The sequence below is a fragment of the Arenibacterium halophilum genome, assembly GCF_005938225.1.
Classification (GTDB): Bacteria; Pseudomonadota; Alphaproteobacteria; order Rhodobacterales; family Rhodobacteraceae; genus Arenibacterium; species Arenibacterium halophilum.
The window spans coordinates 54,802-167,293 of sequence record NZ_VCPC01000004.1 but is presented as its reverse complement, the minus strand read 5'-3'; the positions used below and the strand labels follow the sequence as shown (position 1 = coordinate 167,293).

Genomic DNA, 112,492 nt, shown 5'->3' with positions numbered 1-112,492 from the left:
CCAGTCCAGTTCCGCGCGGCTGGCGATCACGTTATGGGCCACCCCACCGTGCAGGCGGCCGATGTTGATCGTGGTCCAGGGCGGATCGAACCGGCCGCTGAGGGGCGCGCGCGACTTCAGCACTTCGCCCAGTTGCATCAGGCGCGTGACATATCGCACGGCGTATTCGACCGCGTTAACGCCTTTGCCGGGTGCCGATCCGTGGCCCTCGAGGCCGGAAAACCGCACGGTGTATTCGCAGCATCCCTTGTGGCCTTCGATCACCCGCATCTGGGTGGGTTCGCCCAGAATCGCCATTGCGGGCACCAACCCGCGTTTGCGCAGTTCCGGCACCAGCGCGCGGGCGCCGAGGCATCCGACTTCTTCGTCGTATGTAAAGGCAAAGTGGATCGGACGCTTCAGCTCGCGTTTGCCATATTCGGCTGCCATCACCGTGGCCGCTGCGATGAAGCCTTTCATGTCGCAGGTGCCGCGCCCAAAGACCCGCCCGTCGCGTTCGTGGAGCGAGAAAGGGTCCGACGTCCAATCCTGATCGGCGACAGGCACCACATCGGTATGGCCCGACAGCAGCAGCCCGCCGCTGTCTTCGGGGCCGAGCGTGGCGAACAGATTGGCCTTGTTGCCCGTATCATCCTGATACAGATCGACCCTTGCTCCGGCATCCGAGAGGCGCGTGGCCAGATCGGCGATCAGCGCAAGGTTGCTGTCGGCCGAGACGGTGGGATAGGCGACCAGCCGTTGCAGCAGGTCGAGCGTGGGTTCGAGATGTGCGTTCATGGTTTGACGAACAGTTTCCGGGGGCGGTCACAGAAGGCTTCGGCTGGGCCGTCGGGTTTGATCAGGATGCTTTCGGTGATTTCCAGCCCCCAGTTCTCCATCCAGAGTCCCGGCATGAAATGGAAGGTCATCCCCGGTTCCAACACGGTTTCATCGACGCGACGCAGCGAGATTGTACGTTCGCCCCAGTCGGGCGGGTAGGACAGGCCGATGGAATAGCCCGAGCGGCTGTCTTTCTCGATCCCGGCCTTCTTCAGCGATTTTTGCAGTGCCATCGAGATATCGCAGGCGCGGTTTCCGGCGCGGGCGGCGTCAAGCCCGGCTTCCAGCCCCTCGATCACCGCGGCCTCGGCGCGCAGGATGTCGTCGGGCGGGGTGCCAAGGAACAGGGTTCGGCAGAAGGGGGCGTGATAGCGGCGATAGCAGCCCGAGATTTCAAAGAACGTCGCCTCGCCCGTGGCAAAGGGGCGGCCATCCCACGTGAGGTGCGGCGCGGCGGCATCGGCACCGGAAGGCAACATCGGCACGATGGCGGGGTAGTCGCCCCATGTGCCTTCGACCCCGCGAATCGCGTCGCGGTACAGTTCGGCCACCACCTCGTTCTTGGGCACGCCGGGTTCGACTCGCTCCAGCAGCCCGTCGATCATCTTTTCCGAAATCGCGGCCGCCTTGCGCATATAGCTGATCTCGGTCTCGGACTTGACCGCGCGGAGGCGGTTCACCACGCCGGTGGCATCCGACCACGAGGCCAGCGGCATCGAGGCGTTCAGCACATGCATCGCCCGGGCCGAGAAATAGTAATTGTCCAACTCCACCCCGATGCGCCCGTGTCCGGCGCCGAGCCGCACCAGCAGCTTGGCCAGATCCTGCATCGGGTGCATGTCGGTGGCTTGCACGTATTTCTCGTCATAGCCGTGCACCTGCTCGGGGTTCATCCAGACTGTGCGCAGCGCGCCCTGCGCATCCATCATCCGGCCCCACCACAGCGGCTCGCCTTCCGGAAGGACGATCACGCCCTGATGGACGTAGAACGACCAGCCGTCATAACCGGTGATCCAATGCTGGTTCGACGGGTCGGTGATGAACAGCGCGCCCAGATCGCCGCGCGCCATTTCGGCGCGGACGCGGGCCAGTCGGTCGGCGTATTCCTGTGCGGTGAACGGCAGGTTGGCGGTCATCCGGGCATCTCCTTACGGCAGGGCTGGCGTTTGGGCCATTCCGTCACGCAGGCGCGAAAATCCGGCATGAAATCGGTTAAGGCTCCTCGGGATACGACAATTTTTGCAACTCGGTTGCAACCTCCCCCATGTCTGTGGTTAGCTTTGGGTATGAAAATGCGGGATCAACCTGCAACACTGTCCAAGGGGAGCCGTTTTGGCTGAAACGCAAAGCGAAGACGCGTTCGTCGAATTCGAACGCGTACAAAAGAGCTATGATGGCGAGAATCTTGTCGTCAAGGATCTGAACCTCTCGATGCCCAGGGGCGAGTTTCTGACCATGCTCGGGCCGTCGGGGTCGGGCAAGACGACCTGCCTGATGATGCTGGCCGGGTTTGAAACGGCCACGCATGGTGACATTCGCCTTGGCGGCACCAGTATCAACAACATCCCTCCCCACAAACGCGGCATTGGGATGGTGTTCCAGAACTACGCGCTGTTCCCGCATATGACAGTAGCGGAAAACCTGTCCTTCCCTCTGGAAGTCCGCAAGATGGGCAAGTCCGAGCGCGAGCAGAAGGTGAAGCGCGCGTTGGACATGGTGCAGATGGGCGCCTTTGGCGGCCGCCGTCCGGCGCAACTTTCGGGCGGGCAACAGCAGCGGATCGCATTGGCCCGCGCGCTGGTGTTCGAGGCCGAGCTTGTCCTGATGGACGAACCGCTGGGCGCGCTCGACAAGCAGCTGCGCGAGCATATGCAGTTCGAGATCAAGCGCATTGCTGATAATTTGGGCATCACGGTTGTGTACGTGACCCACGACCAGACCGAGGCGCTGACCATGTCGGACCGGGTGGCCGTGTTCGACGATGGCCGCATTCAGCAGCTGGCCCCGCCGGATCAGCTGTATGAGGCGCCGGAAAACAGTTTCGTCGCCCAGTTCATCGGCGAGAACAACACGCTCGAAGGTACCGTGAAGGAAATCCGCAACGGGCGCGCGCTGGTGCAACTGGACGGTGGAGAGATGATCGACGCCAAGCCGGTGAACGTCAGCAAGGCAGGCGAACGCACGCGCGTGTCGATCCGCCCCGAGCGCGTCGAATACAACAAGGACCGTCTGCAAGAGGGCGCCCATACGCTCAAGGCCGAAGTGCTTGAGTTCATCTATATGGGCGATATCTTCCGTACCCGCCTGCGGGTTGCCGGAAATGAGGATTTTATCATCAAGACCCGCAACGCCCCCGATGTGGAGCGGTTGCAGCCGGGCAATCAGATCGAAATTGGCTGGCTGCCCGAGGATTGCCGCGCGCTGGATGCGTGAGGCTGCAAACACCACCCGGCCACCGATGGCCGGGTGAGCAGATGCAGGGCGCGCGCGCTCAAGCCCGTGCCGCCGCCCCGCACAAGTAACGGGCATAACAATGGGAGTTACGTTACCATGAAGATGACAACAGCAATTCTGGCCTCGACGGCGCTGGTTGCCCTTGGCGGGGCCGCTTCGGCGCAGGACATGGCCAATGACATGACGCTTGTGTCCTGGGGCGGAGCCTATCAGGCCAGCCAGCAGAAAGCCTATGTCGAGCCCTACCTGGAGATGCATTCAGAGGTTTCGTCGACCTGGGATGAGAGCTCGAACGAAGCCGTGGCCAAGCTGCGCGCGATGAACGAAGCAGGCAACATCACCTGGGATCTGGTCGACGTGGTGGCATCCGATGCCATCCGCCTGTGCGACGAAGGCCTGGCAATGGAAATCGACGCCGACGAGATGCTGGCGGCAGGCGACGACGGTTCGTCGGCTGAAGACGATTTCGGCGACCTGCTGGTGAGCGACTGCTTCATCCCGCAGATCGTGTACTCGACCACCTTCGGCTATCGCACCGACATGGTCCCCGACGGCCAGGACGCGCCGGATGAAATCTGCGACGTGTTCGACCTGGAAACCTATCCGGGCAAGCGCGCGCTGGAAAAGCGCCCCATCAACAACATGGAATGGGCGCTTCTGTGTGACGGCGTGGCCAAAGACGAAGTTTATGACGTTCTGGCAACCGCCGAAGGTCAGGAACAGGCTCTGGCCAAGCTCGACACCATCAAGGACAGCGTTGTCTGGTGGTCGGCCGGTGCCGATACGCCCCAGCTGCTGGCCGATGGCGAAGTCTTCATGGGCTCGACCTATAACGGCCGTCTGTTCAGCGTGATCGAAGAGCAGGACCAGCCGGTTGCAATGATGTGGGACGCGCAGGTGTTCGACCTTGACGGCTGGATCATCCCCGCCGGCCTGCCCGAAGACCGTCTGGCCCGCGTCATGGACTTCGTGAAGTTCGCGACCGACACCCAGCGCCTTGCCGATCAGGCCAAGTACATCTCGTACGGTCCGGCCCGCGCATCCTCGGCTCCGCTGGTGGGTCAGCACGCTGACCTCGGCATCGAAATGGCACCGCATATGCCGACCGATCCGAACAACGCCAAGAACACGTTCCTCTACAACTACGAGTTCTGGGCCGACTATCGCGACGACATCGACGCCAAATTCCAGGCGTGGCTGGCCAAGTAAGGCCTAGGCTTACAGGTGGCCCTGAGCAGGGCCGCCCCTTTCGGTGCCGGAGATATCCGGCACCGCACCAAAAAGGCGAAAACGCCGGATCCGACAGGGGACGCCATAATGGCAAAAGGGTATATCATCGGGCACATCACCGTGCGTGATCCCGAAGCCTACAAGGAATACGTGGAACGCGACACGCCGATCCTGCAAGGATATGGCGGCCGGTTCATTGTCCGGGGCGGTGCCTCGGAGGCGCCAGAAGCCCCGATGAAGGATCGCCACGTGGTGATCGAGTTCGACAGCTTCGAACAGGCCCGTACGGCCTATCACTCGCCCGAGTATCAGGAAGTGGTTAAAATTCGCCACGCAACCGCCGACAGCGACATCGTGCTTGTCGAAGGCGTCTGACGCGAACCCGAGAAGGCCAGAGAATGACCCAAAGCGCATCCCCCCAAGCGACGAACGGCAAACCCGGCCCGATGCTGGCCGCCGACGGCACCCCGCTGAAACGCAGCCTTGCCCGCGCCCTGCGCCGCCAGAAGATGCGCGCGCTGCTGCTGATCGCGCCGCTGCTGTTGTTTGTGCTGATTACCTTCATCGCGCCGATCGCCGACATGCTGTTCCGGTCCGTCGAGAACCAGATCGTCGAGGAAACGCTGCCCGAAACCGTGCCGCTGTTGCAGCAGTGGGATCATGACGCCTCCGAGCTGCCGCCCGAGCCGGTCTGGACGGCGTTCTATATCGATCTTGTGCTGGCAGAAGAACGCAAACTGCACACACGGCTCGGCTCGCGCCTGAACTACGAAATGACGGGCCTGTCGTCGCTGTTCCGCCGCACCGGCCGCGCGGTCGGGCGCTTTGACACCGATACCTATACCGACCAATTCACCGCGCTGGACCCGACGTGGGAAGACGCCGCGACCTGGGTCGCCATGTTCGAGGATGACACCATCCGCGAGGCGCTGCCCCTGACCGCGCGCACCTGGGATCGCTGGGCCGATTACCTTGTGACCGACAAGAACGACAACCCGGCGGAAGAGGATGTCGAGGATTTCCTGTTCACTGCGCTTTACACCGACCTGACCCGCGACGGCGTGTCGGTCACCGGCACCACGCCGCGCCTGCAACAGGCAGCTGGTGCCGTGGGCGATTTCGAAACCGTGTCGATCATGGCGCAGTTCGAAGATGCCGACGACGACTGGGTGAACCCCGAGGTCATGCGCACGATCCAGACCTATTCGCCGCCCTACACCTCGGGCTATTTCCTGAACGCGGTCGACATGCAGCTGACCCCTGACGGGGTCGAGGCGCGCGAGGAAAACCAGCGCATTTACGGGTTGCTGTTCAAGCGTACGATCTTCATGTCGCTGACGATCACCCTGTCCTGCATCCTGCTGGGCTATCCGGTGGCGTGGATTCTGGCCAACCTGCCGATGCGCACATCGAACCTGCTGATGATCCTCGTGCTTCTGCCGTTCTGGACCTCGCTTCTGGTGCGCACCAGCGCGTGGAAGGTGATGCTGCAACAGCAGGGCGTGATAAACGACGTGCTGGTCTGGCTGGGGCTGGTCAATGATGCCGACCGGCTGGTGATGATCAACAACCAGTTCGGTACCATCGTCGCGATGACGCATATCCTGCTGCCGTTCATGATCCTGCCGATGTATTCGGTGATGCAGACCATTCCGCCCAGCTACCTGCGCGCCGCCAAAAGCCTTGGCGCCACCAACTGGACAGCCTTCTGGCGGGTCTATTTCCCGCAGTCGGTGCCGGGCATCGGTGCGGGGTCGATCCTCGTCTTCATCCTGTCGATCGGCTATTACATCACGCCCGAAATCGTCGGCGGCACCACGGGGACGTTCATTTCCAACCGGATCGCCTATCACATCTCGTCCTCGCTCAACTGGGGGCTTGGCGCGGCGCTGGGCGCGATCCTGCTGGCAGTCGTTCTGCTGCTCTACTGGGCCTACGACAAGATCGTCGGCATCGACAACGTGAAGCTGGGGTAACCGGATATGAGTGACGTGATCCTGACCGACACCGGAAAGAAACCGCTGTCCTTCTCGCTTCCGGTCCTTGCCGCCGCTGGCGCCTTCGCGGGCATCTTCGTGGGCGCGGCGCAGGGCTCTTCCCTGCTGGGCATCGTCGGCGGCGCGATCCTGCTGGCGATCCTCGGCTTCGTCTGTATCGAGGTGCTGGGCCGCAAGGCGGAAAAACCCGCCCGCTGGGGCATTCTGGCGCTGTTTGCCGTGGCCGGGTTCCTGTTCGGAGGCATCCCCGGGCTGGTCGTCGGCGCGCTGTTCGGCTGGTTCTTCGGCTGGTTCATCTACTGGATCGGTTTCAACCGCTACCGCGCGCACCTTGTGCCCTACCTGACCTCGGGACAGGTGCTGTGGCACTATGCCTTCCGGGTGATCTGCGGTGCAATCTTCGTGTTTCTGATCACGCCGATCCTTGTTGTGATGCCGCTCAGCTTCAACGCGGAAAATTTCTTTACCTTCACGCCGGAAATGCTGCGCTTCGACCCCGAAGGCTATTCGCTGAAACACTACCGCGACTTTTTCACCAACTCCGACTGGCAGGCAGCGCTGCGCAATTCTGTGATGATCGCTCCGGTCGCGACGATCCTGTCAGTAGGCTTTGGCACGCTTGCGGCCATCGGCCTCAGCCAGCCGCATGTGCCATTCCGCCGCGCGATCATGGCGATCCTGATCTCGCCGATGATCGTGCCGCTGATCATCTCGGCGGCGGGGATGTATTTCTTCTACTCGCGGATCGGGTTGCAGGGCACGTTCTTTGGCGTGGTTCTGGCCCACGCGGCGCTGGGCATTCCCTTTGTCATCATCACGGTGACGGCGACGCTGGTCGGGTTCGACCGTTCGCTGACCCGCGCGGCGGCCAACATGGGCGCCGATCCGGTCACGACCTTCTTCCGGGTGCAGATGCCGCTGATCCTGCCGGGCGTGATCTCGGGCGGGCTGTTCGCCTTCATCACCTCCTTCGACGAGGTGGTCGTGGTGCTCTTCGTCGGCTCGGCGGGCCAGAAAACCCTGCCCTGGCAGATGTTCACCGGCCTGCGCGAACAGATCTCGCCCACGATCCTTGCGGTTGCGACGATCCTCGTGGTGATCTCCATCGCGCTGCTGACCGTGGTCGAACTGCTGCGCCGCCGCTCGGAACGCTTGCGCGGGATGAGCCCGGGTTAACCCTGCCGCAGCCGCTCCAGCAACCGCAGAGAGGCATAGCCATCGGGCATCAGCCCGGTGGCGACCTGATAGGCCCGCACCGCGTTGATCGTCAGCGGGCCGATCCGTCCGTCCACCTTCTGTGTGTCGAACCCCTGCGCGGTCAGCCGCGATTGCAGTTCCTTGCGTTCATCAAAGGTCAACGCGCGGTCGCCCACGGGCCAGTCGCCCTGGATCGGGCCACCGCCCATGATCCGGTCGCCCAGGTGCCCGACGCCGATCACATAGGCATCGGCAGTGTTGTAATGCTCCAGCACCTCGAAGTTGTCGAAGATCAGGAAAGCCGCGCCGCGCCCGCCCGCCGGCAACAGGACCGAGGCCAACCCGTGATCCGGCACCGACTGCCCGTCCACGCCAAGCACACCTGCCTGCGCCCAGTCGGACGGCAGCCGCGTGATCTTGCGATTGGCCTGCGTGTAATCGAACCCCTCGGGCAGCCGCACCTCGACCCCCCAAGGCTGCCCCTTGGTCCAGCCGAAATGTTTAAGGTAGGCTGCGGTCGAGGCCAGCGCATCCGTGGGGTCGTCGCTCCAGATGTCGCGCTTGCCATCGCCCGTGAAATCGACCGCGTGTTCCATGAACGATGTGGGCATGAACTGTGTGTGCCCCATCGCCCCGGCCCAGCTGCCCCGCATGTCCCGCGCAGTCACATGCCCGTCCTGCAGGATGCGCAGCGCCGCCATCAGCTGACTTTCGAAAAAATCGCGCCGCCGCGGGTCATGCGCGAGCGTCGCTAGGCTCGCGATGGTGCTGTCCGATCCGCGAAACGCGCCATAGGCGCTCTCGAGCCCCCAGATCGCCACCACCACCTGCCGATCCACGCCATAGGCTGCCTCGATCCGCGCCAGCACATCGCCATGCTGCGCCAGCGCCGCGCGCCCGTTGGCAATGCGTGCCTCCGAAACGGCAGTCGAAAGATACTCCCAGATCGTCTTGGTGAATTCCGACTGGTTGCGGTCGCGCCGGATCACCTCGGCCACCGGAGTCACCCCACTCAACGCCGCATTCAGAACACCCTCGGAAATCCCCTCAGCCCGCGCGCGGGTCCGGAAATCGGCCAGCCATTCCGAAAAATCCACATCCACCTCCGCGCTTGCCGGACGGACCACCGGCCGCACCGAAGCATCGGGCGAGGTCGCCCAGCCCTCATGGGAAAAGACGGCAAGGGAAAGAACGGCAAGGGTCGTTGCCCCGGAAAACCTGCGCATGATCGTTGTCCTGCGGAATCTGCTCTGCGCCGATCATACCGCGTGCCGCGCAAATTCCAAAGCCCGCCCGCGCCTCTTGGCAATCCCTTGCTTCTTCTTTGTCCAAATACTCACCTGCGCAACAGTCGCGCCGCAGCTCAACGCCGCTTGCGGGATACCTTGCGCTTTACCTTGTCGGATTTACGCTTCGCCGGTCCCACTTTGCGGCGCGGGCTGGTGCCCGGACGGCGCTTGCTGCCATCACCGCGCGGCAGCGCCTGATCCTCGATCGATAACAGCTCGAGTTCCAGCCCGCCCGTGACGGGCACCGCATCGGTGATCCGCACAGTCACCCGCTGGCCGATACCGATGGTTAGCCCGGTATCCGACCCCATCAGGGTTCCGGCGTCTCGGTCGAAATAGAAATACTCGCGCCCCAGCGACCGGATCGGGATCAACCCGTCTGCGCCGGTCTCGTCCAACTTGGCAAAGGCGCCGAACCGCGCGATGCCGCTGATCCGGCCGGTGAATTCATTGCCGACCCGCTCGCTTAGATAGGCCGCAAGGTAGCGGTCCGTGGTGTCGCGCTCGGCCACCATCGAGCGGCGCTCGGTGTCCGAGATATGCTGCGCTACCTGATCCAGCCGCTCAATTTCGTCGGGCGACAGCCCGTCTTTGCCCCAGCCATGCGCCGTGATCAGCGCGCGATGCACGATCAGGTCGGAATAGCGCCGGATGGGCGAGGTGAAATGTGCGTAGTTCCGCAGCGCCAGCCCGAAGTGGCCGAAATTCTCGGGGTTGTAATAGGCCTGCGTCATCGACCGCAGGGTCGAAATGTTGATCAGCTCGGCATCGTCCGATCCAGCCGCCTGGTCCAGCAGGCTGTTCAGATGCCGCGTCTGCAAAACCTGTCCCTTGGCGAGCGTGAACCCCGCCGCCTTGGCAGTTTCGCGCAGCGCGTCCAGCTTCTCTGGCGAGGGTTCTTCATGCACCCGGAACAGCAGCGGTGTCTTCCTGGCTATCAGCGTCTCGGCGGCGCAGACATTGGCCAGCACCATGAATTCCTCGATCAGCCGGTGCGCATCCAGCCGGTCGCGGAAGGCGACACTGGTGACCTTGCCGCGCTCGTCCAGAATGATCCGCCGCTCGGGCAGATCCAGGTCCAGCGGCTGCCGTGCCTCGCGCGCGGTGACCAAGGCGCGATAGGCGGCATACAGCGGGCGCAAAACAGGCTCCAGCAGCGGCCCGGTCGCATCGTTCGGGGTGCCGTCTATGGCGTCCTGTACCTCTTCATAGGCCAGCGACGCGCCCGAGCGCATCAGACCCCGGTGAAAGCTGTGGTCCAGCTTGGTCCCTTCGGCGTCGATCCGCATTCGAACGGCGATCACAGGGCGCGGCACGCCTTCGTGCAGCGAACACAAATCACCCGACAGCCGGTCGGGCAGCATTGGCACCACGCGGTCGGGGAAGTACGTCGAATTGCCCCGCTTGCGCGCCTCGCCGTCCAGTGCGGTGCCGGGGCGCACATAGGCGGCCACATCGGCAATCGCGACCCAGATCACATGACCGCCTTCGTTGTCCGCCGCCTCGTCGGCATGGGCATAGCAGGCGTCGTCATGGTCGCGCGCATCGGCCGGGTCGATGGTGATCAGCGGCAGATCGCGCAGATCCTCGCGGCCCGACAGGCCGGCGGGCTTCGCCGCATCCGCCTCGGCGATTGCCGCGTCTGAAAAATGATCGGGGATGCCGTGCTGGTGAATCGCAATCAGCGACACCGCCTTGGGCGCACCGGGGTCGCCCAGCCGTTCCAGCACCCGCGCCCGGGCCAGCCCCAGCCGACCCTTCGGCCCGGCCAGTTCGGCCTCGACCAGCTCGCCGTCCTTGGCGCCGTGCATCGCGTCTTCGGCCACCTGCCATTCGGACATGCCGGATTTGTCGATCGGCACGATGCGCCCGCCCTCGGCCGTCTTGCGGAACACGCCAAGGATGCGTTTCGGGTTCTGGCCGATGCGCCGGATCAGCCGCGCCTCGTAATTATGGTCGCCCTCGTGCACCACCGTCAGCCGAGCCAGGATCCGGTCGCCTTCGCCCAGCGCCGGGTCCGATGCGCGCGGGATCACCAGCACCACGGGTTCGACGCCCTCGCCCTGCCATTCCAGCGGCTGCGCGAACAGGTCGCCATTGGCGTCGGGCGCCTTGACCAGCAACACGCTGACCGGCGGCAGGCGATCCGGGTCGCTGTAGGACCGTTTGCGCTTTTCCAGATGGCCCTCGGCTTCCAGCTCTTTCAGCATCCGCTTCAGGTCGATCCGCGCAGCCCCCTTGATGCCAAAGGCTTTGGCGATGTCGCGTTTGGAATTGAGGGTTGGATGGGCGGCGATCCAGTCGAGGATCTCGGCCTTCGTGGGGATTTGGCTCATGCCTTCCGCGTAACACGGCCCGGGCTGCGCGTCATTGGCAAAAACGCGGGCGGGGGCGGTGGTGCAGATCGGCGGCGGTATCGACATCCGCCAGCGTATCGACCTGCGCAATGTCCCAGCCGTTCAGCGCGGCGCGGCTGTCGGCCAGCGCATGGGGCGAGGACCAGCGCACACCGTCGAGCATATCCACGCGCGCCAGCCCGCCCCGGCGCAGCCCGACCAGCCAATAGCCCCCATCGGGCGCGGGGCCGAACACGGCCTGCGCGCGCCCCAGTGCAGCAAAGGCGCGGGCCACATGGCCGCGGGTGGTGCCGGGAATGTCGGCGCCGATCACGCAGACCGGCGCGCGCGGGCAACGGCTCATCGCGCGGGCCATGCGGCGGCCCAGATTGCCACCCCCCTGCGGGACGCGGGGCAGATGCCCGGGCCAGATGCGGGCGTTGGTGGCGCTGGTGTCGGGGCTGACCGCCAGAACCAGCCGCCAGCGCGGATCGTTCAGCCGCCGCAGCAGGTCGCGCAGCTGGTGGCGAAACCACCATGCAGCAGGCACCATCCCGATGTCCGCCCCCAGCCGCGTTTTGACCCGTCCCGCGCGCGGTACCTTGACCATCACGATCAGGCAGGGGCGGTCACGCAAAGTAATCGGCCAGGATTCGGGAATAGATGCGTTTCAACTGGTGGATCTGGTCAACCGGCACCTGTTCGTCGACCTGATGCATCGTCTTGCCCACCAGCCCGAATTCGACCACGGGGCAGTGGTTTTTCACGAACCGCGCGTCCGACGTGCCGCCGGTGGTGGACAGAACCGGCGTAACCCCTGTTTCCGCAGCCACCGCCGCCGACACCAGATCGGACAGCGCGCCCGGAGGCGTCAGAAAGCTTTCGCCCGAAATCTTCACCTTCATGTCGATCTGCACGTCGAAGTCGCCCGCAACAGCATCGGCCTCGGCGCGCAGCCAGTCGGTCAGCGCGGCGCCGCTGTGTGTGTCGTTGAAACGGATGTTCACCGTGGCGCGGCATTCGGCCGGGATCACGTTGGTGGCGGGGTTGCCGGTGTCGATGGTGACAACCGCCAGCGTCGATGCATCGAAATGATCGGTGCCCTTGTCCAGCTCGTGGCTGGCCAGCCGGTCCATCAGCCGCGCGATGGCGGGAAGGGGGTTTTTCGCGCGGTGCGGATAGGCCGAATGCCCCTGTACCCCGCGCACGGTGAACCATGCGCTCATCGAGCCGCGACGCCCGATCTTCATCATCTCGCCCATGCGCTCGGGGCAGGTGGGTTCGCCGACCAGACAGACCGACATCGCCTCGCCTGCCTGATCCATGTGATCGAGAAGGGCGGTGGTGCCGTCCAGCGCGTCGCCTTCCTCGTCGCCCGTGATCGCAAGAATCAGGGCGCCGTCGGGTGGCGTGTCGGTGACGTAATCCACCGCCGCCGCGACGAAAGCGGCCACGCCGGATTTCATGTCGGTCGCGCCCCGCCCGTACAGGATGCCATCCTTCACCACGGCGCCAAAGGGCGGCACGCTCCACGCGGCTTCGTCGCCCACGGGCACCACGTCGGTATGACCGTTGAAGCCGAAGGTACGGGCGTGGCCCTTTTCGCCCCAACGCGCGAACAGGTTGGCGATGCCGCCCCGGTCCACGCGGGTGCAGGTGAACCCGGCCTGCGACAGCACCCGCTCCAGCAACTCCAGCGCGCCGCCTTCCTCTGGCGTGACCGAGGGGCAGCGGATCAGGTCGGCGGTCAGGGCGGCGGGGTCGATGGGGGGCATCACGGCTCCTTCAGTTGGGCGCGTCGTCTTCGTCGATATCGGGGCGGTCGCCGAAAAACGGGGTCATCTGCGCGACGATCACGGCGTTTTCATCCAGTGCGCGCTGCATCAGCTCGCGCTCTTCCTCGTCGATCTCGTGCCCGGCCTCTTCCCGCTCGGCCAGCGTGCCATAGCCGGTCACGTCCAGCGGCGCGGTATCGGCCTGTTTCAGGATGGCAACGGTTTCGCGCACGGCCTCGGCCTCGTCCACGCCCGAGGCATAGCACATCAGCGCGGCCCCGGTGGACCCCTTGGGCAGCCCGTCGCCGGATTTGCGCCCGATCTGGACCAGCAGGGTGAAGACCTGTTGCTTTTTCTTGGGTTTGTCCTGCGCCATGAACGTCTCCGGTGACACGTTCCGCGCTGATATGGCAAACGGGGCCGCGCCGCAATGGGCGGACCCCGTCTGATCGTCCAGTCGTTCGGCTTATGCCCGCCGCACGGCCCGGTAACCTGCGATCAGCAGGCAGGCGCCGATCACGCCGACCACAAGCTGACCGATCCAGCCGCCCAGCGTCGCGCCCATGAGCGCGACCAGAATGAAGTTCAGAACCAGCGCGCCGACGATCCCCAGAATGATGTTCGTCAGCAGACCGTGATCCGCCTTCATGATCTTTTCCGCGATCCAACCGGCCAGGGCGCCGACGATGATGGCTGCGAGCCAACCAATACCTTGCATGATGCTATCCTCTCGAACTGTTGAATGGTTAACGGCTCAAGGGCGAAACGGTTCCAACGGCACGAAAAAGGGCGGCGCGCTGGTGCGGCCGCCCTTCGTCAAGTCCTGCAGCTTGGGTCAGTCGCGCAGCAGCTCGTTCACGCCGGTTTTCGAGCGGGTCTTTTCGTCGACGCGCTTCACGATCACGGCGCAGTACAGGTGCACGCCGTTCTTGCTCGGCATCGAGCCTGCGACGACCACCGAATAGGGCGGCACTTCGCCATAGAACACTTCGCCGCTTTCGCGGTCGAGGATCTTGGTCGACTGGCCGATGAATACACCCATCCCCAGAACCGAGCCTTCGCGCACGATCACGCCTTCAACCACTTCCGAGCGGGCACCGATGAAACAGTTGTCTTCGATGATGGTGGGGCCGGCCTGCATCGGTTCCAGCACGCCGCCGATGCCGACGCCGCCCGAAAGGTGCACGTTCTTGCCGATCTGGGCGCAGCTGCCCACGGTGGCCCAAGTATCAACCATCGTACCGCTGTCGACATAGGCGCCAAGGTTCACGAAGGACGGCATCAGCACCACGCCCGGCGCAACATAGGCCGATTTGCGCACCACGCAGTTGGGCACGGCGCGGAACCCGGCCTGTTTCCACTGGTCATCGCCCCAGCCCTTGAACTTGCTGTCGACCTTGTCCCACCAGCCGCCGCCCTGCGGACCGCCGCTTTGCGCTTCCATGTCCTTCAGGCGAAAGCCCAGCAACACGGCCTTTTTCGCCCATTGGTTTACGTGCCAGTCGCCGTTGTCCTGGCGTTCCGCCACGCGCAGCGTGCCGCTGTCGAGCGCGTTCAGCGTTGACTCGATCGCCTCGCGGGTTTCGCCGGTGGTGCCGGGGGTGATCGTGTCGCGCGCGTCCCACGCGGCTTCGATGGCTGTTTCAAGCTGGGCGTTCGACATGGTGTATCCTCTTTTCGCAGGCTTCAGGCGCTATAATCCGCACGGGGGGCGGGCGCAATCTGTTCAGGTTTCGGTCAAAAACGGATCGGGCGCGACATTCGCGCCGCAGATCAGCACGGCCACGCGTTCGCCGGGTTCGGGACGATAGGCGCCGCTGGTCAGCGCCGCCAGCGCGGTGGCCCCGGCCGGTTCGACCAGTTGGCGCGCGCGTTGCCACAGCTGGTGCTGCGTCTTGGTGATCGCGTCGTCTTCGACCAGAACCGATGTAACGCCGACCCGGCTGGCCAGATCGTAGCAGATCGACCCGATCCGGCGGGCACCCAGCGCATTGGCCGCTACGCCCGAAACCGAAACATCGACAGGTTCACCAGCCTTCAACGCCGCGTTCAGCGCGCAGGATGTGGCCGGTTCCACCGCCACCACCTTGCGCCGCCCGTTCAGCCAGGCCAGCGCCCCGCCGATCAGCCCGCCGCCGCCCACGGCGATCAGCACGGTATCGGCCTGCAATCCCTGTTCTTCCCATTCGCGCATGCAGGTGCCTTGCCCGGCGATCGTCAGCGGCGCGTCATAGGCGTGTATCTGCATCGCTCCGGTCTTGGCCTCGTAGTCCTGCGCCGCTTCCAACGCGTTGGCGTATTCGCCGGGCACCACGCTCAGATCGGCCCCGGTGGCGCGGATCAGCGCGATTTTCGACGCACCTGCCATTTCCGGGACGAAGATCCGCGCGGGATGGCCCAGCGCGCGCGCCGCAAAGGCCGCCGCCGCGCCGTGGTTGCCGCCGCTGGCCGCCACGATCCCGGCCTTGGGCACACCGCCCGCCAGCAGCGTGTTGAACGCGCCGCGCGCCTTGAAGCTGCCGGTGTGCTGCATCTGCTCCAGCTTCATCTCGACCGGAAAGCCCAGATCGAAGGCGGTCGTGTTCAGCACCGGCGTCACCGCGGCATGGCCCGCGATCCGCTGCGCCGCGCTTTCGATGTCGGCTGTCCAATCCGTCATATTGTCCCCAATGCTGGCCTATCCCGCGCGAAACCTATAGATCGGGCGCAAAGGTGCAACCATGGATCAGACCGCATGACCGACGACCACCGCAGCCCGTTTCGCGATGCGCATGCAGACAGGGCGACGGCCACCCACGTGCCCGACACGCCGCAAACCCGCGCGCCCGCCTATCGCCTCGCCTTCGCCGATGACGATTTCCTGTGCCGGGAAGAACTGCGCCCGGTGCGGCTGCAACTCGAATTGCTGAAACCTGCGCTGATGCTGGACGAAAACAACATCGAAAGTACGGTTGTCCTGTTCGGTGGCGCGCGCATCCCCGAGCCGTCGAAGCGCGATACCGCACGCACGCAAACGCTGGCCGATCTGTCGGAATTCTACGCCGAGGCGCAGGAATTCGCCCGATTGATGACCGAGAAATCCAACGCCAGCGGTGGCCGAAAGCATGTGATCGTGACAGGCGGCGGCCCCGGCGTGATGGAGGCGGGCAACCGTGGCGCGGCTGACGCAGGCGGCAAATCCATCGGGCTGAACATCGTGCTGCCGCATGAACAGGCGCCGAACCGTTATGTCACCCCGGATTTGTGCTTTAACTTCCACTACTTCGCCATCCGCAAGATGCATTTTCTGATGCGGGCGAAAGCGATCTGCGTGTTTCCGGGTGGCTTCGGCACGCTGGATGAAATGTTCGAGGCGCTGACCCTGATCCAGACCGGCCGGATGGAGCGGGTGCCTTTCCTGCTGTTCGGACGCGATTTCTGGGAAAAGATCATCAACTGGGACGCGCTGGCCGAGGCGGGCACCATTTCCGCCGACGATCTGGACCTGTTCCGCTTTGTCGAAACCGCACAGGACGCGGTACGCCTGATCGACAACTGGGAACCTGCGCCACCGCGCGACCGCATTCCGGGGCGGTAAGGCCACAGGCCCGACTGTCGAGCCTTGCAAATTGCAAAATCTGTTGCCGGGTTTCGGCTTTGGCCTTAGCAGATATTTCGCGCGCGTTTGGTCGCGCGGGATTATTGCAGGGTTTTGTTGAAACATGCCGAAGTCACTGATTAACGGGCTGACGCCCGAACCGCTGTTCTATGCCGATGTATTTTCGCTGGTCACGCAGGGGCGGTTCGCCTTTGACGATCAGGATTGGGCCGCTGCGCTGCCGTCGGGCAAGCGCGCCGCGTCGATCACGATCTCGACCGAATACACCTATCAAATCCATAACCAGCCCGATTTCACTATGGAAGCCGGGCTGACCTTCTATGGCAAGTTCCGCAAGGTCGATGGCGACTGGACAGGCCGGATCACCCAAGTCGAATTCGAACGCGACGGCGTGGAGGTGGGCGATATCCAGATCCGCTCGGGCGTCGATTTCTCACGCGTGCAAGATGTCAAACCCGTCGGCTTGATATGGAATGAACTGACGGTGACGGGGCTGAAAGGCAGCCTGACCTCGGCGCAGGATTACATCAACGGCTCTCTGGGCGATGACATCATCTTTGCCGGGGGCGGACACGATTATATCAATGCCTCGCGCGGAAATGACCGGATATTCGGGCAGGCCGGAAATGACATGATCGACGGCTTTGATGGCGACGATTACATCAATGGCGGCGGTGGCGCGGATCAACTTTATGGCAAAGGCGGCAGCGACACCATCCTTGGTGGTGGCGGGCGTGACAAGTTTTACGCCGACTTCACGGGCACCAACGTCTGGACCGGCGGCAAGGGCGGCGATTTCTTTCAGGCGGGTGGTTATCACTGGAGCGGCGTTGCCGTCACCCGCGTGACCGATTTCAACCGCAGCGAACGTGACAAGCTGGACCTGCGCGAACAGTCAGAGCTGTTGTTCAATTCGGTCGATGAAGTCCGCTATATCGGCAAGCGCGCATTCTCGTATGACGCAGACGTGCTGGAAATTCAGATGCGTGACGGATTGGTCAAATTGAACACCGGCGATGGCCAGTTCATCGAATATGCGCTGCAACTGGACGGGCTGACCACCTTTAAGGCATCGCAGACCAATTGGATCGCGCTGCCCGACGGTTGGGATTTCAGCTAACCTTTGAAGGCTCTGCCGGTCAGTGAAAGTTGACCGGCAACAGCCCAAGTGTAGCACCGTCGCGCAGCTGGGTGACGATGCAGCGGCCATTATCTTCGCGGATGCCGTACCCATACCCCGCCAGCCGGAATTTCCATTCGCGCGCCGAAAGCGCCTTTTTGCGTTCGTCGCGCAGAAAGTCCAGCAGCGGCGCGTCCAGCAGCGTGTCCGAGATCAGTACATGTTCCATGGCAGAATTTCCGTGCCCATTGTTTCAATAGGTTCAGACTAGCGTGGCGTTCGGGGCCTAATTCGCACGGGCTCGGGGTAATTTCGGGGCAGGGTGCCGGGAAACTGTGTCGCTCAGGAAAACGATGACACGGTTTTGCCGCAATTCGCAGGCCATGCGGCATCCGCCTGTTCGATCTCGATCAGCTTTTCCAGCCGCTCTTGCGTGACATTCCCCACCAGCAACGTGCGCCCCACCACCATCGCCGGGGTGCCGGGAATGGCGAACAGCCGGGCCAGTGCGCGCGTGATGTCCAACTTGGCAGAGACATCGGCGCTGCCCAGATCGGCGCGCAACTGGTCGGGGTTGAGCGACAAGGCCCGCGCCACCCGGTTCAGCCCCGGAACGCCGGGCGGCACCGGAGTTTCCATCAGCATCCGATGCACGGCCCCATGCGCGCCCTGTTGCGCCGCCGCCAGCGCCAGCCTTGCCTTTTCAACCGAGCGTTGGCCCAGCAAGGGCAACTCGTGCAGCGTCACCGCGATGGGCGCGCCGGAGTCCTCCAGCCGCTGCACCACGCGGCTGACCGCGGGGCAGTAGGTACAATAGTAATCGTTGAACAGCGCCAGTGGCACCCGGCCCGACGGCACCTCGCCGAACAGCAGGTCGCAGGCGGCGCTACCGGTCAGATCGTCGGCAGGCGTTTCTGGCTGCGCGTCACCGATGCCGATCAGCGCGATCGGGGTGTTGCCACCGCTGATCGCGCCAAAGGGCACCTGCCGGAACCCGGCGGGGCGGTCCATCGGTTCAAAGGTGAATTCGGGCTGAAGCGCGGCGTAAATCTTCGGCACCGACAGCGCTCCCGCCGCCAGCCCGCCGATGATCAGCAGATCGCGGCGCCGCATAGGGTTACAGCCCGGCCTCTGCCTCGATCTGGCGTCGCGATTTGCGGGCGCGTTCGGTGGCCGATTTAAGCTGCCCGCAGGCGGCCATGATATCCTCGCCGCGCGGCGTGCGGATCGGGCTGGCATACCCGGCCTTGTAGATGATGTCGGCAAACGCACGGATACGGTTGTTCGACGACCGTTTATAGGGCGCGCCGGGCCATTCGTTGAACGGGATCAGGTTGATCTTGGCCGGGATGTTGTGATCGCGGATCAGCTTGATCAGGCGGTGCGCGTCGGCGTCGGTGTCGTTCACCCCGTTCAGCATCACATATTCAAAGGTGATGCGTTCCGAATTCGACACTTTTGGGTAGCTCGCCAGCGCCTGAAGCAGCGTGTCGATGTTCCAGCGCTTGTTGATCGGGACCAGAATGTCGCGGGTTTCATCGGTGGTCGCGTGAAAGGAAATCGCCAGCTGGCAGCCGATTTCCTCGGCCGTGCGCGCGATTTCTGGCACAACGCCCGAGGTCGACAGCGTGATCCGGCGGCGCGACAACTGGATGCCTTCGGCGTCCATCGCGATTTTCATCGCGTCGCGCACGTTGTCGAAATTATACAGCGGCTCGCCCATGCCCATCAGCACGATGTTCGACAGCAGGCGCGTTTCATCCTTGGGCGCGCCGGGCACCGGCCATTCGCCCAGATCGTCGCGCGCCATCATCACCTGCCCGACGATTTCACCCGCCGTCAGGTTGCGCACCAGCTTTTGCGTGCCGGTATGGCAAAACGAACAGGTCAACGTGCAGCCGACCTGAGACGAGACGCAGAGCGTGCCGCGATCTTCCTCGGGGATGTACACCACCTCGACCTCGTGACCGCCGGCGATGCGGACAAGGTACTTGCGGGTGCCGTCATTGCTGACCTGCTTTGACACCACCTCGGGGATTTCAATCACGAATTTCTCGGCCAGATCCGCGCGATAGGCCTTGGCCAGGTTCGTCATCTGCGCGAAATCGCGCACGCCCCACTGGTAGATCCACTGCCAGATCTGACCAACACGCATCTTGGCCTGTTTCTCGGGCGTGCCCGCCTCGATCAGCGCCGTACGCATCCCCTCGCGCGTCAGCCCAACAAGGTTGACGGGCCCCTCGGGGGCTTTCCGGGGGATCGTGTGCACATCCTGCGTGATCGGAGCCGTTGCGGACATAGGCGCGGTTTCCATCGTTGTGACAGCTTTGAAACAAGCCGCCCCTATACAGGATTCGCCACCCGTTTCAAAACAAAGCTGCGCGAGCGTGCCCGATCAGACCGTATTAGCTGGAACAGCGCTGTTCGGCGTCTTCCACGGCGGCGGTGAACCCAAGCAGCGAAAACGTGTCTTTTGTCTGGGTGCCCCGGGCCGAACGTGCTGTCAGAACCGCATCGGTGCCGCGCTTCATCGCGGTGATGATCTTGGCGTCATCGGCGGCCGAGGCCGGCCAGGCCCATTCGCCATCGACGAACAGTTCAAACTCGCTGCCCGAGATGTTCAGGTTTACGGTCGACCCGTCTGCAAAGGGGTAGCCGCCGGTAAAGGTGACCTGCCCGTTCACGCCCGCGTTCGGGCGGTAGAACACCATCAACAGAATGTCGCTGCGCCGCACGGCAACCACGCGGCCGTCGCGTGTGTTCACGGTTTCCTTGGGCGCTGACACGCTCCAGCATTCGTTCGGGTCATCCTCGACGAACACGCTCCAGTCGGTCTTGGCCGCCACGCGGTTCGTGCTTTGCTCCTGCGCGAAAGTTGCCGTCGCGAACACTGCCGCGCTCAGGCCAATTAGCCCCCGGACAAGTTTCGATCCCATCTGCCAGCCTCCAGACTGTCCGTTACCTCAATACTAAACATGGTGCGCGCGCGGGGTTCAACGCCCGTCTTGACGGCGCATCCCGTCGCTTGCCGACAAAGCCACACTAACTTAACAATCACCACAGGCGAAAGGGCGATTGGCAGATTTTCGCGCAGATTTGAGGTGTTCCATGAGCGCATCCGAAGTGCTTGTCGAAATCACACGCGGCGCGATGGTGGAAAGCCTGCATCGCGGGCACGCTGTCATCTGTGACGATAGCGGTAACATCGTGGCGTCCTGGGGCGATCCGCAAGCGGTGATTTACCCGCGCTCGGCCTGCAAGATGGTGCAGGCACTGCCGCTTCTGACATCGGGCGCGGCGGATCGCTATGGGTTGGGGACCGAACAACTGGCGCTGTCCTGTGCCTCGCACAATGGTGCGGCCATTCATACCACGCGGGTCACGGCTTGGCTGGATCAGCTTGGGCTGGCGGATGGCGATTTCCGCTGTGGCCCGCAGGATCCGGCCGACCGGCCCGCGCACGAGGCGTTGATCCGCGACGGCGCGTCGCCCTGCCAGGTGCACAACAACTGTTCCGGAAAACATGCCGGGTTCCTGACGCTGGCGCAGTACATGGGCGCGGGGCCGGAATACACCGAGGTCGATCACCCGGTGCAGCAATCCTGCCTTGCCGCGTTCGAGGAAGCGACGGATCGCGCCAGCGAAGGCTATGGCATCGACGGTTGTTCCGCGCCGAATTTTGCCACGTCGTTGCAGGGGCTGGCGCGGGCAATGGCGTGGTTTGCCAGCGCGGGCGAGAGATCGGACCGTGCCAGCGACGCGGCGCAGCGGCTGACACAGGCGATGATGGCGCACCCCGAGCTGGTCGCAGGCGAGGGCCGCGCCTGCACCGCGCTGATGCGCGCGATGGGTGGGCAGGTGGCGGTGAAAACCGGCGCCGAAGGCGTGTTCGTCGCGATCCTGCCGGGCCGCAAGCTGGGCGTCGCGGTCAAGATCGAAGACGGCGCAACGCGCGCCAGCGAATGCGCGATCACCGCGATCCTGGTGCAGCTGGGCGTGCTAAGTGCCGACCACCCGGCGACAGCGGCCTATCTGAACGCGCCGCTGGTCAATCGGCGCGGCATCACGGCGGGGCGCATCCGCGCGGCGGATACCCTGTTGCGCCCGATCTAGCCGGTCACGAAATCGGCGCGGGCATAGCCCTGGATGAACAGCAGCGCCGACAGATCGCCAAAGTTGATGCGCACGTCACATTCGGCAGCCACCACCGGCTTGGCGTGCAGCGCCACGCCGGTGCCCGCCCGGCCCAGCATCCCCAGATCGTTCGCGCCATCGCCCACGGCAATCACCTCGGATTCGGAAATGCCAAGGCGCTGGGTGATCTGTTCCAGCGCCTCGATTTTGGCTTGCCGGCCCAGAATCGGGCGCCCGACCTCTCCGGTCAGGGCGCCATTCTCGGCGATCAGCGTGTTGGCGCGGTTCTCGTCGAACCCCAGCTTGGCCGCCACGACGCGCGTAAAGGCTGTGAACCCGCCCGAGACCAGCGCCGCATAAGCCCCGTTGGCACGCATGGTGCCCACCAGTTCCGGCCCGCCGGGCATCAAAGTGATGCGCGTGTCCAGCACGCGGGCAATCACCGCTTCGGGCAGATTGGCCAGCAGACCGACGCGTTCGATCAGCGCGCCTTCGAAATCCAGCTCACCGTTCATGGCGCGGGCGGTGATGTCTTTCACCCGCGCGCCCACACCGGCCTCGTCCGCCAGTTCGTCGATGCATTCCTGCTGGATCATTGTGCTGTCCATATCAGCCAGCAGCATCCGCTTGCGCCGCCCCTCGACCGGCTGCACCACCAGATCGACACCCAGCTTTTGCAGATCTTCCCAGACTTCCCAGCGGTTCGACGGCACCTCGGCCAGGGTGAATTCCGCCGCCTCGTTCAGCGCAAGCCAGCGCACCTGGTGCCCGCCCCAGGCCGCGCGCAGCGAGTCTACCAGTGTATGGTCCAGCCCCGGGTTCTTGGGCGAGGTCAGGCAGGTGACGACATACATGGGGCGGTCCTTTCACGCGGTTGTCCGCGTCAAAGCATGTTTCCCCCGCTTGCGCCAGACCCTAGGGAATCGAGGTATCCAGCACCGGCCCATGGCCCGTTTTACTGTCGAGCGCCTTGTTCACCTTTTCCAGCCGCGCCTCGATCGTCGAGGTGTCGATCTTTGCGAGCACGTCGGTTTCCCATTCTTTCAGCGCTTTTTCCTGCGCGACTTTCTTGTCGGCGTCCTCGACCTGCTTGGTGATGTTCACCACCTCTTTGCCCAGGGCCTTCATCTCGTCGATCATTGCGGTGACGTGTTCGTTTTCATGCACCATCAACTCCTTCATGAACCGCTTCCATTCCTTCTTGGCCTTGGCGCTCAGGTTCTTGTCGGACTTCAGCTTGGGGTGGTCGATGGTGCAATCCACCAGCGAGACGTTCACCACGCTGGTGGCCAGATCGCAGATAAACACGCCCTTTTTCTTGTCTTCTTTCACCTTGAACCCGCAGTTCGGGTTGGCATCGCCCTTTGCCACCGTCTTGCCCGCGCGGTTTTTGCCGTTCACTTTGGGGCCCTTCTTTTCAATATCCGCCCAGATGTCGGCCAGCGTGTCACCGGCCACGGTATAGGGCACGTTCTTGGGCGAGGGCGTTTTGGCTTTCACTGATCCGGCCATGGTCAAATCCTTTGTCTGAAAATACCGCCATCCTACCATGCGCAACCGAGTCGCCAAAGCGCGGCAGTTTCCGATCGGAACGGGGCGCGTCGTTTTTTGTGGGTGATGCGGCGCATTCGGTGAATTTCCCCGCTTGTCAGCCGCGCGGCGCAGGCGTAAGTGCGGCGGTGGGACACCCCTCCCCAACGAGGGGCGCTTATCTGGAAGGGTAGCTACATGGCTATTGATAAACCGGCGACGCGGCCGGCCAATCCGCGTTTCTCTTCTGGCCCCTGTGCCAAACCCCCCGCATTCGCCTTGGAAAAACTTGCCCATGCTCCGCTGGGCCGGTCGCACCGTGCCGCCGTTGGCAAGGACAAGCTGAAAGCGGCGATCGAAACCACCCGCGACATTCTGGGCGTGCCGGCCGATTACCGCATCGGCATCGTACCCGCGTCGGACACCGGCGCCTTTGAAATGGCCATGTGGAACCTGCTGGGCGAGCGCCCGGCCGAGATGCTGGCCTGGGAAAGCTTTGGCGCGGGCTGGGTCACCGATGTGGTCAAGCAGCTGAAGATCGAGGCCGAGGTCAAGACCGCCGAGTACGGCGAGATCGTCGACCTGGCGGGCGTCGATTTCGACAAGGACGTGTGTTTCACCTGGAACGGCACCACCTCGGGCGTGCGTGTCGCCAATGGCGATGCGATCCCCGCGGACCGAGCCGGCCTCACGCTGTGTGACGCCACCAGCGCCGCCTTCGCGATGGACCTGCCGTGGGACAAGCTGGATGTGACGACCTTCTCCTGGCAGAAGGTTCTGGGCGGCGAAGCGGCGCATGGGATGCTGATCCTGTCGCCCCGCGCTGTCGAGCGGCTGGAAAGCTACACCCCCGCCTGGCCGCTGCCGAAAATCTTCCGCCTGACCAAGGGTGGCAAGCTGATCGAAGGCGTCTTCAACGGCGAAACCATTAACACGCCCTCGATGCTGGCGGTCGAGGATTACCTGCTGGCGCTCGACTGGGCGCGCGATGTGGGCGGGCTGAAAGGCCTGATCGCCCGCGCCGATGCCAACACTGCCGCCGTGTCGGATTTCGTCGCGGCACATGACTGGATCGATTTCCTTGCCACCGATCCGGCGACCCGGTCGAACACAAGCGTCTGCCTGAAGTTCACCGATGCCCGCATCGCCGATGGCGCCGCCTTTGCCAAGGCCGTCGCCAAACGGATGGAAGTTGAAAACGCGGCGTTGGACGTGGGCGCCTATCGCGACGCGCCTCCGGGCTTGCGCATCTGGTGCGGCTCGACGGTGGAAACCGCCGACATCCAGGCGATGCTGCCCTGGCTCGAATGGGCGTTCAACGCCGAGATCGAGGCGCAGAAGGCCGCGGCCTGACCCTGCCCCGCCACCCGTCCCCGGCGGATGGGTGGCTCCCCAGACATTCCGAATGCTTTCCAAAGGACCACACACCATGGCCCCCCGTGTACTTATCTCTGACAAACTGTCCGACGCCGCCGTTCAGATCTTCAAGGATCGCGGCATCGACGTGGATTTCCAGCCCGATCTGGGCAAGGACAAGGACAAGCTGGCCGAAGTGATCGGCCAGTACGATGGCCTTGCGATCCGCTCGGCCACCAAGGTGACCGAGAAGATCCTTGAAAACGCGACCAACCTGAAGGTCGTCGGCCGCGCCGGCATCGGCACCGACAACGTCGACAAGGACGCCGCATCAAAGAAAGGCGTGATCGTGATGAACACGCCCTTCGGCAACATGATCACCACCGCCGAACACGCGATTGCGATGATGTTCGCCGTGGCGCGCCAAATCCCCGAGGCCAGCGCATCGACCCATGCGGGCAAATGGGAAAAGTCCAAGTTCATGGGCGTCGAGCTGACCGGCAAGACGCTGGGCGTGATCGGCGCGGGCAACATCGGTGGCATCGTCTGCGACCGCGCGCGTGGGCTGAAGATGAAGGTCATCGCATACGATCCCTTCCTGGGCGAGGAAAAAGCCGCCAAGATGGGCGTTGAAAAGGTTGAACTGGACGCGCTGCTGGCGCGGGCCGATTTCATCACCCTGCACGTGCCGCTGACCGACCAGACCAAGAACATCCTGAGCCGCGAAAACCTGGCCAAGACCAAGAAGGGCGTGCGCATCATCAACTGCGCCCGTGGCGGTCTGGTCGACGAAGAGGCGCTGGCCGAGATGCTGCAATCGGGCCACGTCGCCGGTGCCGCGTTCGACGTGTTCAGCGAGGAACCCGCCAAGGAAAACGCGCTGTTCAACCTGCCCAACGTGGTCTGCACCCCGCACCTTGGCGCCGCGACGACCGAGGCACAGGAAAACGTCGCCCTTCAGGTCGCCGAGCAGATGGCGAACTACCTGCTGACGGGGGCCGTGGAAAACGCGCTGAACATGCCGTCGGTCACCGCGGAAGAGGCCAAGGTGATGGGCCCCTGGCTGAAACTCTCGGGCCACCTGGGCGCCTTCATTGGCCAGATGACGGACGAGCCGATCAAGGCGATCAACATCCTATATGATGGTGTCGTGTCGTCTATGAACCTGGCTGCGCTGAACTGCGGCGTGATCGCGGGGATCATGAAAAAGTCGAACCCCGACGTGAACATGGTCTCGGCCCCGGTGGTTGCCAAGGAACGCGGCATCCAGATCAGCACCACCAATCAGGACAAATCCGGCGCCTTCGACGGCTATATCAAGGTGACCGTGGTGACCGAAAAGCGCGAGCGGTCCATCGCGGGCACCGTGTTCAGCGATGGCAAGCCCCGGTTCATCCAGATCAAGGGCATCAACATCGACGCCGAGGTCGGTGCGCATATGCTGTACACCACGAACGAAGATGTGCCGGGCATCATCGGCACTCTGGGCAATACGCTGGGCACCAATGGCGTGAACATCGCGAACTTCACCCTTGGCCGGTCGGATCGCGGGGGCGAGGCGATTGCCCTGCTCTATGTCGATGACGAAGTGCCCGCCGACGTGCGTCAGAAACTGGCCGACACCGGCCTGTTCCGCCAGATCAAGCCGCTTCAGTTCGACGTGGCATAAGCCTTGGGTGCGGCGGGCCTTCGCTTCGGGTCCGCCGCGCGCTTTACCCCCTGCCGTGGCGCAGGATGATCACCCCGAACACCAGCATCGACAGCAGGCTGAGGATCGACCCGGCCGCCGCGACCCCCTCGTTCACACCCATGTGCGCCATGGCGATCCCCGGCACGAGCACCACCAGCCCCACCAGCGCCAGCGCGAAATGCACCTTGGGCAGCAGCCCCTGCGCCGCATTGGGCACGAGGTGGTAAAAGAACGCGTAAATCGAAAAACTGACCCAGCCCAGCAGGTTTAGGTGTGCATGCGCCGGTGACAGCAGGTGGTCATGTGTCGCGGCCATCTGGATACCCCAGACCATGCCAATCAGCACCGACAGCACGCCAAGTGCGAAAAACCAATACGGTAGTCCCTTCATCTTTGTCTTTCCTTCTTCAAATTGCCTTGGCGCAGCGGGTTGGACCTGCCGCGCTGGGTGGGCGAAATCTTAACGACCCTGCGCAATCTGCGAAGGGAGCGGCTTCAATTTCACGACACCTGCGGATTTCCGGGCACATATCGCGGTTTCGTCATGATCGCTGGGCAGGGTGGACCGCGTGGCGCGGCTGTGCGAAATCCGGCTTCAAGTCAGACAGGAGACCGGCATGACCCCCGCGCCCCAATATGTGATCGGCGACATTCACGGCCAGATCGACATGCTCGACCAAGCCTTGGCGTGGATCGAAGCCGACGGCGGGCGCGACGCACGGGTGATCTTTCTGGGCGATCTGGTGGATCGCGGGCCGAACAGCCGGGGCGTGATCGACCGTGTCATGCGGGGCATCGCCCAAGGTTGCGATTGGCGCGTGGTGCTGGGCAACCACGACCGCATGTTCGCCCGGTTCCTGCAAGACGGAGAGATGCATGATCCCCGCATCAAATCGGGCATCGGCTGGCTGCATCCCCGGCTGGGCGGGGTGCAGACGCTGGCCTCATACGGCGTGGTCGAGGCGGCGAACCGTCCGCTGGCCGAGGTGCTGGAGCAGGCGCGCGCCGCTGTGCCGCAGGCGCATCGCGATTTCATCAGCGCCCTGCCGCGCCACATCGAACAGGACGGGCTGCTGTTCGTGCACGCGGGCATCCGCCCCGGCGTTCCGCTGGCCCATCAAGATCCCGAAGATCTGATCTGGATCCGCGACGGGTTCCTTGAGGAGTCTCGCCCGCACCCCTGGTTGGTGGTGCATGGCCATACCGCCATCGACTTGCCGTTTCACTATGGCAACCGCGTAAACCTGGATGGCGGCGCGGGTTACGGCCGCACTCTGTACCCGGTGGTGTTCGAAGGCACCAGCGCATGGATGCTGGACGAAGCCGGGCGGTTGCCGCTGGTGCCGTAGGGTTACCGCCAGTCCAGCACCACCTTGCCGCTTTGGCCGGATTTCATCGCGGCAAAGCCTGCCTGAAACTCGTCCGCCGCAAAGCGGTGGGTGATGATGCCCGACACGTCCAACCCGTTCTGCAACATCGCGATCATCTTGTACCAGGTTTCAAAGATCTCGCGGCCATAGACGCCCTTGATCGTGATTGCCTTGAACACGATGCGCGACCAGTCGACCGGCGATTTGCCCGGAGGGATCCCCAGCATGGCGATGCGGCCTCCCATGGTCATCGCCTCGACCATCTGGTCCAGCGCCTGCTGATTGCCCGACATTTCCAGACCCACGTCAAAGCCCTGTTTCATCTTGAGCCGGGCAATTACCTCGGGAAGGTCGGTTTCCGACACGTTCACCGGGATCACATCGGCCACCTGCGCGGCAAGATCCAGCCGGTGCTGGTTCACGTCGGTAATCACGACATAGCGTGCGCCGACATGGCGGGCGACGGCAGCGGCCATAATTCCGATCGGCCCGGCCCCGGTGATCAGCACGTCTTCCCCGATCAGGTCAAAGCTGAGCGCGGTGTGCACCGCGTTGCCCAGCGGGTCCAGAATGGCGCCGATGTCGTCGGAAATTTCATCGGGCAGGGGCACCACGTTGAACGCGGGGAGTTTCAGATATTGCGCAAAGGCGCCCTGTTCGTTCACCCCTATGCCGCGCGTTGCGGGATCAAGGTGGAACTTGCCGGCCCGGCTTTGGCGCGAGGTCTTGCCGATCAGGTGGCCTTCGCCACTGCATCGCTGACCGATGGTCAGCCCATCGACATTGGCTCCGATCTCGACAATCTCTCCAGCGAATTCGTGGCCCGTAATCAGCGGCACGGGCACGGTGCGCTGGGCCCAGTCGTCCCAGTTCCAGATATGGATATCGGTGCCGCAGATGCCTGTCTTGTTGATGCGGATCAGCACGTCGTCGGGGCCGATCTCGGGCACCGGGGCGGTCTGCATCCACAGCCCTTCACGCGGTTCGGCCTTGCACAGGGCCCTCATTTCGTTGGTCATGACAGCACTCCTGTCTTGCGGCCCGCCACTTCGAAGGCGGCCAGCGCGGTGTCCAGATCGTCGCGGGTCAGCGCCGCGTTCATCTGCGTGCGGATGCGGGCCTGACCATGCGGCACCACGGGAAAGAAGAACCCCGAAACATATACACCTTCGTCAAACAGGCGCGCGGCCATGTCCTGCGCCAGCTGCGCCTGCCCCAGCATCACCGGCACGATGGGGTGTTCGCCGGGCAGCAGGGTGAACCCCAACCGCTCCAATCCCGCACGCCAATAGCGCGTGTTTTCAAACAGTTGCGCGCGCAGAGCATCGCCTTCGCGGACAAGGCGCAGCGCCTCGATCCCGGCGGCGACGATGGCCGGGGGCAGCGCGTTGGAAAAGAGGTAGGGCCGCGCGCGTTGACGCAGCAGGTCGATCACCGGTTGCGGCCCGGCGACATAGCCGCCGATGGCCCCGCCCAGTGCCTTGCCCAAAGTGCCGGTCAGAATGTCGGCGCGGGTGCCGAAATGCGCGGGCGTGCCCTGACCCTGCGGCCCCATGAAGCCGGTCGCGTGGCAATCGTCGACCATTACCACCGCGTCATAGGCATCGGCCAGCGCGCGGATCTCGGGCAGTTTCGCCAGATAGCCGTCCATGCTGAACACGCCATCGGTCGCGATCATGATGTGGCGCGCGCCATCGGCCCGGGCGGCTTTCAGCTGCGCCTCAAGATCACCCATGTCCGAATTGGCATAGCGATAGCGTTTCGCCTTGCACAGCCGGATGCCGTCGATGATCGAGGCATGGTTCAGCGCATCGGAAATCACCGCATCCTCGGGGCCCAGCAGCGGTTCGAACAGCCCGCCGTTGGCGTCGAAACAGGCAGCGAACAGGATCGAATCGTCCATCCCCAGAAACCCGGCCAGCGCCTGTTCCAGCGTGCGGTGAATGTCCTGCGTGCCGCAGATGAACCGCACGCTGGCCATGCCGAACCCCTTCGGCTCCATCGCGGCCTTGGCGGCGGCGATCAGGTCGGGGTGGTCGGCCAACCCGAGGTAGTTGTTGGCGCAGAGGTTGATCAACTCGCGCTCGCCGACTGTGATCCGCCCCCCTTGGGGCGAGGTGATCGGGCGTTCGCGTTTGGTCAGCCCGTCGGCCTCGATCTGGGCAAGGGTTTCGGACAGGTGCGACAGGAACGATTCGGACATCACGGGCCTCCATTTGCCGTGATGTCTATCATAGCGGAAAAAATTCCGAAATGGGGGAAATTCTGTTTAGCGGAAATTTGTCCGGTAAGGTGGAATTACTCCGACTTCACGATCAGGAAGGCGCGGGCCGCCTCGCCGGGGGCGGTGATTGCGTGGGCCACATCTGCGGCATAGCGCGCGGTGTCCCCGGGGCCGAGCGTTTCCAGCGCCGCGCCCGATTGCACCTGAAGCTGGCCGGAGATCACCGTCAGGCTTTCTACGGTGCCCCGCGCGTGGGGCTGGCTGGGCAGGCGGCCGCCGGGCTTCAATTCAAGCTCGTACAGCTCGTGCCGGTTGGCCTCCTCGGGCAGGGACAGGATGCGGATGCGGCAGCCTTGGCCCATATTGTCGATGGTCGGCGTTTCGCGGGCGCGCAGAACGTCGATCGTGCCATCGCGGGTCTCGGCCTCGAGCAGGCCGGCGAAATCCACCTGCAAGGCGCGGGTCAGGTTCCACAGGGTCGAGATGGTCGGGCTGCTTTCGCCACGCTCGATCTGGCTGACCATCGACCGTGACACGCCCGAGAGGTTCGAAACCGCTTCGAGCGACAGACCCTGCGCGCGCCGCGCCTGTTTCAGCCGCGCGGGCAGCAGGTTCAGTATGTCGTCGGTACTGTCCGTCATGACGGATAATTGCCTTGTGACGTAGGGTCCTGTCAATTGGCTGCAGCGCAGCATCACACTGGAAATGCCTGTCGGCCCGTGCGTATAGTCGCGCCGACGAGGAAGAGAGAGTGAGGACCCCCATGAAAGACATCGTGATTCTGGACGGCGCGCGCACGGCTATCGGCACCTTCGGCGGCAGCCTGTCGAGTGTTGCGCCGATTGATCTGGCGACCGTGGCAACCGAAGCGGCGCTGGAGCGGTCCGGTGTCGACGCGGGACAGATCGGCCATGTGGTGTTCGGCCATGTCATTAACACCGAGCCGCGCGACATGTATCTGAGCCGGGTTGCGGCGATGAACGCTGGCGTGCCGGAAAGCACCCCGGCGATGAACGTGAACCGGCTGTGCGGGTCGGGCGCGCAGGCGATCGTCTCGGCGATCCAGTCGCTGGCGCTGGGCGATGCCGAATTTGCGCTGGCCGGCGGGGCCGAGGCCATGTCGCGCAGCCCCTACATCGTGCCCTCGGCGCGCTGGGGGCAGAAGATGGGCGATGTCAAGTCGCTCGATATGATGCTGGGCGCGCTGAACTGCCCGTTTGGCACCGGCCACATGGGCGTGACGGCGGAAAACGTCGCGAAAGAGCACCAGATCACCCGCGAGCAGCAGGACGAATTCGCGCTGCAATCCCAGACGCGCGCGGCGGCGGCCATCGAGGCCGGGTATTTCGACAGCCAGATCGTGCCGGTCGACGTGATGGTGCGCCGCGAGAAGGTGCCCTTTGCCAAGGACGAACACCCGAAAGCAACAAGCGCCGAGGCGCTGGCCGGGCTGCGCCCCGCGTTCCAGAAAGACGGCACAGTAACGGCGGGCAACGCCAGCGGCATCAACGACGGTGCGGCCGCGCTGGTGCTGGCCAGCGCCGAGGCGGCGCAGGCGGCCGGGTTGAAACCGCGCGCGCGGGTGCTGGGCTATGCCCATGCCGGCGTGCGCCCCGAGGTGATGGGCATTGGCCCGATCCCTGCGGTGCAGGCGCTGTGCGAACGTACGGGCCTGTCGGTCGATGATTTCGACGTCATCGAAAGCAACGAGGCGTTTGCCTCGCAGGCGCTGGCGGTGAGCCGCGAGCTGGGGCTCGACAACGCGCGGGTCAACCCGAACGGCGGCGCCATCGCGCTGGGGCATCCGGTGGGCGCAACCGGTGCGATCATCACCGTGAAGGCGCTGTACGAGCTGGAGCGCATTGGCGGCAAACGCGCGCTGATCACCATGTGCATTGGCGGCGGCCAGGGCATCGCGCTGGCGGTGGAACGCCTGTAATCAGGGCGAGGGTGTCTGCCCTCCAGGATGAGGAACAAGCGGGGGGCCTCGGCCCCCCGCGCCCCCCGAGGATATTTGCCGCCCAAAGAAGCAGGGGCGGTGTCTGAGGGGATTTGACAATTCAGGCCGGGCGGGATGTTTTCGCGCCGTGCCGCAAGAGGAGTTGCCGCGATGATCGACCTTGAAAAGGTACGGGCCATTGATTTTCATACCCATGCCGAGGAGCCCTGTGGCTGCCATGCGGACGATGGGTATGACGATCTGCAAACGGCGATGGCTGAATATTTCGGTGCGCCGTGGAAGCATCCGCCGACTGTCGAACAGACTGCGGCGCATTACCGCGAGCAGAACATCGCGGCGGTAATCTTTCCCGTCGATGCCGAGCGCGAAACCGGGTATCGCCGCTATAAGAATGAAGAAGTGGCCGAGCTGGCCGCCAAGCATTCCGATATCCTTATCCCCTTTGCCTCGATCGATCCGCACAAGGGCAAATTGGGCGCGCGCGAGGCGCGTAACCTGGTCGAGAATTACGGCGTTCAGGGGTTCAAGTTTCACCCCACGATGCAGGGCTTCTATCCGAACGACCGGATGGCCTATACGCTGTACGAGGCGATTGCGGAGACCGGCAAGCCGGCGCTGTTTCACACCGGGCAGACGGGTGTCGGCTCGGGGATGCCCGGCGGGAACGGGATGCGGCTGAAGTATTCCAACCCGATGTATATTGACGATGTGGCGGTGGATTTCCCCGACATGCCGATCATCCTGGCGCACCCGAGCTTTCCCTGGCAGGAAGAGGCGCTGGCCGTGGCGCAGCACAAGCCCAACGTCTATATCGACCTGTCGGGATGGTCGCCGAAGTATTTCCCGCCGATTCTTGTGCGCTATGCCAACACGCTGCTGCGCAAGAAGATGCTGTTCGGGTCGGACTGGCCGATGATTTCACCCGAGAAATGGCTGGCGGCCTTCGACAAGGCCGATTTCCGGGACGACGTGCGCCCCGGCATCCTGAAAAACAACGCGGCCAAGCTGCTGGGCCTGACCTAGCTGCCTTGAAACCGGGCGCTTTGCCAGTTGCGCGGCGCCCGGGGCTGTCATGACAGTTGAATGACAAGGCGGCGTCGGGGTAGGGATTTGCACCCAAGCCAAGGAGTGCTGCCATGTTCCCCCTGAATTCTTCTCTTTCCTTTCGCCGTCTGGCGGCCTCGGTCGTGGTGCTGGCCGGGCTAAGTGTGCCTTTGGCCGCGCAAGACTATGTCGCCCGCATCGGGCATCTGGAATCGATGCAGCAAAGCCGGCACATTCATCTGGAACAGGTGGCAGAGCTGGTCAGCGAACGCACCGGCGGCGCCGTGGCTTTCGAGATTTTTCCGCAGGGTCAGCTGGGCAACCAGCGCGAGATGACCGAAGCGGTCCAGCTGGGCACGCTCGAGGCGACGGTGTCGCCCGCGGCCTTCCTGGGCGGGTTCAACCCCGTGGTGTCGATCCTTGATATTCCCTATCTGCTGCCGGCAGACGACGCGAAGGCGCAGGCGTTGCGCGACGGGCCGTTCGGGCAGGCGCTGCTGGATTCCTTTGCCAGCCGTGGAGTGGTGGGCGTTGCGTTGTGGCCCAACGGGCGCAAGAATTTCACCTCGAACAAGCCGTTGGATTCGATGGCGGATTTCGCGGATCAGAAGTTTCGCGTGATGGATAGCCGCATCCTGATCGAGCAGTTCGGCGCGCTGGGCGCCTCGGCCGTGGCGCTGCCGTTTGGCGAGCTGTACACCTCGCTTCAGACGGGTGTCGTGGACGGGCAGGAAAACCCGTTGGATACCATCCTGCGGATGAAGTTTCACGAAGTGCAGAAGCATCTGGTGGTGTCTGACCATGGCGCGATGGAGGACGTGGTTCTGTTCAACCCGACCTGGTGGAACGACCTGCCGCAAGAGCATCGCGATGTGATCGTCGCGGCCTTTGCCGAAGTCATCCCCGCGCTGACGGCGCACAAGGCAGAGGCGGTCAAGGCCGCGCTGACCGAGATCGAGACGAGCGGAATCGACGTGCGTAAAGTTTCCGAGGAAGAGGCCGCCGAGCTGCGGGCGGCGATGTATGCGCCGTCGGCTGCGGCCTATGTCGAACGGGCCGGGGCCGAGGGTCAGGCGCTGCTTGATCTGTATGAAGAGCAGCTTTCGGCGCAGTAAACGCCGCTGTCTGACCGGGAATTTTTCCGGGTTCGCCGCCACGGTGCCGCCGTGGCGGCTAATTTTCGTCACAGGTTTTGGATTACGTCGGGGTACGGGGGATTTTCCCGTCAAGATTGTATGGTAACGTCATAGCCGGGTTGCCGGGAGCCTGTTTCAAGGAACCGGCGGACTGAGTTGCGATAGCAACAGTCCAACGTGAAATCGAAATACACCTTTTAATGGGGTGCATGGCGATCTGGGCAATGCAAAAAACAAGTCTGGCCTGCAAGAATGCGGGTGGCAGTGGCGGGCGGAGGAAAAACCGACCTTGAAGTTAGGGACAAGAACCGCGCAGTTCGGGTTGCTGACCCTTTGCGTTGTGATCACTATCCTGGCCTACCGAGCGGTGGATCGCGTTGCATGGCGCGATACAGAGCGGACCTTTGTTACCCTCACCTCTGACACCGTGGATTCGATCAACACGCGCTTTACCGCCTTTCGCCGTCACCTTGACGGGTTGGCGGGCCTGTTCAACGCATCGGAAACGGTGACGCGCGACGATATGGTGCATTACGTCGATGCAACCATCGCGGCCGACACTTCGCTGCACGGGCTGAACGGGCTTGGGTTCATTCAGCAAATAGGGCGTCCGGATCTGCCCGCCTTTCTGGCCGAGGTCGAATCGCTTGGTGTAACCGGGTTTCGTGTGCATCCAGATGCAGGCACGGATACGCTGTATCTTGTGAAATATATCGAGCCGGTGCAGTTGAACCCGGATGTCCCCGGGCTGGATATGGCAGCCGAGGACGCCTACCGTACGACTCTCGAAGAGGCACGCGACAGCGGCCTTGCACGTCTGTCGCCGCCGGTTCCGCTGGAAATCGATGGAAACACGCGAACTGCGTTCATTTTCGTGCGTCCCGTTTTCCGCACCGACGCTCCGGTTGGCACTGTGGAGGAACGGCGGGCAGCTTTGCGGGGCTGGGCCTATGCGCCGATCTTTGTCGATGCCGCGCTGGCCAATCTGACGGCCTCTCAGGGCAAATTGTTCACCATGTCTGCGCGCGCTCAGGCCGACGCGGCGCCGTATTTTCCCAGCGTCGATGCCGCACAGGCCGATGCCGCCGACGCGCTGTTCGGGCGGCGCAGCGCGCTGAACCTGCACGGTTTGCCCATAGTGATGGAATGGGCCAGCACAGAGCAGCTTAACGACAGGTATTCACAGATCAGCGCGATTGTCGTGCTTGTGGGCGGTACTCTTCTGACGGGGGTTTTCGGTTACCTGCTGCGCACGATTTCCCGCCGCGAAGAGGAAGTGTCGCGCCAGGTGGCGCGCAAGACATCCGACCTGATTTCCAGCGAAGAGGAAAACCGGTCGATTGTCGAAAACGCGGTAGCTGGCATCCTGACGCTGGATCCGCACGGATATATCCTGAGTTGCAACAAGGCGACCCTGACGATGCTGGGCCGGAAAGAGGCCGAAATCGTCGGCCGTCCGGCCGGGCAGGCGTTTCCGGGGATCGAATTGGACGAACCGATGCAGCGATTGTCGTGGCGGCGATCGGGTTCGGGACGGCGGCGGCATTTCGATGTCAGGGCCAGCGCCTGGACCTCGGCCAACGGCTCGCGGCGTACGACGCTGATCATCCGGGATGTCACCGAAGAAATGCGGATGATCGAAGAGGTCGAGAATACCGAGCGCCGGTGGGACCTGGCCTTGCGGGGCGCGCAGATCGGCGTGTTCAACATCGACCTCAGCACCGGCCGGTCCGAAGTGACCGACAGTTGGAAGCGGCTGATGAACCTGCCGGTCGATGAGGATGGTCTGGATTACCAGAAGATCTTCCAGTCGCGCATTCATCCCGACGATGCCGATGCCTTGGCCCAAGCCGATGCGGCCTGTATCCGGGGCGAGACCGAGCGCGCGATTTCACAGTACCGGATGCACTTCGAGGGCGAGGGCTGGCGTTGGATGATGTCGAACGCCGCGGTGGTAGAAATGGACGGGCCGGATCGGGGCAAGTATCTGATCGGAGCCCAGACAGACGTGACCGACCAGGTCCTGGTACAAGAGAAGATCCGCGAAAACGAAGAGCGCCTGAGGCTGGTGTTTTCCTATGCACCCGTCGGCAATGCCGTGCTGCTGCCAGACGGCCGCTTTTCAGCGGTAAATGACGCCTTCTGCGAGATGCTTGGCTTTGGCGAGGTCGATCTGACTGAAAACCGCAAACTGCGCGATATTCTGGCCCGCGACGATCTGATCGACATCCTGAAGCAGATCGAACGCGTCAAACAGGCTGGCGGTCATTCGGTGGAGGCAGAGCGCGAATTCACGCGTCGCGACGGCAGCCGGTTCTGGGGTCTGACCAGCGTGTCGTGGACGCCGGATAAGCAGACCCAGGACGATATCTATATCGTGCAGGTCAACGATATCACCGAGATCAAGAACCTGGAGCGGATGAAGAGCGAGTTCATCGCGACAGTCAGCCATGAATTGCGTACGCCGCTGACATCAATCCGTGGGGCGCTGGCGCTGCTGGAAAACGCGCTGGGCGATTCTCTGAAGGGGTCGGGGCATCGCCTGCTGGATATCGCACAATCGAATTCCGACCGTCTGATCGCTTTGGTCAACGACATCCTTGATATGGAGCGGATCGGATCAGGTCAGCTTGAGTTCCACTTCGAATCCGAAGACGTCGCGGAGTTTCTGGAAGAGGTCAGTCACCAGATGCTGCCCTATGCCGATGGTCTGGGCATCCGGCTGGAATTCGACATTCCTGAAGACACCGGCGCGATCTGGATCGACCGGACCCGGGCAGCGCAGGTGTTTTCCAACCTGATCTCGAACGCTTGCAAGTTTTCACAGCGTGACAGCGTTGTGCGGATCGAGGCCCGGGCTGGCGACACGATGACCACCTTCCGCGTGATCGATTCCGGCCGTGGCATTCCCGACACCTTCCGGGCGAACATTTTCAAACCGTTTTCGCAGGCCGACAGTACGGATACCCGCGAGAAGGGCGGCACAGGGCTTGGATTGTCGATCGTGAAACAGATCGTAGAACGTATGGGTGGTACCGTGGATTATGAAAGCGTGCTGGGCAAGGGCACGACGTTCCTATTCACCGTGCCGCAGGAAGAGCCCAAGGCCGAGCGCCGAAACGATGGTATGTCGATGGCTGTAGGGCAGTCGTAAAGCGACACCGGAGGCTTGCCTTAACCATATGTCCTTAAAGAACAATCTTGCGCCACAAGCCGGTCGGATTGTGTGATAAACCTCACTTTTGACATTATCTTGGCATCAATTGTTCGAATAGCGCTGCAATCTTGGTCAAGAACGTTGACAGGCCACGAGGCTTTATTAGATGTTCGCGGCAACTATTATCAATGCGCTGGAATAGCCGGCGATTTACCTTGGGCATTTCGGGCAGGGACTCATGAACTCAAAAAAGTTCATTATGAAATCCATACTTCTTGCGTTGGCGGTTTTTCTTCTTAGCCCTGTCGTCGCCGCCGCCTTTGGCTACTCTCTGTCCCGCACACTTGTTCCCTATATTACGCTGGCCGCCGGGGTCTTCATGGCGCTGGTCTTCTGGTACATTTTCGATGGGCACTCGGGAGAGGCAACCGGGCAAAGCGGCCGCAACCAGCTTCTGCAAGAGGTGTCGGCCCTCAATCACCACGCGATGGTCAGCCTGACCGACCGCGACGCGCGCCTGTTTCACGTCAATGACAAGCTGCTTGAAGTCAGCGGGTTCACCGCCGAGGATCTGCTGGGCCAAAGTACAAGTGTTCTGTACGCCGAGGAAGACAAGCACCAGTTTGCCGGAATTCGCGCTGGGCTTGATCGCGGGATTCCCTGGACGGGAGAAACCCGGATGCGGTGCAAAAGCGGCAAGACGATCTGGACGCAGGCCACGATCCTGCCCCGCCTTGACAGTGAAGGCCACCTGATCGGCACCGTGTCGATCCGCACAGATGTCACGACCGCCAAGATCAACGCCCAGCAGAACGATCTGTTCACCACGCTGCACAAGCTGTGGGACGAAGTTTATATGCTGGACCCGGAAACGCTCGCCTTCTCCTACATGAACGAAGCGGCGCTGGCGCGGGTCGGCTGGGAGGCGGGCGAGGTCAAGACCAAGACGCTGTGGGACGATTGCAAAGACCTGGACGAAGCCAAGTTCCGCGCCCGGATTGAACCGCTTTTGACGGGCGAGGTGGATCAGATCACCTATGCCGATGACATCGACGGGGTGCCCTACAACAACCGGATTCAGCTTATCACTACTTACTCGGGTGAAAAGCAGTTGGTCGCGGTGCTGCGCGATGCCTCGGAGCAGGCCGAAGTCGAACGGGTAAAAGCCGAGCTTCTTGCCACCATCAGCCACGAGCTGCGCACGCCGATGACATCGATCAAGGGCGCGATGGGGCTGTTGCTGTCGAATGCGGCAGGCGAGTTGCCGGAAAAAGCGCGCTCTATGCTTAGCATCGCGTATCGCAATTCCGACCGGCTCGTAATGATTATCAACGACATCCTGGATATCGAGAAAATCGCCGCCGGTCAGATGGTTTTTGAGATGAACACCATGCCGCTGTCGCTGGTGATCGACGAATCCATTGCCGCCAACGAACAGTTTGCCAACCGCTTTGACGTGACCGTCGAAAAGCAGGGTGTCGACGAGGCGGCCCATGCCTCTTACGATTTTGGCCGCACCCTTCAGGTTCTGACCAACCTCTTGTCGAACGCCGCCAAGTTTTCGCCCGTCGGCAGCAAGGTGATCGTGCGGGTGGAACAGGTTGGCCAAAGCTATCGGATCAGCGTGCAGGACTTTGGCGCCGGTATACCGGAAGAGGCGCAGGGCCGAATCTTTGAACGCTTCACCCAAGTCAAGCAGGACAAATCGCACCGCGGGGTGCAGGGCACCGGCCTGGGCCTGAACATATCCAAGGTCATCATGGAGCAACAGTCCGGCGGGATTGGCATGGTCAGCCAGGAAGGCGTAGGTTCGACTTTCTTTGTTGAGTTTCCTGTGGCAGAGGTTAACGACAGCTTGCAGGACCAGCCGGCCGAAATCGCGAGCTGATCCGAACGGAACAGGAAGACTGAATTGCTGAAATTGCTGCATGTCGAGGATGACGAAGATATTCGCGAAGTCGCGAATATGGCGCTTGAACTGTCTGGGGAGTTCGAAGTCTTGCAATGCGCCTCGGGCGAAGAGGCGATCGAGCGCGCCGTCGGGTTTGGCCCGGATGTTCTTTTGCTCGACGTGATGATGCCGGGGATGAGCGGCCCGTCAACGCTGAAAGAGCTGCGTACCATGGAAGGCATGGCTGACACGCCCGCGATTTTCATGACCGCCCGCGCCCAGCCCGCCGAGGTGGAAGAACTGAAATCGTTGTCGGCGATCGCTGTCGTTGTGAAGCCGTTCGATCCGATTTCCCTGGGCGATCAGATCATGGATGCGCTGAAACAGGCCGGTAAGGCCTAGTCGATCACCGCGATCATCAACACGCAAAAACCGCCCGATGGGCGGTTTTTTTTGTCAGCGTTTGTGCCGGCCGGTTAGTGGGACGGCGCGACCAGTCCTTCCGCCAATTCGGCAAACTCACCCAGCGAATCGAAAATTTGCTCCAGCCCCGGCTGACTCGACTCGAGAAAGCTGATGATCTGATTCTCGCAGGTGCGGGCGGCGTCGCCCAGCGTGGTCATGCCCAGCGTTCCGGCAGAACCAGCAATCTTGTGCAGGATATTCTTCGACATCTCCAACGCCGCCAAATCGGGCGCGTCTTCGTACATATTGTCGCAAAGCTGCTCCAGCTCGTCGAGCCGATCCACCAGCATCGTGATGAAACGCGCACGAATACGCTCCAGCCCGGGTAGCATTTCGGCGGCTTGAACCGTTTCCATCATCATCCGGCACGCTCCGACAACCAATATTCATCCTGCATTTTCTCGCGGCGGATCGCCTCTTCTTCGGCGCTAGCGTGCGCTTCGAGAACCGCGTCGATCACGTTGCGTCCGGCCCGCCAGATCAGGCGGAAAGCCTGGCCTGCGCAAAGACGGAAATCAAGTTTGCGCCCGTCGCAGAAATGCAGGTCCATGTCGTGGATCGCCAGGTTGATCTGATCGGTCAAACGATCCAGATCGGGGCGATGGCCCCCTTCAACCACGCAGACGAACGTGCCGTTACCGGCATAGGAAATCAGGAATTGGTGCGGTTTAAGGCAATCCGAAATCGCCTCGGACGTGTCGGTAATCAGGCATTCGAACCCGAAGGCCGTGCTTTGATTATACAGCTCTTGAATTCGGCGGATCGAAAACGCGAAGACGGTCGAGCCAAAGAGAGATCCACGCGACAGCTGCGTTACATAGTTCTCGAAGGCAAAATAGTCGATAACACCATCGACATCCATGATCGGGACGGGTTCGTTCAGCGACACCTTTTCGTTGGGATCGCCCGTCTTGGCTTCGCTGCGCTGCACCGCAAAGATCTTCTTCGTCAGGGCCGAGTCGCCACTCACCCGCGATTCGGCATTTTTGATGCGGAACCGCAGTTCGGTGATGTCGAAGGGCTTGGTCACATAGTCGGTCGCGCCGGCTGTGAAGGCATTGTCGATATAGTTCTTGTCCGACATTGCGGTGATCATCAGCACCGGAACGCGCGCATATTGCGTGGTTTCGCGCAGTTTGCGGCACAGCTCGATGCCGTCCATGCCAGGCATCTGGATATCAAGAAGAAAACAGTCGAACGGTTCTGTTTCTGGACGCGCAAGAAGTTCAAGCGCATCGATCGCCGAATCGGCGGTCATAACATCATGTTCGGTATCCATCGTCGCAAGAAGCTCTGACAAGAGCTCAAGGATGATCGGATCATCATCGACGGCCAGGATTCTCATGGTCTTCCTCGTCTTCTCCGGTAGGCCCTAGTGGGGTCCGGATGCATTTGCCTCATTTATTAACCTTACTTTCACAATCCAATGAGGCAGTAATGTGGCGGCCTTGGCGCCGGATTGGAAAAAATGGCAGAATAAATGGGGTTTCGTTCGGGAAAATCGGTGGAAATTGGGGTATTCCGGGCGCGAAACCTGAAATCTCATGCAGTTTTACAAGGCGTTATCGACGCAAGGCTGGCTCAACCTGTGGCTGTGTCAGTTGATTCGCGCAACCCGAACGCCATGCGGATCATCTTGCCGGCGCACAGGCCGCCCAGTACACCGGCGGAATCGGCCAGAAAATCAAGAAACTCACGGGATCGGCCGACATACGGCTGGATCAATTCGATCGCGCCCCCCAGGGTCAACGCAAACAAGGCAATGGCGAAGGCATGTCGCGGGAGCACGGTGGCCGAGGGCAGCACCAGAACGAAAAAAACCGCGAAATGCACGATCAGGTCGCTACGCGGAGGTCCCGGAAGGGCCGGCATCGGGGTGAGTGTTCCATAAAGAACAAAGGCCGCCCAAAGGCATGTGAATGCATAGACAAGAAGAGTAATGACGCGACTGCCGCGTTGCGAAGTGTCGGTCTGCATCTGCCCTGCCCACATGGTTCGGGCGCTATATAATCCGTCGCGCTACGGCTGTCATGATCGCAGGTGCAGTTTTGCAGGGGTGACGGAAATCTGTCGTTTTCGCCGCCGTTTGCGCCACTTGGCAAGGGACTGCTGCACACCGATCACCGCGATGAACACCCCGATGCCCGTTGCCGAATAGATCGGCAAGATCGTCCAGGCTGGCATGTCTGACTTCGCCGCGAACAGCGCGGCGATCAGGGCAGAGAAAGTCGCCAGAATTAGCGGGGGTACAAGCATCTTGCATTCCAAACAGGGCGCGGTCTGGTCAGCGGCCCTGTCTGTACAGTCTGCACATGCAAATTAATTCCTGATTAAGATGGCCGTACGAAGTGACATCGGCGCCGAGAGAGCAGGCCATACATAAACATGGTTACGAGCGCAGGTGCCGCGCGTTGCGTGGGCGCGCCGCCTCTGCGCTCGACATCTGGCGGATTCCACGCAATCAAGGGCAATGGAACCGTTTCGATCAGCGGCCAGATTGTTGCATGGGGCCCTAGGATACGTTTTCCGGGCGCCCGACTGGCCGTTGCAAGATACACTTGGATATGACGAGGAACGCACGAGATGAGCGGATTGCTGTTTGAATTGCCCGAGACCCTGACCATTCCGGTCAAGGGCGAAAGCGCGGGTTACCCTGTGGGCCGCATCTTCTGCGTGGGGCGCAACTATGCTGCTCATGCCGCCGAAATGGGGTTCGAAGTGGACCGCGAGGCGCCGTTCTACTTCACCAAATCGCCCGCCAATGCCGTGGCAAGCGGCGCGTCGATGCCCTATCCGCCGGGCACCGAGAACTTTCACTATGAAATGGAATTGGTGATGGCGATTGGCGCGCCGGTGTTCCGGGCCGATGCCGAACAGGCGCGGGGTGCGATCCATTCGTTTGGCTGCGGGCTCGACATGACGCGCCGCGATCTTCAGATCAAATCGCGCGAGAAACAGCGCCCGTGGGATCTGGGCAAGGACGTGGAAAGCAGCGCGGTGTTCGCCCCGCTGACCCCGGCGGCCGAATTGGGCGAGATTGGCCCGCAGCGTATTCACCTGGAGGTGAATGGTGAGGTGAAACAAGATGCGACGCTGGCCGAACTGATATGGAAGCTGGATGAAATCGTGATGGACTTGTCGAAGTTTTATCACCTGCGCCCTGGCGATCTGATCATGACGGGCACGCCCGCAGGCGTTGGCCCGGTTGTGGCGGGCGACAAGATCACCGGCGGGATTGATGGGCTGGACCCGATCGAGCTGACGATAACCGACGCTGAATAAGGCGAAAATTCCGATCGGCGGTTTATTCGACCCGTTGGCAAATGCTGGCGGGTCGTTATAGTTGTTGCGGCGGCAACCCATGTCCGGCCGCGCGGATTAGGTATAACTCATAACAAAATTGACGAATCGCGCGGCCGCGTGGCATGGCTTAACATGACTGTCGCTTAGATGTTGCAATATAAGTGTCTACGTGCACTATATTGCAAAACAGGGGGTCAAAGGGAGGAACTTATGACCAATCGTAGAAAACTGATGGGATACGTGGGTGCTGCGGCCATCGCAGCGCTGGCGACCGGCTTTGGGGCGACCTCGGCCATCGCGCAAGAGGTGACGCTGAAGCTGCACCAGTTCCTGCCCGCGCAGGCCAATGTGCCGAAACTGGTTCTGGATGTCTGGGCCGACAACGTCGAAAAAGCGTCGGACGGCCGCATCAAGGTTGATCGTTATCCCTCGATGCAGCTGGGTGGCAAGCCGCCAGAGCTGATGGACCAGGCCATCGACGGCGTCGCTGACATCGTCTGGACCGTGGTCGGCTATACTCCGGGCCGCTTCCCGACGACCGAAGTGTTCGAACTGCCCTTCATGATGACGAACGCCCGCGCGGTCAGCCGTGCCTATTGGGAAATGTTCGAAAAGCACATGAAGGATGACGAATTCCGCGATGTGCACATTCTGGGCACATGGGTCCACGGCCCGGGCATGATCCACACCAAGGATCCGGTCGAAAAGCCTGAAGATCTGCAGGGTATGAAGATTCGCGGCGGCTCGCGTTCGGTCAACTCGCTGCTGACCAAGCTGGGCGCGACTCCGGTTGGTATGCCTGTGCCTGCCGTGTCCGAGGGCCTGTCGAAAGGCGTGATCGACGGCACCACCATCCCGTGGGAAGTGACCACCGCGCTGAAAGTGCCGGAACTGGTGGGCAACCACACCGAATTCACCGGAAAGGCGCTGTATGTGCTGACCTTTGTTCTGGCGATGAACAAGGACAAGTATGAAAGCCTGCCCGACGATCTGAAGAAGGTGATCGACGATAACTCGGGCCTTGAATTCTCGGTCTTTGCGGGCGGCACTCAGGCCGACTCGGACGGCCCGGCACGTCAGGTGGCCGTGGATCGCGGCAACAACATCATCACCATCTCGGAGGCCGATACCGAAGAGTGGCGCAAGCTGTCGCAGCCCATCTACGACGAATGGGTCGAGGACATGAACAAGCGTGGCAAGGACGGTCAGGCGCTTCTGGACGAAGCACGGATGCTGATCGACAAATACACCGAGTAATCGGTCACGCAAAGCCAAGGGGCCACGGCGCAGTGACGCCGGGCCCCGATCCAAGCCGATAGGCCGGAAAACGGCCACGCATCGGGCCAGGGGGTAGGCCATGAAACAGGTGATGATGGGGCTGTCCAAGCTGATGGCGGCCCTGGGCGGAATTGTCCTTAGCTTTCTGATCGTTCTGACCTGCGTGTCGATCGCGGGGCGCCTGCTGAACGGGCTGTTCCATGGATCGTTCATGCAATCCATCGCGCCCGGGTTTTCCGAATGGGCCATCGGTGCGGGCGTCGGCCCGGTCAACGGCGATTACGAACTGGTCGAGGCCGGTGTCGCCTTTGCCATCTTCGCCTTCATCCCGCTGTGCCAGATCACCAGCAGCCATGCCTCGGTCGATCTGTTTGCCGACTTTTTTCCCGACTGGCTGGACCGACTGCTGCGGATGCTGACCGAAATCGTCTTTGCCGGCGTGCTGATCCTGATCGCGTGGCGGCTGTATGACGGCATGATCAGCAAGCAGCGGTACATGGAAACCAGTTTCCTGCTGCAATTCCCGGTCTGGTGGGCCTATGCCGCCAGCCTCTTCGGCGCCGTGGTCTCGGCCATTGTCAGCTGCTACGTCGCGCTGGTGCGCGTTTACGAATTCGTCACCCGTCGCGGGGTGCTGGACAACGGTGTGGAGACGAACTGATGACTGCGCTCGAAATCGGGATTTATTCGTTTCCCGCGCTGATGATCCTTATCTTCATCCGCTTGCCGATCGGGCTGGCGATGTTCCTGGTCGGGCTGGTCGGGCTGATTCTGGTGACAGATGGCACCAATGTCGCCTTCTCGCGGTTGAAGAACGAAACCTACACGACCTTCTCCAGCTATTCGCTGACCATCGTTCCAATGTTCCTGCTGATGGGGCATTTCGCGACGCTGGGCGGGATGAGCACGGCGCTGTTCAAGGCGGCCGAGGGCTTTCTGGGCCACCGTCGCGGTGGGGTCGCCATGGCCGCCATCGGGGCCTGCGCGGGGTTTGGCGCAATTTGCGGGTCGTCGCTGGCGACCGCCGCCACCATGGGCCGCGTGGCGCTGCCCGAATTGAAGCAATACGGCTATGCCGGGGGCTTTTCGACTGCCACACTGGCCGCCGGCGGGACGCTGGGCATCCTGATCCCGCCCTCCGTGGTGCTGGTGATCTATGCCATCCTGACGGAGCAGAACATTGCCAAGCTGTTCCTCGCGGCCTTTATCCCCGGCATCCTTGCTGCCATCGGCTACGTGATTGCGATTTCCGTCTACGTCCGCTTGCACCCCGAAGCGGCAGGCACACGTCCGCCGGTGCCGATGCGCGACCGGTTCGTTGCGCTGATCGACGTGTGGCCGGTTCTGCTGGTCTTTGGTCTGGTCGTCGGCGGCATCTACATGGGGTGGTTCACACCGACCGAGGGCGCTGCCGTGGGCGCAGCGGGCACCGGGTTGATTGCATTACTGAACGGCGGGCTGACTTGGCGCACCCTTAGCGAAAGCTTCATGGTGACCGCGAAATCCACGGCGATGATTTTCTTCATCGTGCTGGGCGCGGCCTTCTACAACGGCTTCCTTGCGCTGACGCAAGTGCCGCAAGAGCTGTCGAATTATGTTGTCAGCCAGGGCTTCAGCCCGTTGACCGTGCTTTCGCTGATCCTTGTCTTCTACCTTGTCTTCGGCTGCCTGATGGACAGCCTGTCGATGATCCTGCTGACGATCCCGATCTTCTTTCCGGTGATCTCGGTGCTCGACTTCGGGATGAGCGCGGAACACGTCGCGATCTGGTTCGGCATCCTTGTACTGATCGTGGTCGAGGTGGGGCTGATCACGCCGCCGGTGGGTATGAACCTGTTCATCATCAACTCGATGGATCCGAAGACCCCGATTATCGAGACATATAAGGCGGTTATGTATTTCGTGGGCACCGACATCATCCGGGTGATCTTGCTGGTGGCTTTTCCCGCGATCACGCTCTTCCTGCTTCCCGGCTGACAAATATCTTGCAATGCCGGGAGGCGGATACTAACCATAATGGTTATAAGGTATAACTAAGTTTGTCGCTTGGGGAGGGCGCCATGGCTGAACCGTATCTGTTGGTGAAGGTCGAAGACCGGATCGCCACGCTGACGATGAACCGTCCCGATAAACGCAACGCCATGTCCGACGGGCTGCTGGCCGAGTTGGATGCGTTTTTCTCGAACATTCCCGACGGTGTGCGCGTGGTGGTGATGACCGGCGCGGGCGGGCATTACTGCTCGGGTCTGGATCTGAGCGAGCATGTTCAGCGCGATTCCGAACAGACCATGCGCCATTCGCGCAACTGGCACGCGGTGATGGACCGGATCCAGTATTGCGGCGTTCCGATCGTCTCGGCCATGACCGGTGCAGTGATCGGCGGCGGGCTGGAACTGGCAACCGCGACCCATGTGCGCATTGCCGAGCCTTCGGTGATCTTTCAGCTGCCCGAGGGGCGGCGTGGCATCTTCGTGGGCGGCGGGGCCACGGTGCGGGTGGGCCGCATCCTTGGTGCCGACCGGATGATCGAGATGATGCTGACGGGCCGCAAATACGGTGCCGAAGACGGCGAACGCCTTGGCCTTGCGCATTACGCCGTGGGCGAAGGCGAGGCGCTGCCCATGGCTTATGACCTAGCGCGCAAGATCGCCGACAACGCCGGGCTGTCGAACTATGTGATGGTGCAGGCGATTTCGCGGATCGAGGATATGGCCAAGGCCGATGGCTTCTTTGCCGAAAGCCTCTGCGCCGCGCTGACGCAGACCAGCCCCGACGCTGTCGAGGGGCTGGCCGCCTTCCTTGAAAAACGCCCCCCCGCGTTCCGGTAGGCCGGGATGCCTGGGTCCAGCCCTCGGGCCGGGGATCGGCCTGACGACAGCCTGATTGCAGCAGACCGCACGCTGCGCCAATTCTCGGGCTACACCATGAAGCGCGCGTTTCATGTGATTCAGTCCGATCTGAATGCCGCGCTGGCCCCTCTGGGCCTGCGGATGCTGAGCTTTTCGGCGCTGGTGGTGGTGGTCGACAATCCGGGCCTGCGCCAGTCGCAATTGGCCGAGGTGCTGGCGATCGAACGCCCGAACCTTGTTCTGGTGATCGACGAGTTGGAACGCGCCGGACTGATCTGCCGCAATCCTTCGCCCGACGATCGCCGTGCCTATGCGCTGGATCCGACAGAGGAGGGACGCGCGCTTTGCGGCACGGCGATCCACGCTGTTCAAGAGCACGAAGACCGGGTCGCCCGCGCTTTGGCAGAACCGGAGCGGCAGGCGCTGATTGCTGCGCTGCTGCGCATAGAAACGCCAGAGGAAGGGGAGACCTCGGATGGCTGAACTTGCAAACTACCGCCCGCATTACGTAACGCGCGAAGACCGGGCCGATGGCACGATCCTGCTGCGCTCGGGCTATGAACTGTCCGAATTCGTTGAAAAGACATCGGATTGGCTGCACCGCTGGGCCGAGTTGCGTCCCGATACCGTGTTTCTGGCTGAACGCGATGGTGCAGGCTGGCGCGAGGTGACCTATGCCGCCGCGCTGGCCGAGGTGCGCGCCATTGCGGGCGGGCTGCTGGCGCAGCGGCTGGGGCCTGACACGCCGATCCTGGTGATTTCGGGCAACGGGGTTGATCACGGATTGCTGACGCTGGCCGCGCAATATGTCGGCATCCCCATTGTCCCGGTGGCCGAGCAATATTCGCTGATCCCCGGCGCCCATGCGCAACTGCGCCACGTCCTGGGCCTGATCGACCCGCGCATGGTGTTCGCGGTCGATGGCGCGCGGTTCGCCGAAGCGCTGGCCATGCCCGAGATGGAAGGCCGCCTGCTGGTCACCAGCCGCAACACCGGCGCGGGGCAGACCGCCTTTGCCGAGCTGCGCGGCGATATGGCTGGCGTGGATGAGGCCGCCGCCAAGGTTGGCCCCGATACGGTCGCCAAGATCCTGATGACCTCAGGCTCTACCTCGTCGCCCAAGGGCGTGCTGACGACGCATCGGATGATGTGCGCCAATCAGGCGCAGCTGGCCGATGCGCTGCCTTTCGTGAGGGAAAACCCACCGCGTTTGGTGGACTGGCTGCCTTGGAACCACGTCTTTGGCGGCTCGCACAACTTCAACATGGTGCTGGCCAACGGTGGCAGCCTGTACATTGACGAAGGCAAACCGGCCAAGGGGCTGGTGGACACCAGCATCGAGAACAATGCGATGATCGGGGGCACGATTTCCTTCAACGTGCCGGTTGGCTTTGCCATGCTGCGCGACGCGATGCGCGAGAATGAAACCCTGCGCCAAAGCTATTTCCGCGACCTCGACATGATCTTCTATGCCGGGGCGTCGCTGCCGCAGGATGTCTGGGCCGATCTTGAATCTATGGCGCGCGAGGTGCGCGGCGACGTGCCCTTGATGACCTCCTCATGGGGGCTGACCGAAACCGCGCCCGCCTGCATCATTCAGCATGAACGCATTGACCGCTCGGGCATCGTGGGCGTGCCGATGACGGGCACGACAATCAAGATGATCCCGGACGACGACAACCGCTACGAGATTCGGGTGAAGGGGCCGAACATCATGCCGGGGTATTTCAACGACCCGGACAAGACGCGCGACGCCTTCGACGAAGAAGGGTTCTTTGTCACCGGCGATGCGATGGGCTTTGTCGACCCGGACGACATGAACAAGGGGCTGCGCTTTGACGGGCGGATTTCGGAAGATTTCAAGCTGACCACAGGCACCTGGGTGCGCGCCGCGCAATTGCGGCTCGATCTGCTGGTGGCGTTGGCGCCGCTGGTGGCCGATCTGGTCATCACGGGCGAAGGGCGCGACCAAATCGGGTTGCTGGTCGTGCCGGGGCCGGGGTTGGCCGCCCATGTCGCGGCGGGCGACGATGGTGCGGGGGCCGTGGTGTCCGATGCTGTGCGCGAGGCATTGGCGCCGCGCCTGACCGCGCTCGCCAGCAAGGCGGCCGGGTCGTCGATGCGGGTGACGCGCGCGATCGTTATGGCCGAACCGCCCTCGATCGCCGATGGCGAGATCACCGCCAAGGGCAACCTGAACTTCCGCAAGATCCTGACGCGCCGCCGCGCGCTGCTGGATCGCCTCTACGACGATGCCGACCCGGCTGTGATCCGAAGCTGACAATCAGACTTGCATTATAATGCCAGTTTCGGCACTATCTTGCACAATGCGCGTTGGACGCAGTTCAGCAGGGATTCGCCCGTTCTGGCGCCCCTGCGGACCACGGGGAGGAAAAGCATGGTGCAATCGGGGAACGCGGCCGTCTATTTTGTGGACCGGCACGTAAAGGAGGGGCGCGCCAACAAGGTGGCCTTCCGCGAGGCAGCGGGCGCCCGGCGCGCCATCGGATACGGCGAACTGGCGGATCAGACAGGCCGCATGGCCGATGCGCTGGCCCGCGCTGGTGTCACGCCGGAAACCCGGGCCGCGATGCTGGTGCTGGATCAACTGGAATTCCCGGTGATCTTCTGGGGCGCGCTCAAGGCCGGGGTCGTGCCAATCCCGCTGAACACGCTGCTGGCCGGCCCGGTGTACGAGGTGATCCTGAAAGACAGCCGCGCCGCCGTGGTCTTCGTGTCGGAAGAACTCTGGCCCGTGGTCGAGGATGCCATCAAGGCCAGCCCCTACGTCCGGCAGGTTGTGGTGATCGGTGAGAACGCGCCGGAAGGCACCACCTCTTACGTCGATTTCATCGCGGGGGCCGAGGCGCAAGACGCGCTGGATGTCTGCCCGGACGAAACCGCCTTCTGGCTCTATTCCTCGGGGTCCACAGGCCAGCCCAAGGGCGTGCGCCATGTGCACGGCAGCTTGCAGGCCACGTCAGACACTTACGGGGCGCAGGTGCTGGGCATCCGCGAGGACGATACGATTTTCTCGGTGGCCAAGCTGTTCTTTGCCTATGGCATGGGCAATGGCATGACCTTCCCGATGTCGGTCGGCGCCACCGCGATCCTGTTCAACGGCCGCCCCACGCCCGACAGCGCGCTGGCCGTGCTGGACGCGGAAAAGCCGACGATCTTCTGCGGCGTGCCAACGCTCTATGCCGCGACGGTCGCCCATCTGGAAAAGGCCGCAAAGCCCGACGCGCCGCTGCGCTGCTGCATTTCTGCGGGCGAGGCATTGCCCGAGGAAGTGGGCAAGAAATGGCGCGCGCTGTGGAATTGCGACATCCTTGATGGTGTTGGGTCCACGGAAATGCTGCACATCTTCCTCAGCAATGCGCCGGGCGATGTGGTGTACGGTACCTCGGGCGTGGCGGTTCCGGGGTATGACCTGCGGCTGGTCGATGAAACCGGGGCCGACGTGGGCGCGGGCGGTATTGGCGAGCTTCTGGTGCGCGGCGCTTCGGCGGCCGATGGCTATTGGAACCAGCGGGGCAAAAGCCGCGCGACGTTCGAAGGTGAATGGACGCGGACGGGCGACAAATACGAGCTGACTCCCGAGGGCCGATTTGTCTACTGCGGGCGCACCGATGACATGTTCAAGGTCTCGGGCATCTGGGTGTCGCCCTTCGAGGTGGAACAGGCGCTGGTCTCGCACCCCTCGGTTCTTGAGGCGGCGGTGGTTGCGGCGCGCGACGAGGAAGGGCTCGAAAAGCCGAAGGCCTTCGTGGTGCTGAAACAGGGCGTGGACGCCGACGGGCTGGAGCAGGATTTGAAAACCCAGATCCAGACCAAGATCGGCAAATGGAAATATCCGCGCTGGATTCACTTTGTCGATGATCTGCCGAAAACGGCGACCGGCAAGATCCAGCGGTTCAAGCTGAGGGAAGAGGCATGACGCTCGACTGGTCCGAAACCCCGACAACGCCGCTGATCGTCGATGGCGTGACGCTGGAATACTACGCGCTGGGCCCCACGCCCGATCAGGCGCCGACCATCGTCATGCTGCACGAAGGTCTGGGCTGCGCCGCGCTGTGGCGCGATTTCCCGCAAAAGGTGGCGCAGGCCACCGGCATGGGCGTCTTCGTCTATTCCCGCGCGGGTTATGGCCAGTCGGACGCGGCGCCATTGCCCAAACCGCTGGATTTCATGACGCGCGAGGCGGTGGATGTGCTGCCGAAAGTGCTGGACGCCATCGGGTTTCAGCGCGGCATCCTGTTCGGCCACAGCGATGGCGCGACGATTGCCGCGATCTATGCCGGCAGCGTGGCCGACACCCGCGTGCGCGGGCTGATCGTGATGGCGCCGCATTTCTTCACCGAACCGGGCGGGCTGGCCGAAATCGCCAAGGCGAAAGAGGCGTTCGAAACGGGCGGCCTGCGCGAGAAGATGGCAAAGTATCACCGCGACCCGGATGTGGCCTTTCGCGGCTGGAACGATGTCTGGCTGCACCCGGATTTCCGCAAATGGAACGTCTCCGAGGTGATCGACTATCTGCGCATCCCGACGCTGGCGATTCAGGGGCGCGACGATCAATACGGCACGCTTGCGCAGGTCGAAGAGATTGAATCGCGGTCCTATGCGCCGGTCGACATGGTGGTGATCGACGATTGCCAGCACGCGCCGCACCTGGAGCAGCCCGTGCCGGTGCTGGCCGAGGTGGCCGAATTCGCCGCGCGTCTGGAACGGATCGAGGCGGCCGAGGTTGAAACCGCCTAACCCGATCCCCCTGCCGGAGTTTGCCCATGTGCCGGGCACGAACGCGCGCCACCCCGAGCGCGCGTTCGACGTGTTTCACGACTCGGTGCGCGAGGGGATGGGGCCTGAGGACCTGCGCGACACGCTGGCCTGGCGGGCCGGGTGGCATTTCGTGGAACAGGGGTATTTCTGGGAAGCGCACGAGGTGCTGGAGCCGGTCTGGATGGCGCTGCCGCAAGGCGGCGCCGAACGCGCGTTTGTGCAGGGGCTGATCCAGGTTGCCAACGCGGCGCTGAAGCTGCGGATGAACCGGCCCAAGGCGGCGCGGCGGTTGTGCGACATTGCTGCCGGGCACCTTGATGGCCTGCCGGCCGAGATCATGGGTTTGCGGATCGAGACGGTGCAACGCTATCTTGAGGGGGTGCGGGTGCGCGCGAATCTGTGACCGGCGGCGGTGGTGCTGTTGCAATATAATGCATATCTTGCGCAGGTGATATTTCGCCGTACTGGTGTAAGTCAATGAAAACTATTAGAATTTTATGTTGCACTATTTTGCATCACCGGCTTTACGCGCGCCGCAAAACGCATTAAAGTGCATCCTAACTTAGCCATTCGGGAGGGACTCATGTCCAAGGTCATCGACTTTCAAACGGACCCAGCCAAGTATCGTCACTGGCGGGTGGAGTATGACGGCGACGTTGCCAACCTGTTCATGGATGTCGATGAAAAGGGCGGCCTGTTCGACGGCTACGAGCTCAAGCTGAACTCCTACGACCTTGGCGTCGACATCGAACTGGCGGATGTGGTCCAGCGGATGCGGTTCGAGCATCCCGAGGTGAAGGTTGTCGTGATGCAATCCGGCAAGGACAAGGTGTTCTGCGCGGGGGCCAACATCCGCATGCTCGGCGGCGCAAGCCACGCGCACAAGGTGAACTTCTGCAAATTCACCAACGAAACCCGCAATACCTTTGAGGCAGCCGAGGAAGACTCGGGCCAGAAATACATCGCTGCCGTGAAGGGCGCCTGCGCCGGGGGCGGGTATGAGCTGGCGTTGGCCTGCAACCACATCATGCTGACGAACGATTCCACGTCGTCCGTGGCCCTGCCCGAGGTTCCGCTGCTGGCGGTTCTGCCCGGCACAGGCGGCCTGACCCGCGTGACCGACAAGCGCAAGGTGCGCCGCGACCGCGCCGATGTGTTCTGTTCCATCGAGGAAGGCGTGCGGGGCGAGCGTGCCAAGGAATGGCGCCTTGTGGACGAGGTGATCGCCAACTCGAAGTTCGACGAGACGGTGAAGGAACGCGCCAAGGAATTCGCGGCGGCCTCGAAAAAGGCCTCGGGCCTGACCGGCATCGAGCTGACCCCGCTGGAGCGCAGCTTTGCCGAAGATGGCTCGGTTTCCTATTCGCTGGTCGAGGTCGCGATCGACCGTGACAATGGCCGCGCCACCATCACGCTGAAAGGCCCCGACGCCGAAGCGCCTGCCGATATGGACGCCTTCCAGGCCCAGGGCGCGCAGGCCTATATGCTGCGCCTGGCGCGGGAATTCGACGATGCAATCCTGCATCTGCGCCTGAACGAACGCCAGATCGGTCTGGTGGTGTTCAGCACCCAGGGCGACCCGGACACCTTTGCCGCGCATGAAAAACTGCTGCTGGACAATGCCGATCACTGGCTGGCCAACGAGGTTCTGAAATACTGGAAGCGCGTGCTGAAGCGGGTCGACATGACCTCGCGCAGCCTGGTTGCCCTGGTCGAACACGGGTCGTGCTATACCGGCGTTCTGGCCGAGCTGCTGTGGGCCGTCGACCGCAGCTACATGATGCTGGACGAATTCGAAGGCGACAATCGCCCGACCGCCGCCATCACGCTGACCGAGTCGAACTTTGGCACCTTCCCGATGGGCAACGACCTGACCCGCCTGCAGACCCGCTTCCTTGGCACGCCCGAGGATGTGGATGCGCTGAAAGACAGGATCGGCGAAAAGATCGAGGCCGACGAGGCCGACGACCTGGGCCTTGTCACCTACATTCTGGATGACATCGACTGGGAAGACGAAGTGCGCATCTTCATGGAAGAGCGCGCCAGCTTCAGCCCCGACGCGATGACCGGGATGGAGGCGAACCTGCGCTTTGCCGGGCCGGAAACGATGGAGACCCGCATCTTTGGCCGCCTGACCGCGTGGCAGAACTGGATTTTCCAGCGCCCCAACGCGGTTGGAGCCGAAGGCGCATTGCAACGCTATGGCAGTGGCCAGCGTGGCGAATACAACATGGAACGTGTGTAACAGGGCACGAAGGGAGTTACCGAAATGCTTGATCTCATCAACGTCAGCTACGACACGCAGATCCCCAACAACGTTGGGCTGAGCCAGGACAAGAAGGTGCTGAAGGCGCTGGAAAAATGGCACCCCGGTTACATCAACTGGTGGAACGACCTGATCCCGCAGAACTTTCAGGAATCGATGGTGTATCTGCGCACCGCCGTCAGCGTGGACCCGAAGGGCTGGGCCAAGTTCGACTATGTGAAGATGCCGGAATACCGCTGGGGCGTTCTGCTGGCGCCGCAGGTCGAAGGCCGCACCATCCCGATGGGCGAACATTACGGCGAACCCGCGTGGCAGGAAGTGCCGGGCGAATACCGCAACATGCTGAAGCGCCTGATCGTGATCCAGGGCGACACCGAGCCGGGATCGGTCGAGCAGCAGCGATTCCTTGGGCTGACCGCACCGTCGCTGTATGACATGCGCAACCTGTTCCAGGTGAACGTGGAAGAAGGCCGCCACCTCTGGGCGATGGTCTATCTGCTGCAGAAGTACTTTGGCCGCGATGGCCGGGAAGAGGCGAACGACCTGCTGGTGCGGTCGTCCGGATCGGACGAAGCGCCTCGGATGCTGGGCGCCTTCAACGAGGAAACGCCGGACTGGCTGTCGTTCTTCATGTTCACCTACTTCACCGACCGCGACGGCAAGATGCAGCTGGAATCGCTGGCGCAGTCGGGCTTTGACCCGCTGTCGCGCACCTGCCGCTTCATGCTGACGGAAGAGGCGCACCACATGTTCGTGGGCGAAACCGGCGTGGGCCGCACCATTCAGGCCACCATCGAAGCGATGAACAAGGCCGGGATCACCGACCCCTACGACATCAACAAGATCCGCGATCTGGGCGTGATCGACCTGCCGACGATCCAGAAAAAGCTGAACCTGCACTACACGCTGTCGCTTGACCTGTTCGGGCAGGAGGTGTCGACCAACGCGGCCAATGCCTTCAACTCGGGCATCAAGGGCCGTTTCATGGAGCAGCGGATCGACGACGATCATCAGCTGAAGGATGCCACATACGACGTGTGCACCATCAAGGACGGCAAGATCGTCACCGAAAGCGCCCCGGCGCTGACCGCGATCAACATGCGCCTGCGCGACGATTATGTCCGCGATGCCGCCGGTGGCGTGGGCCGCTGGAACAAGATCATCGAAAAGGCCGGTGTCGATTTCGCGTTCAAGATGCCGCACGAAGGCTTCCACCGTCAGATCGGCGTGTTCAGCGCCGTGGCGGTCGACCCCGATGGCAATATCATCTCGTCAGACGAATGGAACAAGCGCAAGGATGAATGGCTGCCGACGAAGGCCGATGGCGATTTCATCCAGTCGCTGATGAAGCCCTGCTACGAGCCCGGCAAATACGCCACGTGGATCGCCCCGCCGAAAGTCGGGATCGACAACAAGCCCGGCGATTTCGAGTACGTCAAACTGCACATGGCCTGATGGCCGCAGGCGGCGGCGCGCCACGACTGCGCGCCGCTGCCACACCAGCCGCCCCGATCCGAAGGAGCCTTTGTCGGAATCGGTACGGATGTGCTAAGGTGAAGTCGGACACATTTCTGTTCATGAACGACTGTTATCTTTTAGCATCCAGACCTTTTGTATCGGAGTATCCCGTCATGATGATCAGCCGCTCTCAACCCGCCAGTCAGAATGTTTCGGTTTTGGCCCAGCAGCTTTCGGGCCTGAACGGCCCCTGCGTGGGCTGCACGCAATGCGATGGGCTGTGCGCCGCGCTGATCGACGCCTTGACCGTTCCGGAGGTCATCCTGTCACGTAAACGCGAGTCGCAATGAACAAGCCGCTCAAGCAGCACCTGATCGACCCCGAAATCTGCATCCGCTGTTACACCTGTGAAATGACCTGCCCGGTGCAGGCCATCGAACATGACGACAACAACGTCGTGGTGGATGCCAGCAAATGCAACTTCTGCATGGATTGCATCCCGGTCTGCCCGACCGGCTCCATCGACGAATGGCGCGTGGTGAACGAGCCCTATTCGGTCGAGGAACAATACGAATGGATGGAGCTGCCCGAGCAGCAAGAGATCGAAGCCGGTGAAACCGGCGACGCCGACACCGAGGCGCTTGACGATGCCATGGCCGCCCTGCTGGCCGAGGCCCACGCCGGGGCAGGGGGCAAGGCGCGTGCGCCTGCAAGCGCGTCCAAGCCCACGATCAACATGTACAACCTTGGCAAACCGGCCGAGGCCAAGGTGCAGGGCAACTATCGCCTGACCGATGCCGACAGCGACAGCGACGTCCGCCATATCATCCTGGATTTCGGCAGCCTGCCGTTCCCGGTGCTGGAAGGCCAGTCCATCGGGATCATCCCGCCGGGCGAAGGCCCGGATGGCAAGCCGCATCTGCCGCGCCTCTATTCCGTATCTAGCCCGCGTGACGGCGAACGCCCGGGCTACAAAAACGTGTCGCTGACGGTAAAGCGCGAAGAAAACGGCATCTGTTCCAACTACGTCTGCGACCTGGCCAAGGGCGATACCGTCAAGGTGACCGGCCCGTTCGGCGCAACCTTCCTGCTGCCGTCCGATCCGAATGCGCATCTGCTGATGATCTGCACCGGGACCGGTTCGGCCCCGTTCCGCGGGTTCACCATGCGCCGTCAGCGCGAAACGCCGTCGGTCAGCGATTCACTGACGCTGGTGTTCGGCGCGCGCCGTCCGGCGGAACTGCCGTATTTCGGCCCGCTCAAGAAGGTGCCCGAACGCTTCATGCAAAAGCTCTTCGCCTTCTCGCGCGAGGCGGATGCGCCGAAGAAATACGTGCAGGACCGTCTGCGCGACGAATCCGAAAAAGTCGCCAAGCTGCTGTCCGATCCGCACGGCCACATCTATATCTGCGGTCTTAAGGCGATGGAAAAGGGCGTGGAAGAGGCGCTGTCGGACATCGCGCGCGGTGCCGGGCTGGTCTGGACCGAGGTGCGCGATGCCATGCGCGAAGACGGCCGTTACCACGTGGAAACCTACTGAATGGGTGATACGCCCGCGTTTGAACATGCCGTGCGCGTGGGCTGGGCCGATTGCGACCCGGCCCAGATCGCCTATACCGGGCGGCTGCCGCTCTTCGCGCTCGAGTCGATCGATGCTTGGTGGCAGCACGCGCTGGGCGGCTATTCCGGCTGGTATTATCTTGAAACCGAATTGGGTTTCGGCACACCCTTCGTGAACCTGTCGATGGATTTCCGCGCGCCTGTGACGCCGCGCCATCCGTTGATGTGTGAAGTCTACCCGACCCGCCTTGGCACCAAGTCGATCAGTTTTGCGGTCAAAGGCCGTCAGGATGGCGTGCTGTGTTTTGAAGGCAGTTTTACCAATGTCTTCACGCAGGCGGCCTCGGTCAGCACCCGCGAACCCCCGCCGGAAATCCGCGCCATCATCGAACCGCTGATCCGCGCATAACGTGGCCGCTGCAAAGGCAGTTGCAAAAGCAATTGCCTAATTCCGCCGCGCCGTCGTAAGATGTGCATTATAGTACACACAGCGGCACATCCATGACCGAAATCACCAACTTCCGGGGCGAACGCATGGCCGCGTCACCGGAATCCCACGCCGAGGACGAAGTCGCCGCGCTGATCGCGCGCGTGGGCGAACGTGTGCGCAAGGCCCGGGAACGCAAGGGAATTCCGCGCCGGGTGCTGTCGGACATGTCGGGCGTCTCGCCGCGCTACCTGGCCCAGCTCGAAGCGGGCGAGGGCAATATTTCCATCGGGTTGCTGCAACGGGTCGCTATTGCGCTGGACCACCGGATCGAGTGGCTGATGGGCCGGGACGATCCGTGGACGTCTGACGCGATGCGGGTGGCTGAATTGTACCGCGCGGCCACTGCCGATACGCAGCAAACCGTACTGCGTGCGCTTAGTCCCGATTCAAATGAAACCCGCCGGGCGCAGCGGGTCTGCCTTGTGGGTTTGCGGGGGGCCGGAAAATCGACACTGGGCCGGATGGCGGGCAAGGCGCTGAACATCCCCTTCGTCGAGTTGAATCGCGAGATCGAAGAGCACAGCGGCATGCCCGTGGACGAGGTTCTGGCGCTCTACGGGCAGGAAGGCTATCGCAGGCTCGAAGCGCAGGCGGTCGAACGGGTGCTGTGCACCCACGACACGATGATCCTGGCCGTGGCGGGTGGTATCGTGGCCGAGCCGGATACCTACGCAACCCTGCTGGCGAATTTTCATACCGTCTGGCTGAAAACCACGCCCGATGAACACATGTCGCGGGTGCGCGCGCAGGGCGATGAACGCCCCATGGCGGGCAACCCCGAGGCGATGGATCAGCTGAAATCGATCCTGACAAGCCGCGAGTCGCTGTACGCGCGGGCCGAGGCGCAGTTGAACACTTCGGGCAATACGGTTGATCAGTCGCTGACCCAGCTGATCGCGCTGATCCGCGATCGGGGGTTTCTTTCCTGACAGATGCCATCGACAGAGTGGCGGTGCTGGGCGCAAGCGCGGCGGCGCTGGCACTGGTGCGCGCCATGGCGCGGGCCGGGGTGGACGTGACACTGGTGGTGACCGATGCGCATGACGCGGCACGGCTGGGTGAAACGCTGGCGCCGGTTCGGGTTGTGATGACAGCGGATGGGCCTTTCGATCTGGCAATCCTGGCCGATACGGCGCTGGAGTCTGATGATAGCATCCCGGTCGTGATTGGGCTGGACGGGATCACGCCGCGCACGGGCGGCCCGCGCCTGCATCTGGCTGCACCTGCGCACCTGCGCCACCTGGTCGAAATCACGCCCAGCCCCGATGCCGCGCAGAACCGCATGGCTCAGGCGCTGATTGCCCGGCTGGACGGTGTCACGGTGACGTTGCCAGAAGGTGCGCCCTCGCTTCTGGCGCGGTTCGAGGCCTGTCTGGATCGCGCCTTGCATGGGCTGTTGATGACGGGGGCCGCGCCTTTTGAACTTGATGAATGTCTGGCTTCTGCCGGCTTTGACCCGGCCCCGCTGCTGGCGCAGGATCTGGCGGGTTGCGACCTAGGCTATGCCCGACGCAAGGCGACGGGCGATGCCACCTGTTTCGCTTTTGATCGCATGGTGGAAGAAGGCCGGCTGGGCCAGATGGTTGGCGTTGGCTGGTATCGCTACCCCGGCGGCGGCGGCCCGGTCGAAGATCCGCTGGTCGAGGACTTGCTGGCCGAAGAAGCGCGGTTTGACGGTATCGCTCAGCGTCCCGTCGACTGCACCGAGATCCGCGAGACCGTGTTCACCGCCCTGCGGGACGAGGCCCGCGCCGTGGTGACCGGTGGCATAGCCGATGCCTCGCAGGTGGCGCAGGTGGTGCGCCACGGGCTGGGGTTAGGCCAGCCCCTCTAGCGCGCCATCGGCGCGCGCAGCCAGCCGCTCGCGAACACCACCTGCGACACCCCCGCCAGCCGGGTGATCCGCGTCAGCTCGGCCTCCAGCCGCCGGGTCCGCGCATCCGACCAGCGCACGCCCGGTTCGGGCCAGAGTGCGGCGACCCGCAATTCATCGCAATCGCGGTGCGCCTTCATGTCGATGCGCCCCACGATGCGGTCGCCCTCCATCAGCGGGAAAACGTAATAGCCATAGACCCGTTTGGGCTCGGGCACGAAAATCTCGATGCGATAATGAAAGCCGAACAGCCGCTCGGCCCGCTTGCGGTCGCGCAGCGCCGGATCGAACGGGCTGAGCACACGCATCCGCGCGGTCGGCGGGGCCAGGTCGGCAATCTGGTCCAGCGTTTCGGGCCGCAGGTACACCGCCCGCGTCGCCCCGCCGACACAGGCGATATCGGCCTGCACCAGCGCGCCCGCAGCTTCCTGCGCGGCGCACCACGCCTTGGCCTCGGACGGGGTGACCGTATCCCAGAAGGCGGCGATTTCGCCCGAGGTGGCAAAGCCCTGCCGGTCAAGCGCGGCATTGCATAGCCAGTCGATACTGTCATCCGGCGCCGGGCAGGTGTCGGCATGGCGCAGATGTTCCTCGATCACCCGCTCAGTCAGGTCATAGCGTTTGCGAAAGGCGTCGCGCCCCACAACTGTCAGCGCGCCGCTGCGCCACAGGTATTCGAGTGCGGTTTTCGACGGGTGCCATTCCCACCAACCGCCATTACTGCGCGCCTCATCCGTGCCCACGTCGGACGGGCTAACCGGCCCGTGATCGCGGATATGGGTCAGAACGTCGTCAAACTTGTGCTGAAATTCCGCCCCCTGCCAATCGCGCCAACGCGATTTCAGCCGCGCGGCATCGCGGGCAAAGCGCAGCCGCCAGTGGGGGTAGAATTCGATCGGAATGACCGAGGCATCATGCGTCCAATGTTCGAACAGCGCCCGGTCGGACTCATACAGCCGCTTCAGCGCCTTGGGGCGATAGGCCGGGCGGCGGGCAAATAACGTCAGATCATGCGCACGCGCCACGGTGTTGATGCTGTCGAGCTGCACGAACCCCAGCTCGCGGATCAGCCGGCGCAGATCGTCGCCCTTTGCCGGACCGGACGGCGCCTGTGCCAACCCGCTGCGGTGCAGGAACAGATGCCGCGCCGCGCGGGTGTCGATCTTCGGTGGTGCCGGCATCAGCGCCGTTTCAGCGTATCGCCAAAGCTGATCTTGGGCGTCAGCGTCACGTGGTTTTCGACCGGTTGCGCCGGTTCCGCCAGCCGTGCCGCGATGATCCGCGCCGCCATCTGCCCGATCTCTTTCCGGCAGGCGTCCATCGTTGCCAGCTGTCGGGGCAGCCCTTGCAACAGCTCGACGCCGTTGAACCCGGCCAACCCAATCTGGCCCGGCACGTCGATCTTCTGGTCCAGCAGGTACAGCAATCCGCCGGCGCCAATCATGTCATTGGAATAATACAGAAAATCCAGATCGGGAGAGCGTTCCAGCATGGCCTGCGTCATCTCGCGCCCCTTGGCGAGCGCCGATCCACCGGAATAGAAGGCGCGATCTTCGATCTCGATCCCGTTGCGGGCCAGCGTTTCGGTGAACCCTTCGAAGCGTTTGCGCGCGCGGTGGTCCAGCGGCATCTTGGTGCCCATGAACCCGATCCGCCGATACCCGGCCTTCAGGATCGCCGCCGCCATCTCGCGCCCGGCGCGGCGGTGCGAAATACCAACCATCGCATCGACCGGCTTGCCATCGGTGTCCATGATTTCGACCACGGGAATCCCGGCGGCCTCCAGCATGGCGCGCGAGGCTTCGGAATGTTCCAGCCCCGCGATGATCACGCCCGAGGGCCGCCACGACAGCATTTCATACAGCACCCTCTCTTCCTTTTCGGGAAGATAGTCGGTGACGCCGACCACGGGCTGCAATTCGGTGTCTTCCAGCACCTGGTTGATGCCGGTCAGCACCTCGGGAAAGACCATGTTCGACAGAGAGGGGATGATGACCGCGACAAGGTTCACCCGGTTCGACGCCAGCGCACCCGCGATCTTGTTCGGGACATAGCCAAGGTCCTTCGCGGCGGCGAGCACTTTTTCCCGCGTGGCCTGGCTGACATCGCCGCGATTGCGCAGCACGCGCGAGACAGTCATTTCCGACACACCGGATGCCTCGGACACGTCGCGCAACGTGAGAGGGCGTTTGTTATCTTGCGACACTTGCCTGTATCCTTTTGATGTTAGGATAACGGTACCGCAAACACCGCGCGCCACACAACGGGTCAGAATCCGGTGTGACCAGAAAAGCCCATGACATCGGCGCGTCATGGCGCTAAACCCACACCCGGCTGGTCCCGTGGCTCAACTGGATAGAGCAGCCCCCTCCTAAGGGGCAGGTTGCAGGTTCGAATCCTGCCGGGATCACCACTTTGTTGCGCGTGGTGTGTTACCCCTGATCGGGTGCTGCGGCGCGGACCATCTGGGTGCAGACGCAAAGAATGCGGGCTTCGGTGTCTTGTGCCGAGGCGTAAAGATGCCCCCGGCGGCTGTCGAAATAGATTGAATCCCCGGCATTCAGGATCACGTTCGGCCGTCCGTCGACCTGCACCAGGACGCGCCCCTCGAGCACCATCAGGAACTCTTCGCCTTCGTGTTCGACCATTGCATCGAAGCGCATCTGTTCCAGCGGCTTCAGCGTGCCAAGCATCGGTACCATGCTTTTGCCCGCAACATCGGGGAACAGCATTTCATAGGTGTAGTTGTCGGTTTCCAGAAAGCCGAAATCGCCGTGTCGTGCGACCTCGAAGGCGCCTGCCTGAAAGGCGTTCGACCGGTCGGCAAACAGTTCCGACACGTCGACCGACAGTGCGTTGGCCAACCGGGTAAACCTGTCGTACGTTGGCGCCATAAGGTTGCGTTCGATCTTGGACACCGTCGATACCGCAAGCCCGCTGCGGTCGGCCACGTCCTGCAGGGTCATCTTTCGGGCTTTGCGCAGGGCCCGCAGCCGTGCCGCAAATGCAGCGCGGCCGGTTTCACTCGAAGAGCCAGACTCGGACAGGGCAGAGGATTGGGACATGAGCTCTCTGATGTAAGGGCGGCGCCGGGCGCCTTTTCCGATCAGAAAAGTAGCATTTCCAATCGGAAAGAGTCTAGGATGCCGCGTAGCCTGTCGCCGGATTGAACCGCGGGGGCAAAGCGATGGCATGGCCGTACTGCAGGGGAGGAGAGACAACAATGTTGAAACATATGATCGGCGCCGCTCTGGCGCTGGGGGTGAGCGCGGGCGCGGCATGGGCCGACTGGGCGCCATCGGGACCGATCAAGCTGTGGATCGGCTTTGGCGCCGGGGGCGAAACCGACACGCTGGGCCGCCTGATCGGCAAGGAAATGAGCGACGCGACCGGCTGGACCGTGGTTGTCGAAAACAAGCCGGGCGGCGGTGGCATTGCCATGTTCACGCAGCTGGCGACGGTTCCGGCGGATGGGCAGACCATCGGTATGGGCGTGTCGATGCCGGTGCTGGTGAACCTGACGGTGCGTGCCGATCAGGTGCCGTTCACGTTGGACAGTTTTGATTATCTTGCTTCGGTCGCCTCGGCGCAGCTGGCGATCGTGGCGCGGAAGGATGCGCCGTTCGACGATCTGGCCGGGTTGCTGGACCATGCGGCCAGCTCGGACGGGGCATTGGTCGGGTTCGACGCAAAGCCGCAGGAACTGCTGCTGAATGTGCTGAACAAGGATGGCGGCGCACTGCGCCCGGTGTCGATGAAATCCAGCGCCGAGCTGGTGCAGAACCTGCTGGGCGGGCATCTGGACGCTGCCTTCAACGCGGGCACGCATATTCCCTATCTGGATAGTGGCGAACTGAAGATGATCGCCTCGGCCAATGCCGGGCGGCACAGCTATGCGCCGGATACGCCCACCGTGCGCGAGCAGGGGTACGATATTTACGTCGATCCTGTGTTCTATATCGCGGCCCCCGCCGGGTTGGGCGACGATGTTCAATCGGTACTGTCGGATGCGCTGCTGGCCGCGATGAATGCCGACACGGTCCGCGACGCCATACAGAACGCGCTGCACACGGAACCCAGCGGCGATGGCCCCGAGGCGACGCGCGCAATGATGGACGACGGGATGAAGAACGTCGCCACGCTGTTCGGCAAGTAAGATGACGCACCGCCGCGCGGGCCGTGGCGGTGCACTCAGACAAAGGTTGTTCCTGACATGATGGCAAGGCTGAGCGGGCTGGCGGTGGCGGGCTTTGGCGTGCTGCTGCTGGCCTGGCTGATTCCGGTGCACACGGAAACCGTGGGCTATGGCTGGCTGCGGCCGCAGACCCTGCCGCGCGCCTGCGCGGTGGCGTTGCTGGTGCTGGGTCTGGCGCTGACGATCTGGCCGGGGCCAGCAGGCGAACCGGGCCCAGAGGTGGCGCCGGGGCGGTTGGCCTTTGTGGTCGTGGTTGTCTGCGCCGGGATATGGGCGATGTCGCGGTTCGGGTTCCTGCCGGTGGCGCCGGTGCTGGCGGCGCTGCTGGTGCTGATCTGCGGTGAAAGGCGCTGGGCCTGGATCGCGCTGGGCGTGGGGCTGGCGCCGGTGCTGTCCTGGCTGGTGGTGGACGTGCTGTTGAACCGGAGCCTGCCCTGATGCCCGATCTTGCGACCATTCTGGCGGGGTTCGGCGATGCCTTCACCCTTCTGAACCTCGCCTACGTTCTGTTCGGCGTGGTGATCGGACAGTTCGTGGGCGCTGTGCCCGGCATCGGGCCGGTGATGGCGATGGCGATTGCTATTCCGTTTACCTTTGCGCTGGATCCGCTGGTGGCGATTTCCTTTTTGGTGGGGATCAACAAGGGCGGTCTGTTCGGTGGGGCAATTCCGTCGATCCTGATCAACACGCCGGGCACGCCGGATGCCGCCGCCACCGCGCTTGACGGGCACCCGCTGGCGGCCTCGGGCAAACCGGGTAAGGCGACGCGGATGGCGCTTTATGCGTCGGTCACGGGGGATACCTTCAGCGATCTTGTGCTGATCTTCCTGTCGGCGCCGATTGCGATCCTCGCGCTGCGGATGGGCCCCGTCGAGGTCTGCGCGCTGATGCTGTTTGCCTTTTCGATCCTTGCCGGGCTGATCGGGCCGTCGCTGCTGCGCGGGCTGGTGGCGGCGGTGCTGGGGGTGCTGTGCGCCACCGTGGGGCTGGACCCGGAACATGGCACGCCCCGGTTCTATTTCGGCTGGTTTGAACTGTACGACGGGCCGTCGCTGGTTGCCGTTGCCATCGGGATGCTGGCGGTGGCCGAGATCTTGCGCCGCATGGCCGCCGTGACGCGCGACAGTCAGCCCGGCGCGATCCGGGTGCAGGGCGATGGCGACGACCGCCTGAGCCTGGCGGAATACCTGTCGTGCCGTTTCGTGATGCTGCGCGGTGCGGTGATCGGCACCATCCTTGGCGCGGTGCCCGGTCTTGGCAGCACGGCGGCGGCCTATATGAGCTATGCGGCGACGCGACAGGGCGATGACGGCGGCGTGCCGTTTGGCAAGGGCAACATCAAGGGCATCGCGGCGACGGAGTCGGCCAATAGCGCGGTGGTAGGCGCCAACCTGATCCCGCTGCTGGGAATCGGGATTCCGGGGTCAATCTCGGCCGCGCTGCTGATCTCGGCGTTCAAGATCCACGGCATCCAGCCCGGCCCTCTGCTATTCGAAAATCAGGCGCGGCTGATATACGGGCTGTTCGGGGCGATGCTGATGGCGAACCTGACGAACCTGATCGTGGGTCAGGCCAGCTTGCGATTGTGGGTCTTTGCGATCCGCGCGCCAACCTCGGTGATTTTCCCCTCGGCCTTGGTATTCTGCATCGTCGGGGTCTACCTGTCGACGGGGGGCATGTTCGGCGTGGCGCTGATGTTCATCGCGGCGCTGGTGTCGCTGGCGATGTCGGCCTGTGGCTTTCCCGTTATCGTCTTCATCATCGCTTTCTTCCTCGGCGAAGGATTTGAGCGCAGCCTGTCGCAGACGCTGGTCATTCTGAATGGATCGTCCGGCGCGCTGCTGGGGCATCCGATTGCGCTGGTGCTGCTGGCGATGGCCATTGGACTGGCGATCTGGCTGGGGCGTGGTGGACGGGGCCAACCCGGGTAGGGGGCTCTGCCCCCGCCCGCTGCGCGGACTCCCCCGGGATATTTGACCCCAAAGACGGACGGTTCAGTTCAGATCGAAGCGGCGTGACAGGCTGACGAACAGTTCGTTCGAGCGGGCCTTTCCAACGGTTGCCTCGTCCCGCATCCGCAGGTTGAGACCGGCGTTCAGATCCCAGGCTTCGGTCAGTTCGTATTGGTAGCCGAGAGAGAGGTCATTGCGTTCGATGCGGTTCGTGGTCGCGGTGCCGTCGCTGACGAAATACGAGAGATTCGCATAAAGACTGGAGTAGAGCGTCAGATCGTGGCTGTACCGCGCCGAGAGTGACGTTGTGAAGATATCGCGGTTAAAGGAGTCCGAAGTGACCGCGCGATTGAGGTTCACAGAGATTTGCGAGGTGGGCATCTGGCGCGCCCAGTTCAGCCCCCCGACGAGACGCGGAGAATTTCCGTAAAGGCTGGTGGCGCCAAGGTTGAAGCTGAAGCTGCCGGTCGGAAGCGTATAGCTGCGGCGGATCGTGGCGTTGGTTATGGCGCCATTGGTGGCCTGGGTGACGCTGAACCGCCCGTTGACCGAGCCATCGGTGAGCGGTTGGGTGTAGCTCAGGCTGCCGGTGGCGCCATCGGAGGCGGTGTTGCCGTTGGTCGAGCTGACGCGGGAAAAGCCGACCCGAGCCGAAAGCGACGACCCACGCGCGAATTGTCTGTCAAAGCCGACCTCGGCCGTGCGGGTATGTTCGTCCGGCGTAGGTGAGTCGTCGGTAAAGCGCGAATATCTCAGATCGACGACGACGGCCATCGTCGGGTCGAACCGGAAGTAGGTCGACAGGCCTGCGTTCTGACGATCGTAATCGTTCAGAGTGTTCGACGATTGGTTCGAGTAGCGCACGCCGCTGGCTCCGGCGGTGAAGCGAAAGCCGATTGGCGCGGATTTGCCTATTTCAAGCGTGGTTGCCAGCGAATAGGAGGTCCGCTCGCCCGTGCCCTGCAGATTTGCCAGATCACCGGGAGGAAGCAGCTCGTTGTCTTCGTTTTCGAAGTTCCACAATGGGCGCGATTTCGAGATGTCACTTTGATCCAGGGATACATCGAGATCGAACTGCGAATCGTACCCTTCGCGGCTGTAGGACAGGGTTGCGAAGGGATCGACAAAGCCGGTGGGTGTGCGGCTGCCATTGGGCAGATCGGCAAGGCGGAAGGCGCCTCCGGTCTGGAAATTGAACCGTTGCGTGCGAGTGATGCTGGACAGATCCAGCGCCACCGATGTTGTCGCGGTCGCGGAACTGCCCTGTTCCGGATCGGTCGGGCTGCCTGGCACCCCAAGGTTCAGGTTGTCGCCGTATCCGAAGGACTGTTGCAGGCCGAGTCTGGCTCTGAAGCCTGCGGCCTCATCTTCCCGGCCCTGCGCCCAAAGCGGTTGCGTGGCGTAAGCGAGCACCCCCGCCACCGCTGCTGTTCCTGCAATCAGCCCGCGTTTCTTCTTCACTGCTGCCTCCGGTTTCCGGATTCTTGTTATTCGAAGAGTTTTCTTGCCGGTACTACGATCACGTCGCCTTTTGCAAGCTTGGTGGCGCCAATGCTGTTTTTGCCGTTCAGCACGTCATTGTAGTTGAACTGATAGACTTTCTGTACGCCATCGTTGCCGACCCGGCGCAGCTGCACCCGCTTGACCGCGGCAAAACGGTTGAAGCCGCCAGCCTGCGCGAGCGCCTGCAACAGAGTTGTGCCGCGCTTCACCTCGATCATTCCGGGCGTGTTGACTTCGCCCATCAGATAGATCGGCATCCGGCTGGAAACGCCCGAGGCCACCGTCGGGGCGGGTTCGCCAAGCTGAACGAGCGAGACGATCACGTTGGGTTCGGAGGCGAAATTCGGTGCCAGCTTTCCGGTCACGTCCTGGCGCACCTGATCGACGCTGCGGCCGCCAACAGAGACGGTACCGGCCAGCGGAACGGTCACGCGGCCATCGGGCAGCACCAGCGACTCGCGGTTGAGCGAGCTGTCTTCCAGCACCTCGATCCGTACAACGTCGCCCGGCTTGATTCTGTAGTCGTCCTGCGCCAGGGCGCTGCCACCGATCAGGGCGAATAGAAGGGCGGCAAATACTCGGGACATGGTCATCATGGCGGATTCTCTAACGTACAGTGTTCTATTTTGATCAATCTTTAACCCTTGGGGCTCGAATTCTAAAGAGATTACTGATTCAGGGCGCATTTCAGCCGCCCGGTGCGTGGCGGACGTGCCGCGCGGGCAACAGTCACGCGGCGGCGGACCGGATTGGCGCCACCCAGTGATCAGCGCCCTCATTTCGGCCATATTGCCCGGCAGAGACACGATTCCGGTCACATTCACGCCCCTTTTCCCCCGGAAAGTCGGAACAGACACAGAAGAACGGAATAGCATCGTGGCTCTTGGATTTGTGATACTCGGAATGATCATTGGCGCCGTCAGCGCTGCAGCCTGCGTTATCTCGGGGGCCGGTATCCTTTATGCGCTGATGGTCTACGCTGGTGTTGGCGCCGCCACCGTAATGGGTGTCGTCTTGCTGCAGATGGCTCTGTCCTTTGCCGCTGATACCTTTGGAGCCCAGCCGCGCCACGGCTAAGCCGCTCTACCAAATTGATCGACCGGCCCGCTGTCCGCCACGGACACGCGGGCTTTTTGTTTCTTGGGCTGGGGATCAAGCCGGTCGCCGTGTTGTGCTGCGCCCGCGCATTCGTCCCGGCGCACACGATGGGAAGACCTAAACTGCTGGTGCCAAACCCATAAAAAAACACCGGCCCGATGGGCCGGCGTGATTTATGGTCTGACCTGACGACGGCCGTGTTATTCCGAGGCAGGCGCCGGTTCGGTTGGGGTGTCCGGAGACGTCTCGGGCTGCGTTTCCGCGGGCGCTTGCTCGGGGGTTGCCGGCGTCGTTGCCTGTTCCATGGCCGCATCCAGTGCCGCGATATATTCGGGCGGATTGCTGCTGTCGATCATGGACTTCGCCTTGGTCAGCTGTTCGATGGCCGCCTCGGATTGACCTGCCGCCGCCAGAGCCGCGCCATAATGGAACTGAACGCGGGCATCTTCGGCCAGCCCCTCTGCCGCGGCTTCCAGATAGGGCACCGACTCTTCGTAGTTGCCCATGCGGTACGCGATCCAGCCGTAGGTGTCCTGCAGCGCGGGAATATTGGTGTCGCGCATCCGGCGCGCCACTTCATACGCGCGTCTCAGGCTCGCTTCGTCATCGCGGTGATCGGCAAGCAAGCTGGCGAGGTTGTTTGCAACAACAATCGCGCTGCTGTTCTGTTCGTAGAGCTTTTCATAAACAGAGATCGCGCCTTCGTAGTCTTCGTTCACCTGCAGCCGTTCGGCCTGGGCAAACAGCAACTGCGAGTCATTCGGGATTTGCTCCAGCCCGTCTGCAAGCACCTTGTCTGCCTCTGCTCCGTCACCTGACAGAAGCGCCAGACGATACAGGCTCATCCATACGCGGCTGCTGTTGGGGAACCGTTCCAGCAAAGAGGTGTAGATGGTCTTTGCCTCGTCCGTCTGTTCAGACAGCACCAGCAGACCGGCCTTGAGGAACAGGAAATCGCCGTCTTCGGGTGCGTCAGCGATCAGCGTTTCGAGGTATTCCAAAGCCGCTTCACTGCCATCTTCGGCAAGCGTCCGTTGGAACAGGGCGATCTGGCCGCCTTTCTGGGTGTCGGGATTGTTTGCGACATCCTCCAGCAGCGACGACAGTTCTTCGCCCCGGTCTTGCGCGGCCAGCGCCTGAGCCTGAAGGCCCATCGACACGGCGGTGGCGGTTTCTGTCCCGATCTCTTCCAGACGGTTCACGACACCGTTGGCCTGAGACCAGTTTTCCATCTTGATGTAGACTTTGCCCAAGGCAGACAGCAGGTCGATATTGCCCGAGTCGCGGCGCAGTGCGTCGATCAGAACACCCTCGGCAACGATGTCCTGATTTTCGCGGACAAGGTACTGCGCATAGCGCAGCGATTCTGCCGGCGCCTGGTTCGAGGCTTCGACGGCCAGCGACAGGTTCTCGGCCATCAGCTGACGGTTGCCCTGGCGTTCGTGGGCAAGGGCCAGAAGCGTCAGCAGCCCGGCGTCGCGCGGCGATTTCGCCAGCGAGTCGCGCAGCAGAACGATGGCATCGTCGGTTTCGTCGTCTTCGATCAGCCATGCTGCCTTGAGCTTGGCCGCCGCAGGGTTCGACGGATCTTCGGCCAGAACCTTTTCGACAAGACGGCGCGCTTCGACAGCGTTGTTTTGGCGGAAGTACATCCGCGCAAGGTCGATCTCGGCTTCGCGCACGTCACCCGACCGTTCGGCCTCGGCGGTCAGAGCCTCGAGCGCGTCGATGGCTTCCTGTTCGTCGCCGTTCTCGAACTGAAGCTGCGCCAAGGTCGATTTGAAAACCACGGGCGACAGGCGGTCGGCTTCGATGATGCGGTTCAGCTCGGCAATCGCGGCGTCACGGTCGCGATATTGCAGGATGAAGGCCACAAGCCGGCGGCTTTTCTCGACATCGTCCGATGCTTCGGCTTCGCTGCGCAGCTGATCCTCGGCTGCGTCCAGGTCGCCTTGGTTGACCAGAAAGGCCACCAACATCTGGCGGTTCGCTTCGTTGTCGGGGAAACGCTCGACCATTGCCCGCAGCTGGGTGCCGATTTCAGACATATCGCCCAACTGGCTCAATAGGCCAAGGCGCAGCTGGTAGAGGCTTTCGTCATTCGGGGTTTGCTCGAGCGCGGCGTCGATGGCGGCCAGCGCTTCTTCCCACTTCTGCTGGCGCACCAGGTCGTCGATCATGACCTTGCGTGAGCCGGAAAATTCGGGGTTCGAGCTGACCAGCGTGATCGCGGCTTCAACTGCCTTGGTGCGTGCATCATCGTCGCGGCCCTGCACGGCGTTGTAATACACGACGGTGTTATACAGGGACTGGGCCTTGGCGTTGTCAGGCGCCAGATCGACGGCTGCCTTGGAATGCCGCTCAAGCTCGGGCAGGTTCTGTGTATCAAGCGCCATTTCAGCCAGCGCCAGGCGTGGTTCAAGTTCGTCGGGATACTGTTCGGCGACCCGCAGGAACTGACCGTAGGAATCGCGGATATCGCCGCGTTCGCGTTGGATGCGGGCATAGGTCAGCCGGGCATCCTTGTGATTTTCGTTCAGCTGAAGAACGTTGCGAAATTCGATGAGGGCGCGATCAAGGTCGCCCTCTTCCATCAATGCAAGGCCGGATTCATAATGTTCTTCTGCGCGTTCCTCGGACGAATCACAGGCTGCCAGCAACAGGACAAGCAACAGCATAGAGAGGGTCAGCGCACTGGAATTGAGCACCTTGGCCAGCGACTGGCCGATGGTCCGTGATACAAACACGAGTTTTCACCTTCGTTTCGGGCAGTAAAAGGCGGCCGACAGTCAGGTGTCAGCAGCCAGTTCCGCGCATTACGACGCCAAAGGTACGCGCCAAAATCGTGATGTCCAGCCACAGCGACAACCGGCGGTGGTATTCTGCATCATATGTTGCGCGTTCGGCAAAGGTGCTGGCATTGCGATCGGTCACCTGCCACAGGCCGGAAATGCCGGGGCGCATCGCATAGTAGCAGTTGTCAGGGTACAGGGGGATCTGTTCGATCATCATCGGGCGAGGCCCGATCAGCGACATGTCGCCCTTCAGGACGTTCAGCAGCTGGGGAAGTTCGTCAAGCGAGGTATTGCGGATGATGCGACCTAGTCGGGTGATCCGGGGATCGTGGCGCAGCTTCTGGTTGGCTTCCCATTCGGCGCGCGCCTCGCTGTTCTTGGCCAGGATGTCCTTCAAAGACGCTTTCGCGTTCGGGACCATGCTGCGTAGTTTGAAGATTTTGAAGACGCGGCCATTCTTGCCAACGCGATTTTGTAGGTAGAACGGGTTGTGTCCGTCAAGCGCGACCAGTGCGGCAAGCATCAGGATCACGGGTAGGACGATCGGGGCGGATAGCAGCACCAGGGCGATATCCAGCGATCGTTTGCCCGCGTTGCGGTATAGCTGTGTACGTTCTTCGGTTGGTACGGTGAAGCGCCCGACTACAGGGGCGGCCTCACGGCGATCCAAATCATTAATCTGTATGGTCATACTACTCACTGGCTACTTGAGGATGCGAAACAACGTGTTCCGCCACACCTGTCATCTGGAACCCAAAATCACACTTGCCGCCACATTCCGGCCATCTTCAGGCATCTAACGCCTCGAAAGGTGGCTCAATAAACGATTCTTGGCAACCGATTCTACTATATTTCTATGCTAATTGGCCATTGTAACGCCTTGATATGCCTATTGTTGAGGATTTGTCTACAAAGACATCTTTTTGGCGCATTGCGCAGGCAAAGATAGAGTTGCCCGTGTTGGTCATCATGACTCGCCCCCGTGTCATTTGCATCCGACTGTTAACGCAGCGAATGTCGAAGCGGTTCCATGAAAGATTAACATCGGTGCCGTTCAACCCTGGCGGTCACAAGTTCCTGAAACATCGCGTGGTGCAGAGGGAACACCTTGGAATTTCTAAGCGTATCGCGGATTGTAACTCTCGATACGGAGGCCGGGCAGGTGTATTGCCCGGGTGAAAGATTGTGCCGCGATAAGGTTTTGTGCGGCATGTGTATGTTAAACGGTGCGGCTGGCAGGTCGGGGGCCCGGCAATGAACGTGCTTACGGATGCGATTTTGGCCGCCGGGCAGGCGGGCCCGGGAACAAGAAAAGTGTGGCAGTGAACGAATTCTACCTGAACCATTTCGGCCTGACGCAGCGGCCTTTCACGCTGCTGCCAGACCCGGATTTCCTGTATTGGTCCGAACAGCATCGCAAGGGATACGCGGTGCTGGAGTACGGCATCATGTCGCGCGCACCGATCACGGTTCTGACCGGAGAGATCGGGGCAGGCAAGACAACGCTTTTGCAGAAGTTGCTGGCGCAGATCGACCCGACGGTGACCGTGGGGCTGATCTCAAATGCGCAGGGCAATCGGGGCGAAATCCTGCAATGGGTGCTGAACGCGTTGGACGTTCCGTTCGAGCAGGGCGCGACCTATGTCCAGAATTTTCAGCGTTTGCAGGATTTTCTGGTGTCCGAATACGCTCAGGGCCGCCGCGTGATCCTTGTGTTCGACGAGGCGCAGAACGTGTCGCTCGAAGGCCTGGAAGAGCTGCGGATGCTGACCAACATCAACGCCAACAAGGACGAGCTGATCCAGTTGATCCTGGTCGGCCAGCCAGAGTTGCGTGACATTATCCGCGACCCCCGGATGAACCAGCTGGCCCAGCGGGTCGCAGCCAGCTTTCACCTGAACCGGATGGATCGCGAAGCCACGCATGCCTATATCGCACACCGGATGAAACAGGCAGGTGGCACTGGCCATGAGTTTACAACAGAGGCGACGACGCTGATCCACAAGGCGACCGGCGGCGTTCCGCGCCTTGTGAATCAGCTGTGCGATTTCGGCCTTTTATACAGCTGGACAGACGACGAACGCGAAGTTCAGCGCAAAAGCATTCAGTCGGTGCTGGATGACGGTACGTTTTTCTGGGCGCAAGGCGACCAAGAGGAGGCTCAGAGCCGATGACCGAGGTTCTATTCTACCTGCGACTGTTCCTGCGTCGCTTGCATTGGTTTCTTCTGATTGCCGTCGTGGTGTCGGCGGTGTCGGTGATCGCGGCGTTTTCGCTGCCGCCAGCGTATGTGTCGCAGACCCGGTTGATCGTCGAGGCATCGCAGATTCCTGACGAGCTGGCGCCAAGCACGGTGCGCGTGTCGGGTCTGGAGCGGCTGCAGATCATCGAACAACGTCTGATGACACGGCCCAACATTCTTGCCATCGCGAACCGTCTGAACGTGCTTCAGGATCAATCCAGCATGACGCCTGATGAGATCGTCGAGGCGATGCAGGCGCGCACCCGGATACGGTCGCAGGCGGGGCGGGATCAGGCCACGCTGATGACAATCAGCTTCGAGGCGCGTACCGGCCGGTTGGCGGCGCAGGTGCTGAACGAATACCTTTCGCTGATCCAGCAAAGCGATATCGACATTCGTCAGGGCCGCGCGGGGCAAACTCTGGAATTCTTCGAAGCCGAAGTGCAGCGCCTCGAACAGCAGTTGCAGGAACAAAGCGCCAAGATCCTTGCGTTCAAGAATGAAAACCTCTCGGCTCTGCCCGACAGCCTTGATTTCCGTCAAAGCCAGCGGGCGGACCTGCAAGAGCGGATGGAAAGCGCCGGGCGCGAGATTTTCACGCTGAAGGCGCAGCGCCAGCAGCTGATCAATATCTTCAACGAAGCAACCAAAGTCGGCAGCGGACCGGGTGTAACCCTGTCACCCAGCCAACAGAGCCTTGCTGACGCCCGGGCAGAACTTGAATCGGCTTTGCTCCTGTACTCAGAGGTCAACCCGCGGGTGAAAATCCTGCAATCTCGTGTTGCGTCATTGGAAGCCAAGGTCGCCGAAGAAGCCGAGACGTCACAATCGGGTGACGATGCGGCCGAAACCGGCAACCCGCAGCTGAACCTGCAACTGGCAGAAATCGACACTCGGATCCAATCGCTGGAATCCCAGTCCGAGATTGTCGAGGCACGGATCGCGGCCCTGTCCGAGTCGATCGACCAGACGCCGGCCAATACCATCATGCTTGCGGAACTGGAACGCGAAGCGGAGAATCTTCAGGGCCGTTACAATCTGGCCGTGAACCGGCTGGCGGCCGCCTCGACCGGCGAGCGGATCGAGGTCATGTCGCGGGGCGAGCGGATTTCCGTGATTGAACAGCCCTCGGTTCCCAGCAGGCCGACGAAGCCGAACCGTGTCAAGATCGCGGCCGCAGGGTCGATGTTCGGCTTGCTGCTTGGGTTCGGGCTGATTGCATTGCTGGAATTCATGAATCGAACACCGCGCCGCCCCGAAGACATCATCCGCAAGCTGGAAGTCTGGCCGATGGCGGCGATTCCCTACACCCGGACGCGGCGCGAGATCGTATTGCAGCGCAGCCTGCGTCTTGCCGCGATCCTTATCGTGGTGGTCGGGGCGCCCATCGCCGTGTGGGCGGTGCACGAATATTACCTTCCGCTTGACCTTCTTGCGGACAAAATCATGAACAAACTGGGGGTCAGACTGTAATGCCCGGCGATTCCCGCCCGATCAGAACGGAGACATGACATGGACCGTCTTCAACAGGCCATCAGCAAGGCCCGCAAAGAGCGTGAAGCCTCGGGCGGTGTCACAACGTCGCCGGCGCAATCTCCCCGGGGGGTGACGGCCGCTCAGGCGGCGGCCCGCCAGGCCGTTCCGCCGGCTGGCGATGTCACGGCGCGCTGGGCCGCGTTGAACCCGCTTCAGGTGACCAGCAAGACCGTTCGCAGCAATCGCCTGATGGCATATACACCGGGCGAAGCGGCCATCCCGTTCGACATGCTGCGTACCAAGATTTTGCAGCAGGCCCGCAAGAACAAGTGGCGCCGCATTGCAATTGTTTCGTCCGACAGCGGAGCAGGGAAATCTACCTTGGCCGCGAACCTTGGGTTCAGCTTTGGCCGGATGCGCGACAAGCGAACCATCATTCTTGATTTCGATCTGCGCCGCTTTGGCCTGGGCCCGATACTGGGCGTCAAGCCGGTGGCGGGCATGGCCGAGGTGCTGCGCGGTGAAACCAGCTTTGCTGATCACGCGCTCTGCCACGATGGCAACGTGGCTTACGGGCTGAACCGGAACCGTGTGCAAAACCCGGCCGAGTTGTTGCAGTCGCCGCGCACAGCCGAAATTTTGAACCAGATCGAACAGGACTACGAACCCGATCTGATGTTCTTTGACACGCCGCCGCTGATGGTCAGCGACGACAGCCATGGCGTTCTGCAAAGCGCCGATTGCGCGCTTCTGGTCGCGGCGGCCGAAGTGACTCCGATGGACCGGATCGACGTGGCCGAGCGCCAGTTGTCAGAATTGACGAATGTGATGGGCATTGTTCTGAACCGCTGCCGCTACAACGCGGGCGCCCACAGCTATGAAGGCGAATACTACTGATCCGGGGCGCGGCGCAGCGCGGCCATGAGTGCCGCGCCAGCCACGAAACCGCCAAGATGGGCCTCCCACGCGAGGGCGCCGCCTTCGGTCAGCCACATTACAAGGTTGAGCGCGGCCAGAACGGCAATATCGCGCGCCGCGATCAGCGTACGGCAGCGGCGTCCCGGGATAACGGACCAGTCCAGCCATTTCCACGCGCCTGCCAGCCCGAAAAGGGCGCCTGACGAGCCGACCATCGGGTTCAGCGCCGTGCCAAGAAGCGCGAACCCCAGCGCGCCGCCCACCGCCGACCCGGCATAGACCAGTACGAACCGCCAGCCCCACAGCCGATTGCGCAGCAGTTGCAGCAACACGACAAAGGCGATCATGTTCCCTGTCAGGTGCCAAAGGTTGGCGTGCAGGAAAGAATAGGTCACGAACATCGTTTGCGGCTGCGCGGCATAGTTCGGCCGCCAGTTGTCCAGCAGACCGGCCCAGAAGGCGCCGTATTGATAGGCCCGGGCGCGCAGGCGCGGTGTGCCGATCACGCCAAGGTCGGCCAGCGTCAGCGCCAGTTCCGTCAGGATGGGCAGCACCATGAACACGGCCAGCACGGGAATCATCCCGCGCCATGGATGCGCCCGTGGCGCTGTGCTTTGCCCGCCTCTCATGCAACAGCGATGCCGCGTTTGCGTCGCAAGAACAAGCGGCGAAGCGGCTGTAGGCGCAAAATGACTGCCAGCCGTGGCACCAGCCGTGTGATTTGCGCCTTTCTCTGCGTTCGGCCTATGCGCTTGATCCGACGTGGGTCATGGTGTGAAACTGGGTTGGCTATGTGGAAAACGATGGCATGAGGGTGAACGTTCTTCTGGCAGGCTTGCTGGCACTGGCCGCCGGACTTGGGGCTTATCGCGCCACCACCGGGCCGTCCGAACGACTTTTGGTGATTGACGATGCCGATCTGGTGCGAACCACGGCATCGGGTATGCGCACGGTTGAAGCTTTGACCTTGCCTCCAAATGCCGGTGGCCCTGCGGGCGTTTCCGCGTCACTGCCAATCGCAGGCGCCGCACAGCTGAACGGGCTGATAGGGCGCGGGGTTGCGCATGGGTTCGACGGATTTGTCTACGAAAATCGCGATCGAGATCATTCGACCCTGCAATCCAGTCAGTTTCCGGCGCTGACGTTTCTGCGCTACGGGCCAAAGCTGGTGCAACGTCACCGCGATTACGGGCTGGCGCAGGATATTGCGCTGCCAGTTCCGCTAATCGGGAATTCATCGACCGCACTCACCGGCAGGCCGCAATGGCGCAGCCAGACCCGCGCGGCGATGACGTCGCACCGGGGTACCATGGCTGCCGCGTCGCATTATCAGGCCAACGCCATCTATTTTTACCCCGAACATCAAGATCACGACGCCGTCGATATGTTCCCTGCCAACTGGCCCTACGTGGTGACCAGTCAGGGCTCGTCCGGCAGCGACCAGCCGTTCCTGATGTCGGCAGCGATGACATTGGCCGCCTTCCGTCCCGATACATGGGCCGCGTTGGAACGGGGCGGCCTTGTTGCACCGACGCTCCAGATGATCTTGCGGCGCAACCTTCTGGGTGTGAATGGGCGGGCCGACTACCTGTCGAACGTGGCGCATCCGGTGGTGTTTCACGGCAAAAGGCTACGGCCCGAACGCATGATCGCGCAGGCGGCGGCGATGCTGCCGGATACGATTCCGCCGATGGTGCGCCTGACGGTGGAAGAGGAAGACTTCGGCGATCGGGCCGGGTTGGCTGGCCTGAGCGAACGGCTTTTTTCCACGCCTTCGGCCATCGCGCGGCTGTGGCGCGGCCCGCAGTACGAACGCAGCCTGACTGTCAGTGCGGGCGACACAGTTGATCCAAACGGGCGGGAGCTGACGTTCCACTGGTTCGTCGTCACGGGCGATGCCAGCATCGAACCCATTGGCGATAAAGGTGATACCGCGCGGCTGACGCTGCAGTGGCAGGACGCCGTCGATATACCGTCGTTCCCGCCTGACGAACTGGCACAGCGCCGTGTCAGCCGAGTTGATATCGCGGTGGTGGCTGACAATGGCGCAAACCTCAGCGCCCCCGCGATGATCTCGGTCGCCTTCCCGACTCACCAGCAGCGCAGCTACACGCCGGACGCCCAAGGCAAGATGCACCTGAGTAGTATCGATTATAATGCCGTAGCGCGCAGCGCACCGTTCGATCCGGTGCTGTTCTGGTCTGCGCCCTGGGTCGACCATCTGGAATATGATGCCGCAGGCCAAGCCGTCGCCATTCGCAGGCAAGAGGGGCAGAAGAGCCTGCGAATCTCGCCCGACGGCGCCGTGGCCGGGGGCCGGGTTCGCCACATGCTGCCGCGCCAGATTTCGACCGAGATGGAGCTGACCTACGAAATCGTGCCGCAGGACTGACGGATGTAGCTGTCGATCTCCCCGGCCTGAATTTCGCTCACGCGGAGGCCCTGTTTCGTGCGGCGCCACAGGAAATCGTCGCCCGTGCGCACCCATTCGCGCGCAATCGCCCAATCCAGTTCGGCCTGTGTGACGGTTGCGCCGAAATCACGCCCCAGGTCAGTGGCTTGTCCCGCATCGCCCAGAATGTCGCGGGCCTCGGTGCCATAGGCGCGGACCATGCGTTCGGCCCATTTCGCATCCAGAAACGGATACGCGGCGCGCAGCCCGTCGATCAGCGCAGCCACGCCATCGACCGGAAAATTGCCACCGGGCAGGGGGATCCCCGCACTCCAATCCTCTTTCATGCCGGGGAAAAACGGCGCGGCCTTGTCCATCGCGGCTTCGGCAAGGCGACGATATGTGGTGATCTTGCCGCCAAAGATGTTCAGCAAAGGCGCCGCGCTGTCATCCAGGGACAGCACATATTCACGCGTTGCTGCCGTGGCGGAACTGGCCCCGTCATCATAGAGCGGCCGCACGCCCGAATAGGTCCAGACGATGTCATCCTGCTGTATATCGGTCTTGAAATATTCGCTGGCGAATGTGCGCAGATAATCCGACTCTTCCGGGGTGCAGACGGGCTTGACCGAGGGGGCGGGGTGGTCGGAATCCGTGGTGCCGATCAGCGTGAAATCCTGCTCGTAGGGGATGGCAAAGATGATCCGCCCGTCGCTGCCCTGAAAGAAATAGCATTTGTCGTGATCATACAGGCGGCGCGTCACGATATGGCTGCCGCGCACCAGCCGGATGTGTTCGGACGAATTGATGTGCAGCACCTGCCCCACAACATCCGACACCCAAGGGCCCCCCGCGTTCAAAAGGAACCGGGCGCGGTGGATCGCGCGCTTGCCGTCCGTCTCGGTGGTGATCGTCCAGTGATCGGCGGCGCGCTGGGCCTCGACCACGCGGGTGCGGGTCAGGATCGTCGCACCCCGGGCCTGCGCATCGCGGGCGTTCAGCACCACCAGCCGCGAATCCTGGACCCAGCAATCGGAATACTCAAAGGCCTTTTCAAAGCGTTCCTGCAACGGCGCGCCTTCGGCGCTGTTCTTCAGGTCCAGCGTTTTGGTGCCCGGCAGAATTTCGCGCGCGCCCAGCGTGTCGTACAGGTACAGCCCCAGCCGGATCAGCCAGGCGGGGCGCTTGCCCTTCATCCACGGCATGAACAGCGTCAGCAGGCGCGAGGCGGGGGTGGCCATGTCGAACCGCATCGCGGGATGGATCGGCAGCACGAAGCGCATCGGCCAGCTGATATGCGGCATCGCCTTCAGCAGCACCTCGCGCTCGCGCAATGCCTCGCGCACCAGCCGGAACTCGAAGAATTCGAGGTAGCGCAGCCCGCCGTGAAACAGCTTGGTCGAGGCAGAGGATGTCGCCCAGCCAAGATCGTTCATTTCGGCCAGCGTCACGCTCAGCCCGCGCCCCGCCGCATCGCGTGCGATGCCACAGCCGTTGATGCCGCCACCGATCACGAACATGTCGACGATATCGTTTCGATCAGGCGGATTTGAGCCCGAAGCCATTGTGTTCTTCCACTGTCAGAATTTGCGTATTTGCCCGCTCGGCCGCCTCGACAAAGGCGCGAGGCGGGGGCGTGTCGGTGATGAAATAGTCCAGATCGCCCACGTCGCAAATGCGCACCGGCGCCGACAGGTCGAACTTGGACGAATCGGCCACGCAGATGCGGTGGCGCGAATTGCGCAGGATCGCGCGGGCGACGGAAACCTCGCGCGTGTCGTAATCAAGGATCGCGCCATCGGCATCCAGCGCCGAGGCCCCGATCACCGCGAAATCGACCTTGTAGCGGGAAATGAACTCTACGGCCTCTTCGCCGACGATGGCGCCGTCGCTGGTGCGCACCGCCCCGCCCACAAGGATCAGCTCGCGCACGCGGCTGCCCATGAACTGGTTTATGATGTTGATATTGTTCGACATCACCATCAGCCCTTCGTGGCGCGACAGGGCGCGGGCGACCTGTTCGGTGGTGGTGCCGATGTTCAGCGTGACGGAACAGTTGTTTGGAATCAGCCCTGCCGCCAGCGTGCCCATCGATTCCTTCTCGGGGCCGCGCAGCAGGCGGCGTTCGTGGTATTCGCGGTTCGAAACGGTTGCGATCTTGCGCGCCCCGCCGTGGGTGCGCGCGGCCAGCCCACGGTCGCACAGTTCGGCAAGATCGCGGCGGATCGTCTGGCTGGTCACGCTGAATCGCCCGGCCAGGTCCTCAACCTCGACCCGCCCCTCAACCCTAAGGGATTCCAGTATTTCCTGCTGTCTCTGGCTCAAATCCATGAGGCCTTCCTTGGGCCATATCCGCAGGATCGTATAGGCCCAAAACGCGCGTTTCGCCAGAAAATTTATTCATTTGACTTTCGTTTGCGTTCGTTTCATCAAAATGACGCGAGGTAACTTGCGCATATACGAAACACAGGGAGGTGTGAGATGCGAAAGTATCTACTCTCCGCGGTTGCGGTCTCGGCCGTGATTGCGGGAAGCGATGCCGCGTATGCAGATGCTGCTGCGGCGGAAAAATGGATTAATGACGAGTTTCAGCCCTCGGCGCTCAGCAAAGACGAGCAAATGGCCGAGATGCAGTGGTTCATCGACGCCGCGGCGCCGTTTTCCGGTATGGAAATCAACGTGCTGTCCGAAGGCATTCCAACCCACCAATATGAAAGCGACGTGCTGACGAAGGCATTCGAGGAAATCACCGGCATCAAGGTGAACCATCAGATTCTGGGCGAAGGGGAGGTTGTCCAGGCTGTGCAGACCCAGATGCAGACGCAGCGCAACCTTTACGATGCCTATGTCAACGACAGCGACCTGATCGGTACACACTCAAGGCTGCAACTGGCGGTGAACCTGACCGAATGGATGGCCGGCGAAGCGGCGGATGTGACCTCGCCCACGCTGGACCTTGATGATTTCATGGGCATCAGCTTTACCACCGGGCCCGATGGCAACCTGTATCAGCTGCCCGACCAGCAGTTCGCGAACCTCTACTGGTTCCGCAAGGACTGGTTTGACAATCCCGACCTCAAGGCGCGGTTTCAGGAAAAATACGGCTATGAGCTGGGCGTGCCGGTCAACTGGTCTGCCTACGAGGACATCGCGCAGTTCTTTTCCGAGGACGTGAAGGAAATTGACGGCGTGACCGTCTATGGCCACATGGATTACGGCAAACGCGCGCCCGACCTTGGCTGGCGGATGACGGATGCCTGGCTGTCGATGGCAGGAACGGGTTCGAAAGGCGAACCGAACGGGCGGCCCATCGACGAATGGGGCATCCGGATGGAAGAAGGCAGCTGCAACCCCTCGGGCGCATCCGTGTCGCGCGGTGGGGCAGCAAACGGCCCGGCGGCGGTTTATGCGATCCGCAAGTGGGATGAATGGCTGCGCAACTATGCCCCCCCGGGCGCGGCGTCCTATGATTTCTACCAGTCGCTTCCGGCCCTGAGCCAGGGCAACGTGGCCCAGCAGATTTTCTGGTACACCGCCTTCCTGGCCGACATGGTCAAGCCGAAATCCGAGGGCAACAATACCGTCGATGACGAAGGCACGCCGCTGTGGCGCGCGGCCCCGTCGCCGCATGGCCCCTATTGGGAAGAAGGCCAGAAGGTCGGCTATCAGGACGTGGGGTCGTGGACGATCCTGAAATCCACGCCGACCGACCGCGCCAAGGCCGCATGGCTTTATGCGCAGTTCGTGACGTCAAAAACCGTGGACACCAAGAAAAGCCATGTCGGGCTGACCTTTGCCCGCGACAGTACGGTGCGGCATGAATCCTTCACCGAACGCGCGCCGAAACTGGGTGGTGTGGTCGAATTCTATCGCTCGCCCGACCGGGTGGCGTGGTCGCCGACCGGCATCAACGTGCCCGATTATCCCAAGCTGGCCCAGATCTGGTGGCAGCAGATCGGTGACGTGAACTCGGGCGCCTTTACCCCGCAGGAAGCGATGGACCGTCTGGCCAATGAAATGGATGTGACGATGGCCCGGATGCAGCAGGCGGACGAGGCGGCCAATGTCTATGGCGGCTGCGGCCCGCGCCTGAACGAGCCGAAGGATCCGTCCGAATGGCTGGGCAAGGGCGGGGCGAAAGCCAAACTCGACAACGAAAAGCCGCAGGGCATGACCGTCAACTATGACGAACTGGTCGCGCGCTGGGCGGCCAACTGAACCGCGCGCGCCGGGTCCCTCTCTTCCCGGCGCGGGCCTCGGACGGGGGCAAATGCCTTCGTCCGATCTATGAACTCCAAGGTCTCACAGGGGCGGGGCATGACCATCGAGCTGCGAAACGTCACCAAGACCGTCGGCGCGGTGACCCATATCAAACCAACCTCGCTGGTGCTGGAGCCCGGGCATTTCAACGTGCTTCTGGGCGAAACCGGAGCGGGGAAAACCTCGCTTATCAAGCTGATGGCCGGGCTTGACCCGGTCGCCTCGGGCACGATCATGATGAACGGGCAGGACGTGACCCATGTGTCGACGCAGAAGCGCCGTATCAGCCTGGTGCACCAGTTTTTCGTGAACTACCCGCATATGAGCGTTTACGACAACATCGCCTCGCCGCTGAAGATCGCGGGCATGGCGACATCCGAAATCGAAGGCCGGGTGGAAGAGGTGGCGCGGCTGTTACAGCTGACACCGATGCTGAACCGCCGCCCGCAGGAACTCTCGGGCGGGCAGCAGCAGCGCACCGCGCTGGCCCGTGCCATCGCCAAGGACAGCCAGGCGGTGTTCCTGGACGAACCGCTGGCAAACCTGGATTACAAACTGCGGGAAGAACTGCGCGATCAGCTGCCCGAGCTGTTCGCCGGTCGCGGCGCCATCGTGGTCTACGCGACATCCGAACCCGAAGAGGCGCTGTTGCTGGGCGGGCGCACCGCGCTGATGCATGACGGGCACGTTGCGCAATTCGGCCCCACGGCCGAGATTTACCGCAAGCCCGGCAACCTCAAGGCGGCGCAGGTGTTTTCCGATCCGCCGATCAACACCGCGCCTATTGTGAAACAGGGCAATCGGGCAAAGATGGGGGCCGCATCCTGGGATCTGACCGGCGCTGCCGCGTCGCTGCGCGACGGGCCCTATACCGTGGCGGTGCGTCCAAACTACGTCCTGCCCCGCGCCACTGACACGGCCCGCGTGCCGATGACGGGCACAGTGCTGGTAACGGAACTCTCCGGCTCGGAATCCAGCGCGCATTTCTCGACCGAGGCGGGTAACTGGGTGTCGCTGTCGCACGGGGTGCACCCCTATCGCGTGGGCGAAGATCACCAGTTCTTCATGGACGCGAGCAAGTGTTTCTATTTCGCGCCCGATGGCGCGCTGGCGGCATAGGGGGCGCGGATGGCCAAGATCACGCTATCGCAGCTGCGCCACAGCTATCTGCCCAACCCGGCCAGCCCGGACGATTACGCGCTAAAACAGATCGACCACACCTGGCAGGACGGCGGCGCCTATGCGCTGCTGGGGCCGTCGGGCTGCGGGAAATCAACCCTTCTCAACATCATCTCCGGCTTGTTGGAGCCGTCCGAAGGCCAGATCCTGTTCGACGACCAGGACGTGACCCACCTGCCGCCCGACAAGCGCAACATCGCGCAGGTGTTCCAGTTTCCGGTGATCTACGACACGATGAGCGTTTACGACAACCTTGCCTTTCCCCTGCGCAACCGGGGCCGCGCCGAGGATGTCGTGCGCCAGCGCGTGACCGAGATTGCCGAGATGCTGGACGTGACCGCGATGCTGGAAACCCGCGCCTCGCACCTGTCACCCGACAATAAACAGAAAATCTCGATGGGGCGGGGGCTGGTGCGCAACGACGTAAACGTGGTGATGTTCGACGAGCCGCTAACGGTGATCGACCCGCATCTGAAATGGAAGCTGCGGTCAAAGCTGAAGGAACTGCATCACCGGGTGAAGGCGACAATGATCTACGTCACCCACGACCAGACCGAGGCGCTGACCTTTGCCGATCAGGTTGTGGTGATGGACCTTGGCGTGATCGTGCAGATCGGCACCCCGGTCGAACTGTTTGAACGTCCCGCGCACACTTTCGTGGGCCATTTCATCGGCTCGCCCGGCATGAATGTGCTGCCCGCCGAGCTGGACAACGGCGGCGCGCGCTTTGCCGGCGTGCCGATCCCGCTGGAAGGCCCGATTACCGGATCAGGACAGCGCATCGAAATCGGCATCCGCCCCGAATTCGTCTCGCTCGGGTCCGGAGGCGTTACCGGCCGCGTGCGCAAGGTGTCCGACCTTGGCCGCCACAACGTGGTCGAGGCGATGGTGGGCGACACGCGCATTTCCGCCATCGTCGATGGCCCAGTGCCCGAACAGGGCGCCGAGGTGGGGCTGACCTTCCGGCAGGATCAGACCCGCCTGTATGCCGACGGCTGGCTGGCAACGGAGGCACGCCCATGAAAACCCAGAACAACCGCGCCTGGCTGTTCGTGCTGCCGGTCCTGCTGCTGGTGGCCTTCAACGCGCTGATCCCGATCATGACGGTGGTCAACTATTCGGTGCAGGAAACCTTTGGCAACAATCAGTTCTTCTGGCAGGGGCTCGACTGGTTCCAGCAGCTGCTGCGGTCTGACAGGTTCCATGCCGCGCTGGGGCGGCAATTCCTATTCACCGGCATGATCCTTGCGATCGAAGTGCCGCTGGGCATCATCATCGCATTGTCTATGCCGAAGAAAGGCATCTGGGTGCCCGTCTGTCTTGTGCTGATGGCGCTACCGATGCTGATCCCGTGGAACGTGGTCGGCGCGATGTGGAACATCTTTACCCTGCCCGACATCGGGCTGTTGGGGTATTTCATGAACCACACTCTGGGCATTTCCTATGATATGACCCAGAATCCCATTGCTGCCTGGATGACGGTGATCACCATGGATGTCTGGCACTGGACATCGCTAGTGGTGCTGCTGTGCTATGCCGGGCTGGTGTCGATCCCGGATGCCTATTACCAGGCCGCGCGGATCGACGGCGCCTCGGCCTGGAAGGTGTTCCGCTACATACAGCTGCCCAAGATGAAAACCGTGCTGACCATCGCGGTGCTGCTGCGGTTCATGGACAGCTTCAACATCTATACCGAGCCCTTCGTGCTGACCGGCGGCGGCCCGGGCAATTCGACGACGCTGCTGTCGATCGACCTGGTCAAGATCGCGCTGGGCCAGTTCGATCTGGGTCCGGCGGCGGCGATGTCGCTGATCTACTTCGCGATCACGCTTCTGGTGTCATGGCTGTTCTACACGCTGATGACACGCGACGATAACCGATAGGGGGAACGATGCAAAAACGCCACCTGATCCCGCTGGTCTATATCCTGTTCCTGCTCCTGCCGATCTATTGGCTGGTCGCGATGAGCTTCAAGACAACGAATGAAATCCTCTCGGGCTTTTCGCTGTTCCCGCAGACGTTTACCTGGGAAAACTACGCCACCATCTTTACCGATCCAACGTGGTACTGGGGCTATATCAACTCGATCATCTACGTCTCGCTCAACACGGTGATCTCGGTCGCGGTGGCGCTGCCCGCAGCCTATGCATTCTCGCGCTACCGGTTCCTGGGCGACAAGCACCTGTTCTTCTGGCTGCTGACCAACCGCATGGCCCCGGCGGCGGTCTTCGCGCTGCCGTTCTTTCAGCTTTATCAGGCGGTCGGGCTGTTCGACACGCATCTTGCGGTGGCGCTGGCGCATTGCCTGTTCAACATCCCGCTCGCGGTCTGGATCCTCGAAGGTTTCATGGGCGGCGTGCCGAAGGAACTGGACGAAACCGCCTATGTCGACGGCTATTCCTTCCCGCGTTTCTTCGTCACCATCTTCCTGCCAACGATCAAGGCTGGTGTCGGGGTCACGGCGTTCTTCTGTTTCATGTTCTCGTGGGTCGAACTGTTGCTGGCCAAGACCCTCACCGCGGTCGCGGCCAAGCCCATCGCGGCCACGATGACCAAAACCGCATCCTCGGCAGGATACGAACTCGGCCTGCTCGCGGCAGCGGGAACGCTGACCATCATTCCCGGCGCCATCGTGATCTATTTCGTTCGAAACTATATCGCCAAGGGTTTTGCCTTGGGGAGGGTGTGATGCGCTACCTTGCTGTCCTGCTTGCGGCCCTGCCGTCGATGGCCTTGGCGCAGGGATGGGGCAACGTCGCGAAGCAGGCCGAACCCAAGGGGTTTTCATGGACGGACCCGCTGTTCGGCGGCACATGGATGGCATGGACAGCCGCCACCGCAGCCGTCTTCATCGGCATCTTCGGCGCCATGGCGGTGTTGACGGTGATCGAACTGCGCCGCCCCGGAGGCGATGAACGGCGCGGCGCGCTCGGCCTCACCACGACACGCGGGGATCGGCTGTTCATCACGCTTATGGGAGCGGTCTATATCTTCCTCGCATGGCTCGGCTTGACCGACATGCAGCTTTGGGCGCCTCTTGGGCTGTCTCTGCTCTGGGCCACCTTCTGCTTCTGGAAAGCGTGACAGGATCGCGCTGGCGCGCGATGCCTCCGGCGGGGATATTTGGACCCCAAAGAGATATCGCACTTCACGTTCTTTGGGGGCAAATATCCCGGGGGAGTCCGCGCAGCGGGCGGGGGCAGAGCCCCCTTCTTCCTTTGTTGCCGCGTCCCGCCGGCACGCGGCAGAGCTCCTTCTGTCCTTGCCAAGCAGGACTCACACCATCTGAATCACGTCTTTCTCAATCGCCAGCATGTACCCCCGCCGTGCGATGTTCTTGACCAGAAGTTCGCTGACCATCTGATTGCCCAGCGTATCGCGCAGCCGCTTGATCCGGGTTGCTCCGGCGGCCTCGTCGCAGTCCGCTTCATCGCGGCCGGAAATCATCGCTTCAATCTGCGCGCCCGACAACACGTCGTCGTCCAGCCGGGCCTCGGCCAGAACCGACAGCGTTTCCATCGCCGCGGCGGTCAGCTTGAAATCGAGGTTGTTGAGGTAGACCGTGTTTTCCTCGCGGCTGATCAGCAGCGAATTGACGTCCAGCCCCTTGCGTTCGATCCGGGCCATGCGGCGGTTCATCGTGACCAGCATCACAAGGAACACCAGCGCGGCGACCAGAAGTGCAGTGGCCAGAACCAACAGGACGAAGATCACCATCCGATAGCTGGCGAGCGTGTCGGAAAACGCGGTGCCCGATTGGGCAAGAATTTCCAGAAGCTTGATTTCAGCTTCGCCGGTGAGCGTGTCGTTTTCAACGAATAGCCGCTCGACCCTTGCATTGAACGCATTCGCATCCGGCAGGGCGAACAGCAGCATTGCGCCCGCTGCAACAACGACCAGTACGATGGCAGCAATGCCGAGTTGCACGATCAGCCCGCCCGATCGGCGCGCGTCAGAAGCGGAGATAGAAGCCTGCGGCATTCGCTTTCCTTTCGGCAAGTCCTTCGGGGCCGAAGACCGAGAGCACGTTCAACAATGTCCAGCCACCGGCATTCAGACGCGCGGCAACCTCGGCGCGGGCGGCCGCCCGGTCGCAGGGGCCCTGGAGCTGCATCACGCCATAATGCAGTCGTAGGGGATTGTCTTGCTTCGCCTTGTAATCGGCAAAACATTGGGCTGCGGCGGGCTGGGCCAGGCCGACAAGGATCGCGGAAACCGCGAGAAAGCGGATGAGATGTGTCATGACGGCACCCTGCGCGCGAATGCTGCGATATTCAATAACCGTAGGGGTTTGAGGGTGCTGTTATCCAATAACAGGGGGGCGATATTGCCTGTCTCGGCGGGGTGGGGCGACGGTGAGGCATCGGTCATCCGTTCAGACCATTCACCACGTGCAACCCGAAAGGACCCGCCCCATGCATCGCAAGTTCATCGCCTTCATCATCTCGGCCGCCGTGGCCGTCACAGCCTTCAGCGCCCCGGCGCGCGCGGATGAAGATGCCGCACGGGTTCTGGCCGGCATCGCCGCGCTGGCGATCCTGGGCAAGATTATCCACGACAGCCGTGACGACGATAACGTGGTCACCCACAACCGCTATCCCGGCTACAATTACTACACGCCGGGCTACCGTCCGGCGCCGGTGCGCCCCGCCCCGGTGCGCCCGGTTCCGCTGCCGCCGCGGGTCACGCGCTATGACCTGCCGGGTTCGTGTATGCAGACCCACCATGTTCGCAACGACAAGATACGGATGCTGGGGCAGCGGTGCCTGCGCAACAGCTATCGGCAGGCCAACGCGCTGCCACAGGCCTGCAAGGTTCAGATCAACAACCGCCATGGCTCGCACACCGGCTATGAACCCCAGTGCCTGCGCCAGCGCGGTTACCGGATCGCCCGCAACTAGGGCGATGGGGCACACCGCCACGTGTCCCTGAAAGCGGCGCACCGCCACGCGCCCTTTGGGGGAGTGCCTGAAAGGGCACTCCTCTTTTTTTGTTGATCATGATTCGTCAACAGTTTAGGCGTTACGATGCTGCCAACATTCGAGGAGAGTGAAATGGACCCGATTTCCGGTGCCACGGCAGCACCTGTTTCTTATACCAAGCAAGCTGGCAAAAGCGCGATGTCGGTCGGCCATCAGGCCAAGGCCGCCGTGGCCGAGGCGCTTGCCGCCGGTGTCGAACTGGCCAGGAACGCGCAGGGTTTTGCGGCCTCGCAGATTGCGCGTGGCGCCGATGCCGCCAGCGTCTTTGCCGCGCAGATCGCCGCGCTGACCCCGGTGGAGCCAGTCATCCCGCCTGAGGGGCAGGTGATCGACGCCTACGAACTCGGCACCGGCACCCCGGAAGAGACGGCGGCGCCCGACGACACCGGAACGCCCGTGGAAGCGCCGACAACCCCGCTTGACGAGGCGTTGACCCCGTCCGAAGTCGCCACCACCTTGCTCGATCCGCTGACCGAAGCCGAAGCGGACGCGTGATTTGACCTTGCCCATGCCCCGGTTTCGGGCCAGCTAGGGGCATGGCCGGACCAGACGACAGTTTTGAACGTGCCGCGATGGCGCGCGGCTTCCTGCGAATTGCAGGAGTGGATGAAGTTGGTCGTGGCCCCTTGGCCGGGCCGGTGACGGCCGCCGCCGTGGTGCTTGACATGGCAAAACTGCCCGAAGGTCTGAACGATTCCAAGAAATTGACCGCACGGGCACGGGATAGGCTGGCCAAGGCGATCCACGCACAGGCCGAGGTTTCGGTGGCCCACGCCAGTGTCGCCGAGATCGACGAATTGAATATTCTGCGCGCCAGCCACCTTGCCATGGTCCGCGCGGTGGCCGCGCTCGATCCGGCGCCTGATTATGTGCTGATCGACGGCAACATGGTACCGGTCGGTCTGGCCATTGCGCATGAAACCATCGTCAAGGGCGATGCGCGCTCTGTCTCGGTCGCGGCGGCCTCGATTGTCGCCAAAACCTGCCGCGACGCGATCATGGTGGATTTGGCGCAACAGCACCCCGGGTATGGGTGGGAAACCAACGCAGGCTACCCATCGAAACGTCACATTTTGGCACTGAGCGAGATTGGTGTAACCCCACACCATAGGCGTTCGTTCAAGCCGGTCCACAATATCTTGTATCAAGATAAAATCGTAAACGGTTGATTCAAAAAAGAATTTGACGGCGAATCGGGTTTGACTCATCTTTTGTCACAACGACGAGAGCGCGAAACAAGCGCCCGGCATAGAGGCAGACATGACAAAAGTAAAAGCCCGAGGCGCCCAGGCGCTTCCGTTGAATACGATATTGGACGGCGACTGCATCGAGATGATGAACAGTCTGCCCGAGGCGTCTGTCGATCTGATTTTCGCCGATCCGCCCTATAACCTGCAGCTTCGCGGTGAGTTGCATCGCCCTGACAATTCGCAGGTCGACGCGGTCAACGATCATTGGGACCAGTTCAGCTCTTTCGCGGCCTACGACGAATTTACCCGCGCCTGGCTGGCGGCTGCGCGCCGCTTGCTGAAACCCAATGGCGCGATCTGGGTGATCGGGTCGTATCACAACATTTTCCGCGTCGGTGCGGCGCTTCAGAACGAAGGATTCTGGATCCTGAACGATGTGGTCTGGCGCAAATCCAACCCAATGCCGAATTTCCGCGGCAAGCGGCTGACCAATGCCCATGAAACGATGATCTGGGCCAGCAAGTCGGAAGGCGCGAAATATACCTTCAACTACGAGGCGCTGAAATCGCTGAACGAGGGCATCCAGATGCGGTCGGACTGGGTTTTGCCGATCTGCACCGGGCATGAGCGGCTGAAGGATGAAAACGGCGACAAGGCACATCCGACGCAAAAGCCGGAATCGCTGCTGCATCGCGTGATCGTTGGTTCGACCAATCCGGGCGACGTGGTGCTTGATCCTTTCTTTGGCACAGGCACAACTGGCGCCGTGGCCAAGATGTTGGGCCGCGAGTTCATCGGGATCGAGCGGGAAGAGGCGTATCGGAAGGCCGCAACCGCCCGCATCGCCAAGGTGCGCAAGTTCGACCGCGAGGCGTTGCAGGTCTCGACCTCGAAACGCGCCGAGCCGCGCGTGCCCTTTGGCCAGCTGGTCGAACGCGGCATGCTGCGCCCGGGGGAAGAGCTGTTTTCGATGAACAACCGCCACAAGGCGAAGGTGCGGGCCGATGGCACGCTGATCGGGGACGACATCAAGGGCTCGATCCATCAGGTTGGCGCACATCTGGAGGGCGCGCCCAGCTGCAACGGCTGGACTTACTGGTGCTACAAGCGCGATGGCAAACGTGTGCCCATCGATGTGCTGCGCCAGCAGATCCGCGCCGAGATGAGCGCCTGATCCAACTCAAAACCTATTGTTTACCGCCGGTGCCTGTGGCCTGACACATGGCACTCACCTTGCCCCGCCGCTTTCGGCGGGGCATTTTTGTTGCAAAGGTCAGGCGCCCCGGCGTCGCAGGAGGAGGCCACGCATGTCCGATACTGCACCGTCCATTTGGCCAGGCCGCGCCGACCCGGTGGCCGAGGACGCCAATCGCCACGTTCAGGCGGCCTTGGAGCGTCACAAACGCGAAGGCATGAAGCTGGCGATGCGGGCGCGCTGGGTGGCGCTGGCGATCATCGCGGTGATGCTGCCGTTCCTGAACCCGGGCTGGGATATCCTGTATTACGAGGCGCTTATGGCGGCCTTGGGCGCGGTGGGCTGGCTGCAGTATCGGGTTGGACGGGTCGGACGGTCACAGCTTGAATTCTTTGTCATGGCGCTGGATCTGCTTCTGGTCGCACTGATTGTGCTGGTGCCCAACCCCTTTGCTCCGGAACAGTGGCCGACGGCGATGAATTATCGCTTCCACGGCTTTATCTATTTCTTCGTGATTCTCGCGGCGGGTACGCTCACCTACAGTTGGCGCACGATCACGGCGATGGGCCATTGGGTGGCGGCGCTTTGGTTGCTGGGGGCGCTTACGGTCTGGTGGTTCGGTCGGGTTGACGACGGGCTGGCGCGGGCCGCAACAGGTGCGTTTGGGCAAGACCTTGAAATGGTTCGGATTCTTGACCCCAACGCAATCGGGTTCGACATCCGCGTGCAAGAGGTGGTCGTCTTCGTGATCGTTGCCGTGATCCTTGCGATGACGGTGCGGCGATTTCATATGCTGCTGCTGGAAACCGCCGAGCTGAACCGCGAGCGCGAAAACCTGTCGCGCTATTTCTCACCCAACGTCGTGGAAGAACTGTCGCACAACGACGAACCTTTGCAGCAGACCCGTACCCACGACGTGGCGGTGATGTTTGTCGATATCGTCGGATTTACCAGTTTCGCCGCGCATCATTCGCCGGCCGAAGTGATCGGGCTGCTGCGCGACTTCCATGCGCGCATGGAATCCGAGGTCTTTCTTCACGGCGGCACCTTGGACAAATACCTTGGCGACGGGCTGATGGCGACCTTCGGCACGCCGACACCAGGCAGCGACGATGCCACCCGCGCGCTGACCTGCGCGCGCCATATGTGCGCTATGCTGGACACCTGGAATGCCGAGAGGCTGGCCCGGGGCGAGCTGCCTGTCAAAGGGAGCATCGGTGTCCACTATGGGCCGGTGATCCTTGGCGATATCGGTGCGCACCGGCTGGAATTCGCGGTCATAGGCAACACGGTGAACGTGACCAGCCGGCTTGAGCGTCTGACCCGGTCGCTGAACGCCAGCCTTGTCGTCAGTGATACGCTTTACCACGCAGCACAGCGCGAATCCGGCGCAGACGCCCCCATCCTTGGGGGCCTCACGCGCCATCCGCCGCAACCTGTCCGCGGATTGGATCAGCCCGTCCCGGTCTGGTCAGATGCGGCCTAGTGCACCGCGTCGCTGACCGGCAGCGCCTGAACAATGGTGTCAGCGGTAAAGTCGGATTTGTTGACCACACAGGCCACACCGGCCATCTGCGCTTTCTGCCACATGAAGGGAGAGGGCCAGTCCGACACGATGATCACGGGAATCCCCGCAAAATCCTTGTTCTGCGCAAGTTCCAGCACGAAATTCGCGCCTTTGCCATCGGGCAGGTTGTTGTCGAGCAGGATCAGGGACACCGGTTCGCGGGTCAGAACGTCGCGCGCGTCCGTCAGTGTCGATACGATGCGCGTGGTGAACTGTCGGTTCGTCCGATCCAGCACCCGTTTGATGAGTTTCTGATCAAAGCGGCTGTCTTCCACGATCAGGCAGCGGCCTTCGATTTCGGCATTCGGTTTGGCGGTATCCGGCATGTGACCCCTCCGTAAACGACTCGCCTGCGAAAAATCGCAGGCAAGCCTTAACAAAGGGTGATCTGTTACCGCGGCATCGGCGTCTTATGCCTGTTGTAGGGCGTCCAGTCGGTGATTTCGGGGTAATACATTGCCCGCCATCGTCGCACCCGAGGGTTCATCATGCGTCGGAACAGAGGCGGAATCAGTGCGGCGGTTGTCATGATCGGATAGCCATGCGGCAGCTGCGGAGCGGCATCCTCGGTATAATTCTGCAACAGCGGAAAACGGCGGTTCGGCTTGTAGTGATGGTCGGAATGGCGTTGCAGGTTGATCAGCAGCCAGTTCGACCCCTTGTGCGCAGCGTTCCAGGAATGACGCGGCAGGACGTGTTCGTATTTTCCGTCGCCCAGGTATTTCCGTGTCAGGCCATAGTGTTCGACATAATTCACCATCTCCAGCTGCCACACGGCAATCGCGGCCTGAAACAGGAACAGCCCGACGCCAAGCCCGCCTCCCAGTGCAAAGGCCACTGCCAGCATCGCGCCTTGCAGCGCCAGGTATTTCCAAAACGGGTTGCTGATATGGCTGGCCGACAGTCCCTTGCGCGCCAGTTGCGCCTTTTCCGCGCGCAGCGCAGATACAAGGCTTTCCACCAGCACCCGCAAAAAGAAAAGATGAAAATTCTCGTTATATCGCGCCGTCACCGCGTCGCGCGGGGTGCCGACATGGCGGTGATGCACCAGCAGGTGTTCCGAGCGGAAATGCGAATAGAGCACCATCGCCAGCAGCAGATCGCCCAAAGCGCGTTCATACCGGTTTTTCTGGTGCATCAGCTCGTGGCTGTAATTGATGCCCAGCGTCCCGGTCAGCACACCGACACCGAAGAACAGGCCGAATTTTTCCAGCAGCGTCAGATGCGTGGCATGGCTGACATAGGCCACCATCGAAAACACCATCACAATCTGAACCGGCACCCAGACCCATGTGATCAGCTTGTACCAGAACAGGTGGCTGTCGGGGGTCTCGGGGTCGGCGTTTTCAAGGTTCAGCCCAAGGATCGAGTCCAGCGCGGTATAGGTGTTCCAGGTCACGATAGGGATCAGAACCATGATCCAGCCGCCGTGCACCGCGCTGTACCAGACCAATGGCAACAGCAGGAACGAGGCGGCAAAGGGCAGGGCGTTTATCAGGCGGGCGGGTTTGTCAGGCGCGATCATGTTTGGCTCCGCAAGGCATCAGGGTGCGGTCTACCTAATTTCACAGGGTAAACGATGCATTTTGCGACCGTACGTTGCAAGGTGCTCAGGATTTTGCTTGCCACAGATCGAAGGCTTTACGCATCACCGTCGGCAGGTCCGAGGGGCGAAATTCGGCACGCGGCATGAATTGGCCCCGGGTGGGCATCGCCTCCGGGCCGACCGTGGAGGCTTGCAAGGTCAGGATCAGGTGAAAATGGGTGAAGGTATGGCGCACCTCGCCCGGCAGGGTCCGCCACTCCGTCTCTATAGGCGGATCTTCTGGCGGAGCTTCGGCCCATTCTGTGCCCGGCCAGCCCAACATCCCGCCCAGCAACCCCTTGTCGGGGCGTGTTTCCAGCAGCAGCGCGCCATCGCTACGCTGCACCAGATAGGCGATGCCACGGCGAATGGGTTTCGGTTTCTTCGGGGTTTTCTTCGGCAACTCGGGTGCGGTGCCACGTGCGCGGGCCGTGCAGACGCCGATCAGCGGGCAGATGCCGCAGGCCGGGCTGCGCGGGGTACAGATGGTGGCGCCAAGGTCCATCACCGCCTGCGCATGATCGCCGGGGCGTTCCAGTGGCTTCAGCGCCTCGGCATGGGCAAACAGCTCGGGCTTGGCGGCGGGCAGAGGCGTGTGCACGTCAAACAGGCGCGCCATCACCCGTTCCACGTTGCCGTCCATCACCGTCTCGGCCCGGTCGAAGGCGATCGAGGAGACGGCGGCGGCGGTATAGGGCCCGATGCCGGGCAGGGCCAGCAGCCCTTCGCGCGTGTCGGGAAACGTACCGTGCAATTCCCCCGCCACTACGCGTGCGCATTTCAGCAGGTTGCGCGCGCGGGCGTAATACCCAAGGCCCGCCCATTCGCCCATCACCTCGGCATCTTCTGCCTCGGCCAGCGCGGTTACCGTCGGCCAGCGCGTGGTGAAGCGGTGGAAATAGTCGCGCACGGCGGCAACGGTGGTTTGCTGTAGCATGATTTCGGACAGCCAGACGCGATAGGGATCGGGGCGCTCGCCCGCCCTGCGTGCGGCAGGGCCGACGCGCCATGGCAGATCGCGCGCGTTGGCATCGTACCACGCCAGCAGGTCGTGCCCTATTACATCCGTGTCACGCAATATTTATGCCCCTCTCCGGCGGTTTCGCTGGCGCCGTGCGGCCCTGCCCTTACAATAGGGTCGAAACGCCCGGATACCATGCCCATGCCGCCACGCAAATCATCGACCCGCGGGTTCAAGCGGACCGCCATCGTGCTGAACGACCAGATCAAGCGCGCCGGCGAAAGCCGGGGCTTTGCCGTGTCGCGGGTGCTGACTCATTGGGCCGAGATCGCTGGCGCCGACATTGCCGGCATTGCGCGGCCCGTCAACGTATCCTATGGGCGCGGCGGGTTCGGCGCGACGCTGACAGTGCTGACCACGGGCGCGCAGGCCCCCATGCTGGAAATGCAGAAGGAACGCCTGCGCGAGCGCGTGAACGCCGCCTATGGCTATAACGCCATCTCTCGCGTGCGCATCACCCAGACCGCGCCAACCGGCTTTTCCGAGGGGCAGGCGATGTTTGCCCCGCAACCCAAGCCCACGGCCCCTGCGCCCGACCCGAGAGTGGTCAGTGAGGTGGGCCAGGCCGTCGCGCCGGTGGAAAACGCCGATCTGCGCGCCGCGCTTGAACGTCTGGGCCGGAACGTATTAAGCAATTCCAAACGCTAGGAAAGGGGTATCCATGACCCGCATGTTCGCCTTGGCCGGGGGCGCGATCGCGATTGCCGCCGCCGCTTATTTCACCTTCACGCCGGGCACGCCCGGCACCACCGCGATTGATCCGTTCGTCGGCGCCGCGAACGCGCAGGAAACGACAGAGGCCGATACCTCAGCCATCGTCGAAATGACGCTGGGCGCCGAGGATGCGCCGGTGACAATGGTGGAATACGCCTCTTTCACCTGCCCGCATTGCGCGAACTTCCACACCAGCAGCATGAAGCAGCTGAAAAGCGATTTCATCGACACCGGCAAGGTCAAGCTGATCTATCGTGACGTGTATTTCGACAAATACGGTCTGTGGGCCTCGATGGTGGCGCGCTGCACCGGGCCCGACAAGTTCTTCGGCATCGCCGATCTGCTGTACAAGGGTCAGCGCGACTGGGTCCAGGTTGGCAATGACACCGGCACCATCGGCGCGCTGCGCAAGATCGGCCGCCTTGCCGGGATCGAGCAGGAAGAACTGGAAGCCTGTCTGCAGGATGGTGACAAGGCGCAGGCGCTGATCGCGTGGTATCAGGAAAACGCCACCGCCGATGAAATCACCGGCACGCCCAGCTTCATCATCAACGGCAAGATGGTGAAAAATCAGCCCTATGACGACCTGAAAAAGGTGATCGAAGCGGAACTTGGCGAATAATGCCGGCACCGCTTGAAGGACTGAAAGTCATTGAGTTGGCGCGGATTCTGGCTGGCCCCTGGGCCGGTCAGACCCTGTCGGATCTTGGCGCAAGTGTCACCAAGATCGAGTCGCCCGCAGGCGACGATACCCGCGCTTGGGGCCCGCCCTTCGTCACCCGCGACGATGACACATCGGCCAGCTATTTTCATTCGACCAACCGGGGCAAGGCCTCGGTCACTGTCGATTTCTCGACCCCCGAAGGGCAGGCGCAGATCCGCGAGATGGTGCGCGACGCCGATATCTTCATCGAGAACTTCAAGGTCGGCGGGCTGAAGAAATACGGGCTGGATTACGAAAGCCTGTCTGAAATCAACCCGCGCCTGATCTATTGCTCGGTCACCGGGTTTGGCCAGACGGGGCCCTATGCGCATCGTGCCGGGTATGATTTCATCATTCAGGGCATGTCGGGGCTGATGTCGATCACCGGCGCGCCCGAGGGCCAGCCGCAGAAAACCGGCGTGGCGATCACCGACATCTTCACCGGGGTCTACTCGGTCGCGGGTATCCTGGCGGCGCTGCATCAGCGGGGCACGACGGGCAAGGGCCAGCATATCGACATGGCACTGCTGGATGTGGCCGTTGCGGTGACCGCCAATCAGGCGCTGAACTACCTGACCACGGGCGAAGCGCCGGGCCGCATGGGCAACGCGCACATGAACCTGACGCCCTACGAGGTGTTCGATTGCGCCGATGGCTTCATCATCATCGCCACCGGCAATGACGGCCAGTACCAGCGCCTGTGCGGCCTGTTGGGGCTGGACGACATGGCGCAACACCCCGATTTCCTGCACAACAAGGACCGGATCGCCAACCGTCGCGTGATGATCGCGCGGCTGAACGGCGCGACGGCGGGTTGGTCAAAGGCCGATCTGCTGGCCGCCTGCGAAGGGCAGGGCGTGCCCGCCGGGCCGATCAACGACCTGGCCGAGGTGATGGCGGATCCGCAGGTCGTGGCGCGGGGCATGCAGATTTCTCTGGATGGCGTGCCGGGCGTGCGCGCGCCGTTCCGCTTTTCCGATGCCGAACTGGCGCTGCACCGTCCGGCGCCGAAACTGGGCGAAGACAACGCCTAAGGCGGGGGGGCAACGGCGCGCAGCCGTTGCTCCAACGCCTCGGCCTGTTCGATCTGCAAGCGCACTGGCAGGGTGATGACGTTTCGGCGAAAGGCTGACGGCAGGCGCACGGCGTCCTTTTCCGTGGTCACCAGTTGGGCGCCCAGACTGCGCGCCTCTGCCTCCAGTCGCGACAGCAGGGTCGGCGACAGCCTTTGGTGATCGTCCAGCGCCTGCGCGCGGCGGATGTCTGCGCCCAAAGCACGCAGCGTGGCAAAGAATTTCTCGGGTCGCCCGATCCCTGCAAAAGCCAGCACCGGCGTTCCGGCCCAGTCCATACCTGTTTCCAGCGGGCGCACTTCGCCTGTCACGTGGGGCACGGAAATTGCATCGCCCCAACGCGCGGCAAAATCGGTCTGCGCTTCGGGTGCGCCCAGCGACAGCACCAGATCGGCACGGCGCAGGCCCGCAGCCACGGGTTCGCGCAGGGGGCCAGCGGGCAGGCAGCGGCCGTTGCCAAAGCCCACGGCGGCATCCACGACAACAATGGAAAAATCTTTTGAAACCGAAGGGTTCTGGAATCCGTCGTCCATAATGATCACGGTCGCGCCGGCCTGCGCTGCCGCCCGTGCCCCGGCGGCACGGTCACGCGCCACCCAGACGCGCGCAAAGGCGGCCAGCAGCAGCGGCTCGTCCCCGGTTTGCGCAGCGGTGTGGCGGGCGGGGTCAACTTCGGTTGGGGCCGTCAGCGTTCCACCATAGCCGCGGCTGACGACATGGGGCTCGTGCCCCATGGCGCGCAACCGCTCGACCAACCAGATCGCGGTTGGTGTCTTGCCGGTGCCGCCTGCGTTCAGGTTGCCGACACAGATCACAGGCACACCGGGCGCGGCGCCTGCCGATCCGGCCACGCGCCGTGCCGTTGCGCGGCCATAGGCCCAACCCAAGGGCGCAAGAAGTCGCGCGGCCAGCCCGGGGTGGTCCGGCGCGTTGTTCCAGAACTCAGGTGGTTTCATGCGCGGCCTCAAGTTGATCCAGCCGATCCTGCACCATGTCGACCAACCGGTCGGTCAGCTCGGCGCCCTCGGTCGCGATCTGCCAGCCCGAAAGGGCCATCGTGGCCGCGTGATCCGGTGCGATCAGTGTCAGCAGCGCGGACCCGAGTGTTTCGGCGCTGGTCACGGTGCGCGCCGCCCCGGCGGCCGTTAGCCGCGTATAGGTGTCGGCATGGGCGCCTACATGCGGTCCAAACAGCACGGCCGAGCCCAGCGCGGCGGCATCCAGCGGGCTTATCCCTGTGCCATCCGGGGAAAGCGAGTTGCCAAGAAAGGCAATCGGCGCAATGCGATACCACAGGCCAAGATCGGCCTCGTCGGTGGAAATCAGGATTTGTATCGGATCTTCGACGGGGTCGCCATTGTCCCAGTCGGCAAAGCGCAAGCGATGGGCGGCCAGCCGCTCGCACAGCCCATCACGGCAGGACGCCTGATCCAGATGCAGGATCAGCAACAGCCGGTGCGACAGCCGCAGTGCGGCGCGATGGGCCGCGATAACGGCGTCGATCTCGTCCGGTTGGGTCCGCGCCGAGAGCCAGACCGGGCGCGCGGCCAGATCGGTCGTCAGGTCGGCAAGGTCGCCATCGTGGCAGGGCGGTGGCGACACGCCGGGGCGCAGCGGATCGGTTTGCGAGACTTTGGCGGGCGCAATGCCCAGCCGTGCCACCGCCTGCTGCGCGGCGCGCGAGGTCACCAGAATGGTGTCGAACTGGTCCAGACCCGAGCGGGCGAAAGACGGCAGCCAGCGGAACCGGCCCGCCTGAAAATCGCCTGCGGATACGTCGGCCAGGATCATTGCCATGCCACGCCGGGCAGCGGCGCGCGTGTAGTGCGAAATCAACCGCCCTCCGGCCCAGAGACACAGATCGGGTTGCCAATGATCCAGAAACGCATCGGCATGGGTGGCCAGATCGGCTTGCACCGCGTGGCAATACACGGCGAACCCGGCGGCCTCGGGCGTGGGTTCGGGCATGGATTGCGCGTCAAAGCTGGTCACCACCTGCACGTCGGGCCGCACCATGCCGATGCGCTGGGCCAGATCCGCCAGCGCGGCGAACTGGATCGGCGTGCTGGCGTGAAACCACAGCACTGGCCCGGCCGGGCGCGCGGGGCGCCCGGGGTCTTCCGGCACGGCATCGCGCCGGGGCCGCGCCCCAAGAGACGCAAGGCCAAGCCCGCGGGCCAAGGATCAGCCCAGCTCTTCTGTCGGGGATGCCTGCGCCTCTTCGTCCCGCAGTCGGTGAAGATGGGCGATGAAATAGCGCATATGGGCATTATCCACCGTGCGCTGTGCCTCGGATTTCCAAGCGTTATAGGCGGTTTCATAGTTCGGGAACATGCCGACGATGTGGATATCCTCGACGTTCTTGAACCGGTTTTTCTGGGGGTCGATCAGTTCGCCACCAAAGACAAGGTGAAGCCGTTGAACCATTTCCGTTTCCTTTCAGGCGGGGGTGGATCGCGCCGGATCCTACGGCGGCGCGGGGGCGCGTCAAGTTCGCGGGTTGTCGCGCTTGGGCGGTTTCAGCGCGGTTGCGATGCTGGCGTGAATGTCGGGCCCTGCCGCGATCAGCCCGTTCTGCATCGGATGCGGATTGTTGAACACCAGCGCTGCGCCGCTGCGGTCGGTACAGGCGGCACCCGCCTCGCGCAGGATCAGGTCTCCGGCGGCGATGTCCCACTCCCAGCAGGGGCGCAGCGTCAGCATCCCGTCGAACCGGCCCTGCGCCACCAGCGCCATGCGATAGGCCAGCGAGGGGCGATAGGCGTGGCGAAAGGCGGGCGTACGGTCGCCCTGCCAATGTTCGCGGGCCAGGGCGGGGCGGGTCGTCAGGATCTCGGCCTCGGCCAGCCCGTCGGGGCGGCTGGGGGCGATGGATGCGCCGTTGCATTCCGCGCCTGCGCCGCGCGCCGCCGAATACAGCAGATCCCGTTTCGGCAGGTAGATGACAGCGGCGGTGACCACGCCGCGTTCGGCCACGGCAATCGCATGTGCCCAGGAATCCGACCCCTCGGCAAAGCTGCGCGTGCCGTCGATCGGATCAATGATGAAGACCTTTTCGCGCGTCAGACGGTCGCCGGTGTCTTCGGTTTCCTCTGACAGCCAGCCATAGTCGGGACGGGCCGCGCGCAGCGTGTCGTGCAACAGATCGTTCACCGCAATGTCGGCCTCGGTAACCGGGCCGGCGCCATCGGGCTTGTCCCATCGGCGCGCGGTCTTGCCCGCGAACCCGGTGGCAACGGTTCCGGCGGCGCGCGCGGCCTCGATCAGCAGGGGCAGATCACTGGCCGGCAAGCGTCATCCCTTCGACCAGCAGCGATGGCACGACCCGCGACAGCCACGCGCGCGCATCGTTGGCGGGGACGAATCCGGCCAGCATGTCGTTCAGGTTGCCCGCGATGGTGCATTCGTTCACCGGATAGGCGATCTCGCCGTTTTCGACCCAGAATCCCGAGGCTCCGCGCGAATAATCCCCGGTGTTGGGGTTGATCGTGGACCCGATCAGCGACGTCACCAGCAGGCCGGTGCCCATGTCGCGAAGCAGGTCGGCGCGGCTGGCGGTGCCTTGCGTCAGTTCGATGTTCCAGTTCACCGGCGACGGCAGCGAAGAGGTCCCGCGCGCGGCATTGCCGGTGGGCGCCATGCCCAGCTTGCGCGCGCTCGACAGGTCCAGCGTCCAGCCGGTCAGCACGCCATCGTCGACAATCGCGCGGCGGTGTGTCGCCAGCCCTTCGCCATCGAAGGGGCGCGAGCCGGAGCTGCGCGGGCGGTGCGGATCCTCGATCAGCGACAGGCCCTTGGGCAGAACCTGTGCCCCGATCTTGCCGGTCAGCCAGGACGACCCGCGCGCCACCGAGGCACCGTTGGCCGCGCCCAGCAGGTGCCCGATCAGCGAGCTGGCGATACGTTCGTCAAACAGCACCGGATAGCGCCCGGTTGCGGGTTTGCGCGCGTTCAGCCGTTCCACCGCGCGGGCGCCGGCCTGTTGGCCGATCTCGTCTGCCGCGCGCAGGTCGGACTGGAAAACGCGCCAATCGCCGTCGTGGTCGCGTTCCATCCCGGTGCCGGTGCCTGCGATGGCGACGCAGGACAGTGACCTGCTGGTGCGTTCGTAGCCGCCGGAAAATCCGTTGGTACCCGCGATATAAACACCATGGCGGCCGTACCCTGCATCGGCGCCCTGCACCTGCGTGACGCCTTGAACCGCCAGCGCGGCGGCCTCGGCGGCGGCGGCATCGGCCAGCAGCGCCTCGGGCGCTGGTTCGTCGGACGGGTCGGCCAGTTCAAGCGCGGCGGCGCTGATGTCGCGGGCGAGTTGGTCCGGGTCGGCCAGACCGGCGTGCGGATCCTCGGGGGCTTCGCGGGCCATTGCCACGGCGCGTTCGGCCATATCGTCCATCGTACGCTCGGACACATCCGAAGCCGAAACGATGGCCTGCCGCCGCCCGATCAGAACCCGCAGCCCGATATCGACACCTTCGGCGCGTTCGGCATGTTCCAGCACCCCGTTGCGTACGTCGATCGACAGAGAAGTGCCGCGCATCGCCACTGCATCGGCATGGTCGGCCCCGGCCTTGCGGGCCCGGGACAAAAGCGCATCGGTCAGGGCGTCAAGCGGTTCGGTCATCGGGGCTCTGTTCCTTTGGGATGCCTCCGAGGTAGCGGCCCAACCGCATCGCCGCAAGGGGCGAAACCGGAAAGGGCCGCAGCAAGGCGGCCCGTTTCCCCTGTCATGGCGCGGCGTCGCCTATTTGATCCGCTGCCCGTTGGCGAGGATGTTCCCCGCCTCGTTGATCTCGATTGTCGATTTCAGGCTGTCCGGCCCGTCGCCCGGTACGGCGATCATGCCCATCATCATCCGCGCGCCCATCGCATCCTGCTGCGACACCAGCCCCATCTCGATCAGCTTGTCGATCAATGCGTTCGCGCCGGTCAGCGCCAGATCGACCTTGCCGGTCGGCTTGGGGATACCGTTGAACGACGCCATATCTGAGCTGTCGAAGGTAAAGGCGCCATTGCCCGACAGATCGGCCCCCACGGCCGAGACCTTGAGATCGTTGATCTGCAGGCTTTCCAGATCGGCGGGCATCGCGCCCGACATACCGGCCTTGCTCGCCTGTTCCGGGTCCATCATGTCAAATAGCAGCGCCGCTTTGCCTGTCAGATCCAGCGCCACGGTGGCCGGGTCTCGGGGCAGCTTGCCCGAGGGGTCGAACATGCCCCAGATCATGTCGGACATGGTGAAATCGCCCAGCGTCAGCCCCAGCGCGAAATCCTGCGGCTCTTCCGTCTTGGCGGTCGGGAAGGCCAGTTTCAGCGCCGCGCGCGCCATTTCGAACGACACGGGGAACGGCATTTCAGGCGCCGCCACCGTCACCTGCATCGCGTTGGCCGCCACGTCGTAGGCAAGACTGTCGCGGGTCATGGCAAAGCGCAGCTCGCCCCCCTGCGACGCGCTTGACATGGTGAAGGCCTCGCCGTCTCCAACGCCGTCGATGTTGGATTTGCCTGCGCCATAGGTGAACCCGCCGTCGACCGTGAACCCGGCGTCCAGCATCGCCTTCATGGTCTGGGTGTCCATCTGTGCCGGAATCGTGCCGCGGGCGTCCATCGTCAGATCGGTCAGCCCTCCTGTCATCGTACCCCCGTCGTCCGATGTCGGGTCGTCAAAGCGGAAATCGTAATCGACCGAGGCGATGGTGAACGTCTGGTCAATGTCCCGCATCGCGCCGGTCTTCATGGTCGCCGTGCCGTCGCTGGCACCCAGGGTCACCTTGACCGAGACAGCCTCGGGCGGGATCGGGCGGCCATCTTCGGCAAGGTCCGCGAGAGTCATTTCCAGGGAATCCCAAGCGTGGACATAGGTCAGGTTCGACGGATCGCCCGAGGCCTCGAGCACCATACCGGTATGATTGATGACGATGTTGCCGCTGCCGACAGTTTCCGCACCTCCAGCCTCGACTCCGCTGACCGAAATCACCAGCGGATTCGGATAGCTGACCGACACCTTGCCGGATCGTCCGGTCAGGTCGATCGATGGGATCTGCATGTTGATGGTCGCGTCTTCGTCGGGAATCTGCAGGGTCAGCTTCAGGTCCGAAACGGTTAGCGTGTCGCCCGATGTCGCCTCTTGCGCGGATACCTCGTATCCCGAAGACGCCAGGTAATCCTTCCAGTCGGTCCAGACCTGTTGCGGGGTCAGATCCGCATGGGCGGCCTGCGCGGCCAGGATCAGGCCCAGGCTGGTTGCGGTGCGTCGAAAAACGGCTGTCATCGTCTCAATACCTTTCGTTATGAATTGGGCGACATGGTCGGCATTGGCCGGAGGTGCGTCAAGGGGGCAAGGTTGCCGATGCAATGCCTACCCTTCGCCCGCCCCTGCGGGTAGACAGAGGGCGCACAGCGCAGAAGGGAAACGGGCATGATCCAGCTGGAACGCGACGGGGATTTGTGGGTGGTCACGCTGGACCGCGCCGACAAGGCGAATTCGGTGACCGAGGCGATGCTGGAGCGGCTGATCGAGATCGCTGATCAGGCGCAAGAGGCGCGCGGGGTCATCCTGACCGGCGTGGGCCGCGTGTTCAGTGCCGGCGCCGATCTGGACGAGGTGGCCGAGAAGGGGCTGGCGACCTCGCCCTTGTGGGAACGGCTGTCGCAGGCGATTGCCGATCTGCCGGGGCTGACGGTCGCGGCGCTGAACGGCACGCTGGCGGGCGGGTCCATCGGCATGGCGCTGGCCTGCGACCTGCGCATCGCGGTGCCGGGAGCCAAGGTGTTCTATCCGGTGCTGAAACGCGGTGTGCGCCCGCAGCCCTCCGATCCGGCGCGCATGGCGGCGCTGATCGGCCCCGCACGCACCCGGCTGATCCTGATGGCGGGGCAGAAGATCACGGCGGAAGAGGCGTTGATGTTCGGCATGATCGACCGGATCGTCGAGCCCGAGGCGTTGGTGGACACCGCCCGCGAATTGCTGGCGGATTCGCTGGCGGCCGACCCCGCGCTGGTGCGGGACATCGCGGCGCTGTGCCGATGACTACCGCCGCTTGCCCGGAATGCGCGAGTTGAATCCGGGCGGGCGTTTCCTGACCCAGCGGATGAAGCGATCCAGCCGGGGGTGGGCACGCAACGCCTCGACCGTCGCGTAATCGCGCGCCAGTTCGGTTTCGCTTAGCGTCGCGTGAATTTCGCGGTGGCAGATATGGTGCAGCAACACGACCGGCCCGCCCTTGCCGCCGCGCAGCTTCGGGATCAGGTGGTGCTGGCTTTGCGGCACATCCGGCGGGATCGGGCGGCCGCACAGCGGGCAGGTGGGGAACTCGGACATCGCGCTTGCACCTTGGCGGGTCGCGGGGCACACCTTGGCCCGGCCCATTTCAGACCCTGACCCAAGAGGCACCGGCCATGCAAGACGACAACAGCCCCATCGTGGTGATCGGCGGCGGCCCCGCCGGGCTGATGGCGGCCGAGGTCATCGCCGCCGCAGGCCAGCCCGTTCTGGTGGCCGAGGCCAAGCCGTCGCTGGGCCGCAAGCTGCTGATGGCGGGAAAATCCGGGCTGAACCTGACGAAATCCGAATCGCGGGATGTTTTCGACGCGGCTTATGCCGAGGCCGCGCCGTGGCTGTCCCCGATGCTGGATGCCTTTGGTCCCGATCAGGTGCAGGACTGGGCGCGCGGGCTGGGCGTCGATCTGTTCACCGGCACGTCTGGCCGGGTGTTTCCGATGGCGATGAAGGCCTCGCCGCTGTTGCGCGCATGGAGCGCACGCTTGGGTTCGGCCGGGGTGGAGTTTCGCACCCGCTGGCGCTGGGCGGGGTGGGACGAGTCAGGCGCGTTGACGTTCGACACCGCGCAGGGCCGCGAAACCATCACCCCCGCCGCGACGGTTCTGGCGCTGGGTGGAGCAAGCTGGGCGCGGCTGGGGTCCGACGGCGCATGGGCCGGGCTGCTGGCGGCGCGGGGCGTGCCGCTGGCGCCTTTCGCCCCTGCCAATGCCGCGCTTGCGGTCGATTGGTCGCGCTTCATGGGGCCGGTGCTGGGCACACCGATTAAAGGCGTGGCGTTCCGCTCGGGCGCCTATACCTCGCGCGGGGAAGGGGTGATCGCCGCCAAGGGGCTGGAGGGCAGCGGGATTTACGCCGTCTCGCGCGGGGTGCGCGAGGGCCATATGCTCAGCATCGACCTGATGCCCGATGTGCCCCTGCCCGAAATTGCCGCCCGGCTGGCGCGTCCGCGCGGAAAGACCAGCCTGTCGAACCACCTGCGCAAGGTGCTGTCCTTGTCGCCCGCCAAGGCCGCGTTGCTGAATGAATTCGCCCGGCCGCTGCCCAACATGCCCGAGGTGCTGGCCGCCACGATCAAGGGGTTGACGGTGCACCACGCCGGCCTGCGCCCGATTGACGAGGCGATTTCAACCGCCGGGGGCGTGCCGCAGGCGGCGCTGAACGATCACCTGATGCTGCGCGCCTTGCCGGGGGTGTTTTGCGCGGGCGAGATGCTGGATTGGGAAGCGCCGACAGGGGGGTATTTGCTGACCGGCTGCCTTGCCACGGGGCAGGCGGCGGGGCGGGGCGTGTTGCGCCACCTGGGCATTTAGCGGCGGATCATCGCCAGACGGATCAGCGCGCGTTCCATCACCGCCATCGCCGGGGCCGTCTGTCCGGCCGAGCGCAACAGCAGGTCGGTATCGGTCAGCTCGGTCAGGGCCTTTTGCAACTGGTCCGCGCTCCACAGCCGCGCCTGCTTCATCACCCGGTCGCGGCGTTGCCCGAACAGCGGCGGGCGCAGCCGCCCGATGCCTTGCCCCGGGCCGCCGGGATCAGAGGCCACCACATACAACATCCGGAAATGCCGCGTCGCGCCGATGCACAGCGTCGTCGGGTTGGTGCCCTGCGATTGCAGGCGGCGCAGCAGCGGGCCAATCTCGCCGCTGCGGCGTTCGGCGACCACGTTCAGCATGTCGTCCAGCGCCGCCTCGGTCGAGCGGGGGGCGCAGGCGTCGATATCCTCGGGCGTCAGCGGCGTGGAATCGCCCCGCTTGTACAGCGCCAGCTTTTCCATCGTCTGCGCGAAATCGCCGGGGCCAAGTTCGCCGGCCAGACCGACCAGCGTGTTCATCGCGTCCTGTGGCACATCCGTCAGCCCGGCAGTGGACAGGATGCGTTCGATCTCCTGCCGGTCGGGCGGGTCGTCATAGATGCCGACCGCATAGGCATTGCGGTGGGTTTCAAACATCTTGCGCAGCTTCGACGTGGCCTTGAGCGTGCCCGCCGTCACCACGATCTGCGCATCGCCCGGCTGCCAGTCTTCCAGCGCGGCCTGACAGGCGGGCGCGGCCAGATCGTTGGCCCCGTCGATGAACACGGCACGCGGACCGGGGAAAAAGCCGACCGCCTTCACCGCGTCCAGCAGCGCGGCGGGTTCGCGGCGCAGCTCTCCGGCCTCGATCCGGGACAGGCGCATTTCCTCCTCGGCGGATTTGCCCAGTAGCGCGGCCAGCACCTGCTGACGTTTCAGCGCCACGCGCATCGTGTCGGCGCCATAGATCAGGATGCCGGTCTTGTCGGCCTCGGGGCGCGCGAAATAGCGGTCGGCGTCACGAGTCGACAGTTTCATCCGGCCATGTCCGAGCGGATTTCATCGCTCATATCGGGGATGGTATAAAGCCGCGTCACCAGCATTTCCGCCAGAATCCGCATCAGCCGCTCGCGCGCGTCGGTTTCGGCGGCCAGCGTGGCGACGGTAGTTCCGGTGGCGGAATAGCCGGTGAAATTCTCGACCCGTCCGCGCGCGATTTCCTCGCCCGTGTCGGACCGCGACAGGACATAGCGCACGTCGCCCACCATGCTGAACCGCGTGATCGACCCGGCAGCGGTGATCGCCTGACCATCAACCGTGACCGTGGTGGTCAGCGCCAGATGAAACAGCGGCGTATCGGCCCGGCCCAGGCGCTGCTCCAGCTCGCGGACCAGAATATAGCTCTCTTCCGTGGCGGGCGCGTCGTATTCGACCTCGTTCGACAGGATCGACCCGGCACCGCCCGGGCCATAGACGGGCTGAAACCCGCAGGCCGCGACCAGCGTCAGGACAAACGCAACGAACAGGTGCCTAGATGACAACATTCACGATCCGGCCGGGGACAACGATCACCTTGCGCGGCGTTCCACCCGCCAGCGCCTTTTGCACAGGGTCGGATGCCAGCGCCTGTTTTTCAACATCTTCTTTCGACATATCGACCGGCACGCTGATTTCGCCGCGCCGCTTGCCGTTGATCTGGATCGGCATGGTCACGGTGTTGTCGCGCAGCATGTTGTCGTCGGGCGTGGGCCAGGGTGTTTCCACCACCAGCCCTTCGCCACCCAGCAGCGCCCACATTTCCTCGGCCAGATGCGGTGTCATCGGCGACATCAGCTGGGCCAGGATGCGCATCGATGTCCACTTCATCCGGGCCGAAGCCTGCGATTTCGACAGCGCGTTCACATAGGTATAGATGCGCGCGATGGCGGCGTTGAAGCCAAAGCTTTCGACACCCTTGGTCACGTCGTCGATCGCCTTGTGGGTGGCGCGCATCAACTCGTCATCCAGCGGGTTCATCCCCAGCTGCATGGAATCCATCAAATCCTGCAAGGACTTGTCCAGATCGCCCACGCCGGCGTCGCGCTGGTCGGCCAATTCGCGCGCCATGCGCCAGACGCGGGTCAGGAATTTATGCGCGGCTTCGGCCCCGGCGGCTGTCCATTCCACGTCGCGTTCCGGCGGGCTGTCGGACAGCACGAACCAGCGCGCGGTATCGGCGCCATAGGCCGAAATGATGCTGACCGGGTCCACGACGTTCTTCTTCGACTTCGACATCTTGGCCGAGGGAATGATTTCCACCTCTGTGCCGTCGGCCAGTTTGCCGTCGCTCACATCTTCCGGCAGGTGATAGACCGGGCGGCCCTTGGCGTCGCGGGTCTGGTATATTTCATGCGTTACCATGCCCTGCGTGAACAGCGCGTCAAAGGGTTCGCGGCTTTTGGCGGGCAGGTGGCCGGTGACGTTCATCGCGCGGGCAAAGAATCGCGAATACAGCAGGTGCAGAATCGCGTGTTCGATGCCGCCGATGTACTGATCGACGTTCATCCAGTATTCGGCATCGGCCTTTTCCGTCGGCGTCGCAGCATGGGGCGAGGTGAAGCGCGCGAAATACCACGACGAATCGACGAAGGTGTCCATCGTGTCGGTTTCGCGCTTCGCCGGTTTGCCACAGGACGGGCAGGCGCAGTCGCGCCACGTCGGATGACGGTCCAGCGGGTTGCCCGGAATGTAGAATGTCACGTCATCGGGCAGCTGGACGGGCAGGTTTTCCTTTTTCTCGGGCACCACGCCGCAATCGGCGCAATGCACCACCGGAATCGGGCAGCCCCAATAGCGTTGCCGCGACAGGCCCCAGTCGCGCAGACGGAACTGGGTCTTGCCCTGGCCCAGACCACGCGCCTCGGCCCAGTCGATGGTGGCGTCGATCGCCTCTTGCCCCGTCGCCTCGGTCACGCCGGCGGGCTGGTCGATCCAGCGCACCTTTTCGGTTTTCGGCGGGGTGAAGGCGGTGTTTTCCACGCGCGCGTCACTGTCCATCGCGACAAAGGTGTCGATCACCGGAAGGTCATATTTCCGAGCGAAATCAAGGTCTCGCTGGTCGTGCGCCGGGCAGCCGAAGATGGCGCCGGTGCCGTAATCCATCAGGACAAAGTTCGCGACCCAGATCGGCAGCGTGCGGCTGTCGTCCAGCGGGTGGCGCACCGTCAGCCCGGTGTCGAACCCGCGCTTTTCAGCCTTTTCCATCGCCGCTTCGGTGGTGTCCATTCGGCGGCAATCGGCGTTGAAGGCGGCAAGGTCGGCGTTGTCCGACTCCAGCGCCTTTGACAGCGGGTGATCGGGGGAAATCGCCATGAAGGACGCACCCGCCAGCGTATCGGGCCGGGTGGTGTAAATCTTCAGCGTGTCATGCCCATGCGCCGGGGCGCTCAGCGTGAATTCCATTTCCAGACCGCGCGACTTGCCGATCCAGTTTTCCTGCATCAGCCGCACCTTGGCGGGCCAGTTGTCGAGCCCGTCGAGCGCCTCGAGCAGTTCCTCGGCCATGTCGGAAATCTTGAAGAACCATTGCGTCAGCTCGCGCCGTTCCACATCGGCGCCCGAGCGCCAGCCCTTGCCGTCGATCACCTGTTCGTTGGCCAGAACCGTCATATCGACCGGATCCCAGTTCACCACGGCGTTCTTGCGTGTCACCAGACCGGCGTCGAGCATATCAAGGAACAGCGCCTGCTGCTGGCCGTAGTATTCCGGGTCGCAGGTGGCAAATTCGCGCGACCAGTCGATCGACAGGCCCAGCGGCTTCATCTGGGCGCGCATGTCGGCGATGTTGTTGTAGGTCCAGTCCTTGGGGTGGCCGCCGATGGCCATGGCGGCGTTTTCCGCAGGCATTCCAAAGGCATCCCAGCCCATCGGATGCAGAACGTTGTGCCCCGTCGACATCTTGTAGCGCGCCACCACGTCGCCCATGGTGTAGTTGCGCACATGCCCCATGTGAATCCTCCCCGAAGGGTAGGGAAACATTTCAAGCACGTAGTACTTGGGCCGCGATTCGTCGCGTTTGGCGGTGAATACGCCCAGCTTGTCCCAGGCGGCCTGCCATTTCGGTTCGATGTCAGCTGCCGAATATCGCGACATGTCGTGTCGTCCCTTCAAAGTCAAAACGCCGGGCGGCGGCCCGGCGCCGTGATACTGCCAAGGGGCAGGGGATTCCAGCCCCGCCCTTCTGTTTGCACGCCCTTATCGACGCAGGTCTAAACCAGACCTGTAACTCAAAGCTTGCGATCGCGGATTCGCATCTGGCGGGCGCGGGCAAGAATGGCATCTTCCACCGCGCGCACGGTTCCCGCGCTGACCGAGCCGCCCTGACCCTGCAGCGAAACGTTCAGCGAACGGGCATCCAGCGAGGGGTCGCGCACATGCACCGTCGCCCGATAGGCGCGCCCGCCGCCCGGAGGCGTGCCGTAGCCGGTGATGATAACGCCGGTGAACGGGTCAACCGATTGGACCGGCAGGAAGTTCAGCACATCCAGCGTTGCCGCCCAGATATAACGGTTCACGTTCACCGTCTGGTCGTTGCGGTTGGGGCCGAAGGCATCCCAGATCGACGACTTGGCGTATTTACGCGCGTTCGCGCCCGGTTCCACCAGGGCGCCGCCTTCTTCATGGGCTTCGCCCACGACGACACGGCCGAATAAACCGCCGCTCCGATCCGCCCTGCGTGACCCGCATGCCGCAACCCCGGCGCAGAGTGTGAGAATCAGCAGAACCTTGATGGTCTTTGGAAGCGTCATGACATATTCCCGGCCAAACCTTTGGCGAATGTCCTAAACAAGCCCACCATAACGGGCAAGACCTATGTGAATCCGCCTTGTTTTCGCAGATTCCGACTGGGGGTGGATTTGGCCCTCTATATAGGACTCATGCCAGCCCGGGGCGCTCTGCGCGGGAACGGGCAAAAGCCTAGTATCTCTGGCACCTTGGCAGGACTGTGGCAAAGCTGCATCAATGTCCACGACTTTGCCACAATGGCCGCGCCAAGCCTTGCAAAACATCGGCCAAAAGAGAAAAACCCGTTTCATACCCACACCGGATTCCCCGGTTTGGGCGTATGTTTTGAAACCGAGGGAAAAACTATGAAAAAGGTTCTCTTCGCAACGACTGCGCTGATCGCGACCGCGTCGATGGCAGCAGCCGATGTGCGCATCAGCGGTTACGGCCGTTTTGGTCTGGACTACAACGATCGTAACTCCAACAAGATCACCGACCCCAACTACAACGGTATCTCGGAAACCACGATCACCAGCCGTCTGCGTCTGCAGTTCGACATGTCGACCGAAACCGACGGTGGCGTGACCCTGGGTGCTCGTTTCCGTGCACAGGCCGAAAGCCGTGACAACGCCCCCGGTGGTGCTGTGTTCAACGGCGCACGCTTCTACGCAAGCGTTGGCGGCTTCACCCTGGGTGTTGGCAACATCATCGGCGCCATCGAAGGTATGCCGGGTCTGTACCTGGAAACCAAGTCGGCCGGTATGGGCATCGACGGTGCTGGCTTCCACAGCCTGGTGACCAACGTTGCAGCTAACGTTGCTGGCCAGTTCTTCAACTGGGATGCGTACTCGTCGGCTGGCGTTGGCGCGAACGGTCTGGAAGTTCTGTACTCGGCTGGCGCCTTCGGCGGCCACCTGTCGTACAGCACCGACAACGACACCGTCGTTGGTGGCGTGCGCACCGCAATTGGCGGCGACCGCATTGCTGTGAACCTGTCGTACACCTTCGGTGACTGGACTGCCGCTCTGGGTCTGCAAGACTCCGACACCATCGGTGAAGACAAAACCGTTCTGACCGTTGCTGGTAAACTGGGCCAGTTCGGCGTTCGTCTGGCCTATGCCGACAACGACGGCATCGACAAGTTCGGCATCTACGGCAACATGGACATCGGCGCAGCGTCGAACATCCTGCTGTTCGTGACCTCGGAAGACGCAGCTGACGCCGGTGCAATCGCACAAGGCCGCGACAACCGTGACGTTACCGTTGGTAACGACCGCGGTGGCGAAGGCGAATCGTACGGTATCCACTACTCGTACGACCTGGGTGGCGGTGCTTCCTTCGAAGCCGGCGCTGTCAAGTCGTCGAACGACCAGACTCAGGTTCAGGCCGGTGTGTTCTTCACCTTCTAAGGTGGGCAACATAACGCTTGATGCGTGAATTTGGGCGGGTCTTCGGACCCGCCCTTTTCTTTTTGCGCCCGCTGG

The 112,492-nt window shown here is 62.8% G+C and carries 109 protein-coding genes and 1 tRNA gene (1 of these 110 cut by a window edge); 60 read left to right on the top strand and 50 right to left on the bottom strand.

From position 1 onward, the window contains the following. Both argE and FGK64_RS17715 read right to left on the bottom strand, forming a co-directional pair. A protein-coding gene (gene argE, locus FGK64_RS17720) for an acetylornithine deacetylase (RefSeq protein WP_138865191.1) crosses the window boundary here: on the bottom strand, positions 1-777 show its 5' portion. 393 nt of this gene lie to the left of the window's left edge; 777 of the gene's 1,170 nt are visible here — the first part of the coding sequence; the start codon lies at positions 775-777; its stop codon lies off the left edge, out of view. After that, positions 774-1,955, bottom strand: coding sequence for a M24 family metallopeptidase (locus FGK64_RS17715; protein WP_138865190.1), 1,182 nt, complete (start codon positions 1,953-1,955; stop codon positions 774-776). Before FGK64_RS17715 ends, argE begins: the two co-directional genes overlap by 4 nt. A 196-nt stretch (positions 1,956-2,151) precedes the next feature. Between FGK64_RS17715 and FGK64_RS17710 the strand changes: the two genes are divergently transcribed. The 5 genes from FGK64_RS17710 to FGK64_RS17690 all read left to right on the top strand — a co-directional run bounded on the left by FGK64_RS17710 (position 2,152) and on the right by FGK64_RS17690 (position 7,676). Beyond that, on the top strand, positions 2,152-3,252 hold the full coding sequence (locus FGK64_RS17710) for an ABC transporter ATP-binding protein (protein WP_138865189.1): 1,101 nt from the start codon (positions 2,152-2,154) through the stop codon (positions 3,250-3,252). A gap of 117 nt (positions 3,253-3,369) precedes the next feature. Continuing rightward, positions 3,370-4,482 carry an extracellular solute-binding protein gene (locus FGK64_RS17705; protein WP_138865188.1) on the top strand — a complete coding sequence of 371 codons (1,113 nt, stop codon included), beginning with the start codon at positions 3,370-3,372 and terminating at the stop codon, positions 4,480-4,482. Between the two features lie 108 nt (positions 4,483-4,590). Continuing rightward, complete coding sequence (locus tag FGK64_RS17700; RefSeq protein ID WP_138865187.1) at positions 4,591-4,878, top strand: DUF1330 domain-containing protein; 288 nt, start codon at positions 4,591-4,593, stop codon at positions 4,876-4,878. A gap of 23 nt (positions 4,879-4,901) precedes the next feature. Further along, entirely contained in the window at positions 4,902-6,479 is a 1,578-nt protein-coding gene (locus FGK64_RS17695) for an ABC transporter permease (protein ID WP_138865186.1), read from the top strand. Positions 6,480-6,485: 6 nt separating this feature from the next. Then, positions 6,486-7,676, top strand: a complete 1,191-nt coding sequence (locus FGK64_RS17690) for an ABC transporter permease (RefSeq protein ID WP_138865185.1) — start codon at positions 6,486-6,488, stop codon at positions 7,674-7,676. Here the strand turns inward: FGK64_RS17690 and FGK64_RS17685 are convergent. The 8 genes from FGK64_RS17685 to FGK64_RS17650 all read right to left on the bottom strand — a co-directional run bounded on the left by FGK64_RS17685 (position 7,673) and on the right by FGK64_RS17650 (position 15,756). Beyond that, positions 7,673-8,923: a lytic murein transglycosylase gene (locus FGK64_RS17685; protein ID WP_138865184.1), complete on the bottom strand. Its 1,251-nt coding sequence runs from the start codon at positions 8,921-8,923 to the stop codon at positions 7,673-7,675. The genes FGK64_RS17690 and FGK64_RS17685 overlap by 4 nt on opposite strands. A gap of 137 nt (positions 8,924-9,060) precedes the next feature. After that, positions 9,061-11,322, bottom strand: a complete 2,262-nt coding sequence (gene rnr / locus FGK64_RS17680) for a ribonuclease R (RefSeq protein WP_138865183.1) — start codon at positions 11,320-11,322, stop codon at positions 9,061-9,063. 31 nt (positions 11,323-11,353) lie between these two features. Further along, positions 11,354-11,932 carry a TIGR04282 family arsenosugar biosynthesis glycosyltransferase gene (locus FGK64_RS17675; protein ID WP_138865475.1) on the bottom strand — a complete coding sequence of 193 codons (579 nt, stop codon included), beginning with the start codon at positions 11,930-11,932 and terminating at the stop codon, positions 11,354-11,356. Positions 11,933-11,951: 19 nt separating this feature from the next. Then, the gene (dapE, locus tag FGK64_RS17670) at positions 11,952-13,097 is read right to left on the bottom strand and encodes a succinyl-diaminopimelate desuccinylase (RefSeq protein WP_138865182.1); all 1,146 of its coding nucleotides are present in this window, start codon (positions 13,095-13,097) and stop codon (positions 11,952-11,954) included. A gap of 10 nt (positions 13,098-13,107) precedes the next feature. Next, entirely contained in the window at positions 13,108-13,473 is a 366-nt protein-coding gene (locus tag FGK64_RS17665) for a hypothetical protein (RefSeq protein ID WP_138865474.1), read from the bottom strand. Positions 13,474-13,563: 90 nt separating this feature from the next. Then, complete coding sequence (locus FGK64_RS17660) at positions 13,564-13,815, bottom strand: GlsB/YeaQ/YmgE family stress response membrane protein (RefSeq protein WP_138865181.1); 252 nt, start codon at positions 13,813-13,815, stop codon at positions 13,564-13,566. A 117-nt stretch (positions 13,816-13,932) separates the two neighbouring features. Next, positions 13,933-14,760, bottom strand: coding sequence for a 2,3,4,5-tetrahydropyridine-2,6-dicarboxylate N-succinyltransferase (gene dapD, locus FGK64_RS17655; protein WP_138865180.1), 828 nt, complete (start codon positions 14,758-14,760; stop codon positions 13,933-13,935). Positions 14,761-14,823: 63 nt separating this feature from the next. Continuing rightward, the gene (locus FGK64_RS17650; RefSeq protein WP_138865179.1) at positions 14,824-15,756 is read right to left on the bottom strand and encodes a threonine/serine dehydratase; all 933 of its coding nucleotides are present in this window, start codon (positions 15,754-15,756) and stop codon (positions 14,824-14,826) included. 75 nt (positions 15,757-15,831) lie between these two features. On the opposite strand from FGK64_RS17650, the gene FGK64_RS17645 reads away from it, so the two are divergent. Continuing rightward, complete coding sequence (locus tag FGK64_RS17645; RefSeq protein WP_138865178.1) at positions 15,832-16,674, top strand: LOG family protein; 843 nt, start codon at positions 15,832-15,834, stop codon at positions 16,672-16,674. A 124-nt stretch (positions 16,675-16,798) separates the two neighbouring features. Next, a complete protein-coding gene (locus tag FGK64_RS17640; protein ID WP_138865177.1) occupies positions 16,799-17,815 on the top strand; it encodes a calcium-binding protein in 1,017 nt (338 codons plus the stop codon). Between the two features lie 19 nt (positions 17,816-17,834). Here the strand turns inward: FGK64_RS17640 and FGK64_RS17635 are convergent, their stop codons facing one another. The 4 genes from FGK64_RS17635 to FGK64_RS17620 all read right to left on the bottom strand — a co-directional run bounded on the left by FGK64_RS17635 (position 17,835) and on the right by FGK64_RS17620 (position 20,751). Then, a complete protein-coding gene (locus FGK64_RS17635; RefSeq protein ID WP_138865176.1) occupies positions 17,835-18,044 on the bottom strand; it encodes a hypothetical protein in 210 nt (69 codons plus the stop codon). 113 nt (positions 18,045-18,157) lie between these two features. Continuing rightward, complete coding sequence (locus tag FGK64_RS17630) at positions 18,158-18,928, bottom strand: DsbA family protein (protein ID WP_171054133.1); 771 nt, start codon at positions 18,926-18,928, stop codon at positions 18,158-18,160. Positions 18,929-18,932: 4 nt separating this feature from the next. Next, the gene (gene rlmN, locus FGK64_RS17625; RefSeq protein WP_138865174.1) at positions 18,933-20,114 is read right to left on the bottom strand and encodes a dual-specificity RNA methyltransferase RlmN; all 1,182 of its coding nucleotides are present in this window, start codon (positions 20,112-20,114) and stop codon (positions 18,933-18,935) included. 106 nt (positions 20,115-20,220) lie between these two features. After that, a complete protein-coding gene (locus tag FGK64_RS17620; RefSeq protein WP_138865173.1) occupies positions 20,221-20,751 on the bottom strand; it encodes an invasion associated locus B family protein in 531 nt (176 codons plus the stop codon). 172 nt (positions 20,752-20,923) lie between these two features. Between FGK64_RS17620 and FGK64_RS17615 the strand changes: the two genes are divergently transcribed. Then, the gene (locus FGK64_RS17615; protein ID WP_138865172.1) at positions 20,924-21,928 is read left to right on the top strand and encodes an asparaginase; all 1,005 of its coding nucleotides are present in this window, start codon (positions 20,924-20,926) and stop codon (positions 21,926-21,928) included. Here the strand turns inward: FGK64_RS17615 and serB are convergent. Beyond that, entirely contained in the window at positions 21,925-22,803 is an 879-nt protein-coding gene (gene serB / locus FGK64_RS17610; RefSeq protein WP_138865171.1) for a phosphoserine phosphatase SerB, read from the bottom strand. The two genes, FGK64_RS17615 and serB, sit on opposite strands and share 4 nt — an antisense overlap. A gap of 61 nt (positions 22,804-22,864) precedes the next feature. Then, entirely contained in the window at positions 22,865-23,461 is a 597-nt protein-coding gene (locus tag FGK64_RS17605; protein WP_171054132.1) for a DUF922 domain-containing protein, read from the bottom strand. 216 nt (positions 23,462-23,677) lie between these two features. Between FGK64_RS17605 and FGK64_RS17600 the strand changes: the two genes are divergently transcribed. Further along, positions 23,678-24,832 carry a phosphoserine transaminase gene (locus FGK64_RS17600; RefSeq protein ID WP_138865169.1) on the top strand — a complete coding sequence of 385 codons (1,155 nt, stop codon included), beginning with the start codon at positions 23,678-23,680 and terminating at the stop codon, positions 24,830-24,832. A gap of 76 nt (positions 24,833-24,908) precedes the next feature. Beyond that, positions 24,909-26,504 carry a phosphoglycerate dehydrogenase gene (gene serA, locus FGK64_RS17595; protein ID WP_138865168.1) on the top strand — a complete coding sequence of 532 codons (1,596 nt, stop codon included), beginning with the start codon at positions 24,909-24,911 and terminating at the stop codon, positions 26,502-26,504. Between the two features lie 43 nt (positions 26,505-26,547). On the opposite strand, the gene FGK64_RS17590 is transcribed toward serA, so the two are convergent. Beyond that, positions 26,548-26,916, bottom strand: coding sequence for a hypothetical protein (locus tag FGK64_RS17590; protein WP_138865167.1), 369 nt, complete (start codon positions 26,914-26,916; stop codon positions 26,548-26,550). A gap of 226 nt (positions 26,917-27,142) precedes the next feature. Between FGK64_RS17590 and FGK64_RS17585 the strand changes: the two genes are divergently transcribed. Further along, positions 27,143-27,874, top strand: a complete 732-nt coding sequence (locus FGK64_RS17585; protein WP_138865166.1) for a metallophosphoesterase family protein — start codon at positions 27,143-27,145, stop codon at positions 27,872-27,874. A 2-nt stretch (positions 27,875-27,876) separates the two neighbouring features. On the opposite strand, the gene tdh is transcribed toward FGK64_RS17585, so the two are convergent. The 3 genes from tdh to FGK64_RS17570 form a co-directional block, all read right to left on the bottom strand. After that, positions 27,877-28,914, bottom strand: a complete 1,038-nt coding sequence (gene tdh, locus FGK64_RS17580) for an L-threonine 3-dehydrogenase (RefSeq protein ID WP_138865165.1) — start codon at positions 28,912-28,914, stop codon at positions 27,877-27,879. Then, entirely contained in the window at positions 28,911-30,098 is a 1,188-nt protein-coding gene (locus FGK64_RS17575; protein ID WP_138865164.1) for a glycine C-acetyltransferase, read from the bottom strand. The genes tdh and FGK64_RS17575 overlap by 4 nt, the downstream gene beginning before the upstream one ends. A gap of 95 nt (positions 30,099-30,193) precedes the next feature. Further along, on the bottom strand, positions 30,194-30,760 hold the full coding sequence (locus tag FGK64_RS17570; protein WP_138865163.1) for a helix-turn-helix domain-containing protein: 567 nt from the start codon (positions 30,758-30,760) through the stop codon (positions 30,194-30,196). Positions 30,761-30,882: 122 nt separating this feature from the next. On the opposite strand from FGK64_RS17570, the gene FGK64_RS17565 reads away from it, so the two are divergent. The 6 genes from FGK64_RS17565 (at position 30,883) to FGK64_RS17540 (ending at position 39,709) form a co-directional block, all read left to right on the top strand. Further along, positions 30,883-32,058: an acetyl-CoA C-acyltransferase family protein gene (locus tag FGK64_RS17565; protein ID WP_138865162.1), complete on the top strand. Its 1,176-nt coding sequence runs from the start codon at positions 30,883-30,885 to the stop codon at positions 32,056-32,058. A gap of 171 nt (positions 32,059-32,229) precedes the next feature. Then, on the top strand, positions 32,230-33,102 hold the full coding sequence (locus tag FGK64_RS17560; RefSeq protein WP_138865161.1) for an amidohydrolase family protein: 873 nt from the start codon (positions 32,230-32,232) through the stop codon (positions 33,100-33,102). 113 nt (positions 33,103-33,215) lie between these two features. Then, entirely contained in the window at positions 33,216-34,238 is a 1,023-nt protein-coding gene (locus tag FGK64_RS17555) for a TRAP transporter substrate-binding protein (RefSeq protein ID WP_138865160.1), read from the top strand. Positions 34,239-34,548: 310 nt separating this feature from the next. Next, positions 34,549-37,413 (top strand): CHASE domain-containing protein, encoded by a 2,865-nt coding sequence (locus FGK64_RS17550; RefSeq protein WP_138865159.1) that lies wholly within the window; start codon positions 34,549-34,551, stop codon positions 37,411-37,413. A 262-nt stretch (positions 37,414-37,675) separates the two neighbouring features. Continuing rightward, entirely contained in the window at positions 37,676-39,304 is a 1,629-nt protein-coding gene (locus FGK64_RS17545; RefSeq protein ID WP_171054131.1) for an ATP-binding protein, read from the top strand. Positions 39,305-39,328: 24 nt separating this feature from the next. Next, positions 39,329-39,709 carry a response regulator gene (locus FGK64_RS17540; RefSeq protein ID WP_138865157.1) on the top strand — a complete coding sequence of 127 codons (381 nt, stop codon included), beginning with the start codon at positions 39,329-39,331 and terminating at the stop codon, positions 39,707-39,709. Positions 39,710-39,783: 74 nt separating this feature from the next. On the opposite strand, the gene FGK64_RS17535 is transcribed toward FGK64_RS17540, so the two are convergent. The 4 genes from FGK64_RS17535 to FGK64_RS17520 form a co-directional block, all read right to left on the bottom strand. Further along, positions 39,784-40,134 carry an Hpt domain-containing protein gene (locus tag FGK64_RS17535; protein ID WP_138865156.1) on the bottom strand — a complete coding sequence of 117 codons (351 nt, stop codon included), beginning with the start codon at positions 40,132-40,134 and terminating at the stop codon, positions 39,784-39,786. Then, complete coding sequence (locus tag FGK64_RS17530) at positions 40,131-41,117, bottom strand: response regulator (protein WP_138865155.1); 987 nt, start codon at positions 41,115-41,117, stop codon at positions 40,131-40,133. The genes FGK64_RS17535 and FGK64_RS17530 overlap by 4 nt, the downstream gene beginning before the upstream one ends. A 236-nt stretch (positions 41,118-41,353) precedes the next feature. Next, a complete protein-coding gene (locus tag FGK64_RS17525) occupies positions 41,354-41,749 on the bottom strand; it encodes a VanZ family protein (RefSeq protein ID WP_138865154.1) in 396 nt (131 codons plus the stop codon). Between the two features lie 51 nt (positions 41,750-41,800). Continuing rightward, entirely contained in the window at positions 41,801-42,028 is a 228-nt protein-coding gene (locus tag FGK64_RS17520; RefSeq protein ID WP_138865153.1) for a hypothetical protein, read from the bottom strand. 327 nt (positions 42,029-42,355) lie between these two features. Here FGK64_RS17520 and FGK64_RS17515 point away from each other — a divergent pair, with 327 nt between their 5' ends. From FGK64_RS17515 to FGK64_RS17440, 17 genes are all read left to right on the top strand, one after another. After that, entirely contained in the window at positions 42,356-43,054 is a 699-nt protein-coding gene (locus FGK64_RS17515) for a fumarylacetoacetate hydrolase family protein (RefSeq protein ID WP_138865152.1), read from the top strand. 231 nt (positions 43,055-43,285) lie between these two features. After that, positions 43,286-44,332 carry a TRAP transporter substrate-binding protein gene (locus tag FGK64_RS17510; RefSeq protein WP_138865151.1) on the top strand — a complete coding sequence of 349 codons (1,047 nt, stop codon included), beginning with the start codon at positions 43,286-43,288 and terminating at the stop codon, positions 44,330-44,332. Between the two features lie 100 nt (positions 44,333-44,432). Next, positions 44,433-45,014, top strand: a complete 582-nt coding sequence (locus FGK64_RS17505) for a TRAP transporter small permease (protein WP_138865150.1) — start codon at positions 44,433-44,435, stop codon at positions 45,012-45,014. Continuing rightward, a complete protein-coding gene (locus FGK64_RS17500) occupies positions 45,014-46,330 on the top strand; it encodes a TRAP transporter large permease (protein ID WP_138865149.1) in 1,317 nt (438 codons plus the stop codon). The genes FGK64_RS17505 and FGK64_RS17500 overlap by 1 nt, the downstream gene beginning before the upstream one ends. An 83-nt stretch (positions 46,331-46,413) precedes the next feature. Continuing rightward, complete coding sequence (locus FGK64_RS17495) at positions 46,414-47,181, top strand: crotonase/enoyl-CoA hydratase family protein (RefSeq protein ID WP_138865148.1); 768 nt, start codon at positions 46,414-46,416, stop codon at positions 47,179-47,181. A gap of 6 nt (positions 47,182-47,187) precedes the next feature. Then, positions 47,188-47,685, top strand: a complete 498-nt coding sequence (locus FGK64_RS17490) for a MarR family winged helix-turn-helix transcriptional regulator (protein ID WP_138865147.1) — start codon at positions 47,188-47,190, stop codon at positions 47,683-47,685. Continuing rightward, a complete protein-coding gene (locus FGK64_RS17485) occupies positions 47,678-49,483 on the top strand; it encodes a feruloyl-CoA synthase (protein WP_138865146.1) in 1,806 nt (601 codons plus the stop codon). Before FGK64_RS17490 ends, FGK64_RS17485 begins: the two co-directional genes overlap by 8 nt. Positions 49,484-49,600: 117 nt before the next feature. Then, positions 49,601-51,142, top strand: coding sequence for a benzoate-CoA ligase family protein (locus FGK64_RS17480; protein WP_138865145.1), 1,542 nt, complete (start codon positions 49,601-49,603; stop codon positions 51,140-51,142). Further along, positions 51,139-51,963 (top strand): alpha/beta fold hydrolase, encoded by an 825-nt coding sequence (locus tag FGK64_RS17475; protein WP_138865144.1) that lies wholly within the window; start codon positions 51,139-51,141, stop codon positions 51,961-51,963. Before FGK64_RS17480 ends, FGK64_RS17475 begins: the two co-directional genes overlap by 4 nt. Continuing rightward, complete coding sequence (locus FGK64_RS17470) at positions 51,950-52,387, top strand: DUF309 domain-containing protein (RefSeq protein ID WP_138865143.1); 438 nt, start codon at positions 51,950-51,952, stop codon at positions 52,385-52,387. The genes FGK64_RS17475 and FGK64_RS17470 overlap by 14 nt, the downstream gene beginning before the upstream one ends. A gap of 180 nt (positions 52,388-52,567) precedes the next feature. Next, positions 52,568-54,229, top strand: coding sequence for a 2,3-epoxybenzoyl-CoA dihydrolase (gene boxC, locus FGK64_RS17465; protein WP_138865142.1), 1,662 nt, complete (start codon positions 52,568-52,570; stop codon positions 54,227-54,229). A gap of 24 nt (positions 54,230-54,253) precedes the next feature. Continuing rightward, positions 54,254-55,705, top strand: a complete 1,452-nt coding sequence (gene boxB / locus FGK64_RS17460; RefSeq protein WP_138865141.1) for a benzoyl-CoA 2,3-epoxidase subunit BoxB — start codon at positions 54,254-54,256, stop codon at positions 55,703-55,705. A 176-nt stretch (positions 55,706-55,881) separates the two neighbouring features. Continuing rightward, on the top strand, positions 55,882-56,058 hold the full coding sequence (locus FGK64_RS22245; RefSeq protein WP_171054130.1) for a hypothetical protein: 177 nt from the start codon (positions 55,882-55,884) through the stop codon (positions 56,056-56,058). Beyond that, positions 56,055-57,248 (top strand): benzoyl-CoA 2,3-epoxidase subunit BoxA, encoded by a 1,194-nt coding sequence (gene boxA, locus FGK64_RS17455; RefSeq protein ID WP_138865140.1) that lies wholly within the window; start codon positions 56,055-56,057, stop codon positions 57,246-57,248. Before FGK64_RS22245 ends, boxA begins: the two co-directional genes overlap by 4 nt. Beyond that, a complete protein-coding gene (locus FGK64_RS17450; RefSeq protein ID WP_138865139.1) occupies positions 57,249-57,677 on the top strand; it encodes an acyl-CoA thioesterase in 429 nt (142 codons plus the stop codon). It abuts the gene before it with no gap. Between the two features lie 92 nt (positions 57,678-57,769). Further along, positions 57,770-58,687, top strand: coding sequence for a helix-turn-helix transcriptional regulator (locus tag FGK64_RS17445; protein ID WP_138865138.1), 918 nt, complete (start codon positions 57,770-57,772; stop codon positions 58,685-58,687). Between the two features lie 23 nt (positions 58,688-58,710). Beyond that, on the top strand, positions 58,711-59,592 hold the full coding sequence (locus tag FGK64_RS17440) for a 3-hydroxyacyl-CoA dehydrogenase family protein (protein ID WP_138865137.1): 882 nt from the start codon (positions 58,711-58,713) through the stop codon (positions 59,590-59,592). Here the strand turns inward: FGK64_RS17440 and FGK64_RS17435 are convergent. Both FGK64_RS17435 and FGK64_RS17430 read right to left on the bottom strand, forming a co-directional pair. Beyond that, a complete protein-coding gene (locus tag FGK64_RS17435) occupies positions 59,589-60,812 on the bottom strand; it encodes a winged helix-turn-helix domain-containing protein (protein ID WP_138865136.1) in 1,224 nt (407 codons plus the stop codon). The two genes, FGK64_RS17440 and FGK64_RS17435, sit on opposite strands and share 4 nt — an antisense overlap. After that, entirely contained in the window at positions 60,812-61,837 is a 1,026-nt protein-coding gene (locus tag FGK64_RS17430; RefSeq protein WP_138865135.1) for a LacI family DNA-binding transcriptional regulator, read from the bottom strand. Before FGK64_RS17430 ends, FGK64_RS17435 begins: the two co-directional genes overlap by 1 nt. Before the next feature lie 130 nt (positions 61,838-61,967). On the opposite strand from FGK64_RS17430, the gene FGK64_RS17425 reads away from it, so the two are divergent. Next, a tRNA-Arg gene (locus FGK64_RS17425) sits at positions 61,968-62,044 on the top strand. 19 nt (positions 62,045-62,063) lie between these two features. On the opposite strand, the gene FGK64_RS17420 is transcribed toward FGK64_RS17425, so the two are convergent. Then, on the bottom strand, positions 62,064-62,696 hold the full coding sequence (locus FGK64_RS17420) for a helix-turn-helix domain-containing protein (RefSeq protein ID WP_138865134.1): 633 nt from the start codon (positions 62,694-62,696) through the stop codon (positions 62,064-62,066). 158 nt (positions 62,697-62,854) lie between these two features. Between FGK64_RS17420 and FGK64_RS17415 the strand changes: the two genes are divergently transcribed. Genes FGK64_RS17415 through FGK64_RS17405 form a run of 3 tightly spaced genes read left to right on the top strand, consistent with a single transcriptional unit; the run spans position 62,855 to position 65,757 of the window. Continuing rightward, positions 62,855-63,787, top strand: coding sequence for a tripartite tricarboxylate transporter substrate binding protein (locus FGK64_RS17415; protein ID WP_171054129.1), 933 nt, complete (start codon positions 62,855-62,857; stop codon positions 63,785-63,787). Between the two features lie 57 nt (positions 63,788-63,844). Then, a complete protein-coding gene (locus FGK64_RS17410) occupies positions 63,845-64,264 on the top strand; it encodes a tripartite tricarboxylate transporter TctB family protein (protein ID WP_138865132.1) in 420 nt (139 codons plus the stop codon). Next, a complete protein-coding gene (locus tag FGK64_RS17405) occupies positions 64,264-65,757 on the top strand; it encodes a tripartite tricarboxylate transporter permease (RefSeq protein WP_138865131.1) in 1,494 nt (497 codons plus the stop codon). Before FGK64_RS17410 ends, FGK64_RS17405 begins: the two co-directional genes overlap by 1 nt. A 63-nt stretch (positions 65,758-65,820) precedes the next feature. Here FGK64_RS17405 and FGK64_RS17400 read toward each other — a convergent pair whose 3' ends face one another. Next, positions 65,821-67,239, bottom strand: a complete 1,419-nt coding sequence (locus tag FGK64_RS17400) for a hypothetical protein (RefSeq protein ID WP_138865130.1) — start codon at positions 67,237-67,239, stop codon at positions 65,821-65,823. Positions 67,240-67,265: 26 nt separating this feature from the next. After that, on the bottom strand, positions 67,266-68,099 hold the full coding sequence (locus FGK64_RS17395) for a polysaccharide biosynthesis/export family protein (protein ID WP_246057809.1): 834 nt from the start codon (positions 68,097-68,099) through the stop codon (positions 67,266-67,268). A gap of 58 nt (positions 68,100-68,157) precedes the next feature. Between FGK64_RS17395 and FGK64_RS22240 the strand changes: the two genes are divergently transcribed. Then, the gene (locus FGK64_RS22240) at positions 68,158-68,358 is read left to right on the top strand and encodes a hypothetical protein (protein ID WP_171054128.1); all 201 of its coding nucleotides are present in this window, start codon (positions 68,158-68,160) and stop codon (positions 68,356-68,358) included. Between the two features lie 221 nt (positions 68,359-68,579). On the opposite strand, the gene FGK64_RS17390 is transcribed toward FGK64_RS22240, so the two are convergent. Together FGK64_RS17390 and FGK64_RS17385 are read right to left on the bottom strand one after the other, a co-directional pair. After that, positions 68,580-71,126: a tetratricopeptide repeat protein gene (locus tag FGK64_RS17390; protein ID WP_138865129.1), complete on the bottom strand. Its 2,547-nt coding sequence runs from the start codon at positions 71,124-71,126 to the stop codon at positions 68,580-68,582. A gap of 49 nt (positions 71,127-71,175) precedes the next feature. Next, positions 71,176-71,865, bottom strand: a complete 690-nt coding sequence (locus tag FGK64_RS17385) for a sugar transferase (RefSeq protein ID WP_138865128.1) — start codon at positions 71,863-71,865, stop codon at positions 71,176-71,178. A 631-nt stretch (positions 71,866-72,496) separates the two neighbouring features. Here FGK64_RS17385 and FGK64_RS17380 point away from each other — a divergent pair. Genes FGK64_RS17380 through FGK64_RS17370 form a run of 3 tightly spaced genes read left to right on the top strand, consistent with a single transcriptional unit; the run spans position 72,497 to position 75,789 of the window. Further along, positions 72,497-73,348 carry an ExeA family protein gene (locus FGK64_RS17380; protein ID WP_246057808.1) on the top strand — a complete coding sequence of 284 codons (852 nt, stop codon included), beginning with the start codon at positions 72,497-72,499 and terminating at the stop codon, positions 73,346-73,348. After that, complete coding sequence (locus tag FGK64_RS17375) at positions 73,345-74,889, top strand: GumC family protein (RefSeq protein WP_138865126.1); 1,545 nt, start codon at positions 73,345-73,347, stop codon at positions 74,887-74,889. Before FGK64_RS17380 ends, FGK64_RS17375 begins: the two co-directional genes overlap by 4 nt. 39 nt (positions 74,890-74,928) lie before the next feature. Beyond that, positions 74,929-75,789, top strand: a complete 861-nt coding sequence (locus tag FGK64_RS17370) for a CpsD/CapB family tyrosine-protein kinase (RefSeq protein ID WP_138865125.1) — start codon at positions 74,929-74,931, stop codon at positions 75,787-75,789. On the opposite strand, the gene FGK64_RS17365 is transcribed toward FGK64_RS17370, so the two are convergent. Continuing rightward, the gene (locus FGK64_RS17365) at positions 75,783-76,382 is read right to left on the bottom strand and encodes a rhomboid family intramembrane serine protease (protein WP_246057807.1); all 600 of its coding nucleotides are present in this window, start codon (positions 76,380-76,382) and stop codon (positions 75,783-75,785) included. The two genes, FGK64_RS17370 and FGK64_RS17365, sit on opposite strands and share 7 nt — an antisense overlap. Positions 76,383-76,618: 236 nt before the next feature. On the opposite strand from FGK64_RS17365, the gene FGK64_RS17360 reads away from it, so the two are divergent. Further along, positions 76,619-78,202 carry a hypothetical protein gene (locus FGK64_RS17360; RefSeq protein WP_138865124.1) on the top strand — a complete coding sequence of 528 codons (1,584 nt, stop codon included), beginning with the start codon at positions 76,619-76,621 and terminating at the stop codon, positions 78,200-78,202. Here FGK64_RS17360 and glpD read toward each other — a convergent pair. Together glpD and FGK64_RS17350 are read right to left on the bottom strand one after the other, a co-directional pair. Further along, positions 78,178-79,767, bottom strand: a complete 1,590-nt coding sequence (gene glpD, locus FGK64_RS17355) for a glycerol-3-phosphate dehydrogenase (RefSeq protein WP_138865123.1) — start codon at positions 79,765-79,767, stop codon at positions 78,178-78,180. The two genes, FGK64_RS17360 and glpD, sit on opposite strands and share 25 nt — an antisense overlap. Beyond that, positions 79,742-80,533 (bottom strand): DeoR/GlpR family DNA-binding transcription regulator, encoded by a 792-nt coding sequence (locus tag FGK64_RS17350; protein WP_138865122.1) that lies wholly within the window; start codon positions 80,531-80,533, stop codon positions 79,742-79,744. Before FGK64_RS17350 ends, glpD begins: the two co-directional genes overlap by 26 nt. A 150-nt stretch (positions 80,534-80,683) precedes the next feature. Here FGK64_RS17350 and FGK64_RS17345 point away from each other — a divergent pair, with 150 nt between their 5' ends. The 6 genes from FGK64_RS17345 (at position 80,684) to FGK64_RS17320 (ending at position 86,725) form a co-directional block, all read left to right on the top strand. Further along, positions 80,684-82,420: an ABC transporter substrate-binding protein gene (locus FGK64_RS17345; protein ID WP_138865121.1), complete on the top strand. Its 1,737-nt coding sequence runs from the start codon at positions 80,684-80,686 to the stop codon at positions 82,418-82,420. Between the two features lie 99 nt (positions 82,421-82,519). Further along, positions 82,520-83,581: an ABC transporter ATP-binding protein gene (locus FGK64_RS17340; protein ID WP_138865120.1), complete on the top strand. Its 1,062-nt coding sequence runs from the start codon at positions 82,520-82,522 to the stop codon at positions 83,579-83,581. Between the two features lie 9 nt (positions 83,582-83,590). After that, positions 83,591-84,664, top strand: a complete 1,074-nt coding sequence (locus FGK64_RS17335) for an ABC transporter ATP-binding protein (protein WP_138865119.1) — start codon at positions 83,591-83,593, stop codon at positions 84,662-84,664. Beyond that, positions 84,661-85,524 (top strand): carbohydrate ABC transporter permease, encoded by an 864-nt coding sequence (locus FGK64_RS17330; protein WP_138865118.1) that lies wholly within the window; start codon positions 84,661-84,663, stop codon positions 85,522-85,524. The genes FGK64_RS17335 and FGK64_RS17330 overlap by 4 nt, the downstream gene beginning before the upstream one ends. 8 nt (positions 85,525-85,532) lie before the next feature. After that, a complete protein-coding gene (locus FGK64_RS17325; RefSeq protein ID WP_138865117.1) occupies positions 85,533-86,330 on the top strand; it encodes a carbohydrate ABC transporter permease in 798 nt (265 codons plus the stop codon). A gap of 128 nt (positions 86,331-86,458) precedes the next feature. Then, a complete protein-coding gene (locus tag FGK64_RS17320) occupies positions 86,459-86,725 on the top strand; it encodes a DUF2160 domain-containing protein (protein ID WP_342773969.1) in 267 nt (88 codons plus the stop codon). A gap of 192 nt (positions 86,726-86,917) precedes the next feature. Here FGK64_RS17320 and FGK64_RS17315 read toward each other — a convergent pair whose 3' ends face one another. Then, complete coding sequence (locus FGK64_RS17315; protein ID WP_138865115.1) at positions 86,918-87,622, bottom strand: winged helix-turn-helix domain-containing protein; 705 nt, start codon at positions 87,620-87,622, stop codon at positions 86,918-86,920. Then, positions 87,594-87,884: a hypothetical protein gene (locus FGK64_RS17310; protein WP_138865114.1), complete on the bottom strand. Its 291-nt coding sequence runs from the start codon at positions 87,882-87,884 to the stop codon at positions 87,594-87,596. The genes FGK64_RS17315 and FGK64_RS17310 overlap by 29 nt, the downstream gene beginning before the upstream one ends. Before the next feature lie 172 nt (positions 87,885-88,056). On the opposite strand from FGK64_RS17310, the gene FGK64_RS17305 reads away from it, so the two are divergent. The 5 genes from FGK64_RS17305 (at position 88,057) to FGK64_RS17280 (ending at position 92,494) form a co-directional block, all read left to right on the top strand. Further along, positions 88,057-88,542 (top strand): hypothetical protein, encoded by a 486-nt coding sequence (locus FGK64_RS17305; RefSeq protein WP_138865113.1) that lies wholly within the window; start codon positions 88,057-88,059, stop codon positions 88,540-88,542. Between the two features lie 153 nt (positions 88,543-88,695). After that, positions 88,696-89,118, top strand: coding sequence for a hypothetical protein (locus FGK64_RS22235; RefSeq protein WP_171054127.1), 423 nt, complete (start codon positions 88,696-88,698; stop codon positions 89,116-89,118). A gap of 41 nt (positions 89,119-89,159) precedes the next feature. Then, positions 89,160-89,792: a ribonuclease HII gene (locus tag FGK64_RS17290; protein ID WP_138865110.1), complete on the top strand. Its 633-nt coding sequence runs from the start codon at positions 89,160-89,162 to the stop codon at positions 89,790-89,792. Between the two features lie 91 nt (positions 89,793-89,883). Then, a complete protein-coding gene (locus FGK64_RS17285) occupies positions 89,884-90,987 on the top strand; it encodes a site-specific DNA-methyltransferase (RefSeq protein ID WP_138865109.1) in 1,104 nt (367 codons plus the stop codon). A 133-nt stretch (positions 90,988-91,120) separates the two neighbouring features. Continuing rightward, complete coding sequence (locus tag FGK64_RS17280) at positions 91,121-92,494, top strand: adenylate/guanylate cyclase domain-containing protein (protein WP_138865108.1); 1,374 nt, start codon at positions 91,121-91,123, stop codon at positions 92,492-92,494. Here the strand turns inward: FGK64_RS17280 and FGK64_RS17275 are convergent. The 3 genes from FGK64_RS17275 to mutY form a co-directional block, all read right to left on the bottom strand. Then, positions 92,491-92,901 (bottom strand): response regulator, encoded by a 411-nt coding sequence (locus tag FGK64_RS17275; protein WP_138865107.1) that lies wholly within the window; start codon positions 92,899-92,901, stop codon positions 92,491-92,493. The genes FGK64_RS17280 and FGK64_RS17275 overlap by 4 nt on opposite strands. Before the next feature lie 65 nt (positions 92,902-92,966). Next, the gene (locus tag FGK64_RS17270; RefSeq protein WP_138865106.1) at positions 92,967-94,100 is read right to left on the bottom strand and encodes an alkane 1-monooxygenase; all 1,134 of its coding nucleotides are present in this window, start codon (positions 94,098-94,100) and stop codon (positions 92,967-92,969) included. An 85-nt stretch (positions 94,101-94,185) separates the two neighbouring features. Continuing rightward, positions 94,186-95,238: an A/G-specific adenine glycosylase gene (gene mutY / locus FGK64_RS17265; protein WP_138865105.1), complete on the bottom strand. Its 1,053-nt coding sequence runs from the start codon at positions 95,236-95,238 to the stop codon at positions 94,186-94,188. 84 nt (positions 95,239-95,322) lie between these two features. Here mutY and FGK64_RS17260 point away from each other — a divergent pair, with 84 nt between their 5' ends. From FGK64_RS17260 to FGK64_RS17250, 3 genes are read left to right on the top strand one after another with little or no spacing between them, the layout of a single operon-like run. Continuing rightward, the gene (locus tag FGK64_RS17260; RefSeq protein WP_138865471.1) at positions 95,323-95,829 is read left to right on the top strand and encodes a DUF721 domain-containing protein; all 507 of its coding nucleotides are present in this window, start codon (positions 95,323-95,325) and stop codon (positions 95,827-95,829) included. A 13-nt stretch (positions 95,830-95,842) separates the two neighbouring features. Beyond that, complete coding sequence (locus tag FGK64_RS17255; protein WP_138865104.1) at positions 95,843-96,517, top strand: DsbA family protein; 675 nt, start codon at positions 95,843-95,845, stop codon at positions 96,515-96,517. Continuing rightward, complete coding sequence (locus tag FGK64_RS17250) at positions 96,517-97,632, top strand: CaiB/BaiF CoA transferase family protein (protein WP_138865103.1); 1,116 nt, start codon at positions 96,517-96,519, stop codon at positions 97,630-97,632. Before FGK64_RS17255 ends, FGK64_RS17250 begins: the two co-directional genes overlap by 1 nt. Here the strand turns inward: FGK64_RS17250 and lpxK are convergent. From lpxK to FGK64_RS17220, 6 genes are all read right to left on the bottom strand, one after another. Further along, entirely contained in the window at positions 97,629-98,627 is a 999-nt protein-coding gene (lpxK, locus tag FGK64_RS17245; protein ID WP_138865102.1) for a tetraacyldisaccharide 4'-kinase, read from the bottom strand. The two genes, FGK64_RS17250 and lpxK, sit on opposite strands and share 4 nt — an antisense overlap. Then, on the bottom strand, positions 98,614-99,852 hold the full coding sequence (locus FGK64_RS17240) for a 3-deoxy-D-manno-octulosonic acid transferase (protein WP_138865101.1): 1,239 nt from the start codon (positions 99,850-99,852) through the stop codon (positions 98,614-98,616). The genes lpxK and FGK64_RS17240 overlap by 14 nt, the downstream gene beginning before the upstream one ends. A 3-nt stretch (positions 99,853-99,855) precedes the next feature. Then, positions 99,856-100,098, bottom strand: a complete 243-nt coding sequence (locus FGK64_RS17235) for a DUF4170 domain-containing protein (RefSeq protein WP_138865100.1) — start codon at positions 100,096-100,098, stop codon at positions 99,856-99,858. 60 nt (positions 100,099-100,158) lie between these two features. Next, entirely contained in the window at positions 100,159-100,962 is an 804-nt protein-coding gene (locus FGK64_RS17230; RefSeq protein ID WP_138865099.1) for a 3'(2'),5'-bisphosphate nucleotidase CysQ, read from the bottom strand. Beyond that, complete coding sequence (locus tag FGK64_RS17225; RefSeq protein ID WP_138865098.1) at positions 100,949-102,295, bottom strand: TldD/PmbA family protein; 1,347 nt, start codon at positions 102,293-102,295, stop codon at positions 100,949-100,951. Before FGK64_RS17225 ends, FGK64_RS17230 begins: the two co-directional genes overlap by 14 nt. A 120-nt stretch (positions 102,296-102,415) precedes the next feature. Continuing rightward, complete coding sequence (locus tag FGK64_RS17220) at positions 102,416-103,942, bottom strand: DUF2125 domain-containing protein (protein ID WP_138865097.1); 1,527 nt, start codon at positions 103,940-103,942, stop codon at positions 102,416-102,418. Between the two features lie 147 nt (positions 103,943-104,089). Here FGK64_RS17220 and FGK64_RS17215 point away from each other — a divergent pair, with 147 nt between their 5' ends. After that, positions 104,090-104,701: an enoyl-CoA hydratase/isomerase family protein gene (locus FGK64_RS17215; RefSeq protein ID WP_138865096.1), complete on the top strand. Its 612-nt coding sequence runs from the start codon at positions 104,090-104,092 to the stop codon at positions 104,699-104,701. Here FGK64_RS17215 and FGK64_RS17210 read toward each other — a convergent pair whose 3' ends face one another. Beyond that, positions 104,702-104,992 carry an HNH endonuclease family protein gene (locus FGK64_RS17210; RefSeq protein ID WP_138865095.1) on the bottom strand — a complete coding sequence of 97 codons (291 nt, stop codon included), beginning with the start codon at positions 104,990-104,992 and terminating at the stop codon, positions 104,702-104,704. Between the two features lie 77 nt (positions 104,993-105,069). Between FGK64_RS17210 and FGK64_RS17205 the strand changes: the two genes are divergently transcribed. Continuing rightward, positions 105,070-106,263 carry a TIGR03862 family flavoprotein gene (locus tag FGK64_RS17205; protein WP_138865094.1) on the top strand — a complete coding sequence of 398 codons (1,194 nt, stop codon included), beginning with the start codon at positions 105,070-105,072 and terminating at the stop codon, positions 106,261-106,263. Here the strand turns inward: FGK64_RS17205 and holA are convergent. The 4 genes from holA to FGK64_RS17185 form a co-directional block, all read right to left on the bottom strand. After that, positions 106,260-107,282, bottom strand: coding sequence for a DNA polymerase III subunit delta (holA, locus tag FGK64_RS17200; RefSeq protein ID WP_138865093.1), 1,023 nt, complete (start codon positions 107,280-107,282; stop codon positions 106,260-106,262). The two genes, FGK64_RS17205 and holA, sit on opposite strands and share 4 nt — an antisense overlap. Further along, entirely contained in the window at positions 107,279-107,788 is a 510-nt protein-coding gene (lptE, locus tag FGK64_RS17195) for an LPS assembly lipoprotein LptE (RefSeq protein WP_138865092.1), read from the bottom strand. The genes holA and lptE overlap by 4 nt, the downstream gene beginning before the upstream one ends. Beyond that, positions 107,775-110,375: a leucine--tRNA ligase gene (gene leuS, locus FGK64_RS17190; RefSeq protein ID WP_138865091.1), complete on the bottom strand. Its 2,601-nt coding sequence runs from the start codon at positions 110,373-110,375 to the stop codon at positions 107,775-107,777. Before leuS ends, lptE begins: the two co-directional genes overlap by 14 nt. A 134-nt stretch (positions 110,376-110,509) precedes the next feature. Next, positions 110,510-111,031: a DUF3576 domain-containing protein gene (locus FGK64_RS17185; protein WP_138865090.1), complete on the bottom strand. Its 522-nt coding sequence runs from the start codon at positions 111,029-111,031 to the stop codon at positions 110,510-110,512. 234 nt (positions 111,032-111,265) lie between these two features. Here FGK64_RS17185 and FGK64_RS17180 point away from each other — a divergent pair, with 234 nt between their 5' ends. After that, positions 111,266-112,417: a porin gene (locus tag FGK64_RS17180; protein ID WP_246057806.1), complete on the top strand. Its 1,152-nt coding sequence runs from the start codon at positions 111,266-111,268 to the stop codon at positions 112,415-112,417. The last annotated feature ends 75 nt before the right edge of the window (positions 112,418-112,492 follow it).

What these genes read in the sequence shown, in the direction of transcription:
- FGK64_RS17715 (WP_138865190.1), bottom strand. Translation starts at nt 1,955, where the DNA reads ATGACCGCCAACCTGCCGTTCACCGCACAGGAATACGCCGACCGACTG.
- FGK64_RS17705 (WP_138865188.1), top strand. Translation starts at nt 3,370, where the DNA reads ATGAAGATGACAACAGCAATTCTGGCCTCGACGGCGCTGGTTGCCCTT.
- FGK64_RS17700 (WP_138865187.1), top strand. Translation starts at nt 4,591, where the DNA reads ATGGCAAAAGGGTATATCATCGGGCACATCACCGTGCGTGATCCCGAA.
- FGK64_RS17695 (WP_138865186.1), top strand. Translation starts at nt 4,902, where the DNA reads ATGACCCAAAGCGCATCCCCCCAAGCGACGAACGGCAAACCCGGCCCG.
- FGK64_RS17690 (WP_138865185.1), top strand. Translation starts at nt 6,486, where the DNA reads ATGAGTGACGTGATCCTGACCGACACCGGAAAGAAACCGCTGTCCTTC.
- FGK64_RS17685 (WP_138865184.1), bottom strand. Translation starts at nt 8,923, where the DNA reads ATGCGCAGGTTTTCCGGGGCAACGACCCTTGCCGTTCTTTCCCTTGCC.
- rnr (WP_138865183.1), bottom strand. Translation starts at nt 11,322, where the DNA reads ATGAGCCAAATCCCCACGAAGGCCGAGATCCTCGACTGGATCGCCGCC.
- FGK64_RS17675 (WP_138865475.1), bottom strand. Translation starts at nt 11,932, where the DNA reads ATGGTCAAGGTACCGCGCGCGGGACGGGTCAAAACGCGGCTGGGGGCG.
- dapE (WP_138865182.1), bottom strand. Translation starts at nt 13,097, where the DNA reads ATGCCCCCCATCGACCCCGCCGCCCTGACCGCCGACCTGATCCGCTGC.
- FGK64_RS17665 (WP_138865474.1), bottom strand. Translation starts at nt 13,473, where the DNA reads ATGGCGCAGGACAAACCCAAGAAAAAGCAACAGGTCTTCACCCTGCTG.
- FGK64_RS17660 (WP_138865181.1), bottom strand. Translation starts at nt 13,815, where the DNA reads ATGCAAGGTATTGGTTGGCTCGCAGCCATCATCGTCGGCGCCCTGGCC.
- dapD (WP_138865180.1), bottom strand. Translation starts at nt 14,760, where the DNA reads ATGTCGAACGCCCAGCTTGAAACAGCCATCGAAGCCGCGTGGGACGCG.
- FGK64_RS17650 (WP_138865179.1), bottom strand. Translation starts at nt 15,756, where the DNA reads ATGACGGATTGGACAGCCGACATCGAAAGCGCGGCGCAGCGGATCGCG.
- FGK64_RS17645 (WP_138865178.1), top strand. Translation starts at nt 15,832, where the DNA reads ATGACCGACGACCACCGCAGCCCGTTTCGCGATGCGCATGCAGACAGG.
- FGK64_RS17640 (WP_138865177.1), top strand. Translation starts at nt 16,799, where the DNA reads ATGCCGAAGTCACTGATTAACGGGCTGACGCCCGAACCGCTGTTCTAT.
- FGK64_RS17635 (WP_138865176.1), bottom strand. Translation starts at nt 18,044, where the DNA reads ATGGAACATGTACTGATCTCGGACACGCTGCTGGACGCGCCGCTGCTG.
- FGK64_RS17630 (WP_171054133.1), bottom strand. Translation starts at nt 18,928, where the DNA reads ATGCGGCGCCGCGATCTGCTGATCATCGGCGGGCTGGCGGCGGGAGCG.
- rlmN (WP_138865174.1), bottom strand. Translation starts at nt 20,114, where the DNA reads ATGTCCGCAACGGCTCCGATCACGCAGGATGTGCACACGATCCCCCGG.
- FGK64_RS17620 (WP_138865173.1), bottom strand. Translation starts at nt 20,751, where the DNA reads ATGGGATCGAAACTTGTCCGGGGGCTAATTGGCCTGAGCGCGGCAGTG.
- FGK64_RS17615 (WP_138865172.1), top strand. Translation starts at nt 20,924, where the DNA reads ATGAGCGCATCCGAAGTGCTTGTCGAAATCACACGCGGCGCGATGGTG.
- serB (WP_138865171.1), bottom strand. Translation starts at nt 22,803, where the DNA reads ATGTATGTCGTCACCTGCCTGACCTCGCCCAAGAACCCGGGGCTGGAC.
- FGK64_RS17605 (WP_171054132.1), bottom strand. Translation starts at nt 23,461, where the DNA reads ATGGCCGGATCAGTGAAAGCCAAAACGCCCTCGCCCAAGAACGTGCCC.
- FGK64_RS17600 (WP_138865169.1), top strand. Translation starts at nt 23,678, where the DNA reads ATGGCTATTGATAAACCGGCGACGCGGCCGGCCAATCCGCGTTTCTCT.
- serA (WP_138865168.1), top strand. Translation starts at nt 24,909, where the DNA reads ATGGCCCCCCGTGTACTTATCTCTGACAAACTGTCCGACGCCGCCGTT.
- FGK64_RS17590 (WP_138865167.1), bottom strand. Translation starts at nt 26,916, where the DNA reads ATGAAGGGACTACCGTATTGGTTTTTCGCACTTGGCGTGCTGTCGGTG.
- FGK64_RS17585 (WP_138865166.1), top strand. Translation starts at nt 27,143, where the DNA reads ATGACCCCCGCGCCCCAATATGTGATCGGCGACATTCACGGCCAGATC.
- tdh (WP_138865165.1), bottom strand. Translation starts at nt 28,914, where the DNA reads ATGACCAACGAAATGAGGGCCCTGTGCAAGGCCGAACCGCGTGAAGGG.
- FGK64_RS17575 (WP_138865164.1), bottom strand. Translation starts at nt 30,098, where the DNA reads ATGTCCGAATCGTTCCTGTCGCACCTGTCCGAAACCCTTGCCCAGATC.
- FGK64_RS17570 (WP_138865163.1), bottom strand. Translation starts at nt 30,760, where the DNA reads ATGACGGACAGTACCGACGACATACTGAACCTGCTGCCCGCGCGGCTG.
- FGK64_RS17565 (WP_138865162.1), top strand. Translation starts at nt 30,883, where the DNA reads ATGAAAGACATCGTGATTCTGGACGGCGCGCGCACGGCTATCGGCACC.
- FGK64_RS17560 (WP_138865161.1), top strand. Translation starts at nt 32,230, where the DNA reads ATGATCGACCTTGAAAAGGTACGGGCCATTGATTTTCATACCCATGCC.
- FGK64_RS17555 (WP_138865160.1), top strand. Translation starts at nt 33,216, where the DNA reads ATGTTCCCCCTGAATTCTTCTCTTTCCTTTCGCCGTCTGGCGGCCTCG.
- FGK64_RS17545 (WP_171054131.1), top strand. Translation starts at nt 37,676, where the DNA reads ATGAAATCCATACTTCTTGCGTTGGCGGTTTTTCTTCTTAGCCCTGTC.
- FGK64_RS17535 (WP_138865156.1), bottom strand. Translation starts at nt 40,134, where the DNA reads ATGATGATGGAAACGGTTCAAGCCGCCGAAATGCTACCCGGGCTGGAG.
- FGK64_RS17530 (WP_138865155.1), bottom strand. Translation starts at nt 41,117, where the DNA reads ATGAGAATCCTGGCCGTCGATGATGATCCGATCATCCTTGAGCTCTTG.
- FGK64_RS17525 (WP_138865154.1), bottom strand. Translation starts at nt 41,749, where the DNA reads ATGCAGACCGACACTTCGCAACGCGGCAGTCGCGTCATTACTCTTCTT.
- FGK64_RS17520 (WP_138865153.1), bottom strand. Translation starts at nt 42,028, where the DNA reads ATGCTTGTACCCCCGCTAATTCTGGCGACTTTCTCTGCCCTGATCGCC.
- FGK64_RS17515 (WP_138865152.1), top strand. Translation starts at nt 42,356, where the DNA reads ATGAGCGGATTGCTGTTTGAATTGCCCGAGACCCTGACCATTCCGGTC.
- FGK64_RS17510 (WP_138865151.1), top strand. Translation starts at nt 43,286, where the DNA reads ATGACCAATCGTAGAAAACTGATGGGATACGTGGGTGCTGCGGCCATC.
- FGK64_RS17505 (WP_138865150.1), top strand. Translation starts at nt 44,433, where the DNA reads ATGAAACAGGTGATGATGGGGCTGTCCAAGCTGATGGCGGCCCTGGGC.
- FGK64_RS17500 (WP_138865149.1), top strand. Translation starts at nt 45,014, where the DNA reads ATGACTGCGCTCGAAATCGGGATTTATTCGTTTCCCGCGCTGATGATC.
- FGK64_RS17495 (WP_138865148.1), top strand. Translation starts at nt 46,414, where the DNA reads ATGGCTGAACCGTATCTGTTGGTGAAGGTCGAAGACCGGATCGCCACG.
- FGK64_RS17490 (WP_138865147.1), top strand. Translation starts at nt 47,188, where the DNA reads ATGCCTGGGTCCAGCCCTCGGGCCGGGGATCGGCCTGACGACAGCCTG.
- FGK64_RS17485 (WP_138865146.1), top strand. Translation starts at nt 47,678, where the DNA reads ATGGCTGAACTTGCAAACTACCGCCCGCATTACGTAACGCGCGAAGAC.
- FGK64_RS17480 (WP_138865145.1), top strand. Translation starts at nt 49,601, where the DNA reads ATGGTGCAATCGGGGAACGCGGCCGTCTATTTTGTGGACCGGCACGTA.
- FGK64_RS17475 (WP_138865144.1), top strand. Translation starts at nt 51,139, where the DNA reads ATGACGCTCGACTGGTCCGAAACCCCGACAACGCCGCTGATCGTCGAT.
- boxC (WP_138865142.1), top strand. Translation starts at nt 52,568, where the DNA reads ATGTCCAAGGTCATCGACTTTCAAACGGACCCAGCCAAGTATCGTCAC.
- boxB (WP_138865141.1), top strand. Translation starts at nt 54,254, where the DNA reads ATGCTTGATCTCATCAACGTCAGCTACGACACGCAGATCCCCAACAAC.
- FGK64_RS22245 (WP_171054130.1), top strand. Translation starts at nt 55,882, where the DNA reads ATGATGATCAGCCGCTCTCAACCCGCCAGTCAGAATGTTTCGGTTTTG.
- boxA (WP_138865140.1), top strand. Translation starts at nt 56,055, where the DNA reads ATGAACAAGCCGCTCAAGCAGCACCTGATCGACCCCGAAATCTGCATC.
- FGK64_RS17450 (WP_138865139.1), top strand. Translation starts at nt 57,249, where the DNA reads ATGGGTGATACGCCCGCGTTTGAACATGCCGTGCGCGTGGGCTGGGCC.
- FGK64_RS17445 (WP_138865138.1), top strand. Translation starts at nt 57,770, where the DNA reads ATGACCGAAATCACCAACTTCCGGGGCGAACGCATGGCCGCGTCACCG.
- FGK64_RS17435 (WP_138865136.1), bottom strand. Translation starts at nt 60,812, where the DNA reads ATGCCGGCACCACCGAAGATCGACACCCGCGCGGCGCGGCATCTGTTC.
- FGK64_RS17420 (WP_138865134.1), bottom strand. Translation starts at nt 62,696, where the DNA reads ATGTCCCAATCCTCTGCCCTGTCCGAGTCTGGCTCTTCGAGTGAAACC.
- FGK64_RS17415 (WP_171054129.1), top strand. Translation starts at nt 62,855, where the DNA reads ATGTTGAAACATATGATCGGCGCCGCTCTGGCGCTGGGGGTGAGCGCG.
- FGK64_RS17410 (WP_138865132.1), top strand. Translation starts at nt 63,845, where the DNA reads ATGATGGCAAGGCTGAGCGGGCTGGCGGTGGCGGGCTTTGGCGTGCTG.
- FGK64_RS17405 (WP_138865131.1), top strand. Translation starts at nt 64,264, where the DNA reads ATGCCCGATCTTGCGACCATTCTGGCGGGGTTCGGCGATGCCTTCACC.
- FGK64_RS17385 (WP_138865128.1), bottom strand. Translation starts at nt 71,865, where the DNA reads ATGACCATACAGATTAATGATTTGGATCGCCGTGAGGCCGCCCCTGTA.
- FGK64_RS17375 (WP_138865126.1), top strand. Translation starts at nt 73,345, where the DNA reads ATGACCGAGGTTCTATTCTACCTGCGACTGTTCCTGCGTCGCTTGCAT.
- FGK64_RS17370 (WP_138865125.1), top strand. Translation starts at nt 74,929, where the DNA reads ATGGACCGTCTTCAACAGGCCATCAGCAAGGCCCGCAAAGAGCGTGAA.
- FGK64_RS17360 (WP_138865124.1), top strand. Translation starts at nt 76,619, where the DNA reads ATGAGGGTGAACGTTCTTCTGGCAGGCTTGCTGGCACTGGCCGCCGGA.
- glpD (WP_138865123.1), bottom strand. Translation starts at nt 79,767, where the DNA reads ATGGCTTCGGGCTCAAATCCGCCTGATCGAAACGATATCGTCGACATG.
- FGK64_RS17350 (WP_138865122.1), bottom strand. Translation starts at nt 80,533, where the DNA reads ATGGATTTGAGCCAGAGACAGCAGGAAATACTGGAATCCCTTAGGGTT.
- FGK64_RS17345 (WP_138865121.1), top strand. Translation starts at nt 80,684, where the DNA reads ATGCGAAAGTATCTACTCTCCGCGGTTGCGGTCTCGGCCGTGATTGCG.
- FGK64_RS17340 (WP_138865120.1), top strand. Translation starts at nt 82,520, where the DNA reads ATGACCATCGAGCTGCGAAACGTCACCAAGACCGTCGGCGCGGTGACC.
- FGK64_RS17335 (WP_138865119.1), top strand. Translation starts at nt 83,591, where the DNA reads ATGGCCAAGATCACGCTATCGCAGCTGCGCCACAGCTATCTGCCCAAC.
- FGK64_RS17330 (WP_138865118.1), top strand. Translation starts at nt 84,661, where the DNA reads ATGAAAACCCAGAACAACCGCGCCTGGCTGTTCGTGCTGCCGGTCCTG.
- FGK64_RS17325 (WP_138865117.1), top strand. Translation starts at nt 85,533, where the DNA reads ATGCAAAAACGCCACCTGATCCCGCTGGTCTATATCCTGTTCCTGCTC.
- FGK64_RS17320 (WP_342773969.1), top strand. Translation starts at nt 86,459, where the DNA reads ATGGCATGGACAGCCGCCACCGCAGCCGTCTTCATCGGCATCTTCGGC.
- FGK64_RS17315 (WP_138865115.1), bottom strand. Translation starts at nt 87,622, where the DNA reads ATGCCGCAGGCTTCTATCTCCGCTTCTGACGCGCGCCGATCGGGCGGG.
- FGK64_RS17310 (WP_138865114.1), bottom strand. Translation starts at nt 87,884, where the DNA reads ATGACACATCTCATCCGCTTTCTCGCGGTTTCCGCGATCCTTGTCGGC.
- FGK64_RS17305 (WP_138865113.1), top strand. Translation starts at nt 88,057, where the DNA reads ATGCATCGCAAGTTCATCGCCTTCATCATCTCGGCCGCCGTGGCCGTC.
- FGK64_RS22235 (WP_171054127.1), top strand. Translation starts at nt 88,696, where the DNA reads ATGGACCCGATTTCCGGTGCCACGGCAGCACCTGTTTCTTATACCAAG.
- FGK64_RS17290 (WP_138865110.1), top strand. Translation starts at nt 89,160, where the DNA reads ATGGCCGGACCAGACGACAGTTTTGAACGTGCCGCGATGGCGCGCGGC.
- FGK64_RS17285 (WP_138865109.1), top strand. Translation starts at nt 89,884, where the DNA reads ATGACAAAAGTAAAAGCCCGAGGCGCCCAGGCGCTTCCGTTGAATACG.
- FGK64_RS17280 (WP_138865108.1), top strand. Translation starts at nt 91,121, where the DNA reads ATGTCCGATACTGCACCGTCCATTTGGCCAGGCCGCGCCGACCCGGTG.
- FGK64_RS17275 (WP_138865107.1), bottom strand. Translation starts at nt 92,901, where the DNA reads ATGCCGGATACCGCCAAACCGAATGCCGAAATCGAAGGCCGCTGCCTG.
- FGK64_RS17270 (WP_138865106.1), bottom strand. Translation starts at nt 94,100, where the DNA reads ATGATCGCGCCTGACAAACCCGCCCGCCTGATAAACGCCCTGCCCTTT.
- FGK64_RS17260 (WP_138865471.1), top strand. Translation starts at nt 95,323, where the DNA reads ATGCCGCCACGCAAATCATCGACCCGCGGGTTCAAGCGGACCGCCATC.
- FGK64_RS17255 (WP_138865104.1), top strand. Translation starts at nt 95,843, where the DNA reads ATGACCCGCATGTTCGCCTTGGCCGGGGGCGCGATCGCGATTGCCGCC.
- FGK64_RS17250 (WP_138865103.1), top strand. Translation starts at nt 96,517, where the DNA reads ATGCCGGCACCGCTTGAAGGACTGAAAGTCATTGAGTTGGCGCGGATT.
- lpxK (WP_138865102.1), bottom strand. Translation starts at nt 98,627, where the DNA reads ATGAAACCACCTGAGTTCTGGAACAACGCGCCGGACCACCCCGGGCTG.
- FGK64_RS17235 (WP_138865100.1), bottom strand. Translation starts at nt 100,098, where the DNA reads ATGGTTCAACGGCTTCACCTTGTCTTTGGTGGCGAACTGATCGACCCC.
- FGK64_RS17225 (WP_138865098.1), bottom strand. Translation starts at nt 102,295, where the DNA reads ATGACCGAACCGCTTGACGCCCTGACCGATGCGCTTTTGTCCCGGGCC.
- FGK64_RS17220 (WP_138865097.1), bottom strand. Translation starts at nt 103,942, where the DNA reads ATGACAGCCGTTTTTCGACGCACCGCAACCAGCCTGGGCCTGATCCTG.
- FGK64_RS17215 (WP_138865096.1), top strand. Translation starts at nt 104,090, where the DNA reads ATGATCCAGCTGGAACGCGACGGGGATTTGTGGGTGGTCACGCTGGAC.
- FGK64_RS17210 (WP_138865095.1), bottom strand. Translation starts at nt 104,992, where the DNA reads ATGTCCGAGTTCCCCACCTGCCCGCTGTGCGGCCGCCCGATCCCGCCG.
- FGK64_RS17205 (WP_138865094.1), top strand. Translation starts at nt 105,070, where the DNA reads ATGCAAGACGACAACAGCCCCATCGTGGTGATCGGCGGCGGCCCCGCC.
- holA (WP_138865093.1), bottom strand. Translation starts at nt 107,282, where the DNA reads ATGAAACTGTCGACTCGTGACGCCGACCGCTATTTCGCGCGCCCCGAG.
- lptE (WP_138865092.1), bottom strand. Translation starts at nt 107,788, where the DNA reads ATGTTGTCATCTAGGCACCTGTTCGTTGCGTTTGTCCTGACGCTGGTC.
- leuS (WP_138865091.1), bottom strand. Translation starts at nt 110,375, where the DNA reads ATGTCGCGATATTCGGCAGCTGACATCGAACCGAAATGGCAGGCCGCC.
- FGK64_RS17185 (WP_138865090.1), bottom strand. Translation starts at nt 111,031, where the DNA reads ATGACGCTTCCAAAGACCATCAAGGTTCTGCTGATTCTCACACTCTGC.
- FGK64_RS17180 (WP_246057806.1), top strand. Translation starts at nt 111,266, where the DNA reads ATGGCCGCGCCAAGCCTTGCAAAACATCGGCCAAAAGAGAAAAACCCG.